The sequence below is a fragment of the Sulfurospirillum arsenophilum NBRC 109478 genome, assembly GCF_000813345.1.
GTDB classification, from domain to species: Bacteria; Campylobacterota; Campylobacteria; order Campylobacterales; family Sulfurospirillaceae; genus Sulfurospirillum; species Sulfurospirillum arsenophilum.
The window spans coordinates 400,114-513,563 of record NZ_BBQF01000003.1 but is presented as its reverse complement, the minus strand read 5'-3'; the positions used below and the strand labels follow the sequence as shown (position 1 = coordinate 513,563).

The following is a 113,450-nucleotide window of genomic DNA, read 5'->3' as shown; positions in this document are numbered from 1 at the left end:
CTTTAGGTAAAACAAGTGTCACAACAAGTCCACCTCGTTCATTGACAGCACTGATGGAGCCTTGCATACTCTGCTCAACAATCTGCTTAGAGATGTAAAGTCCTGTCCCGCTTCCACCCATCGCCTCTTTGGTCGTAAAAAATGGATCAAAGATAGACGCTACATGCGCCTCATCCACACCACCGCCATTATCAGAGACTTCAATGATGATGTAGTGTTCTTGTTCATACGCTTTTAGGCTAATAGTCCCGTTTTGAATCTCTCTTTGGATGATCGCATCTTTAGCATTATTAATCAAAACCAAAAGCACATGGGAAAGCTCTTTTTTAAAGCCATTTATTTCAATCTCAATAGGACAATCCACTTGAAAAGCAATGTTTTTATTAGCGATGCCACCATCAGTGATTTTGATACACTCTTCCATTGACTTGCGAAGCGAAAAGCGTACTTTTTCAGTATCTGGTTTGAAAAAATCTTTGAAATCATCAATGGTAGAAGACATGTTTTGAATAAGTTCGCGAAGCTTACAAATCTCATCTTCAAGCATCTGCGGTGTCAATTTTTCCCGTTTACTGTCCAAATAAATCTTACTGATAACCACACTGATGGTATTGAGTGGTTGTCGCCACTGATGCGCTATGTTGTTAAGCATCTCCCCAAGGGCTGTAAGTTTGGCTTGTTGAAAAAGCATTCTGTCTTTAAGTCTACTATTTTCAACCTCTTCATGCACTTTTGCTTCTAAGTTTTTATTGAGCTCTTCAAGCTCATTTTTAGTATCAAACGATTCACATAGTGCTGTCGCAATTGCTCCGTACTCGTTTTCGTTGAGTAAATACTTTCGTAAAGGCTCTTTGCTTTTATGCTCAAGTGCATTGGTAATGTCACGTAGTGGGAAAGAGATGAATTTTGTAATTAAAAGCGCAAAAACAAGCATCAGAAGGAAGGTATTGAGGAAGGAGAGTTGGATATCCTTTGTGCCGTAATTATCCAAAACTTCATTCATCTTGTTATGGAAATGCAAATACAGTGTACCGACTTTTTCACCTTGAATCCCCAGAAATGGAATTTCATGCATAATCGAATAATTATTTTGGCCCGTCTTAAAGGCACTCAACTGCACCTCTGCAATGCCAAAACGACTAAGCTCCTCTAAAAAAGGTTCATCCCAATGCTTGGCGATAATCACAAACCCTTTTGACAAAGAGTCTGCACTCACATTTTCGTCAATGCGGTGAATAGGAGCTACGTAAAACTCAACGATATTTTGAGGTGTTTTAGCAAAGAAGTGTAGCAGTTCACTATTTGCGCTATCAAGAAGTTCGAGAGGAAACAGTATAGAGATGTTTTCTAAAAAAGATTTGTCAACTTCGGAGAAAAGAACTTTTTTTGAAGCGTCTAAGATGTAAAAACCGTTAATGCCAAACTGTATGGTGCTACCTTTGAGGTTGTCATCTGCCCATTGGAGCTCTTTTGTTTCCGTAAAATGAGCAAGATCATTCCATGCAGCATAGTCCATTGTCTGTTTTTTGAAAGGATCAGACTTTAACGCCAACAGTTGTTTAAAGCCTTGCACCATCTCGTCGGCATTTCGCTCTGCCATAGCATTAACATCTTCGCGTTCGTCCGACCAGTTGACAAACTCAAAGCCGATAGAGACTAAAAACGCTAACATCGTTAAGATCAAAAAAGAGGACTTAATGCTCATGGTAGCTCTCCTTATTACGATGCAAGTATGACTTACGCATCTTTACATGTAAAAATTTTAAATCTGTTTTTCGTAAGCTTCCCAACCCTGTTTTCGCAAGACACACGCTGGGCATTCGCCACAACCGTATCCCCATGTATGTTTATGTTGATGATCTCCATTATAGCACGTATGCGACTCATTAATGACCAGCTCCAAAACGCCCTCTTGCTTGGAGAGTTCAAAGGTTTCAGCCTTGGTTAAATGCATGAGTGGATAGTGAAATGTGATGTTCGCTTCGCTGCCAAGATTGAGTGCAAGCTCCAAGGCTTTCACAAACGGCTCCCTGCAATCAGGATACCCCGAATAATCCGTCTGATTGACCCCAATGATAATGTGTTCAATCCCTTGCTTTTGAGCAAACGCATGTGCAAGGGTAAAAAAGATCGCGTTACGATTAGGAACAAAAGAGGCTGGAAGGTTAGTATGGGTTCTGTGATGTGCACCAATATCTTGCGTACTATCGATCAATGCTGAGTCATTGAGCTGAGAAAAAGCATCAAGACTAAGCAATGTATTTTTTACATGTAAAGCTTCGGCGATCTTCCCCGCTTGTGCAATTTCAACGCGATGTTTTTGCCCATAATCAAACGTAATACTCTCCACATAATCAAAACGGTTTTTCGCCCAACCAAGACAGGTAGTGCTGTCTTGTCCACCACTAAAAACAACCAATGCGCGCTTCATTACTCTACTCCTAAAAACTTGTGCAACTGCACACTTAAGATAAATTGAGGATGTGCTTTGACAAACTCGATGCAATAATTTAGATTCTCTTGATTGGGACGATCCATCTCGTTTTGAGGCTGAATAAAAATAGGCTTATAGCTTTTAAAGTCGAGTATTTTCTCAACAGGAGACGTTTTCCCCACAACAAATTTAATCTCATCATACCCATTTTTTTCAATTTTATCCCAATTTTTTGGGCTATAGGTCACCCAGTTTGCATTGACAATATTGGAAAAATTATATCCATTGGTTTCAACAGCTACAGAGTACATATGGGCTTGTAAAAATTCGATAAATCCATTTAGATTGTAAAGGGTAGGCTCGCCACCGGTAATGATAACATGCATGGAAGGGTATTTTTTAATGCGCTCGATCACTTCATTAAAACTAAGGCTTTCATACTCAGCCTTGTGCAACACTTCATCGCAAAACGCACAGGTAAGATTGCACCCATACAGGCGAATAAAGATGGAGGGAACACCCACTTGAGTGCCTTCCCCTTGAATAGAATAAAATATTTCGACGACTTTTAACATAACGCTCTTTCATTGATTTAATAGTTATATCATAATATATTTACTCTAAAATCCACGTCAAAAATTTTCTTTATATCTCTTTTTAGGTATCATTAAAGACTTCAAAAAAGGTTATATATAAATGATTTGGCAAATAAGTAAAGAGTTCGATTTTTGTTATGGACACCGTGTTTGGTCGCAAGAACTAGACGCTGAGTTCTCACTGAATGGCTGTTTAGCGTGTCGCCACCTGCATGGTCACCAAGGCAAAATTATCGTTTTTTTACAAAGCAATGAGCTTAAAAATGGCATGGTCACCGACTTTCATCATCTCAACTGGTTCAAACTCTTTTTAGACACCACGTTAGACCATAAATTTATCATCGATATTCACGATCCACTTTTTGAAACACTCCTGCCACATTTTGCAGACAAACAAAACCTCATTGAAAATGAAGCAGGCTATAAAATTCCTGATCTTAATACTATCACCGATCAACCAAGCCATCTTATAGAGATGTATGAGGGCTACATCATCGTTGATTTCGTGCCAACCAGTGAAAATATCTCAACATGGTTACTGGGCATCATTGCGAAAAAGATGAGTCGTTTGGGAGTGGAAGTGTCACACGTAGAGTTTTTAGAAACACCAAAAAGCAGAAGTATCGTTTACAATAAAAAGTAGGGGAAACCCTACTTTTTACGCCTTTGGATAGGCTTTCTCTAGTTTTTTATAAAGTGCCTCTACCGTTGGAGCAGACTCACCTTGAAGGAGTGAGAGCATCACTTCGTTATCTTCTTTACCATTCCATACTTTGATGTAATGTCCCTCTTTGTACCCATGATCTTGACGGAATTGATTGAGAACATTTTTCGCCACATAGAATTTATACAATACTTTTAGATTGATGCCACATTTGCGTGAGAGTGTAAAATACTCACATAAAAGTCCATCGTAAAGGTCTATCTCAAAGCCTGTTGTGTCATGGATGATGCTCTCAATGTCATTGATAAGCTCCATCGGATCAGCAGATCCCGCGGATAATGGCTCTTTCGTAAACGCTTCAAAACCTTGCACATCCAGCACATCTAAAACAAGTTTTTCGATGTCACCTTTGCCATTGGTTTTATAATCTTCTAACAATAAACTCATAATAAAATGCCAGATATCGACGATCTCAACCGTGACATTGTCCCAGTCGGTAGGCTTATTAATATTTTTCCAATGTTTCCAACTAAAACTATCAATGAGCTCCGCGCACTCCATGTAAATACATCGTTTCCAGTTAATCATGCGGTTGTTTTTTGTGTACCCATTTTCCCAGCCGATGCCATTGGTTTCATCGTTCAGCTTTTGCTGAAGGGAGAACATTTGGGTTAAATAATCTTTGCTTGTCATTCTATTCCTTTAATCACGTATCACCTTTAAAAGGACTTGATTATACTTTGTTGTGCCATAAAAGTCAAAATGGACTCACTCCCTTGAGCGTATCCTAGCTCAAAACATGCCTTTAATTGCCCAAAAGTAAACAATCCAAAATCATTCAAAGCAGGATCACTGATACACAGATCACTCTGTTCTATCTGCCGCTTGGAAGAAGCCAAAATGGAGAGATAAATCGCCCGCTCAATACTAGAGGAATTTTTCCCTTTTGATTTTACATGTAAAGGAAAAAGGTTCACACTTACCACTGGATAGGGAAGCTTCAAAAGTGGTTCTACGGGTAAATTGTCCATAAATCCCCCATCAATAAGCGTATAATTTTCATATGTGATGGGGCGAAAAATAGGGATGAGCGCAGCGCTTGCGATGGCAAGTTTTATCGTCTCACCCTTACTAAAACGCACGATTTCACCACTGGGGAGATCAACACATGTCACAAACGTTGGAATGAGCATCTGCTCTAAGCGAGAAATGGGTGCTATCTCTTTTAAGATTGTCGCCTTTTCATTGATGCGCAGTAATCCTCTTCGGAAATAGTTGAATTGAAACACTTTACGAAATGCTTTGCTTTGAAAAATACGAATCATATCAAAAGCACTCACACCTGAACCCACACCTGCGGCAATGACGGCCCCAATGCTGGTGCCTGAAACAGCGGCTATATCCACATTATTTCGCTCAAGTGCAGCAATAACTCCTAAATGAAAAGCGCCCCTAGCGGCTCCGCCTGAAAGAGCGAGTGAAATTTTCAATGTCCCAGCCATCGTATAATCCTAAATTCACCCTCTAAGGTTTCCACGATTGCCGTACAGGACTCAACCCAATCGCCACAGTTAAGGTACTTAATGCCTTCAATATCGCGAATTTCCGCCTTATGAATATGCCCGCAAATCACGCCATCGTAATGGTTCCGTTTGGCATGTTCACTTAAGATGTGTTCAAAATCGGTGATAAACGAGATAGAGCTTTTGACATTGTCCTTAACATACTTGGAGAGCGACCAATGGCTGTGGTAACGAAGCTTTTTGCGAAACCAACCAATGACGTGGTTGACATTGAGCAAAAGATCGTATCCTATATCTCCCAAAATCGCGAGCCACCGTTTCGTCATCGTAATACTGTCAAAAAAATCGCCGTGTGTAATGAAAAAATGCTCGTTGTTAAGGCTCTTATACTCTACCTCATCGACGACTTTGATGTGATCACCTAAACCTAAAGGCAAAAAAGAGCGCAAAAAATCGTCGTGATTGCCGGTGATGTAGTAAACATTTGTGCCTTTTCGAGCTTTCCTGAGCACTTTTTGAATCACATCCGTGTGTGACTGTGCCCATTTGATCTTGCGCTTAATCGCCCAACCATCAATAACATCACCGACTAAATAGAGGTTTTCAGAGTGTGTAAATTTTAAAAATTCCAAAAGTTCCTCCGCTTGGGAGAAACGTGTTCCCAAGTGAAGGTCGGAGATAAAGATGGAGCGAAAAATGATCGGGTCTTCATCCCCTGAAAATTGGTATTTGGTCATTTGTGTTTGTCCACGTCCCCAAAAATATCATCGGCAAAGTGCGAGAATTTACCACGCACCGACTTGTCTAACTCAATCGCAAAAAGCGAAATGTGTGTTTGCGCTTTTTTGGTCTGTTTTAACAGTGATGTTAAACCGTTGTTGAAGCGGTTAAGGTACATATTATCGATCTGTCTGTTGGAACCAATCACGATGGCTTTACAGTTATTATCCAGACGCGATAAAATAAGCTGTGTCGTATTATTTGAGCTGTTTTGCCACTCATCTAAAATCACAATGGCATTTGAGAGTGTTCGACCTCTCGCTTCACCCGGCCAGAGCTTTTCGATGTTATACTTGGTGATGAGCTCTTGTACTTTTTTCTCAATCGCCACTTGCGGCTCTTGGGAGTTGTCTCGTTTTTTGATGCGCTTTTTGGCGATAAATTCAAGCGTATCATAGAGCGCCATATTGTAAATTCTAAACTTCTCATCGTTGCCTGAGAGGTAGCCGATATCCGCACCTTTGTCAACGCTTTCGATGGAGTTGCGCACATAAACGATCTTTTCGTAACTGCCTTTACTCACCAACCTCATCGCCGCAACAAACGCCATCAAGGTTTTACCGCTACCCGCACGTGCATCGATGACGTGAATGTCGTACATATTGGAAAGAAGCGCTTTCATAAAAAACTTTTGTTTGAGGTTGATGGGCTTAATTTCCAAGCCTCTAAAGTCAAGCTCTTCATTGAGCATGTGAATGATACCACCAGGAGAGATAATGGCATGTTCAGAGTTGCCATCTCCACTGACAAATTCATAGCAGTAGTTGCCGCTTTTGTACTCTGGGTCATACTCCATAATCAGCTTTTTATCGAGTGTATTGAAAAGTGCTGAGTCGATGGGAAGCTGTTTGACAAACTCAAACTCTGGAACATCGCTTCTATCTTCACGCAAGGATTCAACGGTGACATTGTAGAAAAGTCCAAACATACGCGCATAGACATCTAAGGAGAGAAAAATAACTTTGTAATCAGGATAGTACGTTTGCGCGCCTGAAGCGACTTCAAGAATGCGTTTATCGTTGGATTCGTTGATAAATTGAGAGTCTATATCTGAGTTGTAAACAGTTTTGGAGAAGAGATGAATCGCAATGTCTTCTTCATACTGCATCTTCACCACACGAAATGGCTCTTGAATGTCCACTTCGATGACTTTACACGTTGCCAACATTCTGGCAAAACTCCTCGCTTGGTAGCCAAGTTCCGTAAAGTTCTTTTTAAAATCTTCCAGCTCAATGAGCACCGTTTCTGGGATCACAATGATGTTGTTTCCGCCATCACACAACTCTTTAATAAAATTGGTATTGTGCAAGATAATGTTGGTATCGAGCACATAAACTTTGTTGACTGACATCTGACTCCCTTTCATGCGATAATTCTATGCAAACATTATATCAACTTGGTAACAAAAGAGGTGTCTTTTTATTGAGCATTTTCTTTTACATGTAAGCCAGTCAGAACGTTTCAGAATTCGAGCAAACCCAATATGTTATAATTGAATCTTATATCTAAGAGCTTCTCTTAGAGACAAGGAGGTTAACTATGGATCGTTCGACGAAAATCTATCTACTCTCACTGCTCCTTTTTGGCGGTGGTATTTTTTTAGTTATAGACTATGGCAATTCCCTTTATGTGGGCACGCAGTTCATTTCAAAATCCGTTTCCGTTGGAAGTTTTTGGGATAATTTACGAACAACCTTTACCACACAACTGTCGCATCCACTCGCTCTTTTGCTGGTGCAGATCATCGTCATTATGGCGGCAGCTCGTACCTTTGGTATTTTCATTTCTAAGTTTTCTCAGCCACCCGTTATCGGTGAAATTTTTGCGGGAGTACTGCTTGGACCATCTCTTTTAGGGCTTGTTTTCCCAGAGTTTTCTGCACTGCTTTTTCCTAAAAGTTCGTTTCAAAACCTACACTTCTTAAGTCAAATCGGTCTGCTCCTCTTTATGTTTGTTGTAGGTATGGAGCTTGATTTTGACAAACTCAAACAGCAGAGTAAAGCTTCTGTTGTCATTAGCCACATAAGCATCATCTTTCCCTTCTTTTTGGGTACGATTCTTGCCTATGTCATCTACCCATCTTTTTCTTCTGAAACGGTGACCTTTACAGCGTTTGCACTCTTTATTGGTATTGCGATGAGCATTACCGCCTTTCCTGTGCTTGCACGTATCCTAAAAGATCGTAACCTCACTAAAACTTCGTATGGTGCGATGGCGCTCACGTGTGCTGCTGCGGATGATGCAACAGCATGGTACATCTTAGCGATTGTTATTTCCGTTTCGACTTCAACCAATCTTTTGATGTCTGTGCTGATGCTCATCCCTATTGTCATCTACATTACGGTGATGCTGTTTGTCATCAAACCTTTTTTACGAAGCCTTGGCACACAAATGCATGAAACACTGGATATGAAAATTACTACCATTGTTTTAGTGGTACTTCTTGCAAGTTCATTGGTCACAGAATTACTGGGTATCCATGCCCTTTTTGGCGCCTTTATGGCAGGTGTTATGATGCCCTCTTCCAGTGAGAGTGAAATCAAAGAGCGCATTGCACCTCGTTTGGAATATGTGAGTTTACTGGTACTCTTACCACTTTTCTTTGCCCTTACAGGACTTCGTACACAGATCAATTTGCTTGAATCCCAACACTGGATCGTATGTCTAGCAATCATTGTCGTAGCCGTTGTCGGAAAGTTTATCGGCAGTGCCGTTGCCAGTCGTTTTATGGGGATTTCATGGAAAGATTCACTCGCCATTGGTGCCCTTATGAACACCAGAGGTTTGATGGAATTGGTTGTTTTAAATATCGGTTATGAACTGGGGATTTTATCACCTATCTTATTTACCATGTTCGTCATTATGGCACTGGTGACCACGTTTATGACAGGCCCTCTTTTATACCTCATCGACTTAGGATTTAAAAAGCATTAATCTTTACATGTAAAGACTCCTTCTCTTCCACCAAAGATCGGTGCCTAAGCTGATCTTTGGTACCATTCTCTTTTGTAACACTCATTACACTTTACGATTTTAGGAATACTTTAAATGCAATATTCTCACGAAAAAAGATGGGCAGGTCTTGGCGCACTTTGCGTTGCCATGTCCATCATCACACTGGACAATACTGTCCTTGATGTCGCCCTCCCCTCCATCTCAACCGATTTAAAAGCTACGATGAGTGAACTTCAATGGATTGTCGATATTTACATTCTCTTTTTTGCCTCTATTTTAATTACCATTGGAGCTTTAGGTGATCATTATGGGCGAAAATTATTTCTTAAAATTGGCATTGTCCTCTTTAGTCTTGCTTCGCTGGGAGCTGGGCTTTCAACTTCTACCACAGAGCTTATTTTTTATCGTAGTTTGAGCGGTTTTGGTGCTGCCTTTATTATGCCTTCCACGCTCTCCATCATTACACATATGTTTACAGACTCTACTGAGCGAATGAAAGCCATCGGTCTTTGGTCACTCATCTTTGGACTCAGCCAAGGGCTAGGACCCTTAATAGGCGGTTTCATCATCGAATACACCTCATGGAACTGGGTCTTTTTTATCAACTTGCCTATTGGACTCATTGCCTTTGTTTATGCGTCATGGATACTCCCTGAATCGCACAACAAAAGTGCCAAAGCAGATCTAGTCGGTATGCTATTTTCCATACTCTTTTTATTCTCCCTAACGTATGGCATTATCGAAGCAGGTGTTAAAAGTTGGACTGATTTCGATGTTAGAGTAAGCCTTATCATTGGATTTGTATTTTGTGGTATTTTTATACTGTGGGAGAGACGATGCTCCTACGCGATGATTCCTTTTGAGCTTTTTGAAAAGCGCACTTTTACGATCCCATCTTTTGCCATTGCGTTGATTGTCTTTGGAATGGTCGGTTCCATGTTTTTCTTCTCGCAGCTTTTCCAAACCGTCGAAGGGTACAGCGCTTTAGAGGCTGGTTTGTTGCTCACACCTATGACACTGGGCGTGATGATTGGCTCACAGTTGGCACCGCATGTTGTCAAGCACTATGGCACGCATCTGAGCATTGGTGGTGGGATTATTATCTCTGCTTTGGGTATGGCAGTGTTTGTGTTTACAATTGATGTGCATATGGCGCTTTGGGCAATTCTTAGCGGATTTTTGATTCAAGGTTTGGGCATGGGATTATCGATGCCACCTTCTACTGATTCTATTATGGGTTCTATTCCCAAAGTAAAAGCTGGGGTGGGAAGTGCGCTCAATGATACGACCATTGAACTCTCAGCCGCGATGAGCATTGCCATTTTGGGAAGCTACGTCAACCGCATTTATCTCTCACACATCAAAGAGATGGACGTGGAAAGTTCACTTGCCGTGGCACTTAAAACCTCCATCCAATCCGCCCACAGTGCTATCGCTTCCCTAAGCGACGCGACTTTGCAACAAAAGCTCCTAGACGTCGTGGATAAAGCCTTTATTGATGGCGTTTATCACACGATGATTTTAGGATGCCTGATCTCTGTAATGAGTGGCGTTTTAGCGATTTGGCTCCTCCCTAAAACGATTAAAAGCGAAGCGCATTAACTCTTTACATGTAAAGAGTTTAGTGCGCTAAACCACCACCCAAAACGCGGTACAACGTCACACGGTTGTTCAGTTCTTCCAAGCGAACAGAAATGAGTGATTGCTGTGAGCTATAGAAAGATCGTTGTGAAAGAAGCGCATTAAGGTACGTATCGACTCCTTTTTGGTAGCGTGCGTCGTAGAGCGTATAACTCTGTTTGGTTGCTTCCACCAAGGCTTCTTGCGCGTGGTATTGATCGTAAATGGTTGCACGCCTTGCTAGTGCTGAACTCACCTCTTTAAATGCGGTTTGAATCGCTGCTTCATACGTTGCAATATACACATCGCGCTTGGCTTTAGCATAATCTAAATTAGCCTCTCTCTCGCCTGCATCAAAAATAGGCAGAGAGATATTCGGTACAAACGACCAGATGGTTGAAGTGCCTCCACTAAAAAGTCCGCTAAGCGTACTTGAGCCCACACCGCCTTTGGTTGTCAACGTTATCGAAGGAAAGTACGCCGCTCTGGCTGAGCCTATATTGGCATTGGCAGCTTTGAGGTTGTGCTCTGCTTCCAAAACATCGGGTCGGTTAAGCAAAATCTCTGAAGAGAGTCCTATAGGAACATCGGACAACCAGTTTTGTGACGCACTCTCAAGCTCTTTTGGTAAAAGTGCCTCATCGACTCTAGCACCCACAAGAAGCTCTAAAGCAGCACGATCTTGAGCCACTTTGGTTGTATAGCTTGCAACATCGGCTTTGGCTTGCTGGAGAATCGTTTGGGCATTATACTGTGAGACTTTAGAGTCAATGCCTAACTCAACCCTTTTTTGCACAAGCTCTAAAGAGTGCTTTGCACTCGCTTCAGTTTGCTGTGAAAGGCTCAAAAGACTTTGGTCGGAAGCATAGGTAAGCCATGCGCTCACCGTCTCTGCTATGAGGGTAATGCGAACCGAGCGCTCTGCTTCCTCAACCCCTTTATACGTTTCAAACTCAGATTCACTGAGGCTTCTCGCTTTTCCAAAAAAATCTAACTCATAACTACTAAGACCCACCGTTGCAGAAGAACTTTGAGAAATAGCTGTGCTATTTTCTCCTGTGACCGAACGCGCTTTAGAGCCTGTTGCGCCTACTTCGATGGTTGGAAATTCACTGCTTCGCTGAACACGGTATGTCGCACGAGCCGCTTCAATATTCGCAACCGCTTTACGCAAATCGCGACTCTGCTCTAAGGATTGAGCAACCACTTTTGAGAGTCTTTCATCGCGAATAAACGCTTGCCATGAAAGCTCTTGTACGCTTCGGGTACTCTCTTTAGCACCCATATCCCACGTGCTTGGAACGGGCGCACTTGGTCGAGCATAATCAGGCGCAAGGGAGACACATCCGCTAAACAAAAAAGATACTACTGCCAAACTCAAGGTGCATCTATGTACTGTACGCATCTTAAACCTCCCCTACCATTGTCGCATGATGCTGACGTTTTGGAAATATTCCACGAACCAACACAAAAAAGAGCGGCACTAAGAAAATCGCTAAGAAGGTCGCACTGAGCGTTCCTCCAATGATACCCGTACCAATCGAAATACGACTGTTTGCCCCCGCTCCACTGGAGAGAGCCAGAGGTAAAACACCCGCAATGAACGCCAGTGATGTCATCAAAATCGGGCGAAGTCTCAGCTTTGAGCCTTCCACAGCGGCTTCGACAAGCGAACTTCCACGATTATACGCCGCTTCCGCAAACTCAACGATCAAAATAGCATTTTTAGAAGAGAGTCCGATGGTCGTTAAAAGAGCTACTTGGAAATAGACATCGTTTTCGAGTCCACGAAGAGATGCCGCAACGACTGAACCAAAAATACCCAATGGAATGACCAATAAAACAGAAAACGGTACGGCCCAACTCTCATAAAGGGCGGCTAAACATAAGAATACGACCAAAATTGAAATGGCATAGAGTTTAACGGTTTGCCCGCTGGAAAGCCTTTCTTGATACGAGAGTCCACTCCACGCAAAGCTTGTGCCTGTTGGCAGAGCTGCCTGCAAAGCTTCCATCTTATCCATCGCAATACCCGAACTAATTCCAGAAGCGGCTGCACCTTGAATCTCATACGATGCCAAACCGTTATAACGGGTGAGCGTCTGCGCACCATAACTCCAACTTGATGTGGCAAATGCGGAAAAAGGCGTCATCACATCTTGACTGCTTTTAACAAACCACTGATCCAAATCTTCAGGCTTAGAGCGAAACGCCATATCGCCTTGTGCATAAACTTTTTTAACCCGTCCACGATCGACAAAGTCATTGACATACTTGCCTGCCCATGCGAAGCTCAGTGTATCGTCAATGTCAGAGAGCGAGAGTCCAAGGGCTACGGCTTTGGCTTCATCAATTTTCACTTTTAATTGCGGTGTTTCACCTAAACTTCCTAAACGAACCGCAGTAAAGAGGCTATCGTTGCGTACATTGCTTAGCAGTGTGTCACGAAAGGTTTTAAACTGTTCACGATCCGTATCGGAGAGGGCTTGAAGCTGGAAGTTAAAGCCATTGCTCTGACCTAGTCCTTGAATGGCAGGAGGATTGAGCGAAAATATCTGTGCATCACGAACACGTGAAAGATTCATCGTGGCGCGATTTGAGATGGTATCGGCTCTGTTGTAAACACCAGGTCTTTGATCCCAGTCTTTGAGTGCCACAAACGCCATACCCGCATTTTGACCACTTCCACTAAAGCTAAAGCCAGAGATGGTAAAGATCGCTTCGGTGTTGTTGGATTCATTATTTAAGAAGTAGCGTTCTATCTCACGCGCAACGGCGTCACTTCGTTTAAACGAAGCACCCTCAGGTAAACTAAACTGAACCATGCTGTTACCCTGATCTTCACTCGGTAAAAAACCAGTCGGTAGGCGTAAAATCAAAAATGCCATCACAGCAGCGATGATGCCATAAAGAAGCATCCAACGTATCGGACGTGCAATCACAGCGCTGACATTGCCTTTGTAACGCTCAATGAGCGACTCAAACGTGTTGTTAAACCAACCAAAGAAACCATGTCCATGTGTTTCAACATGAGGCTTTAACAATGAAGCACAAAGTGCTGGTGTTAGCGTAAGCGCCACAATGACAGAGAGAATCATCGAAGAGACGATCGTAATGGAAAACTGACGATAAATTACTCCCGTTGAGCCTCCAAAAAACGCCATAGGAAGGAAAACAGCAGAAAGAACCGTTGCAATACCAATCAAAGCACTCGTGATCTCTTTCATCGACTTCTCGGTTGCTTCGACAGGAGAGAGCTTCTCTTCACGCATAATACGCTCAACGTTTTCAACAACAACAATCGCATCATCCACCAAAAGACCAATGGAGAGTACCATACCAAACATGGTTAGTGTGTTAATGGAGTAACCAAAAACCTCTAAAACACCAAAGGTTCCTAAGAGAACAACGGGCACGGCGATGGCAGGAATGAGGGTCGCACGCCAGTTTTGCAAAAAGACGAACATAACCACGATGACCAGTAAAATCGCTTCAAAAAGTGTTTTGACAACCTCTTCAATGGAGATGCGAATAAACTTGGTACTATCTCTAGGATACGCTACTTTATAACCATCTGGCATCGTAGGTTCCATCTTTGCAATCGTCTTTTTAATGCGATCAGCCGTTGAGAGTGCGTTAGCCCCAGGGGCTAGCATCACCGCAAGTCCAGAGGCTGGATGACCATTGAGTCTGGTGACATTGCTGTAACTCTCACTTCCAAGTTCCACTCTGGAAACATCACTTAAACGAACGATGGCACCATTGCTATCACTTTTGACAATGATATTGGCGAACTCTTCTGCTGTTTGCAGCTGTGACTTAGCGGTCACGGTGGCATTGAGCTGTTGTTCTCCTGAACTTGGCAATGCACCAATGCTACCCGCAGAGACCTGCACGTTTTGCGCCGTAATAGCACTGCTGATATCGGAGGGCATCAAACTATACGAAGCCAGTTTATTGGGATCTAACCAAATGCGCATGGCATACTGACCACCAAACACTTGCACCGTACCCACACCTTCTAAACGCGCAATCGGATCTTGTAATGTACTGAGCAAATAATCGGCAACATCGACCGACATTTTGGTATCGGTGATGTCATACAAAGAGACAATCATCAAAAAGTCATTTTGCGCTTTCGTAACGCGCACACCCTCATTTTGAACGGACTTTGGAAGACGTGTGGTGATTTGGGCTACTTTGTTTTGCACTTGAACTTGAGCGGTATCGGCATCCGTTCCTTTTTGAAAGGTTACATCAATGCGAGCACTTCCTGAAGAGCTACTGCTGGAAGAAAAATACAAAAGTCCATCAAGCCCTGTAAGTTGTTGCTCAATAATCTGTATGACACTGTTCTCCACCGTTTGTGCAGAAGCTCCCGTATAGGTTGTATCGATGCGAATGGTTGGTGGCGCAACATCAGGGTATTGTGCAACCGGTAAGGTCAGAATCGATCCCATACCTGCAAGCATAATCACAATAGAGATAACCCATGCAAAAATGGGTCTATGGATAAAAAAGTGTGCGATCATTGTGCTTTACCCAAGGTTGTGGTGACATCTACCACACGAACACTATCACCTGCTCGTACTTTACCAGAACCTTCAACAATGACTCTATCGCCCGCATTTAATCCGCTGTTGACAAGCCATGTATCGCCAATGACACGATCGGTTGTGAGTACGCGCTTCTCGACTTTGTTTTCAGCAGTAACGATGAGTGCCGTTGCATTGCCTTTAGGATCACGCTGAACCCCTTGTTGCGGTACTAAAACAGCATTTGCATTGATGGCTTCATCGATGAGTGCGCGCACATACATACCCGGAAGCAAAACACCCTCAGGATTAGGGAATGTCGCACGAAGGGTCACAGAGCCTGTGCTTTCATCGACGGCTATTTCTTGAAATTGGAGATTACCACTGTGTTGATACACCGTACCATCTTCAAGTTTCAAAGAGAGTTTCGTACTGCCGTGCGTTACACCTTTTTGTGCTAACAGTGCTCTCAGTTTTAGCAGTTGCGTACTGGACTGTGCAAGATCCACGTAAATAGGATCAAGTACGCGAATCGTCGCAAGAGCCGTCGTTTGCCCCGCTGTGACAAGTGCTCCAACGGTGTCACTTGAAGTACCAATACGCCCACTAATAGGTGCTTTGATCTTCGTGTATTCTAAATTAATACGTGCTGTTTGCAAGGCTGCTTTTTTTCCATCAATACTTGCAATAGCCTGTAAATAAGCCGCTTTTGCATCTTCCATGTCTTGTTTAGACACGCCATCTATCTTGACAAGATCCGCGTAGCGCTCGCTTTTGAGGCGCGCAGATTCAAGCGTTGCTTCAGCATTTTTGAGTGCGGCATTGGCTTCATCAAACGCGGCTTGATAAGCAGAAGGGTCAATTTGGTAAAGTACCGCATCTTTTTTGACGACTGCACCTTCTTCAAAAAGGCGCGCTTGAATGATACCGCCTACTTGAGGACGTATCTCAGAACTAAGTGTTGCTTTTGTACGCCCCGGTAATTCACGTGTCAACGTAACGTTTTGGGCACTGAGCACATACGTACCAACTTCAACTGACATTGCAGACTTGACAGGTTTGCTCTCACCCGAGCAACCAAGCCATAAGAGTGGTAACGTGAGTAGGAGTGGTTTTAGAGTTTTGATTAGCATCATATTTCCTTGCAAATTACTAACTGACCTTACACACTCTTTGCAACTTTGCACATACTAAAAAGGTATTAGATGCTAGACAGATTTTTGAGTCATAGCTAAAGCTATGGCGATGAAATCTAACGACGCAGATGATGTCTTTTTAGTGTGCCCCTATGGGGTGAGCTTTCATCAACGCATAGGCGTCGTTAAAATGACTTCGATTTGGCTTTAGCCAAACCTTTGTCACTTTGCCTAGCCTCTACATTGATAAAAGCTCATGCAAAATTGTAAAGAGTGCGTAAGGTCAGTTACTAACACCATTTTATCTCTTTTATGTTAACCAAACCTTGCCAAAAAACAGTCAAAGCGTGGTAGAATGCTGTAAAATTATTTTATGAGGAATATCAGTGGTCATTGAATGGGATGAGCGTTTTAGCCTACATCACGCGTTACTTGATGCTCAGCATCAAAAACTTTTTGAGCTTGCTAACGCAGCACAAAGGCTCGACCCCGATAATGCCAACAAAGCTGAACTTGGAAGGCTTTTTAAAGAGTTTTATGACTACATGGGAAAACATTTTAAAGAGGAAGAGGCTTATATGCAAAGTCTTGATTACCCTCTCTTGGAAAAACATAAGAAATTTCATGAAAGCATTATTGATGGCATGACAAACATTTTAAAAGAGAACAAAGGGGTGGTTGAACTTCAAAAAAGCATCCAAATAATCGCCAAAAAATGGCTTGCAGAACATATTTTGGAAAATGATCTTAAAATCGAAAAGTGGCGTAAAAGTATTACTGTTACAGATGAAGATGTCGTATCTTTTCTTTAACCACCTTTACATGTAAACTACTTTTGAGGCTGAACAACACTCAATCCAAGTGCTAACCAATCTTGCAAGCCTCCTCGATACCATAACAATTTTTCTCTCGGATACCCTATTTTGATCAGTTTTTCAATCGCCAAGCCTGACTGAGCACACCACGCTCCATTACAAAAAAGTAGTGCCGTTTTTACATGAGTAAAATCATATGTATCACCTGCTTTTTTAAACCCTAACAGTTTTTGCACTCGCTCAAAATCTTCAGGGATTGCCTCATCGTACTCGATCTCATCAAAAGGAATGTTGATGCTACTGGGTATAGTCATCTGCTCATACCAGTCGCGTTTTCGCGCATCGACTAAAATGTAAGCATTGGGCGCAACATTGGCTTTGTTTTTAATAAAATCAAGCACCTCAATTTCACCCACCGTAACCACGCCTTGTGCGATGTTCATAGGTTGAATTTTACCAACCGTAGTGACAAAGCTTTTTTGGCATAATTTGGGAACATCTTTACCCGCATAATCTCCACTGAAAATCGCTTCTGTATTAATCCAAACATGGTTGCACGAAGAAGGGGTATTGCGTTCAATGACCACGCCTTGCCTCTTTCCATCACTCATCACATGGGTTGTTTTAACACCACTAAATTGCAAACCCATCGGATTTTCAGCCAACAGAGCACCCGTCAAAAGCACTGCAAAAAAAATGAAACGCATCTGCAACTCCTTTATCTCAATGAGGCTATAATAATCTTTTAAAAATATAAAAGAGAAAAAGAAAATACGTTATACTTTTTTTCAAAGGATAACCATGTTAGAGCCATCCATTACCGCTTTTTTAAAAAAACACCACCTTCTCACATTGGCTACATGTAAAGATAATCTTCCCTACTGTGCAAGTTGCTTCTATGCGTTTCATGAGCAGAGCACTACTTTTGTTATCGCAACGGATGAAAAGACAAGGCATGGGCATGAAGCTTTGGGAAATACTCATGTTGCAGGGAGTGTGGCGTTGGAGACAAAACTGATAGGTAAAATCCAAGGAGTACAATTTACAGGAGTGTTTAGAGAAGCAACAGAAGTAGAGAAAAAAGTCTACTTTAAACGTTTCCCCTATGCTATTGCGATGCAACCTGTTTTATGGGGTATCGAGATCACGTATCTTAAATTTACCGATAACACACTTGGATTTGGCAAAAAATTGGAGTTTTTTGCCTCCAATTAAATGCCAAATTGTTTTACATGTAATATTTAAATATTAAGTGGTTTTGTGGAACATGCCGCTGTAAAAACAACGTCCGTTGAACTATTGAGTGCTGTTTCTGTTGAGTCTTGAATGACACCAATCAAAAAGCCAATCGCAACCACTTGCATTGCAATCGCATCATTAATACCAAAAAGACCGCACGCAAGAGGAATTAAAAGAAGTGATCCACCGGCAACGCCTGAAACACCCGCTGCTGCAATGCTTGCAACGACACTTAATAGAAGGGCTGTTGGGATATCAACCGAAATACCAAGGGTATTGACTGTTGCCAATGTTAAGACCGTAATCGTAACTGCTGCTCCAGCCATATTAGCCGTTGCACCCAAAGGAATTGAAATAGAGTAGGTATCTTCATCGAGTCCTAATCTTTTACACAATGCTAAATTCACAGGGATATTTGCAGCCGAACTTCGGGTAAAAAATGCCGTAACGCCACTCTCTTTAAGGCAAAGAAAAATAAGAGGGTACGGATTTTTACGCATTTTGACATAAACAATCAGTGGATTGAGGACAAGCGCCACAAATACCATTGCTCCAACCAAAACAATAAGCAGTTTTCCATAACCTAAAAGTGCTACAAAACCTGTTTCTGCAAATGTTTCAGCAACAATTCCCATAATACCAAATGGTGCCAATTTGATAACCGCTTGAACAATTTTAGTCAATGCTTCACTGGTATCTTCCATTACTTTTTTAGTAGTATCACTGCTGTAATGAAGTGCAAGACCTGCGGCGATTGCCCATGTTAACACACCGATATAATTGCCCGTAGAGAGTGCTTTAATAGGATTATCGACCATGCTTACTAAAAAGCCTTTAACAACGGTAATAATACTTTGAGGAGGCGTTAATCCTGCTTCTGGCCCATTCGCCAGTACCAATGTTAACGGAAAAGAGAAACTAACAACAACCGCAATCAATGCCGATAACAGTGTACCAATGGCATAGAGTTGAACAATAGGTTTGATGTTTGTTTGAACGCCCACGGGTTTGGTTGCAATCGCTGTCGCGACAAGTACCAAAACAAGTGCAGGTGCAACTGCTTTTAACGCTCCAATAAACAGCGTTCCTAAAATAGAAACAGCCTGTGCTGCTGTAGGAGAAACAAGAGCGATACCAACGCCCACCACCATACCGATCAGAATGAGAACAATGAGATTGCCCTCTTTATACCTTGCGACTAATCGCTCCATTGTGTTCCTTTAAGACGCTTACGCATCACACTAAGATGTGTATAACTTGGGAATTTAGTAATACCCAAGTTATTTTAACATCTCAAAGTGACCTCAATGGGACTAAATTTTTTAGACCTTTGAGAGATCCAGCTTTAGTGATTCATTGCTCATAACGCCAACACCTGAAGACAGAATGTTCGAAGCAATCTCTTGTGCCTCTTTAAGTGAGTGCATTTTATACGTCCCACATTGATATACATTGAGTTCTGGAATATCGTTTTCACTCTTTACATGTAAGATATCTTCCATCGCAGCTTTCCATGCATTGACAACACGCTCTTCATTCGGTGTGCCGATTAAACTCATGTAAAAGCCTGTGCGACATCCCATCGGCGAAATATCGATGATCTCAACACCTTGACCGTTTAAATGGTTACGCATAAACCCTGCAAAAAGATGCTCTAACGTATGAATGCCACGCTCTGGTAGTATCGCTTGGTTTGGTTTGCAAAAACGAAGATCAAACACGGTGATCTCATCGCCTTTTGGAGTTTTCATCACTTTTGCAACTCTTACTGCAGGGGCGGGCATTTTGACATGATCTACACAAAAACTATCCAGTAATGGCATTTAAAATCCTTTTTTATTCTATTTTCGTTAAAAAAGTGTACAATAATTTGTCCTATATCTTCTTTACATGTAAAGGAAAATACTTTGAAACGACTGTTGCTTTTTGTCGTCATACTTGCACTTTCGTATGCTTTTATTCAAAGTAAAAATGTTCTTCATATAGCCGCAGGCGTGGCGATCTTTTTGCTTGGTATGCAAAGCCTTGAAGAAGGGTTTCGCTTTTTTGTCGGTGGACTCCTCGATAAATTTCTCAAAAAAATCACCAATAATCTTTACAAAAGTATCCTCTTTGGTGCTGCAATTACCACACTGATGCAATCCAGCGGTCTGGTAGCGGTTATCGCGATCTCCTTTATCAGTGCAGGGCTTATTAGCGTAGCACAAGGTATTGGGATCATTTTAGGTGGAAACATCGGTACGACGACAGGCGCTTGGCTCATTGCAGGACTGGGGCTTAAAATCAACATTGCTACCTATGCCCTTCCGATGCTTGTTTTTGGAACTTTGTTTATTTTTCAGGAGAGCAAACGTCTTAAAGGCATTGGGTATGCCCTTGCAGGGCTTGGTTTCTCCTTTTTAGGCATTGCCTACATGAAAGAGGGCTTTGACGCGTTTAAAGAGACGATTGATCTGACGCAATACTCCGCAGATGGTTTTACAGGATTGATTCTTTTTACGCTCATAGGTGCAGGCATGACCATCATCATGCAGTCTTCGCATGCCTCTTTAGTCCTTATTTTAACAGCGCTCTCCGCTTCGCAGATTACCTATGAGAATGCCATTGCGCTGACGATTGGCGCCAATGTTGGGACAACGATTACGGCTATTTTAGGAGCACTGGGAGCGGGATATGAGGGTAAAAAACTCGCGGGCGCTCACTTTTTAATTAATTTTCTTACAGGATTTCTGCTCATCTGGTTTGTACCGCAATTTATCCATTTTATTGACCTTACAGCACCTTTCTTGGGAATTCCAAATGAAGATTACACACTCAAGCTTGCCCTTTACCATACCTATTTTAATCTGATATGCGTACTCTTATTTGCACCTATGGTGCATGGGTTGGTCGCCCTACTCAATCATCTCATCAAACCAGAAGTCACTCTTGAAAGCCAAAGTGATGATGTTCTCTTTATCAACGACGTTGCCCTTGACTTCCCCGATACGGCACAAGCAACGCTTCTGAAGGAGACCAAACATCTTTACAACAATATTTTTGACATTATCGCGAAAGGATTGAGTGTTAACAAAGAAGATATCAACTCTGGCATGGAGGTAGCAGACATTTTAAAATTGCGCAGCAGCGTAATGCACGTCAATATGGATGAGTATTATGAAAAGCGCATCAAAGAGATTTACGGAAAAATTATTAACTTTGCCATTTTGGCACAAGGTAAGTTTTCCGATGAAAAAAAGCTCCAGTTTATTCCGATTAAAAACGCTACGATAGGTATGGTGGAAGCATTTAAAGCCGCTAAACACATGCAAAAAAATATGCTACGTTACCTTGAATCCGATAATGGAGCCATTAAAAATGAATACAATACGATTCGTAAAAATCTCATCAAACACCTGCGGAATATGCAACTTATTGTCAATACTACAGAAGAGGATATTGCGGTTCTACTTCTCAGTAAACTGAAACTTGATGCCCAGAAATACGACATCGCCGCAAACAAGTCGCTTGATAATCTTATACGTACCAATCAAATCACGTATACCATGGCAACCTCTTTAATGAACGATACAACGTATGCTTTCACCATTGCCTCAGAACTCACTAAGGTAGCTCATATATTGTTTATTCATGCGGACACAGAGTCTTCAGAAGGTCGAGAAGCTTTGATCTTAAATGAAAATGAAGTAACCGATCTAACCTATTCAAACGAGCCAAGGAGTTCATCATGAATGGCTTAAAATTTATTCACAAAATCAAAGAGATTTTTGGCATAACCGTGCCAGATGAAGAGAGTACGAAAAAAAAGACCATTAAAGAGTTGATTAAGAAGCTAAAACTCAGACGCATTACTCTCAAAAAAGAGCTTAAAGATGAGATTGATCTGCTCAAGCGTGAAGCTATTCATGACAGCATAAAAATCATCAAAAAGCAGATTAAAAAAGGGAAGGAAATTGTGGATGATTAGACTCTGTTTTTTCTTGATTTTTCTTTTTTACGGTTGTGCGACCACCACTACTCCTCAAGAAAAAATAGGCGAAGTGCTCCAATCGCACGGTGCTACATCGCTGCATTATGACTATAGTAAGGTTGTTGAAAACCTCATCATCTACAAAGAAAAACTTGATCTTCGCAATCCAAAAAGCTACGGCAAAGAGAGTCAAAATTTTATCATCAACGAAATGCGCACCTCAAAAAACACCATTCGTATGAAATTTAATGGTGTGTCTCTTAAAACCTACGATGATTATTTACGTATCGCTTTCGATAAAAATAACAATATTCCTGATCGCAATGACTTTCTCATTCTTGGACTCTATAAATTGATCTGGGAAACCTATAAAATAGGCGAAGGTCATCAAATAACAACACTCTCATACAATCAAGAGGCCTTTAAAAAGCTCTACTATTACCTTGAAGTGGTCAAATGGAAAATCAAAACGGCTAAAGATAAAAACGATAATTATCTTTTCTTAACATGGCAAAACAACTGGCAGATCGAGTTTCAAAATAGACTTCATGCAGGAGAGCAACCTTCTTGGGAAATGATCCAAAATCTTGCTTTTATTAAAAATCACAAAGAGAGCATTTTAGATCCTTCGAACGCTAACTTTGAAACATTGCTTGGTCAAATTATCTTTCAAGTCAAAAACAGTGCAAGACTCATCGGCAAGGAGCCTATAGATATTGGCATTGATGCGATGATGAGCGTGGTTCTATTTTTATAGACGTTTTTACAAAACGCTTTAACGCCAACAAGCAAAGCTCGTTGACTACGTTGCACTAGGCTACTAAAGCTTGCCAACGATGTTGGCAGAAATATAACCTGATTGTTTTACAAAACGCTTTAACGCCAACAAGCAAAGCTCGTTTTACATGTAAACTTGATCTCGCTCAATCTTTTTAGCTCTTTTTTTAATTATAATACGCCAAATTTAACAAGGAGTCTTTTATGGAAATCAACAATATTCAAGTGTGTAATGTTTGCTTAAGATCAAGCGAAGAGAGTGCGGGGGCTGTGTTTATTAAAGCAATGAAAAATGGTGAAGAGATTCATGTTTGTACAGGCTGTATTCCTCATATCATTCATGGAAGTGGAGATGTGGTAAAGTCAAACGCACAAGTTAAAGCAGAACTTCAAAACTAAAAAAAAAGGGGTACGAAATTTCTTTCGTACCCCTTTACATGTAAAGAGGGCTTATTCGCCCTCTTTAACCTCTTTTCCCTCAGATAATTCATTGGAAAAATCAGCAGTCGCTAGACGGTTGAGTTGTCTCCATCTACGTTGTGCATCTTTTTTATTGTGTTCAAAGAGTGCTTGTGCATGCTCTGGATTTGACTTTTTAAGTGACGCATAACGAACTTCGTTCATCAAGAAATCATCATACAATGCCCAATCAGGCTCTTTCCCTGTAATTTTAACTGGGTTTTTACCTTCCGCTTCAAGGCGAGGATCGTAGGTATAAATTGGCCAGTAACCACACTTCGTTGCAAGCTCACCTTGGTTACCAGATTTTCCCATACCACCTTTAATACCATGAGCAATACATGGAGAATAAGCGATAATGAGTGATACACCAGGATAGGCTTCAGCTGCTTCAAATGCTTTAATCGTTTGTGCTGCAGATGCATTAGAGTTGATCTGTGCAACAAAAACATTACCATAAGTCATCGCGATGTAGCCTAGATCTTTTTTCTGGCTTGGTTTTCCTGCTGCTGTAAATTGAGCAATTGAACCCGCACGTGATGATTTTGAACTTTGTCCACCTGTATTTGAGTAAACCTCTGTATCAAGAACCAAGATGTTAACATCTTCGCCACTTGCGATAACATGGTCAAGTCCGCCATAACCGATGTCGTATGCCCAACCGTCTCCACCAAAAATCCATTGTGATTTTTTAGAAATGTACTGTTTAAGGCTCAGAATGACATCCGCACCTGCAGCTGTTGGGTTTGCTTGTAAAAGTGGTACTAAAAGATCACGAATTTCAGTAGATTTTACTCTATCGTCTCTAAACTCAATCCAGTCTTTGTAAAGTGCTGCGATCGCATTTGGAGCTTTTTCGACAGAAGCATCCATCACTGAGTGAATTCTATGACGCATTGTCTCATTGGCAACATGCATACCAAGACCAAACTCAGCATTGTCTTCAAAAAGTGAGTTACCCCATGCAGGACCATGACCTTTGTCATTTTTGCGGTATGGTGTTGAAGGAGCAGAACCACCGTAAATAGATGAACATCCTGTCGCATTGGCAATCATCATGCTGTCACCAAAGAGTCTGGTTGCTAACGTAATGTATGGTGTCTCACCACAACCTGGACATGCTGCGTGGAACTCAAAGAGTGGTTTTGCAAATTGAGCACCCTTAACGGTGTTTTTAGAAAGAATATCATCTTTATAGGTAACTTTTTTGAAGAGGTAATCTGCATTGACTTGCTCACCCGCTTCAATACTCTCACCGAGTGGAACCATAACAAGAGACTTCTCTTTGGTTGGACATGCTTCAACACAAAGATCACATCCTGTACAGTCGAGTGATGAAACTTGGATTTTGTATTTTAGACCTTTAAGTTCTTTACCTTTTGCGTCAATTGCATGCGTTTTAACACCCTCAGGGGCAGCTGCAAACTCTGCATCATTGATAAGGAATGGACGGATAACAGCATGTGGACACACAAATGCACATTGGTTACATTGAATACAATTCTCTTCGATCCATTTTGGAACCGTTACACCAACACCACGTTTTTCATACTCAGTGGTTCCATGCTCAAATGTACCATCTTCGTAACCATTGAAAACAGAAACAGGTAAGCTGTCGCCACGTGCTGCATTGATTGGTTTTGCAATCGCTTCAACAAATGGAGTACCTTTGTACATAACCACGTCTTGTGTTTTTACTTCATCTTTAAGGTTTGCCCATGATGGATCAACCTCAACTTTGACAAGTCCATTAGCGCCAACATCGATTGCTTTGTAGTTAAGCTCAACGATTTGGTCACCTTTTTTGTGGTAAGATTTATACGCTTGTTTTTTCATAAAGGCTTGTGCTTCTTCAAAATCAATGATTTCTGCAAGTTTGAAGAAAGCAGATTGCATGATGGTATTGCTTCTATTACCTAAACCAATATCACGTGCTAATTTTGTAGCATTGATGATGTAAAACTTAACTTTTTTAGTAGCTAAAATGCGTTTTACTTTATTTGGAATTCTCTTAATCGTCTCATCGGCATCCCAAATAGAGTTAAGCAAGAATGTTCCATTTTCTCTGATACCATCGATTACATCATACAACTCAAGGTATGCCGCTACTGAACAGGCGACAAAGTGAGGGTTTGATACAAGGTAGGTTGAGCGAATTGGATGTTTTCCAAAACGGAGGTGTGAACGTGTAAAACCACCTGATTTTTTGGAATCATATGCAAAATATGCTTGTGCATACATGCTGGTTTCATCACCGATAATTTTAATGGAGCTTTTATTTGCGCCAACCGTACCATCAGCACCAAGTCCGTAGAATAGACACTCTTTAGTCTCAGGCTCACCCAAACTCATTTTCTCTTTAACATCAAGTGATTTAAATGTTACGTCATCAACAATACCTATAGTAAAGTCATTTTTAGGCTCTGCAAGTTTGAGGTTCTCAAAAACGGCTAACATTTGTGCTGGATCAACGTCTTTTGAAGAGAGACCATAACGTCCACCAACAATCACTGGAGCATTTTTTTGTCCATAGAAGACTGCACGGAGGTCAAGATACAATGGTTCACCAATAGATCCTGATTCTTTTGTTCTGTCTAATACTGCAATCTTTTTAACAGACTCAGGCATAACATCCATAAGGTATTTGACACTAAATGGACGGTAAAGGTGTGGCGTAATAAGACCGACTTTCTCACCTTTGCTCATTAAATAATCAATCGTCTCTTTCAAACACTCAGTGACTGAGCCCATCGCAACAATGATACGATCCGCATCTTTTGCACCATAATAGGTAAAAGGTTTATAATCACGTCCTGTCTCTTTTGAGATTTCAGCCATGTAATGCGCTACAATGTCAGGCAATGCGTCGTAAAATTTGTTTTGTGCTTCTCTGCCTTGGAAATAAATATCGTCATTTTGAGCAGTACCACGAGTCTTAGGATGTTCTGGGTTAAGAGCCTCATCACGGAAACGCTGAACAGCCTCTTTGTCCAAAAGTCTATCAAATACTGCATAGTCCATCACTTCAATTTTTTGAATCTCATGTGAAGTTCTGAAACCATCAAAGAAGTGCATAAAAGGAACTCTTCCTTTGATCGCACACAAATGCGCTACACCTGCTAAGTCCATAACTTCTTGAACAGATCCAGAAGAGAGCATTGCATAACCTGTTTGGCGTGCAGCATAAACATCTTGGTGATCACCAAAGATAGAAAGAGCATGGGTTGCAAGTGTTCGAGCAGCGACATGAATAACACTCGGAAGTAAGCCACCTGCCATTTTATACATATTTGGGATTTTGAGTAACAGACCTTGAGATGCTGTATAGGTTGTTGTAAGAGCTCCAGCTTGAAGTGAACCATGAACGGTTCCAGCAGCACCACCTTCACTTTGCATTTCAACAACTTTAACAGGCATTCCAAATAAGTTTTTCTTTCCTTGACTTGCCCAAATGTCGGTAAAATCCGCCATTGGAGAAGAAGGTGTAATTGGGTAAATACCAGCAACTTCGGTAAAGGCGTAAGATGCGTATGCAGCAGCCTCGTTACCATCCATAGTTTTCATGACTTTAGCCATTAAATTCCCCTTGTGTTATTTTTTCATTCATTCTTTGGATTGATGAGTTTCTCATTCTACTTGGCATTCTCTTAATAACTCATAAATGAAAGTTGAACACCTATGATTTAAACTAAGATTAACCAAGCCCTACGCAAAATCATAGTCTAAAAATATGATAAAGATATAACAAAACTATGCGTGATGTGCTATCACTTTGACAGCATCAAGTGCATCATGAACAACAAGCGAAGTGTGTTTTTCGAGCTCAAACTTTGTGCCATATCCACACAAAACACCTATGCCATGGACTCCTGCTTCTTTTGCACTGATAAGATCCATAGGCGTATCGCCAATCATCCATGTCTGCGTAGGATCTGCATTCAAGGCAAACAGCGCTTTTTGGATAGGCTCAGGATGTGGTTTGGGATATGTGACACTCTCTCTTCCAATCAATATTTTGAAGTGATGCATCACCCCTAAATGCTCTAAAAGTTCTTCCGAATAATGTGCCGTTTTTGTGGTTACAATGCCTAAGGTTGCAATTTTGGAAGCGTGCCTAATGGCTTCAAGGGCAAGGGGTAAAAGTGTTGTTTTTTTACGTGAAATAAGTCTGTAATGCTCTTTGTATGCTAAGACATAATCATTTGCTTCTAAGGCATCAATACCTAACATTGTAAACATCAAATCCAGAGGATGCCCTATAAGTTTTTTAACCTGCTCATCCTCGGGTACTTGTCGTCCAAAGGTTTCATAGGCTACCCCAAAACTCTCAAGAATTGCATCGGTTGAGTCGATCAATGTACCATCTAAATCGAATAAAATTGTCTTCATCTTCACCCTTAATACTTCTTTTACATGTAAAATACTATTATAACTTCAACACCATTAAAAAGGAGATACATGTTACCCAAAAGTCTTATACTTTTAGCTCCGCTTATGCTTTGTGCTGCCAACTGGCAAGACGCTGTTAACACAGCAGTGAGTGCAACATCATCAACTCAGAAAAGTGCAACTACAAGCAGTACAACGTCACAAAGCAGTGCCACGTCAGGCGTTAAAGAGGCTCTCAGTCTTGGCGCAAAACAAGCTGTTTCTTTGCTGGGCAAAGAGGGCGGATATTTGAACAATACGGCTGTGAAAATTCCTCTGCCAGCTTCCATGAAACCAGTAGCAACAGCAGCTGAAAAACTAGGTGGCAAAAGCTATGTGGATGATTTTGTCAAAACTATGAATAGTGCAGCGACCAAATCCGTTCCTAAAACGGCTTCCATTTTAAGTGATACGATCTCATCTATGAGTGTGGAAGATGCCAATGCGATCGTAAATGGAAGCAACACCGCAGCAACCGATTACTTTAAAACCAAAGCAGGAACAAAACTGCTGAGTGCCATTATGCCGATTATTAAAGAGAGTATGAGTGAAAGTCAAGTCATGAGTTCGTACCAAAGCCTCAAAGGGTTTGCGGGTGGTAGCAGTGCAACATCAGGAATTTCCAATAACGCTATGGTAGGACAAGCTTCGTCTATTGCAAAAGGATTTGGAATGGGAGATGCCGTTCCTAGTGGAGATGAAAATATTGAAGATTATATTGGTCGAAAAACACTCGATGGACTCTTCTATATGATTGCAGAGAAAGAAAAAGCACTTCGTAGCAATCCAATGGCGAGCGGAAGCTCTATTATTCAACAAGTATTTGGAAAGTAATTACGCCTCAGGAGTATTAGATAATGGAGGATGAGGAATACTTATCCTCTTTTCATCAAAAGCAAGTTTCACTTTCTCAGTCATAGAAAAACTCACCGTTGCAGAGTCTTCATTTTTAACCCAAAAACGTACCACAAGTTTGACACTCGTTTGCGCTAATTCGCTTACAGCAACAAATGGAGCAGGTTCATTTAGGACTTTTGACTCTTTATCAACAATCTCTTGCAATGTCTCTTTTGCCAAACGTAGGTCATCTTCATAACCAATATTAAAGGTTAAATCGACACGAGAGGTAGGTTTTGCGGAAAAATTGATAATATTTTTACCAATGACAGCAGAATTTGGAATAATAATTTGTTTATTATCACCTGTTTTAAGAACGACACTAAAAAGATTTAACTCTTCAACCGTGCCATTTTCTCCTGCAACTTGCACAGAATGACCAATTTTAAAAGGACGGAAAAATACCAGTAAGATACCAGCACCCACGTTAGAAAGTGTCCCTTGAAGCGCTAGTCCAATAGCAAGACCCGCTGTTCCAAGAACCGCTAGAAAAGAGGTGGTGTTTATGCCTAGGTTGCTAAGTGCGGCTAGGATAATCACCACCAAAAGACCAAAATAAATTACATTGGAAAAAAAGCTGGTAATGGTTTCATCAATCTTTGACTTACGCATTCCTTTAACAACAATCGCTGTTAAAAGAGCTGCTATTTTCTTACCAATAAAAAAAATCAGTAGAGAAGCAAGTACTTTCATCCCGTAAAGAGTGACAAAATTGACAATCACTGTCCAGCTTAAATCCATATGTAAATTCATTATAATCCTAAATTATTTTTTGAAAATAGCGTCAACTCTTCTGTTTTCAGTACGGCCAGCTTCAGTGTCGTTTGTAGCAACTGGCTTGCTCTCACCGTATGCTTCTGTTGTTACTTTAGCACCAGAGACACCAAGGGTTGAAAGTGCTTTTGCAACTGCTTTTGCACGTTGATCTGAAAGTTTCATATTATAAGCGTCGCTACCTTTTGAGTCTGTATGACCTTCAAGAACAACATTGTAACCTGGGTTTTGTTTCATAAAGTCTGCAACTTTTTGAATTTCAGGCATGAATTCAGGTTTTACAGTTGATTTATCGAAATCAAATTTTACATGTAAACGGATAACTTTTGTACAACCATCAGCATCAACAACGGTACCTTTTGGAGTATTTGGACATTTATCTTTGTCATCGTAAACACCATCACCATCGCTATCAATTGGAGCTGCTTTTGCTACAACTGGAGCTGCGACTGGAGTTGCTTTTGCTGCAACTGGAGCTGATTTAGCATCGAAAGGAATAACAAAACCAAGGCTGTAGAACATGTTGTTGTCGCCACCTTGGAATTTAACTGCATGACGTACTTCTGCTTTAAGTGCAAAATTATCAGTTACCCAATATTTTACACCACCACCGTATTGTGCAAACATGCTGTCTTTGTTTTCAAGTTGAACATTGCTAACATCTTCGTAACCAAGACCGATTAAAGCATACAATGCCGCTTCTGGAGTAAGTTTGTACTCTTTAACGATGTTTGCATAGTAACGATTGAAGTCTGTATTGTCTGTTCTACCATTTTTGTAATCAACATTGTCACTTCTATCGTAACCAAGTTCAATTTGGTTTACAATGTTATTGTCAAGATTGATACCAAATCTTAAACCATACGTCAATTGATTTTTAAGATCAAGGTTACCCTCTGGCAAAACACCACCGATAGTTGGTGTTACCTCGTAGTTGTATGCAGTTGGTGCTGCAAATGCCATAGATGCTAGTGCCGCTAATGAAAACAATGTTTTTTTCATGTTTTGTCCTTTAAACTAATATTTCTAATATTTCATGTGTGAAGAATCAAATTATAGCACAGTTTTGAACAAATGAAAATTAAAATTCTGGTTTAATCCAGTCAATGGCGTTGTGCATAACCCCAATTATCGAAGTTGACACAGGAGTAATCTCTTTATTGACCACCGTTATAGAATTGGGGATAACGAGAAAAAGATAAGGATTGTCGGCAACGATTTTGGCAAAAATTTCTTGGTAGAGTGCATCAAATTTTTCTTGATCGACTATTTTTTCTGCATCTTTAATGAGTTCATCAACCTCAGCATTTTCATAACCAATGAAATTAAACCCACCTTTACGCATAGATTCACTGTGCCAAATGCTGTAGGCATCTGGCTTAAGCCCCAATGACCACCCCATTAAAACGGCTTCAAAATTGTGAGGGGTTATAACCGTATTTAAAAACGCTTGCCACTCCATAATGCGAAGCTTCATCACCACACCTGCCTTTTTAAGCTGATGCTGGAGAATTTGTGCGGAGTAACTTCCACTACCATTGGCACTGGTGCTCAGCTCAAACACAAAAGGATGTGCATCATCATACCCTGCTTCTTTCAGCAGCGCTTTGGCTCTTGCGATGTCGGGCTTTGGAGCCTTAACAGTTTCATTAAAGGCTCCCGTTCCTGGTAAAAAAGGGCCGGTACAGACTTTTCCATGCCCAAAATAGAGAATATCGACCAATTCTTGACGATCAATCGCTAAAGAGAGCGCTTCTCGAACCCTTGGGTCTTTGAACTTTTCCGATTTAAGGTTAAACCCCATGTACGAATAATTATGCGCAATGTCTTCATAGATACTATAATGCGCCCTAAAATCCTCATCAATCTGGCGTTCTAACTGTAGCGGTGAAAGTGAACCAACATCGAGCCTTTTAGATTTGAGCATCAAAAACTCTGCGGAACGATCAGGCAAATAGTGAAAAATGATCTGACCAATGTTAGGTTTGTGGATAAAATAGTTCGGATTGGCATCTAAGACAATATCTTTAGAGATATTAAACTGCGTTAATGTATAAGGTCCCGTACCAAGTGGGTTTTGGTTGAATTTACTCGTCATCAAATCCGCTTCGTTTTTCAGCAAATGTTCTGGCAATACTTCCATCATCCACACTTCGAGCGCTTTGAAGTACGGGTATTTATACTTCACTTCGACGGTAAACTCATCTATCATTTTTACATGTAAAATGTGCGTAAAGCCTGAGGAGTAAGGTGTAAAGATTTTCGGGGAGAGAATTGTTTCATACGTAAAAAGCACATCTTTGGCGGTAAAAGGGACTCCATCACTCCATTTCACATCACGCCTGAGCTCAAAGATAAGAGTTGTATCGTCCACAAAGTGGTAACTCTGCGCAAGATCTGGGATAATGTTCGCATCTTTATCGTATTTGATGAGTCCATTAAAGATCCACTGCGCGACATCCGAACTGGTTTTATCGGTTGAAATAATAGGATTGAGGCGACTAGGATTGGCTGAAATTGAGAGATGCAGCGTACTGGCTACAACATTACATGTAAAAAAAAGAAGGGTGAGTAAAAATGTTTTCATAGAAAGGATTATAACATAGTGAAGAAAAATATTCTGACGACATTGTCGTCAAGCTTTAGTGCCTCAGCGGCTAGCGTAGTAAAAAGAGCTTTGCTTTTTTTGCGTGTCAAAAATAAAAAAAGCTTCCAGACCGGGCAATCTGGAAGCTGATTTTTAAAGTTGTTAAGTTATTCACAAAAAGGAGGTAATTGTCTTGGTAGTGAAAGTATAGAGTAGTTGTTTAAACGCTCTATTAACCTTTCGTAAACAAAAAGTTAATAAGAGTTATTTTATCTCTTTTATATCATTTTAGGCGTTAATGTTTCGCAGTTTTCCAAATGTTTCTGTGATATTTTTTATTCGTGTTTCAACTTTATTAACAGCAGCTTCCAGCGTAAAACCTTCATCTAGCAGCTCTTTGATCAGCAATATTTTTTTGATATTGATATAATCAAACTTTCTATTGCCTCCATTTTTGGTACACGATGATTTGATAATCCCTTTTTCTTCCCAATAGCGCAGTTTTCTCTGCTCAATGCCTGTTACATCCGAAACATCACCGATACTTACTAAAAGTTGTGAGACCAATTTTGGATCAAAAAGTTCTTCAAACACAATGCAATCCTTCATCAATGCAAAATTAATTGTCAATAGTATACATATTTTGTCATTAATATACAAATAAGTTTCGCCATTGTACAATTTCATACAATTATTGTATATAATATACAAATTACGGAGGAAATAATGAAATCAGAACGTTATAAAATAGGACTTGAAAAATTAGGAGAAATAGATGGACAAGCAGGCGAAAAAGTCATAAATGCCCTTAACGAAATCGCCCCTGATTTTGCTGACTTGCTCATTGAATTTCCTTTCGGTGATATTTATAGCCGAGAAGGACTTGATCTGAAATCAAGAGAAATTGCTACAGTTGCAGCACTCACAGCCATGGGAACAGCCGCACCACAGCTCAAAGTGCATGTGCATGGTGCATTAAATGTAGGATGTAGCCAACAAGAGATCATTGAGATTATGATTCAAATGGCGGTTTACGCAGGTTTCCCAGCAGCACTCAATGGGCTTTTTATCGCCAAAGAAGTCTTTAATGAACGCAACACATCAAAGGAATAGCCGTGGTTTCAAGTAAATATCTTCTTTATGTGCAAACATTGATCATGTCGGGTTTCATGAGTTTTATCATGTCGGGGGCCATCACCTTTATTAATATAGGTGTTGTCAATCATTTTTTGAGTATTTGGTTTCATTCGTGGGCTATCGCGTATGCCATTGCATTTCCAACTATTTTGATGGTCTTTCCTTTTGCTCAAAAACTAGCACAAAAGATAGCGTCTATACCTTGATATATTACTGCAAACGCCATTTTCTAGGCGTTTGCTTTCACATCTTAGCGTTGATAGTACGAAACCAATGTTGCTTTAGCAAGGGTATTGGCACCTAGCATAAAGCCAACAAGGGCTGGCATGGAAGACGCATCTAAAGGAAGTTTATCCACACTGAGTGCATGCACTGTAAAAATATAGCGATGCGCTTTATCCCCTTTAGGTGGACACGCTCCACCAAATCCTGCTTTACCATAATCGGTAATACTTTGAATCGCCGAAAGAGTTGCTGTTTTGCTCACATTGCCAAAATCAGCAGGTAATGCATTTATGGATGAAGGGATGTTAAAAACAACCCAGTGCCACCAGCCACTTCCTGTTGGCGCATCGGGATCATAAACAGTGACCGCAAAACTCTTAGTACCAGAGGGCGCATTGCTCCAGTGAAGCTCAGGAGAGATGTTTGAGCCATCACATCCAAAGCTTGAAGCCTCTTGTGCTTTCGTGAGTTGACCACCAAGGTCGTTACTGTAAAGCGTAAACCCTCCTGCAAAAAGCGTACTTCCTGCCAACATCAATGCGGCTATCATATATTTCATTTTCATCCATAATCCTTTTGTCTAAAATTTCAAGGATTATTTTACATGTAAAAAGAGTTATAGTGTTAGTCTGTAAGGTTTGATTTTTTGCCTGTGAGGTCTTTGGGTGTTTGAATATGGCGTGCTTTAAAAAGACGCGTAAAATGAGACTGACTTTTAAAACCTGCCCTAAATGACGCCTCACCGATGCTAAGTCCACCTTTTTTAATCAGAAAATGGGCATGCTCTACTCGCTTATCAAGTATCCACTTCATGGGAGTGGCCTTTAATTGCGACGCAAACTCTGTTTTAAATGCGCTCAAACTTCTACCACTGTGCTTTGCAAACTCTGCAATGCTCCAGTTTTGCGCAAAATTTGCCTCCATAAAGACTTTAAGATCAATACCTCTTGGAAGCAATGTATGAAAATAAGAGACCAGCTTTGATCCTTCAGGAGAGCCTAAAAGCAGAAGTAAAAGTTCTTGCAGTTTCAACACCAAAATACGATCCACAAAAGCGGGCTTTTGCTCGATAAAAGGCAACAGTGAAAGTGCTGTACTTTTCATAATCGGGGTAAGTTCTATCTTACAAAAAGGCTCTGGCGTATGACTTGGCATCTTTACATGTAAAGGTAGTTTCTCTAAGATGGGCGATAACCAATTGCCAATGACCTTCTCATCAAAAAAGATGAGCAAACACGCATATTTACCACCCTCACACACTTCACTCATCACGTATTCACCACGCGATAGAAAAAATGCCTCGCCAGCTCTCACCTCAACATCACCACTTTTAGTGTGGAGCATCTTTTTACCTTCCAAGATAATGTTGAGAAGATTTTGCTCCATATACGCTTCGGCTTTGTAGTGATCCTCCACAACAAAATAGCGCGCTATCACCACACCATTGGCTTCAATCGCATGGTCTTTATAATTTTTTTTAATATATTCAAGCACGTGGATGGACATTGGTATTTCCTGTTCGTTAACTCTATTGAGCTATAATTTTAGCATGATACCTCTTTGAGGAGAAGAAAAAATGACACAAAATCTTTCGCGCTGTGGCTGGGTAAAACTGAGTGATCCTACCTATGTGGCATACCACGATGAAGAGTGGGGAAAACCTCTGCATGATGACCGCGCACTCTTTGAACTTTTTTGCCTTGAAACGCAATCTGCTGGGCTGAGTTGGCTCACCATTCTTAAAAAACGCGATGGCTACCGCAATGCCTTTGCAAGCTTTGTCCTTGAAAAAGTGGCACATTTGAGTGAAATGGATGTTGAACGTATTTTAAGTGAAGGCGAAGTTATCAAGAGTCGCCCAAAGATCGAAGCCATCATCAATAATGCAAAACTCTGCCAAACTATCATCCACGAGTTCGGCTCACTCGATGCTTATTTTTGGGGTTATGTGAGTGGTAAAACCATCATCAACGATGTGCCTGATTACAAAACAGCAGCGTGTACTTCGCCGATTTCAGATGCCCTAACCAAAGATCTCAAAAAACGTGGCTTCAAATTTGTAGGAACCACCACCATTTATGCGTTTATGCAAGCGTGTGGCATGGTAAATGACCATGAGAACAGTTGCAGGTGCAAATAAATGACGTTTGAAATCCTCAATAACTACTGCCTTAGCCACATAGGTGCCATTAAGGAATATCCCTTTGATGAAACAACTGCTGTTTATAAAGTTGGCAATAAGATCTTTGCTCTCATTGATGAAGAAAGCAACCCGCCACGCATTAACCTCAAATGCGATCCCTTTTATGCGCGTGAACTTCGTGAGATGTATCACAGTGTTATCGCAGGGTACCATATGAATAAAAAACATTGGAATACCGTCATCTGCGAAGGTGAAGTGGACGATACAATGCTTTTTGAATGGATCGATGACTCGTACGACCTTGTTTTTGCTTCACTGACAAAAAAAGTACAAAATCAAATTTACAGTTCTTAACGGAGTTGCTATGTTTATTATCTCTTTAACCTATCACAAATCTCTTGAGGAAGTCGATGCACATCTAAGCGATCATGTCGAGTTTCTCAAAACGCACTATGCCAAAGGTGTTTTCTTAGCTTCAGGACGTAAAAATCCTCGCACAGGTGGGGTCATTTTAGCACTTGCCGCAAACAAAGCAGAGATGGAAGCCATCATCGCGCGTGATCCTTTTTACATTCACGGTGTAGCTCAGTATGAAATCACTGAATTTATAGCCTCCATGACGTCACCGCACGTAGAATTTCTAGCCAATAAATAAAGGAGTTACAATGGAACTCGTATGGAGCTATAGCACCGATGCACTGGATTGGGAAGAATTATTACATCTCTACAAGATAGCGCCACTGGGGCATAAAAAATTAGAAGATTTAAAAACTGTCTATGGAAACAGCAAATACAAATGTTTAGTCTATAAAGACCACGCCTTAATCGGTGTAGGAAGAGCGCTCTCGGATGGAATTGATTGCTCCTATATTTGTGACATTGCCATTCATCCCGACTTCCAAGGTATGGGCATCGGCAAAGAGATCGTGACCAAATTGATTGAATTTTCAAAAGACCACAATAAAATCATCCTCTACGCAAGTCCCGGGAAAGAGCCATTTTACGCAAAATTGGGATTTTTACCGATGAACACTGCCATGGCTATCTTCAAAGACAAAGAAGATGCGCTTGATCGAGAAATTATCTATGAAGTCTAATCTAGAAGGCTATCTTCAAAGTTCATTCGTCATTGATTTTGAACACCCTACGATTTTAGCGAAAGCAAAAGCGTTAAAAGGGAATTCTAACAGCGATGTTGAGATTGCCAAAAGCTGTTTTACCTTTGTGCGAGACCACATCCGTCATACGGGAGATCATAAAGATGCCATCATTACATGTAAAGCCAGTGATGTCTTAGCGTATCAAACGGGCTGGTGCTATGCCAAGAGCCATCTTCTAGCAGCATTGTGTCGTGCCAATGGTATACCAGCAGGATTTTGTTACCAAAGACTAAGCCTTTTGGAGAATGGAGGTGAGCCTTACACACTGCATGGACTCAATGCCCTTTATCTGAAAGATTTCGGCTGGTACCGCGTTGATGCGAGAGGCAATAAAAAAGGAGTTAATGCAGAATTCTCTCCACCGCTTGAGCAACTCGCCTTTAGAGTCAAAGCATCCCATGAAATAGACTTTCAAGAGATACTGAGTGAGCCTTTGAGCATCATTATCACAGCCTTGCAAACGTACACAAGCTTTGAAGAGTCGCTTAAACATCTTCCCGATTGTACGGAAATAACACTACTTTAGCTTTACATGTAAAAATTCTGCAAAAAGGATCTATCGAGTTTACCCTTTTTGCTTCCAAAATGCTTCGGCTAACGCTAATTCCTCTTCACTAAAAACAAAAATACCACTCTCTTGCAAAAGTTTACATGTAATCCCAGAATCATTCACGCGTGTGCTTGTAAACGTGCCATCATAGATGATGTTTTTGCCACACGAGGGGCTTCTGGCTTTCAAGATCGCCATGCAAACACCCTCTTCTTGTGCAATTCGTAAACTCTCTTTTGCACCTTTTGCAAAAGCGACACTGACATCTTCGCCGCTTTTGCAAACGACTCTGTTGGTTCCCTCGATCACTTCGCATGCAGGTCTTGGCACACTGAGTCCTCCAAGGACTTCGGGGCAAAGAGGAACCAAAACACCCTCTTCCTTCCACTGTTCAAGAATCTTTACATGCAAAGCATTATTCCCACCATCGTACTTGACATTTTCACCGATCAAACACGCGCTTATAAGGATTTTTGGCTTCATTACCCGATAATCGCCGAAACGATCTCTTTGGCTCTTTTTTTCGCCGCTTCCACTTCATCTAGTACCAACGCTACAGCCATACGTCGTCCTACATGGCTCACGGGTTTTCCAAAAACACGCACGTATGAGTTTTTGGAAAATGCACTCTCAGGAATGGTTAGTGTTGGTACATGCTCTTCATTCAAGCTTTTAAACGCACCACTCGCACCTGCTCCGTAAAACGTAAAATCAAGCGGTAAGCCAAGAACCGCTCTTACATGTAAAGCAAATTCACTCTGAGACTGCGTTATCATCGTGACCATTCCCGTGTCGTGAGGACGAGGACTAAGTTCGCTAAAATAGACTTCATCATTTTTCACAAAAAATTCAACTCCAAAAAGTCCTCGACCGCCTAAGCCATCGGTAACGGTTTTAGCCATTACTTGCGCTTTAGCTAACACTTCAGGTTTCATCGGCACTGGCTGCCAACTGAGCACATAGTCCCCGTTTTCTTGGATATGCCCGATAGGCTCACAAAAAACAGTCTCTTTGCCATTGCGAACGGTCAAGAGCGTGATCTCATAATCAAAAGGCACAAACTCTTCAACGATGAGTTCGCTCGCATCGCCTCTGGCTTCTTTGGCAATCTCCCATGATTTTTGGATGTCAGCCTCACTTCGGATGACACTTTGTCCATGCCCTGATGAACTCATAACAGGCTTGACCACACATGGAATGCCCAGCTTTTTTGTCGCCTCTTGCAGCTCTTCAAGCGTTTTAACAAAGACATATCCACTGGTTTTAAGCCCTAATTTTTCAGCAGCAAACTCACGAATGTTTTTACGATTCATCGTCTTTTTGACAGCGTCCGCATTAGGAATGACACAAAAGCCCTCTTTCTCTGCCTCTATCAGTGCTTCAATGCTCAGAGCTTCAACCTCAGGTAGGATGTATGTCGGCTTTTCACGACGAATCACCTCTAAAAGCTCATCTTTGTTTTTCATATTGATGACATAGCTTTTATTGGCAACAAGGTGCGCTGGTGCTTGCGGATACGAATCCACCGCTACGGTTTCAATGCCAAGACGTGTTGCTTCGATGACAACCTCTTTGCCAAGTTCGCCACTGCCAATGAGCATAATTTTGGTGCTGTTGCTTTTAAGGGGAGTTGTAAAGTGCATGGGATTCCTCTTTGTGTTAGTTTAAGAGATTTTACACAAAAGTGGTTTAAGAAATGAAAGAACTTTAAAATTTTATAGCGCTGAGTTGGATATACTTACGCATCAAATACATTTACATGTAAAGGTTTTTTGTGGAAACTTTCTTCAGCATTCTTCTCATACTTATTCTTCTTGGCTTCTTATTTCTTGTACTAAAACCTCGCAAACAGCCAAAATCAAAAGAACAAAAACAAGAAGAGATACGCCTAAACTACATAGAAAAGTTAAATGCCGAGCTTTCAGCCATCCAAAATTCCGATGAACGCCAAATGAAAAAAATTGCTTTACTTAAAGTGTTTGCAAAAGAGTTAGAGTTTAACCTATTTTTTGATAAAGATGAAGTGAAGATGCTGATACAAGAATTGGCGAGTTATTAAAAACTGTAATTGAAGTTTAAAGAAGAGAGAATAAGTAAATGCAAGGGGAAAACCCTTGCATAAAGCACAAAAGCCTCGAAAGACTTCTGTAAAAAAACAATTAACGTTTAGAAAATTGTGGACTACGACGTGCTTTTTTGCGACCGTATTTTTTACGCTCAACAATTCTTGAGTCACGAGTCAATAAACCATAAGGTTTAAGGATCGCTCTAAAGTCAGCATCCATAGCAGAAAGTGCTTTAGAAATACCATGACGAACAGCATCAGCTTGAGCTGAATAACCGCCACCTTGAGTAGAAGCTACGATATCAAAGCTTGCTTCTTGTTTTGTAAGAGCAAGTGGTTGACGAACACGTTTTTTAATGGTCTCATGACCACCAAGCCATGCTTCAAAATCAACGCCATTAACAGTAATCGTACCTTTACCAGGTGCGCTTACCCATACTTTAGCGATAGCTGTTTTTCTTTTACCAGTTGCGTATACTTTTGCCATATTACTTTACCTCTACTTTAACTTGCGCTGTATGTGGATGCTCATTACCAGCATAAACTTTTAGCTTTTTGATCATCTCTTTAGCAAGATTTGTTTTAGGTAACATGCCTCTTACCGCAAGTCTGTACAATTTCGCTGGGTTGTTGTTCAAAAGATCACCCAATTTTTCAGTTTTAACGCCACCGAAATATCCTGTGTGTCTGTGATACAATTTTGTGTCTAATTTTGTTCCACTAAACTCTACTTTTTCCGCATTGATGATGATAACGAAATCGCCACAATCAACATTTGGAGTAAAATAAGGTTTATGTTTGCCTCTGAGCAGTGTTGCTACTTCTGTAAGGACTTTACCAAATCTCTTACCAGCAGCATCCACTACGATCCAGTCGCGTTTAACTTCGCTTGGCTTAATCGCTTGTGTAGCTTTCATCTGTCATAACCTTTGACGTATTTATTTAACGAAGTGCAAGTTTAATCAAAATATACTTAAATACTACTTAAATTAAGTGTACTATAAGCTTTTAAGAAGTTCAATTCCATCGTTTTGCAAATAGCAGATATACGCAACCACCGGCAGATTATAGATCGTTGAGAGGGCTTCTTGATAGAGCTTCACTTGTGCTTGGTGTTTTGCACTCTGCTTTTTCGAGCTTTTGTAATCAATGACAATGATTTTGTCAGAGAATTCTAGCAAAAGATCGATCTGTTTGCGCTCTTTTTGGTAAATCAGCGGTTGTTCTTTATAGACTTTTGCCCCCTCAATCAAATCCAAAAAGGCTTTACAAAAAATGAGTTTTTCTCCACGCTGATAGATCGCTTGCAAGGTTGGCTCATCCAACAGTGGCGCAAAACGGTTTTGCAGTGCGATGTAAGCCCTCTTTAGTGAAGATTCATCAAAACTATCTAGCATCTCTAATAAATAATGCTGTGCAATTCCAAACGTAATAGAAGCAATCTCAGCACTCTCATTCTCTTCCTCAGAGGTACTCACAACTTCTTGCGCGCCATAACGCTTCGGCTGATAAACACGCATCGTACTTGGCATAAGCGGTGTCTCTTTGGTTGAAACACCAATTACGCCTCGCTCTGTTGTGCTTAACTCCAACATCTCAAACGCACTATTTTGCGCTTTGACACACACAAACAAGGAACGTTTGGCTCTCGTAAAAGCGACATAAAGCGCATTGAGCCTGTCTTCATACATCAAGACGCTCTCTTGCTCTTTGGCTTTGGCATAGACTGCATCGACCGATTCCCTACCACCCATCGTGAGGTAAAACCCTTTGATGTCCACTTCATCGTAGCTAAATAAAATCGTATCGCTTCGATTGTTGTCGCGACTTAGGCGATCGCACACGATGACATGCTCAAACTCCAAACCTTTGGACTTGTGAACGGTTAAAACACGCAGACCATCCACATCTTCGCTTTTGGCTTCATCACTCAGTTCATCCAGAGCAAACAAAAAGCTCTCAATCTCCTCATAACGACTGGCAACATCTAAGAAACTGAGCAGATCTACGCTACCATCAAACAGTCCATAGGTTTTGATGATTTTTTCGACCAAAACGAGCGGTGTCGCATCTAAATCCCACCCGCTACGAGAGAGCGGCGTATCCCATGCCATGCCGCACTGTACAAGAAATGTTGCTTTGTAAAGTTCATCGCCAAAGTAGAGGTATTTCAGCAGTGCAATGATGGCTTTAATAGAGCGAACTTCAATGAGTTTTAGCGTCGCTTCCAGTCTTACATGTAAAGAAGGAAACTGCTCTTGCACCAACGCTTTAAAGACTTTGGCATCTTTGTTCGTATGCACCAAAAGCGCAATGTCCTTGGGCTTAACACCCTCTTTCAGAAGCATCCCAATCGCCTCTAAGACACTGGGCTCAATCGCTTCTTCAATGCGCACATTGATATACCCCTCACCCGTAGCTTTCGCAACTTTTTGAGGCTCATAGCCTTTGATTTTACATGTAAAGATTTCATTGACAAAATTAACCACCTGCTCGGTACTTCGATAATTCGTATCAAGCGCGTTGACGTCTAAATGCAAGCTCTTTTTAGCATACCCAAAGAGCTCTTTAGCACCACCTCTAAAGCGGTAGATCGACTGCTTAACATCGCCCACGAAAAAGAGCGTTTTAAAGTCTTTCACACCTTGTCCTGCGCGTATCTCTTCAATGAGTGGCAGAAGAATCTGGTACTGCACAATGCTCGTGTCTTGAAACTCATCGATGAGCAGATGTTCTATCACCCCATCAAGGCGAAAATAGAGAAAATCTTTGCTGATCTCTTGGCGTAAAAGGGTGTAAAGCAGATTGGTCACATCATCGAAACAAAGTTCACCAAACTCTCCCATCAAACCTCGCAGGCTCTCATCGTAGATCGCAAAGAGTTTGCCCAGTTGTCCTAAAAAGTATGCCTCTTTGGCATTGACATAAACATTTAAAGCCTGTTTGAGTTCTCGCAAAAGCGCATCAGTTGTTTCATTGGCATACTTTTTATAGTCCCAATACCCAAAGTCTTCACGCTCCAAATACTTCTTGGAAAGTAGATCGCTCAGTGTGTCCGCTTTAAATGTCGCAAGCCCACGCGCAGAGAGTCCACTTTGTTCAAAATAGTCCCTGATACGCTCTAAAATGTCTAAACACGGTTTTAATGTTGGATAATGCCCTTCACCTAGCATGCTAATATCAAGTTCTGATTTTTTCTGATACAGCATATCCAGCAAACTAAAAAGATCGTTTAATTTTTTATCTTCGTTAATGCTAAAAGCGATTAAGGCATTGTAGAGATTTTTGCTTTTGCACCCTTTGATGAAACGCTCCACCAGCTCCTCATCAAGCCCATTTTGCCCTACTTTAAAGTCAGGCTGTAAGCCTACATGTAAAGCAAAATGGCGCAGAATAAGGGAGAAAAAAGAATCCAGTGTCGAAATCTTGATATCGGCTTGAAGCAACGTCTGCATCACACGCTCTTTCTCAAAGAGTAACGTCTCTTTAGACTTGCCCGTTTGAGTGCAAATCGCCTCTAACTCATCTTTCTCTTCCAAGTGTTTGAGCGTCTCAAAGATGCGCGTTTTCATCTCTGCCGCAGATTTGTTCGTAAAGGTGAGTGCTACGATCTTTTGCGGATTAGCGCCCATAAAGAGAAGCGAGAGATAGCGAACACTCAGCGCAAAGGTTTTGCCACTGCCTGCACTGGCTTCAAGAGCCAAATAAGGACTGAGATTCATATCTGCTCCTCTCTTCCGCATAACTGCACGTAAGGGCAAAGCCTGCAATGCTTGATCTCATCGCACAGCTCATACCCATTGATCGGTTTGGAGAGCTCAGAGAGCTTTACATGTAAAAGTGCTTTCTTCTCTTCCAAGAAGTTTTCAGACACTAAAACACCTTCTTTGAGATCGTAGTAATAAACGCCTCCAACTCTGCCCAAAGAGCTTGCGATAAACGCATAAAAGACCAGTTGAAAATCAACCGTGTTTTCAAGCGAGCGCTCGCTCGTCATTGGCACTTTCCCGCTTTTATAATCAATGACAAACAGCTCATCCTCTTTTTGATCGATGCGGTCGATCTGCCCTTCTAACATAAAACCTTCATACGCAATAGCATGCGAAAACTCTTTTTTGAAAATGCGAAAGCCCTCATCAAAGCGTGCCACTTCATTTTGCATAAAAGGGCGAAGTTTTTGAAGCCATACATCGACAAAATAGCCCCACACTTCATGTCTATTTTGCTCTTTTAAAAGAGTCTCTATTTTGGAATAGAGGCTTTTCTCATCCCTTAACGCTTCATCGCACATCGCATCTTCGAGCACTTTATGAAGCGCCATGCCTATCGTTTGCTCATCAATTTTAGTGCTTGGCATCTTCGCTTCTTTCAGCCTTTGGATGTAGCGAAAATAAAACTGGCGTTTACATGTAAGCAGAGTCTTGAGCTTTGTTGCCGAAAGGGGAAACTGCTTAAGATCATAAGGTGCATCGATGAAAGGCTGATCGTAAAGATTTTTAGAAGCAGTTACTTCAAACAGAAGTGGTTGCAATGCTTTTTCGTCGGCCGTAACCGTTGTATTGAACCCAAGCTCGTCCAAAAAGCGTGAAGGCATGCTTGTCTCATTTTTTACATAAGCGATGGCAATTTTCTGCGCACGGGAAAAAAGTTGATGGTAATAATAGCGTTGTAAATTCTCGCGATCCCTTTTAGTGGGGAGTCCTGCATGTGCGCGAACTGCAGAAGAGAGGAAAAGGTCTTTTTGACTGCGTTTAGGCACAAACTCATCGTTAAAATCTAAAACGATGACGCCTTTGTACGCCACACCTCTGGTTTCTAACACGCCTAAAACGGTGACCTTTCCCCCTCTAACATCATCTTGACTCAGTACGGCAAGACGGTTTAAAAAGAGTTTTGTTACCTGCTCAAAGCGAAGCGCAGGAGCATGTTTTAAAAAGTGCGTGAAAGCAAAAAAGGCTTCTTGAAAGAGAGGATTTTTCTGCTCTTTGGCATCACTGGAAAGCAATTTTTCAAAGAAATTCATCGCCGTTTCACTGGAGACTTTTTGGTGCCAAATCTCTTTACATGTAACCAAAATTTCGGGTTCTATTTTTAAGCGCGTAAGGCGGAGATGATCTTCGATCTCATCATTGCGCATCGCTTTTTCAAGGGCACTCAGTTTTTGATAAAACTGGCTCTGTTTGAGGCTTATGCCCATTGCGAAGTTGAGATTATGCCATGTATCAAAGGGACGCAGAACTTCAGCAAAACGCTCATCGGGTAAAATCACCACGATCTCTTCTGGCGTTAAACCCTCTTCTACAAACTGAGCAATGGCACTTTGCACATAGCCCATTTGTGCAAGACGCGATGAAAAACCATAAACGTGCGTATCTTGTTTGAGACCACTTTGCGGCTTTACATGTAAAATCTCTTTCGTGGAGAGATTAATCTCATAGGTGTTGTTTTGCACAAGCTCTATGCCAAGATCCGCAAACAGTAACGCCATTTTTTGATTATAAGCACTTATGGTAACGTTTACATGTAAAGGAATAAGCGCTGCTATTTGGCTCAGAAGTTCTACTTCAAAACGGCTCAAAAAACCTTCCAAATGAATGCGAACAGCACCTAGGGAGCGAATATACGCAATATTCAGCTCATAGTATTCAGGCAACGTGATACGATCGTACAATGCATGTTTAGAAAGGAGTGCTTTATAGTGCTTAAGAAGCGTTTGCAACACTTCTAAGTGTTCGGCATAGTGCTCATAGGTATCTGCACTCAGTAGAGCGTCAAGTGCTACTTTTTCATGGCTTAACTCTTCAAAAAAACGAAAAAGGTAAGAGGAGTTTTTCAAAAAAGTAAAAAATTCACGCTCGATATAGAGGAGTTCAAACTTGGTAAAACGTGAAGCTTCTTGCATCAAAAGAACGCGCATGTCCTCATCAACGAAAGAGTGGTTTGGCACAAGGACGGCCTTTTGCTCAAGTTCTGCAATTGTAATGGCTTTGGGAAGAAGGATGTTCGCGTCTAAAAAAGTATCGTAAAACGAGCGTATGGCTCTACTGGTCGCAAAAACTTCTAACATCATTCCTCACCTTTGTTTAATACTCTTATTATAACAAAGCAAAGATTTAAGATGGATTTTTATGTCAAAATGAAAGAAAAGAGGTAAGATGAAATTATCTTACCTCACATTATAAAGAAGAGAAAAGAAGACTATTGTGCTGCGTAGGCTTCGTTTTTGTGGTAGCCTTTAAATTCACCTAATTCAATTTTACTGAGAATTTGCCATCGACCGGGTTTGTTAATTTCAAAAGGTCCAAACGTATAGTTCCCATTCTCGATATGAGAAGGGGTGAGTTGTTTGTTTTCTTTATTGCTATCTGGGCGAGAGAGCATCATCAGTACATTGGCATCATTCACAGGTTGACCGCTTTTGTCAGTCAATCGGATCGTAATACTATTTTGCCCCATTTCAAACTTCTGCGTCGAATAAGCGAGATCAAACTTGGCATTAAACTTCTCTTGAAGCTCTAAAATTGTATTGATCGAATGGTCTACTTTTTGGTATTTTTCCATATAAAAAGTATCCATTTCAACTGGATTATCTACAGCTATCTTAATCGTAAAACCGCAGGCAACCACACAGCCAAGAATCATTCCTACTACCACATATGGGTAGTAACTACGTTCATTTTTTACTTTATCCACGGCTTTTGATCCTTTTATAAATGATGAGTATCACAACAATGACCATAAACCCATAAATCAGAAGTCTGACGATATTAATTGTTGTTCTATTGGCACTTCCAATAGCACTCTCTAACTCTATTTTATGATACGCTGCGATCTCTTCAACGAGTTCAGCATAGCCATTGAGTAATGCAGGTCCAACACTTATCTCGTTTTTCTTAGAGGTCAGCAGTGGAATAATCGTCCCTTTCCAAGGAAGAGGCGAAAGAAGTGCTTCTCTGTCAAACTCTTTTTCCAAACCCTTAGAAGTATAAATATCTACTTTTTGTTCTGCTTGGAAAAGGGTTAAAAGCACGTAAGGAGGGGTTAGATTTTTGGCAAAGTTTTGCTCGTAATCGAGAATGTTTTCATTACCACTTTTTTTAGCAATTAAAATGACTTTAACACCACTTTTAGCAAAGAGTTCACTGCCCATCTCTTCAATCTTTTGAGCTGTTTTCTCTTCTAAAATGTCATCATAAACAACAAAATCTTTGGCAAAAACCGATACCGGAAGTAATGCAATAAAGCAAAGAAGCATAAGCTTCTTTGCTTTTACATGTAATAAGGTCTTCATTAACCGATAAACAAATGGTTTGGGGTCAATACTGCCCATGCTGTAATTGCAGCCATGAGAACCAATCCAAGAGCAATGATTTTATCCATATTTTCAGCCATGTTATACCCCTTATTTCGCTATAGATTTTTGATTCGCATTCGCAGCATCTTTCATTTGAAGTGCTTGCGGATCAGTAATCTTATAAGGTTTATCAGCAACTGCTTGTTGTGCTTTTAAGCCAAAGAATGTTAACGCCCCAAGAATGGAAAGCAATAATACTACTGCAATCAACATTCCAGATATACCATGAAGTCCAAATACGTTTCGATTTGTATTTTCCATTGACCAGTCCTTATTTCGCTAAAGAGCTGACATAAGTGCCAACCGCTGTTTTTTGAACATTGCTTAAGCGTCCATCATTAAACTGTGGCATACTACCAATAGCTCCTTTTTTGCCAGTGCCTAGGACATTGACAATAAATTTAGCATCGCCATAGACACTAAGATCTGGCGCACTTCCGGCCATACCTTTACCATCATCACCATGACACGCTGCACATGTTGCCCATAGCGCTTTGCCACTCTCAACCAATGCAGGATTTTTGGTTTTTTTAACCACAGATACTTCTTGCATCACGTATGCCGCAACGGCTTGTGCGCTTTCAGCATCCAAAAGTCCTGCTGGCATTTCGCCAAGAGGATAATTTGAGCCTTTAGCGCCATTGAGAATCGAAGCGACGATCGCTGCTTCATTACCCCATTTAGCTAAATTAAGTGCTTTTCCATTCATACCATCACCTGTAACACCATGACATGGTGCACATTGTACTAAGAAAACGCCCTCACCCATATTCATAAGTGTAGATTTATCAGGATTTGCAAATTTGCTCTCAAATTTTGCATTGTGGCTTTTTACCTCTTGATTATACTCACCTAGTTGTGAATAACTCGCAAGAGGATAGCCTGCAAGGAAATACCATGCTGCCCATACAATCGTTCCCACAAAAGAGAGTGCCCAACCGATAGGGAGTGCATTTTTATATTCACCAATACCATCCCAATTCTCTTTTGCTAACTCACCACTACCTTTATCGGTTTTCATTTGTTTCAAATACTTACCAATAACAAAAGCACTGAGAATTATAATCGCTGCTGCACCAAGCAATGATAACGCATTTACATTGTCATTCAGCCAATTCATTTATTGCTCCTCTTTATTCTTTCTCTTTGTTGGATGGAGTACGGGTTTCAATCGGAGCATCATCAATTTTATCGTTTAATGCGATATTACTGTACTGCTCATAATTGCGCGTACCTTTTTTTTCAGCCCTGTAAAGGTGATACAGATAACTGTACATCATCACGACCAAAAAAACAGTTGCTACCACATAAGCATAAGCTTGAATCTCTCTAATTGCTTCCATACTCACTGTGAACACCTTACTTTAAGCTATTGAGATAGGCAATAAGTGCCACAATCTCTTTGATCTCACCACGTTTAAATGCCTCTTTTACTTCTTGGCTTTTCATATCTGCAACAATCAGCGCAGCTTCTGCCATGACAGCTTTTTTAGCTTCTTCATGGGTACCAAGTTTAGGCATATCAGGTTGATCGTAAGGCGTATTGAAAACTTTTTTCACGGTCAATGCTTCTGCGTATGCTGTATCAATATCAGCACTATTTTTAAACATATGTTTGTATGCTGGCATGATAGAGCCAGGAACAACACTGATAGGATCAGACATATGATATTCATGCCAGTCGCTTGTTCTGTAGTTTCCAACCCTCATCAAGTCTGGACCTGTTCTTTTAGAACCCCAAAGGAATGGTCTATCGTAAGCATACTCACCACTTAACGAATACATACCGTAACGGTCTGTCTCGGATTTAAATGGGCGAACCAGTTGTGAATGACATGCATTACAACTATCTTTTATATAAACTTGACGGCCTGCTAATTCAAGTACAGTGTAAGGCTTTGTACCTACTACTGGACGTGCTGTCTCCATAAAATCAGGTAAAATTGTTACAACACCAGCATAAGCAATCACCAAAAACACACCTACCGCAAAAAAGAATGGGTTTCTCTCTAACCAATGAAACATAATCCTATCCTCCTTTTACGCTGACATAGGTGAAGCATTTTGAGGCTCAGACTCAATTGCTTTACTTGCAGTCATTGTTTTATACATATTGTAACTAAACATAAAGAAACCGATAAGGTACAATAAACCACCCGTTGCACGAATCGCATAGTAAGGAATAAGTACCGTTACGGTATCGATAAAGGAATAAGCAAGGTTACCAAATTGATCCGTTGCTCTCCACATCATACCTTGAGTAATACCTGCAATCCACATACTTGAGAAATACAAGACGATACCGGTTGTTTGAATCCAGAATTGTGCCTCGATCAATTTTTTACTGTAAATTTCGCGTTTATACATACGTGGTGCCATATGGAACAATGCTGCCATTGTCATAAAGCCTACCCAACCAAGAGTACCATCGTGAACGTGTCCAGGAATCCAGTCTGTAAAGTGCGCAAGTGCATTAACAGATTTGATTGACAAGATTGGACCTTCAAGTGTACTAAACATATAGAATGTTGAAGCAAAAATCATCAATTTGACCAATGGATTCTCTTTAAGCTGACCCCATTGTCCTTTCATTGTAAGGAGAATGTTAATTGCACTACCCCAAGAAGGAAGAATTAAAATAATTGAGAAGATTGAGCCCATTGTTTGAACCCAGTCAGGAACAGTAGAGTAAATAAGGTGGTGTCCACCTGCCCAAAGGTAAACGAACATCAAACCCCAGAAAGAGAGAAGTGAAAGTTTATAAGAGAAAACGGGTTGACCAGATTCTTTTGGTAAGAAGTAGTAAATCATCGCAATAATAGGCACTGTAAAAATAAATGCTACTGCATTGTGACCATACCACCATTGAACCATTGCATCATTACTACCAGCATACATTGAAACAGAGTGATACCATTTTCCTGTACCTGCAACAAAGTAGGTTGGAACTTCCATATTGTTGAAAAGATAAAGCATTGCAACACCCAAGAAAGTTGCGATAAAGTACCACATAGAGATATAAAGTGTTTTTTCACGTCTGATACCTACCAAACCGAAAATACTCAATCCCCAAAGTACCCATACAACAACAACAAGAATGTCCAAAGGCCACTCTAATTCTGCATACTCTTTTGAAGTAGAGATACCCATAAAAAGAGTGACAACTGCTATAACCATCAAAATCATATAAAGCCAAAAGTGAAGCTTTCCAATAATCATTAAAAATGGTGATTCTGCCATCGAAACCTTGAGTACTCTTTGCCCAATATAGTACCATGCTGCAAAGATTCCGCTTAGTAAGAATCCAAAAATTACGCCGGAAGTGTGTAATGGTCTTAAACGACTGTAAGTACCATATTCACCTGCCAAGTAATTCAACTCAGGGAAAGCCATTTGATAAGCGATAACAACGCCTATTAACATACCAACGATACCAAAAAGGATCGCTGAGTAGGTAAAACATTTGGCTACTGAATAGTCATAGTTCAATGCATCTCTAGCCTGCATCAATTCCTCCTACTTGTGTTTTTATGTCACAAAAATATCACATAATGTAAGAATTATAGTGCAGCAAATCTACAACGAAGCTTAAGAAGATTAAATTTGTGTTAAATGAAAAAATTTAAGAAAAAATTAAAAATTGGAGTTACAAGAACGATGGAATTATCGTTCTTGCGTATTGATTTTGTAGCCAAGACCGGGGATGTTCTTGATAAATTCTTTATCTGTTTTTTCACGTACTCGCTTTATAAAGGTACGTATGGCTGAATCTGTTACTTTTTTGTTTGTCCAAACATACTTTTTTATCTCTTCATGCAACACAAAGACACCTAAATTTTTTACCAAGATTGAGATAAAAAGTAACTCTTTTTTGGTTAAAAAAATTGTTGTACCCTCTTTGACCAAAACTCTTCTACTTTTATCAAATTGATAGCCGTATCCTAGTTCGACAATATCACTTTGATCCAGCATCTCTTTAGAGACTAATTTAAGTGTTTTAAGAAGTTCATCAGGATCAATCGGTTTGATCAGGTATTTATCAATACCTACATCAATGGCTTCTAACAACCTCTCTTTTTCACTAAATGCACTTAATATAATAATGGGAGTCTGTTTTGAAATATGTTTGATCTCTTTTGACATCATTAAACCGTCCATTACAGGCATCATAATATCTGTTATAACAATATCAGGTTTATACTTTTTAAACTTTTTTAATCCATCATCGCCGTCGCGTGCAACAATAAATTTTGCAAATTCATCTCCAATTGCACTTTCTAAAGCGCCTCTTAGATCTTCCTCATCCTCGACAAACAAAACCGTCAATTTTGACAATCCATTCATTGCTCTTCCTTTTTGCTCAATTCTGCTGGCATAGTGATGGTAAAACAAACACCATCATTGCAGTTTTCTGCAACGATAGACCCCTTCATGCTATTGTTGATAATCATCTTGCTCATATAAAGCCCTAAACCCGTCCCTGCACTTGCATGCTTTGTTGTAAAGTAAGGCTCAAAAATCTTATCTAAAATAACTTCATCAATTCCACCAGCATTATCACAGACTTTAATTATAGCATCTCCTCGTTCAGATGTGTCAATTTCAATATAAATTAATCTATTTTTTAGTTTGTTGTGGCAAAATGCATCAATCGTATTATTCATTAGATTGATAAGGACTTGTGAAAATTCATTGAAATAGCCTCTAATATGCGCATCTGTTTTAACATCAAGACGTATTGCGACCTCATTTTTCTCTAACGTGCCACGCATAATGTCTATCGCCTCTTGTGCAACAAGGCTTAACGCAAAATCTTCACTTTGGCGATCCGGACTAAAGAAGTTACGAAAATCTTCAATGGTTTCTGACATTTTGGAGATAATTTTTTTTGCATGCGAATAACTGTCTTCAAAATCTATATCTTTGCCATCATTTTGACGCTTGTACAGTTTATTCATTTTATAAAGTGTGATATTAAGCTCTGAGAGGGGTTGTCTCCACTGATGGGCAATATTGGCAATCATCTCTCCCATAGAAGCAAGACGTGACTGCTGAAACAAAAACCGATCTTTTTCACGATTTTTTTCGACTTCTTCTTGTACACGCTCTTCCAATGTCTGATTGAGTTTCATCAAAGCTTTTGTTTGCTCTTTGACTCTTTGTTCTAGCGTTTTATTCAGCTCTTCTAGCTCTTCATCTTTAGCCATAAGCGCTTCATTAAGCCGTACACTTTCCGTCACATCATAACGAATCGCAATAAACTCTTCAATATCGCCATTTTCATTAAGTATAGGAAAGACCGTTGTGTTAACATAAAACGTACTACCATCTTTTGCAAGATTTTTAACAGTCGATTTATAGGTTTTTTTCTGAAGGATCGTTTGCCAAAGTTGTTTAAAGGTTGAGGCTGGCACATCTGGATGCCTGACAATATTATGATTTTTCCCTACCAATTCTTCTTTGGTATAACCAGAAATTTTGCAAAATTCATCATTAACAAACGTGATAATGCCAAAAATATCGGTTTTTGAGATGATATTACTACTCTCAATAGCACTCTGATATTGCTCTAACTTCATATAATTGCCGCACTGTAACCAAGATACGCCATGTAAATGCCATATCCTACGATAATGAATGAAGCAATCTTGATCATCACCTCACGGAAGCCACTCCCTTTGAGGAAACCAACCACAAAACCAAGTCCAAGCATTGCAGGCATAGTTGCAAGGCCAAACATCACCATCGTCAGGCCACCCTTAAGCAAAGAACCTGATGTTGCGGCTGCCGCTAAAAAGAAATAGACTAAACCACACGGTAAAAAGCCATTTAAAAGACCCAGTCCGTAAAAACTCGCCATTGTTTTGGAGTGAATAAGCTGCGAAAACACTTTTTTAATGAAAGGGTTAAAGGCAATGGTTGCCTCGAGTGAAGTTAAGAATTTAATTTTTCCCATCATAGAAAAACCCATAAGTACCATAAGAATGCCAATGATAAAATAAAAATAACCATTGATTTGGGAAGAAAACGTAAAGACACTACCAAGTGTCCCAAAAAGCATACCTAAAAATGTGTAAGAGCTAATTCTCCCTAAATTATAGGTCAGATGAGCGAAAAATTGTCTTGATGGAGAAGCGGAAGTGTCAATTTTAGCGCTACTGTACGCCATGACAAATCCTCCGCACATACCGATACAATGCCCTAAACTTCCTAAGAACGCAACACTGATGATTGCTGTAATGTCGATGGCGTTAATGGCATTGCTCCGTTAGTTAAAGTCTGTTGGCAAACTCTTGAAAAATATATTTGCTCTCATGTGGACCTGGGCTTGCTTCTGGGTGGTGTTGAACAGAGAAGATCGGCGCATCATTGTACTCTAAGCCTTCGATGGTATTGTCAAACAAGTTGATATGCGTCACTTTGGCGATACTGCACACAGACTCAGGAACATTATAGTTATGATTTTGTGCTGTAATTTCAACAACATTTGTTTTCGTATTTTTGACAGGATGGTTACCACCATGTTGTCCAAATTTAAGCTTATACGTTGGATGTCCATGAGCAATAGAAAGTAATTGATGCCCTAAACAGATAGCAAACATAGGCACTTTTGCTTCAATCAATTTGGTAATTTGAGCTGCCTCTTTTTTAAGGATCAAAGGATCTCCTGGACCATTGGATAAAAAGAGTCCGCTAATTTCACCGCTTTTATAACGTTTCATAATATCATCAGCACTAAAATCGTGAGGAATTACCTCAACTTCAAGACCTGTTGCACACAATTCATTAAGAATATTGCGCTTAATACCAAAATCAACCGCAAGAATTTTTTTGCCAAGGCTATTTGTTGCTTTTTCATATGACTGTGTATCAGCATTCCACACACTGCTTACATGTAAATAAGATTTGGTTGTTCCAACTTTTTCAATATAGTTCACGTCTTCGATGCGAGGGCTAGCAGTAAGCATAGCTTTAAGCTTTGCAGGATCACTAATTTCAGTAGAAGCGATCATCATTTTAGGACCAGAATCTCGAATCATTTTTGTTAAATAGCGTGTATCAATATCGCAGATGCCCATACTCTCATGTTTTTGTAAAAACGTTGGTAAGCATTCAGTTGATCTAAAATTAGAAGGCATTTCGTTCAAACTTCGTACAAACATACCACTTGCATGAACGGTTTTACTCTCCATATCATCATCATTGCATCCTACAATACCAATTTCTGGCATCGTAAAGACAATGAATTGTCCTGCATAACTTGGATCACTCATAATCTCTTGATAACCGCTCATAGAGGTATTAAAAACGATCTCTCCTGTTTTTGAACCTTCAAAGCCAAAACTTTTTGCTTCTAAGAAAACGCCATTTTCAAGATAAATCCATACAGGTTTTAACATCATACTAACATCCCTCTTCTTCTTAACTCTTCTTCATAGAGCTTTTCAAAAATTAAATCATACTCTTCTGAGCCTGGAACTAATTTGCGTTTATAATTTGAGATCTTGTCCGCTACATCATTTTCAATCTCTTGAAAATGTGCAATATACGTCTCAATCGCTGTATAAACAACATTTTTAACACGATTTTCCGTAACATTGTACTCTATGAGTCCCGTTTTCCAACAAATCTCTAAAATTTTGTGGGCAATGTCGTTGTATCTATCTTCGTATGACAAAATGACACCAAACTCATGTGCGAGCTTTTTCTTGATGAGCCAGAACATGTTTCTGCGGTCAACCCTTTGAAACTCCATCTCATCTTCATTTTGATCCAATATCTCTGTCACACGCTCTTCGAGCGCAGTCTCTTGTTTTATATCGGCAACAATCAAATCCTCTGCGACTTTTACAATAGGCTCTAAGCCCTTAAGCATGGTAACAAATCCACAATTTAAAATATCGATCGCTATCTTATTGGCAATATAAGGGGCATGAGGTAATCTGATTTTCATCCATAAACCTTACTTCTGAATTTTCACACATTTTAGCCAAAGTAAGGTAAATATCTGTTTAGAGCAAGGGAATGAGAAGGTTTGTCACTATTTTGTTTGGTTGTTCTCAACAAAAGGAGGGCCTTTTTTGAGTTGTTGCATAATTTCAGAAGCAATTTGAGGATTCATTTTTGCCATAATTTGTGAGACTTTTTTTGAAGGTAAGCCAAACATCATAGCAGCTCCCTCATGCACAGGAAGTTTTTCAATAATTGCTGCTGCTGCTGCGTCTTTCATCTTAATATAGGTTTCGTCTAACTTGTCACTTTTCTTTGCTTGAACCTGATCTAAAAGCTTTTTATTTTCTTCAAGCATCAAAGTGATCTGTTTCTCTTTTGCTTCAATCTCCGCTTTGGTTTTAGCAATACCATTTTCTTTCTCTTTGAGCGCACTCTTTTGCTTTTCAAAGAGGGCATTGGTAGCGGCTTTGAGTGCTTCAAACGATTGACGGGCTTCATCAATTTTTTCAACTTCGCGTAAAAGCTCGCCTCTACGCTCTTCAAAGACTTTTGTACAATCAATGGTATCTGCACACAATAACGTACCTACTACTAAGATCCAAAGACGTTTCATACCTTTTACCTTTTTTGACTTAGTTGACCTGCAAACAACATCGTTGATATTTCATCCAAATAGAGTTGCTCTTCGCGTTTGATCTTATCCATCATAGCTTGGAGTTCTTGCTCTTCAAGGTATTTGATTTTTTCGTATTCAACATGCGCTTTTTGGTATTCACCTTGAAGTTGTTTCGTAGTGCGTTGCACCACAAAAAGCTCTTGCTCACATCGCTTTTTTTCACGATTTAAAATGCTTTTTTGCTCACCCACAATAAGAAGAGCGGAAACCAATCCCTCTTTCGGCATCTGCACAGCAGCAATTTCCTCGTATAACGTTGTAATCTTATGGTTAAGCATACGTTCTTTATTTTGACTTTTCATCAGTTCTCGCTCAATCGCATCACGCTTTTGTTTACGAATTTTAGCAATCTTGGAGAACTGACTTTTCATACGCTGACACCTTTACATGTAAAGATTAAACATTGTGTTTGGATGCGTAAGAAGAGCGTTTTAACCTCTTCTTACAATATAATCGTATCGTTTCTATCAGGGCTAGTTGATACCAGTCCTATTTTTGTTCCTGTTAAAACTTCAAGACGTTTGAGATATGCTTTTGCTTGTGCGGGGAGATCTTCAAATTTACGACAGCCCACAACACTTTCCCAACCTGGAAGTTCTTCATAAATAGGAGTTATATTTTCTAAATCTTCTGGCAATGTCTCGACGCGCTTGCCATTAATTTCATAAGCAACACACACTTTAATGGTTTCAAATCCATCCAGTACATCAAGTTTCATAATGGAGAGATCATCACAACCATTGATACGACTAGCATATCGACAAGCAACTGCATCAAACCAACCACAACGACGTGCACGGCCTGTTGAAGTGCCGTATTCGTGCCCTTTTTCACGTAGTTGATCACCCTCGATGCCAAAATCTTCTGTCGGGAATGGCCCATTACCCACACGTGTACAGTATGCTTTAACAATACCCGTTACTTTACCGATGTCTTTAGGATTGAGTCCAAGACCAACACAAGCACCCGCACTAATCGTATTTGAACTGGTTACAAACGGGTAGGTTCCATGGTCGATATCGAGCATCGTACCTTGCGCACCTTCTAACAATACTTTTTTGTTTTCATCTAAACATGTCCACACCATATGTGTCGTGTCAGTTAAAAACGGTAAAAGTACTTTTGCATAACCATCTAACTCTTTCTTTAACGTCTCAAAATTAGGAGTGATAATGCCAAGAGCGCTAAAAAGTGCTCTGTTTTCATCGTAAAATTCAACTAACGAAAGTGCGAGTTTATTAGTATCGCGAAGCTCTCCCAAACGGTGTCCACTACGCTCAATTTTACTGCCATAACTTGGTCCAATACCTCGACCTGTTGTACCGATGGCTTTTGCCCCTCGAAGTTTTTCTTTGGCCTGATCAATTAAAATATGATGATTAAGAATCATGTGCGCTTTATCGCTCACAAAAAGACGTCCCTCTAATTTATCAAACTGTGCCATCTCTTTAATCAATGCCTCAGGAGAAACAACAACACCATTGCCAATGACATTCAGTGCTTTTGGGTTTAAAATACCAGAAGGAATTAAGTGAAGTGCATAGCGTACACCGTCAACCCAGATCGTATGACCTGCGTTGTGACCACCTTGATAGCGGCACACGACATCGTAATCTTGCGCTAAAAGATCAACGATCTTTCCTTTTCCCTCATCACCCCATTGAATTCCTACGATCATATCAGCTTTCATTTTAGTGTCCATCTCTTTTAATTAGTATTTCGATCAAATCATCGGTGTAAAGACCAAAACCGCTTGAGCCAATACCCTCACAGTCATAACTTCCACCAACACCCAGCGTAAAATTTTTATGAATAAATCTAAAAAACAGTGCATTATAATAGCGCATTTTCACATAGTAAAGCGGTGAAAAGACGACATTATCGTACGTAATATGCGCCGAGAGCGCTTTTAGCTTTTCAAGTTCCACTTTAAGCACATCAGGAACTTCTTTAATGACCGCTTCAAGCTCCTCTAATGTTTGCAAACACGTAAGCTTTGTAAGCCATGGAATATCCAGTGCCAATAGCTTTTGAAGCTCGCCTTTTTCAAAGATTTTGAGATCTAAGTTCAACATCTCTGATAAGATTTTCGGGATGTTAATATTGCTTACATGTAAAAGTGGTTTGAGTGAAAATTTCTCAAATATGGACAAACTGGTCGCAATACTCAAGCTCAAATTCTCTTCGCCAATAAGCTCTGCCCCAATTTGATGCACCTCATGGCTTGGATAGCGAAAAACGGGTTGGATGTAAAACCATTTAGAATGATTCGTACTTCTCCCAACACGCTTGGTGCTTAAACGCACCACGTCCATCGTACTATCCGCTCTTAGAGAGACAATATGATTTTGCTCATCTGAAAAACGCAACAACTCTTTTTCATCAATGCTTTTATGCTGATGATAGGAGAAAAAAGGTGTCACAATCTCTTCAAAACCTGCATCGTAAAAGAGTTCACTTGCCACATTTTCAAGCTGACGCTTTAACTTGGCACTCTCTCCAAAATAAAGCTTACTCCCTGTGGGTATCTCGTGCTCATAAATCATTATTAACCTTGGTAAAATTCTTGGGTAAAGACCCTATTGGCAGTACCGTCATAAGCACGTTTGCCTAGTTCCGCAAGCGCCAGCTCTACGGCATTAAGCGTCCACGCCGTCTCATACACATTCACAAGTCCCATGTGGTTGATTCTAAAGAGTGTATCTTTAATGTGATCTTGTCCACCTGCGATGTTAACGCCGTATTTTGTTTTTAAAATTTTGCGGATTTTGCTCGCATCATCATCCAGCACAGCACTCATCGCTTTCGCTGGTACTTTTGGATAAATGTGAAATCCTAAAGCTTGCAAAGCTTTATTGGTAGCAAACGCTCTTTTTGCCGTATCAGCATAGAGCTTATCAAGTCCGCCCTCAGCATCAATGAGTTCACACATAGCAACAAGTCCAATAACAAGTGTTGTTGCAGCCGTCCATGCGGTGGTGTTTTTGCGTTGATTTTTAAGTTCTGTTTTGAGATTAAAATAATAACCAACACCTCTATTTTCGATGATCTCTAACGCTTGAGCATTAAGGCCAATAAACGCAAGTCCTGGAGGAAGCATCAACGCTTTTTGGCTACCAGAAATCAATGCATCAATATGCGTGGTATCAATCTTCTCGACACCAATAGCGGTGATACCATCAGCAACTATCATCACGTTACTTCTAATCTTTTTAACTTTTTGAGCAATTTCCTCGACAGGATGACGAAGTCCTCCAGCGCTTTCACACACTTGAAGAAAAATAGCATCAATACTCTCATCGTTTTTGATAAGCTCAACGATAGTGTTAACATCAACAGGTGTATTCCACTCATTTTTAATTTCTACAAAATCTTTCCCATATGCTTCACAAATTTTGCCAAATCTCTCGCCAAATTTACCAGAATTAACCACTAATGCTTTAGAATGGCAAAGGTTCAGCACACATGCTTCCATTGCGCCCGTACCACTGCTTGCGAGCATTAACACTTCTTCCATATCAAAAAGCTTTTTCAAATAGCCTCTAGCTTGCTCAAAAATAGCCTCAAACTCAGGTGTTCTATGGTGAATGGTTGGTGTACTCATTGCCATACGAACGGCTTCAGGAACGGGAGTTGGTCCTGGTGTTAAAAGTAACATAAGAGATCCTCATCGTGTATAGTTTTGAGAGCGATTGTAACAAAATCTTGCTTGTTGTTTCTTTAGTAGCTCTCCTGAGTACATGTGCTTTACCTTAACATGTAAAAAGTCCTTTAAAAGTCGTTTTTCTATTTTAAACTTACATAAACAATGTAATCTAAATAAAACAGCTTATTATTATGATTTCATAGTGTATTCTTTTCTTAATAATCCTAACCACTCCAAGGAGTAAACGCATGTCGTTTAAAGCAAAAATTATCGTAACCATCTCCGTATTGATGTTTCTCAGTTTAGGCATCTTTAGTCTCTTTAGCTACATTGATACCAAGAAAAATAGCGTTGTGCAAATTGAAGCCAGCCTTCAAATGGCATCACGGGCATTAACGGATTATATCGACCTCTGGGTTGCTTCTAAAAAAAGTGGTGTGGCTGGAGCTGCGCGCTCTTTGACCAACAGTAATACAATGGATGATGCTGAATTAGAAGCTAAACTCAAAGAGATGAGTAAAACATTTGATGCAATGGAATCCTACGCTGGCTTTGAAGATGGCAAAATGATCTATGGTAGCGGCAAGAAAAAAGCCGAAGGATACGATCCACGCTCTCGTGGTTGGTATAAACAGGCAAAAACGGAAGGCAAAGTCGGCATTACCGACGCGTATGTAGGAGCAACTGCTAAAGTGCTTATGGTAACCGTTATGGCACCTATTATAAAAAACAATACCATGATCGGTGTTGTAGGAATTGATCTTCCCTTAGAAACTTTGGTAAAAGCCGTTGGTGATGTCAATTTTAATGGAGGATACGGGATACTCCTTGATACCAAAAAAATGATCGTCGCACACCCTAAAAAAGAACTCCTTGGAACAGAATCAACGCTTAGCAAAGAATTTAAAGAGAAAAAAGAGGGCTTTATTGAGTATGAATTCCAAGGTTCCAATAAAATTTTTGCCTTTAAAGTATCGGCTGAGACAGGCTGGACACCTGGTATTACCTTTGATAAAGAGACTGCCTATGCCTTTTTGAGTGCTCAAATTAGAGACTTAATGCTTATGGGGCTTGTCATGCTGATCCTCTCAATCGGAATCATGATCATCTTGATAAAAGCCCTTCTACGCCCGCTTGATCACCTCAATGATGTAGTCAAAGAACTCTCAAGTGCAGAAGGTGATCTTAGACAAAGACTTCAAGCTACTGCCAATGATGAATTTGCACAAGTTTCTCGTAACATTAACAAGTTCATTGAAAAACTCCATGAGATTGTGAAAAAGTCTAAAACGATTAGTAATGAAAATGCTTCTATCTCAGAAGAACTCTCACGAACAGCATCTGAAGTTGTAAGAAATGTGGATACAGAATCTAAAATTGTTGAAAATACCAAAGAAGAAGGTATTGCATTAGTCAAATCCATTGAATGCTCTGTTGTAAAAGCTAAAGACTCTCAAAAAGCACTCAGTGATACCCAACAAGACATTTCAGATGTTAAAACTAAAGTAGAACAACTTGAACACACCATGCAAGCAACCGCAGCCAAAGAGCAAGGTTTAGCAGAACGTCTGAATACCGTCAGTCATAATGCTAATGAAGTGAAAGATGTCCTCAATATCATTCGTGATATTGCTGATCAAACAAACCTTCTTGCCCTTAATGCTGCGATTGAAGCGGCACGTGCAGGTGAACATGGACGAGGCTTTGCGGTTGTTGCCGATGAAGTACGTAAACTTGCTGAACGAACGCAAAAGAGCTTGGTAGAGATTGATGCAACCATCAATGTCGTGGTTCAATCTATTATGGATGCCAATACAGATATTACTGCAAATGCACAAGAAGTCAATGCCTTAGCTTCTATCTCAATAGAACTGCAAGATGGTATGAATAATGTCGCAAACATCATTCATAAAACCATTGATGAATCACACCATACGGTTAATGACTTTATTGATACGGCTTCTAAAATCAAAAAGATCGTCGATGAAATCGAAAAGATCAATGTGATCTCTAAAGAGAATGTGGGAAGCATCGACAATGTTTCTCAAGCCAGTGAACATTTACATGTTATGACTGAAAATCTCAACAACGAGCTTGGCAAGTTTAAGTCGTAACACTTTTACTCCAAGTAAAGCGTTTCTTTGCTTGGAGTATATCCCTGTGTGACATTTTGTGTTAGAATAACTTAATGTAATTTGATATAGGGGGATTAATATGCAATTCAAAACAAAAGTTACACTCACCATCTCAGCACTTATGTTTCTGAGTCTTACCATTTTTGGTTTTTTTAGCTACATTGATACGAAAAAAAATAGTGTTATTCAAGTCGAGTCTAGCATCCAAATGGCGTCACGCTCGTTGAGTGATTATATTGACCTTTGGATCTCTTCTAAAAAAGACGTTGTCGATGCAACCGCTCGCTCACTCTCCACTATTGCATCCTTGAGTGAGGATGAAATCAAAACAAAACTACAAGAAACAACCAAAACTATTGGGGGTGTTGACTCTTTCATTGGATTTGAAAATGGCAAAATGCTCTACGGAAGTGGTGCAAAAGTAGCTGCTGGATTTGATCCACGCACACGTCCTTGGTATATTACAGCTAAGACATCTAAGCAAGCAGGAGCCAGTGACGCATTTATCAGCTCTAGTACCAAAAAATACGTTGTTGCCGTCATGGCACCTATCTTTCACAATGGTACACTTGTCGGTGTTATTGCAACCAATATTGAACTAGATGCTCTCTTTAAAACCCTTTCCGACATTAACTTTAATGGTGGCTACGGAGTCCTTACCGATACCAAAGGCGTTTTAATCGCGCACCCCAATAAAGAGCTATTAGGAAAAGACCTCGCTACATTAGTCCCTGAATTAACACGACAATTCGGAGACAAAAAAGAGGCGATTGTCAACTACACATTTAACGGTATTGAAAAAATATTTGCCTATAAAATCTCAACTGAAACAGGCTGGACCCCCGCTATCACCTTTGATAAATCCGCAGCGTATACTTTTTTATCTGCGCAAATTCAAGAACTTTTTTTCATGGGGCTGGTTATGCTTATCGTCTCCATCGGTGTCATGATCTTTTTCATCAAAAAACTCCTTATGCCTCTTGATAATCTTAATAATGTTGTAGAAGCGCTCTCAAGTAGCGATGGAGATCTTCGCCAAAGACTCATTGTAGAGCATAAAGATGAGTTTGGACATGTTTCACTTAGTATCAATAAATTTATTGAAAAACTGCATGAAATTGTCAAAAAATCTAAAACCATTAGCAATGAAAATGCTTCTATCTCTGAAGAACTCTCACGTACCGCCACGGAAGTCGTCAAAAATGTCGATGCTGAATCCAAGATCGTAGAAAATACAAAACAAGAAGGGTTAGCGTTAACCAAGACCATTGAGGCTTCCGTGGAAAAAGCCAAAGCGTCTCAACAGATTTTGCAACAAACGCAAACAGACATCAGCGATGTGAAAAATAAAGTCGAACACCTTGAAACTACCATGCAAGCAACGGCACTAAAAGAGCAAAGCTTGGCTGAGCGTCTTCATACTGTCAGCCAAAATGCGAATGAAGTTAAAGAAGTTTTGAATATTATTCGTGAAATTGCAGACCAAACCAACCTTCTTGCCCTTAATGCTGCGATTGAAGCAGCACGTGCGGGTGAGCATGGACGTGGATTTGCGGTTGTTGCGGATGAAGTACGTAAACTTGCCGAACGTACGCAAAAAAGTTTAGTGGAAATTGATGCAACGATTAATGTGGTCGTTCAATCTATTATGGATGCCAACACTGACATTGCGACCAATGCTAGTGAAGTCATTGCGTTAGCCGCCGTCTCTGTTGAATTACAAGAAGAGATGAATACCATTGCTACTATCATCCACAAAACAACCCAAGACACCCATGTCACGGTTGAAAGTTTCATAGACACCTCAACACGCATTAAACATATCGTCAATGAAATTGAAAAAATAAATGTCATCTCCAAAGAAAATGTCACCAGCATTGACAATGTTTCGCAGGCATCTGAGCATTTACATGTAATGACCGAAAACCTTAACAACGAACTGGGAAAATTCAAGTCATAAACTCTCAATACACTCTGATGTCCAAGCTAAGTATGATTCTTGGACATCAAAGATAACTACCTTGATTTACAACATTTTTTTAATATTTTCGCCATCAAAAGATGCTATAATCTTAAGATTTCAGTCAAAAAAAGACTCTAATCCTCATTAAAAGTCTCATTTAGGTCACAAGTAAGGCGCTATAATAAAAATCTCAACGTTAATAATTCAGTTCCAAATAGATATAACTGTATTGTACATGTAAACACACTATCACATAAAAAAGGGGTCATTTATGAACTTCAAGACGAAAGTTACCCTCATTATCGCACTTTTAATCTGTATCAGCCTTACAGCATTTGGTGTGGTAAGTTACATCGATACCAAGAAAAATAGCATTATTCAAGTCGAGGCAAACCTCAAAATGGCTTCACGCTCTCTAACAGATTATATTGACCTGTGGATTTTGAGTAAGAAACATAGCCTAGAAAGCTCAGCACGTATGCTTACAGATATTGAAAATATGAGTGAAGCACAAGTCAAAGCGATACTTAAAGAAACAACCAAAGCAACAGAAGGACGTGATAGCTTTTTGGGGATTGAAGCCAGTGGCATTATGATCTATGGTAGTGATACTATCCCAAAAGTTGACCCACGTGCTCGAGCATGGTACATTATGGGAAAAGCAACAGGTAAACCTGGTATGACAGATATTTACCGTGGATCTGCCGATCCGATCGATCTTGTTGCCGTTATGGCACCTATCGTTAAAAATGGTAAAATGATTGGTGTAGTGGCAACCTCTTTTGAGCTCACTCGTATCGTTAAAGCGGTCAGCGACATTAACTTTAACGGTGGCTATGGAATGCTTTTGGATGCCAAAAAAACGGTTATCGCACACCCGAAAGCTGATCGTTTAGGGAAAGAGTCTGTTTTAGCTCCAAAAATCAAGGATGAACCTGAAGGAATTATTGAATTTCATTTAGACACCACTAAGCTTTTTGCATTTAAAAGATCAGAAGAAACCAGTTGGATTCCTGGAATTGTTTTTGAAAAAGAGTCTGCGTACGAGTTCCTAAATGGTCAAATCAAAGAACTTTTTGTTATGGGTCTGATCATGCTGATACTCTCCGTCGCTATTATGGCTTTTTTAATTAAAATACTTCTTGATCCCCTCGATAAGCTTAACAACGTTGTCAAAGATCTTTCCAGTAGTGAAGGTGATCTTAGACAAAGACTTCAATCTTCAACCCACGACGAATTTGGACAAGTTTCAGGCAACATCAACAAATTTATTGAAAAACTCCATGAAATTGTTAAAAAATCTAAAGAGATCAGTAATGAAAATGCATCTATCTCGGAAGAGCTTTCACGTACCGCTTCTGAAGTTGTACGAAATGTCGATGCCGAGTCTAAAATTGTGAGTAAAACCAAAGACAGTGGTATTGCACTTACCAGCGCAATTGAAGCTTCTGTCGAAAAAGCAACCGCATCGCAAGAGGCATTGCGTAAAACACAACAAGACATCAATACGGTTAAAAATCAAGCGGAACAACTTGAGCGCACAATGCAAGAGACGGCTGTCAAAGAACAAGGGTTAGCAGATCGTCTCAATACGGTAAGCCACAATGCCAATGAGGTCAAAGAAGTTCTTAGTATCATTCGTGATATTGCCGATCAAACAAACCTTCTAGCCCTTAATGCTGCGATCGAAGCGGCACGTGCAGGTGAGCATGGACGCGGATTTGCGGTTGTTGCCGATGAAGTGCGTAAACTTGCCGAACGTACGCAAAAGAGCTTGGTAGAGATTGATGCAACCATTAATGTGGTTGTTCAATCTATTATGGATGCCAATACCGACATTGCCCATAATGCACAAGAAGTCAATGCTTTAGCATCTATTTCTATTGAGTTGCAAAATGGTATGAACAATATCGATACAACCATTCAAAAAACCATTGAAGATGCACATGCAACCGTTGATAACTTTGTCCATACCGCAACACAAATCAAGGGAATGGTTGAAGAGATCGAGAAGATCAATGTGATTTCGAAAGAGAATGTCACTAGCATTGACAATGTCTCTCAGGCATCTGAGCACCTTCACTCAATGACAGAGAATCTTAACAACGAATTAGGAAAATTTAAATCCTAAACCTTAAACCTCGGCGAGGAGCTTTATCACCTCGCTGGGAGTTTTCATTAAATGCTTCGCTCCATGTTCTCTAAGCTCCGCTTCTTCCCTAAATCCCCATAATGCGCCAAGCGCTATCATTCCTGCACTATTAGCTGTTTGCATGTCGATCATCGTATCACCTAAATAATAACACTCTTCAGGCTTTACATGTAAAAGTTCGCTAATGTCCAAAGCACCCTTAGGATGAGGCTTTCTGGGCACACCTTCACGTGCGCCGTAAACCACGTCAAATTTCCATTCACGCAAATATTTGATGGCACATAACTTTGTAAAACTATCGGGTTTGTTGGAAAGAATGGCCATCTTAAAGTCTCTTTTTTGAAGGAAGCTTAGCATTTTACTAATGCCATCATATAGCTTGGTATTTTGGTTAAACTGTTTAGCGTAATGACTTTCAAAAAGCGCAACCGCTTTTTGAATCGTCTCTTTATCTTGAAGATGAGAGGCAAAGATGTTTTCAAAGAGTTTGAAAACACCCTCCCCTACAAAATAGCGGTATTTTTGAGATTCTTCAGCTTTAAAACCAAGCGAAGTTAATGCAAAATTGGCACTGATGGCAATATCTTCTAATGTATCAAGAAGTGTACCATCAAGGTCAAAAATGATGACCCTACTCATACTAGCACTTGCAGCCTACACCACTGCTTTTTTGATAAGCAACGCCAAGTGTTGTACAGACTTTCTCAGTAATTGCATCCGATGTTAAGCCAAATTTTTCAAACAGAAGTTCAGCAGGTGCGCTTGCGCCAAAGCGTTTCATACCAATCACTTCATCGGCAAAGCGGTACCACTCTAGCCCAGCACTTGCTTCAATTGCAAAAGTCTTTGTTTTAGGATCAATAATCGTGTCAATATACGCTTTATCTTGCTCTACCAAAAGATCAAAACAAGGTACACTTACTATGTTTGTAATAACACCCATTTTAGTCAGCATACAACCTACTTCAAGAGCCATATACACTTCACTACCACTTGCAAGTAATGTTACCGTAGCATTGTCGCGCTTTTTCAGCAAATACCCGCCATTTTCAACGTCCCCATACGCTCTATCATCTTTCAAAGCTTTCAGCTTTTGACGTGAACAAACAAATGCTGCAGGCGCTTGCATACTGAGCGCTTTTTGCCATGCTTTAACGTTCTCTCTACCATCGCATGGGCGGTAAACGTAGAAGTTTGGAAGTGCTCTAAATTGGCTCAGTTGCTCGATTGGTTGATGCGTTGGGCCATCTTCTCCCACACCGATGCTATCATGTGTCCAGATGTAAAAGTTTTTCAGTTTCATCAATGCGGCTAAACGCACAGAAGGTTTCATATAATCACTAAAGATGAAGAACGTTGCCCCAAATGGAATGAATAATCCATACAGAGCAAAAGCATTGATAATCGCGCCCATTGCATGCTCACGAATACCAAAGTGAATGTTACGACCAAAGGGAAAATCACCCATACCGTTCAGCTCACTTTTATTGGAAGGGCCAAGGTCTGCACTACCGCCTAAGAAGCTAGGAATCGCTTTGGCAATGGCATTGAGAATTTTTCCATTGCTATCACGCGTTGCCACATCACTCTCAAAATTTGGCCACTCGATCTTTGAAAAATCAGGCTTTAGTAGTGCTTCAAGCAATGCTTTTTGCTCAACACTTAAACCGTTTTTAACCAGTGCATTCCAGTTTGCTTCTGCAAGATCTCCTTTTTCAAGGGCACAGTTAAAGCGAGCACGTACATCTTCATCAACACTAAAACTTTTTTCGGGATCAAACCCTGCTTTCTTTTTAGAATTTTCAATCTCTTCACATCCTAAAGGTGAACCATGCGCATGGTGACTGCCTTCCATCTCACAAGCACCTTTAGCAATCGTTGTATCGGCAATAATCAAATAAGGCTTTGTTTGCTCTTTAGCTTGCTCTAACACTTCATTGATTTCATCGTAATTATGCCCATCAATGCGTGATACTTCCCAGCCTTGCGCTTCAAAACGTTGCTTAACATCTTCACTCCATGCAATAGAAGTATCACCTTCAATCGTAATGGCATTGCTATCGTATATAACCACTAAGTTATCTAAAGAAAGATGCCCCGCCAGTGAACACGCCTCATAACTAATGCCTTCTTGGAGGTCACCATCGCCACATAAACAGTAAACTTTATGGGTAATGACTTCTGCTTTTGGTGTGTTTAAAAGTGTGGCTGCATATTTGGTTGCCATTGCAAAACCAATGGCATTGGAAATTCCTTGACCTAATGGGCCTGTGGTGACTTCCACACCTGGAACATCGCCATACTCGGGGTGACCTGGTGTTTTACTTCCCAGTTGTCTAAAATTTTGAAGATCTTCTAGGCTAATGTCATAACCGCTTAAATGTAAAAAAGAATAAACAAGTGCTGACGCGTGTCCACCACTAAATACTAAACGATCACGATTTAACCATTTTGGATTTTTAGGATTGTGCGTAATGTGTCGTGCTAAAATTGTGACGATATCTGCCAGTCCCATAGGCGCACCAGGGTGTCCACTGTTTGCGCGTTGAACCATATCTGCTGCCAAAAAACGAATCGTATCGGCTTGTTTTTTTAATATTTTTTTATTTTCCATAGTCTCTTTATCCTTTAAAATATGCTTCAACAATGCTTTTTAGTCTTTTCGACAAAGCCGCATCGAGCTTACTTAACTCACCATCCAACTCTAGAAGAAGTTTTTGCTTCTCTTTTTTAGCTTCCTCAAGCCCTAGCAAATTCACAAATGAGTTTTTATGTCCATCATTTTGTGTTGGCTTTCCAGCTTCTTCACTGGTCAACGTTGCATCAATAATGTCATCTTGAACTTGAAACAAAAGCCCCAGTTTGAGTCCAAACTGATAAAGAACCTCTTGTGTAGCTTTATCCAGTTCACAGATCACTGCGCCCATCACAAGTGATGCTGCTATCAATTTAGCCGTTTTATGCAGATGTAAAAAGGTAAGCTCTTCAATATTTAGAGGCGTATCTTCAAAAAAGCAGTCAATTGCTTGCCCAAGAACCATGCCATAAATGCCAGAATCTCCAGAAAGAATAGAAACGAGTTTGATTTTAATCTCAGCACTCAGAGGTGCATTGGCTAAAAGATAAAACGCATGGGTATTAAGAGCATCTCCAATGAGAACGGCGGTCGTCTCATCATAGCTTACATGTAAAGTGGGATGACCCCGTCTAAGCGCTGCATTATCCATACATGGAAGGTCATCATGGATCAGCGAATAGGTATGCATCATCTCTAAACCAAGCGCTACATGTAAAGCATTTTCAACGAGAAGTGGTCTTGAACTCTCAACAACACTGAGAAGTAAAAGCGGACGAAATCGTTTTCCACCCACATCAAGCATTTCGCCAAAAGCGTGGCTAAAATGGGGGTGAAAACTTTGAATAACGGGAAGCTTTGCTTTTAAAAATGCTTCAAACTTTCCTACTAACTCTTTAGAACTCAAAACTTCCCTTTCAACGATTCAGTGTTACAAAAAATTGAAAATCATCACGGTCAAACAAAAGGCTCACTTCGCGGTTACGATTTTTTGCTAAATAAGTATCCGCTTCAGCCATACGATCCACAGGGAGTTGATCGACTTGCATTAAGCGATCACCTACTTTAAGACCACTTTGTTCAGCAAAAGAACCACGTGCTATATCTTTAATTCTGAGCTCACTATCAAACTTAAAGCCTTTCGTTTGCAGATAACTCTCTTTTTTCTTTTCAGGCAATGGCACTTTTTTTGATTCAACTTTTTTAGTAGCAGATTTTGATGCCAAAATATTCTCTTCGATCCATGCGTTATCACGCTGAATTTGAGCACTTACTTTGGTGAGATCTTTAAATGTTTTAAGCGCTTCCGTAAACTCTGTAATATTACTTACTTTTTTACCATTCAGCAATGTGATTTTATCACCCGCTTTGAGCTTTGCATCTTTAAAAGAAAGATCAACAAAATCAACAACAACACTTTCATTACTATCAATGACACGGACTCCAAGCTCTGGAAACGAAGCGGATTGCCCTTTAATAAAACGATCTAACTCTTCTGAACTGATAAAAAATTTATCGCCAATGCCTAATCCATACATTTCGCAACAAAGACCGCCTACAAGACTATTGACCTCACCTACACCACCAAATTCAAACAATTCATTACCACTTTTACCTATTTTGGAAGCATTGACAGCCACTAAAGAGTTATCGGTCATACTGACAAGCCATTCACCCATTTTAAGTTCACTGGTTGATTTTAATTTGACAGGAATAAGCGGTTTTGGGGAATCAAACAGATATAGATTAGAGTAAGCATCGTACTTCACATACGAAACACTTGGTTTCTCTTTTGAGTAAGCAACCGCTTGTTTTTCGCTAATAGCAACAGCGCGTGTTTTACCAAAATAGACAACAGATTGTCTATTCTTTTCATAACACTGTGAAAAATCAGGATAAACAAACTCTGCTTTAGAAGCAGGTACTGGTGCTTCAGCCGCATAAAGGGCTTGTAGTATTAAAAAAAGAAAGAGACCTAGACGTTTCACATACTGCTCCTTAACTTTTTGCGCCAAATCCACCAATGCCTGAGAGCATTTGAGTTGTCGCTAGTTTTTTATTATCTTCTACCATTTTGGAAACATCGTTCATTGCACTTATGAGTAAAATTTGTAATGATTCTTTATCGCTTAAAAGCGAATCATCAAGCGTGATATCGATCACTTCGCCATTACCATCCATACTCACGCTCACCATTCCACCACCACTTTTAGCGGTGAACTGTTTATGGCTTGCATCTTCGTGCATCTTTTGGGCTTGTTTTTGTGCTTCTTCAAGCATTGCTCCCACTTTGGAAAGATCAAAATTGTCAAACATTAGATGTAGTCTCTTACTTCAACCATAGCATTGCTATCATCGACTAAAACAACCGTTGGTTTAAATGTTACCATTTCAGCTTTGGTCATATGGGCATAAGCAATGATGATAATTTTATCGCCAATGTGCGCTTTACGTGCTGCTGCACCATTGAGACAAATGTCTTTTCCACCTGCTTTACCCTCAATGACATAGGTCGTAAAGCGCTCACCATTATTGATGTTGACTACTTCGACTTTTTGTCCTACGCTCAGATTGGAAGCCTCTATTAACTCTTTATCGATTGTAATGGAACCTACATAGTTCAAGTTAGCATCCGTGACAGTAGCCCTGTGAATTTTACTGTATAACATCTCAAGCGTCATCGCTTTTCTACCTCTTTAAGTTTAAGAAATTTGTTTATTTTACCCTATTTTTGCTTAGCCCATTGAGCGATGATATTTCGAACGACTTTTCGATCATCGAAAGGAAACTTTTTACCTTGAATCTCTTGATAGGTTTCATCACCTTTGCCAAGAATTAAAAGTACCTCATTTTTTTCTTGCATCATCAGTGCTTTTTCAATCGCTTTATGGCGATCTGTTTCTACATGTAAATGCTCTTTGGGGTGCATTCCAGTCAAAATTTCATTAATAATACTTTGCGGGTCTTCTGAACGAGGGTTATCACTGGTCACGACGATCTTTTTAGCAAAGCGTTCAGCCATGGCTCCCATTTTAGGTCGCTTAGTCCGATCTCTATCGCCTCCTGCTCCAAAAACCACCACAAGATCGCGCTCTTTCATACTATCAAGCACCTTCTCCATACCATCAGGTGTGTGGGCGAAATCAACGATAACCAAAGGATCACTGCTGACCACTTCCATACGACCTTCTACACCGCCAAAGTGCCCTACCGCTTCACAAATAGCCTCCATAGGGGAAACACCTAACATATCAACAGCGCTAATCGCAGCAAGAATGTTGTAGAGGTTAAAAAAGCCATGTAAAGATGACTCAAATTCGTACACTTTTTCAATTTTTGCAACCGCTGCACTAATACCTTCTTTAAGCGAATAGGCAAGAATTTTATAGGTTGCAGGATGCTCAATGCCATAACTCATTGCATTGGTACGATTAAAACGAATTTTACTCTCATCTTTGTTGATGAGTTTTAAACTCTCATCTTCGAAAAAGCGACTTTTTACGGCAATATATTCATCAATCGTTTTGTGAAAATCAAGATGATCTTGCGTCACATTGGTCAAAATTTTCAATGCGAAAGAGAGCCCATCAATACGATTTTGAACAATCGCATGGGAACTCACTTCCATAACGAAGTACTCACATCCCGCGTCCATTGCCATTTTAAGATTTTTAATGGTTTGTAAAATAGGAGGTGTTGTTAGGCTCTTGTCTTCAATGCGAACATCGTTAATAAAACAACCTCGCGTTCCTTGCAAACCTACCTTTTTACCTAAATCAAGCAATATGGAGTATATAGCAGCAGCTGTTGTTGTTTTACCATTTGTACCCGTAATCCCGATAATTTTAATGGCACCATTAATGCCTAGCAGCTCTAAACACTCTTTAGGTGAGATGATTTTAGTACAGCCATGATCAATAGCACTTTGCTTATACATAGCATTTTGATCACTCATAACAAAGATACTAAAAGCGTCACATTCATTTGAATTATCCGTTACATGTAAAAATGGAGCATGGTTTTTGAGTTCTATTTTCAAGTGTTCTCTATTTATGTGCTTTTTTGATAAGCGAAAGCAGTTGCTCATCGTTGGGGAAAAGAGTGACAGCACTCTCAAGGTAGTTTAGGGACATTTCAATAAATCCATTTTCAATCAATTTTGCTAAAAAATCAACAAAATCTTCTTTTTTGGAAATAATCACTTTGGTTGAAAACATAATGTCTTCAAAAGCTTCTTTAAAACTTCCACGTGATTCGATTAAGGTCATAAAATCTTCATATTTGATGCCATTTTCGGCATTAATACGTGCTTCCAGATCACTCTCTTTAAATAAATGAGCTATTTTTTCGCTGTGTTCTTCTACTGAGTTAATGATCTCTTCCATGACCTCTTCACAATCTTCAGCACCATTTTCTTTGGTTAAAATGTAATATTCAAACAAAGCCATTGCTTGTTCTTCATTTTGCGTTGCCATATCGCATAAAATAGCACCGATACGCGCTTCTTTGGATTGAGGATCAACATTCAGAGCTAATGCAAATTGAAGCATTGCTTCATTGAAGTTTTTCGCATAAAATTTTTCAATACCTTTTTTAATATACGCGTTCATTACTCTCCCACTGCTTCAAATTCATACTCCATACCTGGTAAAATATTTACAACTTCAAGTTCAGGATGGATATCAATTCTTAATTGTCTCTCTATTCCATATTTAAGTGTCTGACCACTGGATGCACAACCTTGACATGCACCTTGAAGCTGAACAAAAACACGTCCGCCTTTAATGCCTAATAATGTTAGTCCACCGCCGTCTAATGCAAGCATTGGCTTAATTTTTTCAAGTGATTTTTCAACAACGGGAAGCAACTCGTCATCACTAAATGGTATCATAGATTCTCCTATAGCAAAAGTATCTAATTTAACAATAGTTTGAGTTAAAAGTGACTTAATTTTTTAGAAGGATTGGAGTAGTTTAGGGTAAAAAAATTTTAACGAAGATAGTCTTTGGGGACAGAGAGTCCCCAAGACAAAAAAGTAAGATTAGACGAGCTCTAAAAACGCCATAGGCGCTGCGTCGCCTTTTCTAATACGTGTTTTAATAATACGGGTGTAACCGCCATTTCTCTCAACATATTTAGGTGCGATCTCGTTGACCAATTTTTTTGTACACTCTTTATCTTGAAGCGCCGCAAAAACTGTTTTGTGAGCATGATCGCCACCAACTCCAGCTTTAGTAATCAACTTCTCAACAAAACCTCTAAGCTCTTTTGCTTTAGGAAGTGTTGTCTCGATTTTTTCATATTTAATGACCGCTATAGCCATGTTCTTCAACAACGCTGCTCTGTGTGATGAAGTACGACCAAGCTTTCTGTATCCGTGCTTATGTCTCATAAATTAACCCTCGTTGGCTTCAGATTTTAAATCTTCAATTTTTTTCTTGAGCAAACTTGCTGTCTCGTCAGAGAAATTATATCCGACAGGATAACCACTCTCTTCCATAACTTGTCTGATCTCTTCTAACGATTTTTTGCCTAGATTTTTGAGGTTCTTAAGTTCTAGCTCGCTCATAAGAGCAAGTTCGCCAATAAATTTAACCTCGGCTCTATCTAAACAGTTGAAGCTACGAGCACTCAGATTTAACTCTTCAATACTCTGTAATAGCTTTCCAAACTCCACGTTCTCATTAGAACTCTCACTTTTTGGAGCCACTGCAATATCCAAAATGCCATTAAATACTGACATTTGAGCATACATTGCTTCAAGTGAATTTTTAAAAGCTTCGATTGGAGAAACAAGTCCATCTGTTTCGATTGTGAAAACAATTTTCTCATAGTTAGGATTGTCTTCAACCAAAACATTCTCAATATCGTACACAGCTCTTTTTACAGGTGTAAAGAAAGCATCAAGTGCAATATAATCTTCTCCGACCAAACCTCTAATGTTCTCACTTGGAACATAGCCGATTCCTTTTTCAAGGATTAAAGAGAAGTTGAATTCTGCATCTTCATTGATTGTCGCCAAATATGCATCTGGTGTAACAATCTCAATTTGTGCATTCGCTAAATCACTTCCCTTAATCTCTTTTGGTCCAGTAAATGAGTAGTTAACCTCTACACGTTTCTCATCGCCCTTGATTTTGAAACGAATATTTTTAAGGTTAATGATGAAAAGAGCAACATCTTCAAGCATACCACGCATGCTATCAAATTCATGGGTTACGCCTTCAATCTTTACAGCCGTTGGGGCAGATCCTACTGTACTGCTTAAAAGCAATCTTCGTAAAGGATGCGCCAATGTTACCGCAAAACCAGATTCAAAAGGATATGCACTAATTTGAACCTTGTTTGCCGCAATATTCTCTACCTCAATTTCAGTTGGCATGTAAGCTGATGTATTGATTTTTTTCATATACTACCTACTTTATTATTTAGAGTATAGCTCAACGATTAATCTTTCTTCAACCGGAATAACTACTTCTTCTCTCTCAGGGATGCGTGTAAAAATACCCATTGCTTTTTCTCTTTCAACATCAACCCATGGTGCAATACCAGTTTGTTGTGTTAATTCAAGAGCTCTTTTTACTTGTGGGTTGTTTTTAGATTTTTCACAAACCTCTACTTTATCGCCAGCACGTACAACATATGAAGGAATGTCAACTCTGCTGCCATTCACTAAAATGTGTCCATGTGTGACTAATTGACGTGCAAATCTTCTTGTTGTTGCAAATCCCATACGGTAAACAACATTATCAAGTCTTCTTTCGATAAGAAGAACAAGGTTAATACCTGTATTTCCTTCTTTACGAGCTGCTTCGTCAAATATACGTCTGAATTGTTTTTCAGAAACTCCATACATAAATTTAGCTTTCTGTTTCTCTCTTAATTGGAGTCCATACTCACTAATTTTTGATCTTCTTTGTCCGTGTTGACCTGGTGCATATGGTCGCTTATCTAATGCGCTTTTACCAGCAAGTCTGCGCTCACCTTTAAGGGCTAAGCTGACACCAAGTCTTCTCTCGAGCTTTTCGACTGGTCCTCTATATCTTGCCATTTTTTCTCCTAATCTATTGCATAAACGAAAAAATTATTTTGTTTCTCTAAAAGAAGTTCTATTCTAAAGATTAGAATTAAACTCTTCTTCTTTTTGGAGGTCTACAGCCGTTGTGTGGAAGAGGTGTAATATCTTTTAGGAAAGACACTTTAATACCTTCTGTTGTACCAGCACTTTTTACCGCTGTCTCGCGACCACTGCCCGGGCCTTGAACTTTAATACCGATTTCTTTGAGACCATGCTCTTTTGCTTTAGTCAATGCATCTTCTACGGCTTGTTGTGCTGCATAAGGAGTAGATTTTTTACTACCCTTAAAGCCCAAACTACCTGCACTGCTCCAAGCAATAACATTTCCCATCTCATCAGTTACAGTTACGACAGTGTTATTAAATGTTGCAGAGATATAAATGATACCTTTTGCAATATTTTTCTTAACAACTTTTTTACGTACTACTTTTCTTTTTGCCATCTGTTTCCCTTTGAGACTTCGTTATTTAGCTTTAGCGCCAACGGTACGTTTTTTACCTTTTCGGGTACGCGCATTCGTTTTTGTTTTTTGTCCACGAACTGGCAAGCCTTTTCTGTGTCTAAGACCTCTATAGCTTCCCATATCCATCAAAGCTTTAATATCCATAGCCACTTTTTTACGAAGATCACCTTCTACTTGAAATCCAGCTTGGATCTCTTTACGAATCGAAGCAACTTCATCTTCACTTAGCTCATGAACTCTTTTATCAAACGAAATTCCAGTTGCTGTTAAAATAGCTCTAGAACTTGTCAAACCTATACCGTAGATGTATGTTAAACCATACTCTACTCTCTTTTTCATTGGAAGGTCTACACCTGCAATCCTTGCCATGCTTATCCTTGTCTCTGTTTGTGTTTTGGATTTACGCAAATGACTCTAACGATACCTTTTCGTTTAATCACTTTGCACTTATCGCACATCTTCTTTACAGAAGGTCGTACTTTCATTCGTGACTCCTGAACTTTTTTTTCCACTGGAACTTTGAGTTAAACTGTCACAGGTTTGATGATGTATCTCAAACCAACAATCGAAAAAACAGTGGTTTCTTTTTCGATTATTCTTCACACAGCTTTACAAAAGGGGCAAATTATACATAAATTAAGCTAATAATTTACTTATACCTATAAGTTATACGCCCTTTATCCAAACTATACGGTGTTAACTCAACTTTTACGGTATCTCCGGGCATTATCTTAATATAATGCATTCTCATTTTTCCTGCAATGTGACACAAAATCACATGGCTATTTTGTACTTCAACTTTAAAGGTTGCGTTGGGAAGTGCTTCTATCACTTTTCCATCAATTTCAATCACGTCATCTTTTGCCATTTTACCTCCTATGATCTCAAGATAGAGACAAAATTTCTACTTTACCATCTACTATTGCAACTGTGTGCTCATAGTGGCTTCCTCTTAACCCATCTGCTGAAACAACAGACCACTTATCGTCTAAAATTTTAGGCGTGCCATCTTTATGACAAATCATTGGCTCAATACAAAACACCATACCATTTTTGATTTTAGGACCACTTTTAGGGTTAATCCCTTCTAAATAATTTGGAAGTTCTGGCTCTTCATGAGGCTTTCTACCAATGCCATGCCCACAAAATCCACGCAGAGGAACATACCCTTTTTGAAGAATAAATTGCTCAATAGCGTGGCTTAATTCTTTAAAACGCATTTCAGGTTGAATAAAATCAATTGCGAAGTAAAGCGCATCTTTTGCGCAAGCAATTAAGCTCTCATCACTTTTTGATATTTTTCCAACACCAATGGTTACTGCAGAATCACCATACCAACCATCCACTTCTGTACCAATATCGAGACCTACAATATCACCTTCTTTAAGGCAATAGTCTGTAGGAATACCATGAATAATCACTTCATTGACAGAAGTACATACACCTGCAGGAAAACCATAAAGCCCTTTAAATGCAGGACGTGCGCCAAGACTATGAATGTAAGATTCACCCATGGCATTCAGCTCTTTCAAGCTAAGCCCTGGATGAACATTACATGTAAGATACTCTAACGTTTGGGCAACAATCTTATTAGCAACAGAAAGTTTTGCTATCTCTTGAGCTTTTTTGATGGTAATTGCCATACCATTAAAGTCCTACAGCACTAAGTGTTTCATATTTATTCATGTACATCTGTGCTTCAATTTTACGCATTGTATCGAGTGCAACTTGCACAACAATCAATACAGCTGTTCCACCAAAGTAGAATGGTACACCCATCACTTTTACCAAAACCCATGGAAGCGTCGAGATAAGTCCTAGATAGATTGATCCCCAAAGGGTTAATCTACCCGCTACTTCATTTAAAAAGAGTGCTGTGCTCTCTCCTGGTCTAACACCGGGAATAAAGCCACCTTGTTTTTTAAGATTCTCAGAGATATCTTTTGCATTGAAAACAATCGATGCATAAAAATACGCAAAGAAAATAACAAACAAGAATGTAAGCACGTTAAAAACATAGCTATTTGGGTTGAGAAAATCATGAATGGATTGAACAATAGGGTTTGTACTTGCTTGCATAATTGTTGATGGAAACATCAAAATTGCACTTGCAAAAATAGGAGGAATAACACCACTAAGATTCATTTTAATAGGCACATAGTTCATAATACGTTTGTGTTGATTTTGAAGTACGACTTTTCGCGAGTATGAAATCGGAATACGACGCTCACCCATCTCAACATAAATAATAGAACCAACCGTCGCTAAAATAACGGCTAAAATACCAATGACAACAAGGAAATTTAACTCTCCCGTATTGACAAGGTTAATGGTTCCGCCAATCGCACTAGGAATTCCTGAAACGATACCTGCAAAAATAATCAAACTGATACCATTACCAATACCGCGCTGTGTAATCTGCTCACCAATCCACATGAGTAACATGGTTCCAGTAAGCATACTAGCAGCTGCAATAGCTGTAAAGGTTGTCATATCGATCATAATAGCACTCTCGCCTGCGCGACCACTTAACCCTCCAAGACCAACGGAAACACCAATGGCTTGTACAATCGTAATAACAATCGTTGCATATCGAATGATCTGCATGTATTTCACCATTCCATCACGTTCTTTTTTCATTTTACCAAGTGTTGGGAAAGTTGCTGCAAGAAGTTCCATAATAATAGACGCGGTGATGTAAGGCATAATACCTAACGATATGATACTAAGACGTTGTGCAGCGTTACCGCTGAACATATTAAACATTCCAAGGGCATTTGAGCTATTGGAGTCGAAGAACTCTTTAATTACAGCTATATTGACACCAGGAACTGGCACGTATGCCAGTATCCTGTATGCAAATATAAAGCCTAATGTAACTAAGATCTTCTTCGTAAGATCTTGACTCATTTACTCATTCCAGTAAAAACGACGTTTTCGTCTTTGATTTTAGCAGTTAACGCTTTTGCGCCTGCACCAATCAATTTCACTTTAACAACTGTACTTGCCATTTTATGTACTTCACGAATTTTATCAACTGTAATTTCAGCAAGTTCTGTAACTGCTTTAATTTTATCGACGTTGATAATATAAGGTTTTTCAATTTTAGAAGTAAAACCAATTTTTGGTAATCTTCTTTGAAGTGGTTGTTGACCACCTTCAAAACCTCTTTTACGTTTGTAACCTGTACGAGATTTTTGACCGTTATTACCACGGCTTGCAGTTTTACCCATACCACTACCTTGACCACGACCTACGCGTTTGATCTTTTTGGTAGAGTTTTCTGCTGGTGTAAGATTATCTAATGCCATTTTTCGTCCTTATCTCTTCACTTAGCTTTTAATCATGCTAAGAGCTTTAATTGTTGCTCTTACCACGTTAGAAGCATTGTTTGAACCCAATGACTTTGTCAAAATATCTTTAATACCTGCAAGTTCAACGACGGGGCGAGTTGCACCACCAGCAATTACGCCGGTACCATCACTGGCTGGTTTAAGAATAATACGACTTGCATTAAATTTAACTTCAACATCATGAGCGATTGTTGAACCTTTGATATTCACTTTGACAATGTTTTTAAATGCATCATCAACTGCTTTTCTAATAGCATCAGGAACCTCTTTAGCTTTACCAAAACCATAGCCAACAAGACCTTTTTTATTTCCAACGACAACAAGCGCTGTAAATCTAAAACGTCTACCGCCTTTAACAACTTTTGTTACGCGGCCAATGTTAACGATGACTTCTTCAAACTCTTCTCTGTTGTATTTTTCCATTGAATCGTTTTCCTCTTCTTTTTCTTATAGCACTATGCCGTTTGCTCTAAGGCCATCTGCAAAAGCAGCAACTACACCATGATACAAATAACCATTTCTATCATAGACAACTTTAGTCAAATTCTTAGCCTTGAGCGTCTCCGCAAAAACTTTTGCAACTTCTGTTGCACTCGCTTTGCTAGCATTGAACCCTAATTTTTTGCCATCTACACTTGCCAAAGTAACGCCATTAACATCATCAATCGCTTGCGCATACATAAATCTGTTTGATTTGAATAAAGATACTCTTGGTCTTTCACTCGTACCAGAAATATCTGCTCTTACTCTTTTTTTACGTTTTACTCTTAGTGCAAGCTTTCGTTTTAAAATATTTGCTCTCATCTCTTACCCTTACTTCTTGGAAGTTTTTCCGGCTTTACGGATAATAGTTTCATCAGAATATTTAACACCTTTACCTTTGTAAGGCTCTGGAGCTCTAAAACTTCTAATTTCGGCAGCAATCTGACCAACTACTTGCTTGTCATCACCTTGAATAGTTACCACGTTTTTTTCAACAACAATTTGAATATCTTTTGGAAATTCATAATTGATAGGGTGAGAAAATCCGAGTTGAAGTTCAAGAACATTACCATTAACCGCAGCTCTGTAACCAACACCGTTAATTTCAAGTTGTTTTTTAAAACCTTCAGTTAAACCAGTGATAATATTTTGACCAAGTGCACGGTATGTTCCCCAAAAAGCGCTGCTCTGACGATCAGCACCTTTTGAAATAAATACAAGCTCTCCATCTTGAACGTTTACGTCAACATTTCCCTTAGTGTCCAATACTTTTTGAACACTACCTTTTTTAAACTCTACTAAATCACCGTTTACTGACACTTCAACGCCAGCAGGTATTTTAACAGGCTTTTTACCAATACGAGACATTTTATTTCCTTTTACTTGTCTACGATAAGCTTAAAATCTTAGAATGGATATCGAATACCATAAAAGAACAGCTAATTACCAAATACTACAGATAACTTCGCCACCAAGACCTGCTTTGTGAGCGTCATCATTACTGAGAACACCTTTTGATGTACTAACAACGATAGTACCATAACCATTTTTGAAGCGTTTAATTTCATCGCGACCTTTATAGACTCTACGTCCAGGTTTTGAGATTTTTTTCACTTCATTAATAACTTGGCTGCCTCTTGCATCATACTTCAAAACAACATTGATAAATTTCTTAGGACCTTCTTCAACAACGTTAAAACTTTCGATATAACCTTTGTTTTGGAAAATAACTAAAATCGCTTCAACCAGTTTTGAATGCATTAACTTTGTGACATCAAGTTTTCTCATTGATGCATTTCTGATTCTTGTTAAAGAATCTGCTACTAGATCATTAATCATAGTCTATTTCCTTACCAGCTTGCTTTTTTGAGGCCTGGAATAAGACCCTCATTTGCCATTTTACGAAGACAAATTCTGCAGATACCAAAATCTCTGTAAACAGAGTGTGGACGTCCACAAATTTGACATCTTGTGTATGCTCTTACTTGAAACTTAGGCTTTCTAGCAGCCTTTGCAATCATCGATTTTTTAGCCATCTTATTTACCTTTTGCGAACGGCAAACCAATGAGTTCAAGAAGTCTAAATGCTTCTTTATCATTGCTAGCAGTTGTTACGAGTGTAATATTCATTCCGTGAGTTTTCATGATGTTATCATACTCAACCTCAGGGAACATCAATTGTTCATTAAGACCAAAGTTATAGTTTGCACGTCCGTCAAAACCTACTCTTGGAAGACCTCTAAAATCTTTTACTCTAGGAAGTGCTACAGAAATAAGCTTGTCCAAAAACGCATACATGTTCTCTTTACGAAGTGTTACTTTAACACCGACTGGATAACCAGCACGTACTTTAAAACCAGCAACTGATTTTTTAGCATTCGCAACAACCGCTTTTTGTCCAGCGATTAATGAGATAGTATCAACGATATTTTGCAATAACTTAGTATCTTTACCTTCCTCACCAGCACCAACGCTAATAACGATTTTTTCGATTTTAGGTGACAACATAGGGTTAGCAATATTAAATTCTTTAACCAATGCTGGTTTAACTTCAGCATTAAATTTCTCTTGCAATCTGTTCATTATTTACCCTCTACTTTAGCCACGTTAGAGACATGAATTGGTTTTTCAAGATTTGCAAAACCACCCTTAGGGTTGCTCTCACTTGGCTTAATGGCTTTTTTTACTACCTTGCAACCTTCAACAACGACTTGTGAAGTTTTTGGCAAAACTTGAACAACTTTCGCCTCTTTACCTTTATCGTCGCCTGCGATTACTTTAACAGTATCGCCTTTTTTAATTTTCATCTTAGTCGCCATTATAGTACCTCCGGTGCCAAAGATACGATTTTCATAAAGTTAGCATAACGAACTTCACGACCTACTGGTCCGAAAATACGTGTACCGATTGGCTCTCTTTTGTTATCAAGAATAACAGCAGCATTTTCATCAAAACGAATCAATGAGCCATTTTCTCTTTGGATCTCTTTTTTTGTTCTTACAATAACCGCTTTAACAACTTGTCCTTTTTTTACTTTACCGCTTGGTAAAGCTTTTTTGACAGAAGCGATGATAACATCACCTACAGTTGCATAACGACGTTTACTACCACCAAGAACTTTAATACACATGATCTCTTTAGCACCACTGTTATCAGCAACAGCTAATCTAGTAAAACTTTGTATCATTATTCAACTCCCACTTTAACAATCGCGCTAAGTCTAAAAGACTTTCTTTTTGAAAGTGGTCTGCACTCGATAGCGCTAATTGTATCGCCGATTTTTACTTGGTTGCTCTCATCATGGACTAGGTATTTTTTGAAACGTTTAACGAACTTGCGATATCTTGGGTGCATTACACGTCTCTCTACCAAAACGGTGATGGTTTTATCACCAGTTTTCTGAACAACTACGCCTTGAATCTCTCGTTTTAAAGCCATTAGTTACCCCTACTTGTTTTGAGCAGAAATTGCCGTATTAATACGTGCGATATCTCTTCTAACTTCTTTAATCTCATTTGGATTAGTAAGTTGCATTGTTTTTAACTTTTGTCTTAATGTAAACAAAAGAACCTTTTTCTCTTTTAACAACTCTAAAAGCTCTGACGCGCTTTTGCCGTTTAAATCAATATACTTCATTTTCGCTCTCTCGAGTTACAATCTTTGTTTTGAAAGGCAATTTGTGCATTGCAAGTGTCAACGCTTCACGCGCTAACTCTTCAGGAACACCCGCCATTTCAAAAATAATTCTACCAGGCTTAATATTCATAACCCACTTATCAACAGAACCTTTACCTTTACCCATACGTGTTTCGATAGGCTTAGCAGTTAATGGTTTGTCTGGGAATACACGAATCCAAGTCTTAGCTTGACGCTTAACATGTCTAGTATAAGCAATCCTCGCAGCCTCAATTTGACGTGAATCAATACGTCCAGCTTCAACAGCTTTGAGACCGATTTCACCAAAAGAGATTGATGCGCCACTGCTGGCTTCACCGCGGTTGCGGCCTTTCATCTGCTTTTTATATTTCGTTCTTTTAGGCATTAACATTAGTTTTTACCTCTCTCTTTACGTGCTCTAGGCTTACGTGAATTCTCTTTCTCAGGCGCTTCATCTTTTTCTGGAGCAAGACCTTTTACAAGAACCTCACCTTTGAAAATCCATACTTTAACACCAATAACACCGTATGTTGTGTGTGCTTCAGCAAAACCGTAATCGATTTTTGCTCTTAGCGTATGAAGTGGAACGCGTCCTTCAAGATACCATTCAGTTCTTGCCATCTCAGCGCCACCAAGACGTCCAGAGACAGAAATTTTAATACCTTTAGCACCAGATTTTTGTGCACCCTGAATCACTTTTTTCATTGCTCTTCTAAAGGCTACACGACGCTCAAGTTGCATTGCAACGTTTTCTGCACAAAGTTGTGCTGAAGCTTGAGGACGTCTCTCTTCTTTAATGTTAACATTAACGTCTTTGTCAATAAGTTTGGTCAATTTAACTCTTAATTTTTCAATATCAGAGCCCTTTTTACCAATAATAATACCAGGACGTGCAGCAACAACAGTAACTCTAAGCTTCTTAGCAGTTCGCTCGATCAAAATTTGACTTACACCTGCATAATAAAGCTCTTTTTTCAAAAATGTTCTAATTTTGTAATCTTCACCTATGTTTGTAGCTAAGGTTTGTTTACCTGGAAACCAACGTGAATCCCAGTTTCTATTAATACCAAGTCTTAAACCAATCGGATTTACTTTTTGACCCATCTTAGTCTTCCTTCTTTGCAGCTTTTGCTACTTCAACAAATACATGAGAAGTTGGTTTTCTAATGCCACTCGCACTACCTCTTGCTCTTGGCATAAAACGTTTAAGTACTGGACCTGCGTCAACGCGACAAGAAGCAACTACGACTTCCTCAGGCTCAAAACCACCGTTAGCAACAGCAGAAGCAATCACTTTAGAAATGATTTTTGCACCTTTGTTAGGCATAAACTCTAAACTTGCCATAGCAAGCTCTGCGTTCATTCCTTGAACTTCACGTGCAATTAATCTTGCTTTTGTAGGAGATAATCTGATAAATTTTAATATTGCTTTACTCATATTCTACCTACTTACCAATTTTTTTCTGAACAGAGCCTTTGTGACCCTTGAACGTACGAGTTGGAGCAAATTCACCCATTTTATAACCGATATGGTTCTCTGTAACGTAAACTGGAACAAAGTTTCTACCGTTATGGACATTAAATGTAAGACCGATCATATCAGGAATAATAGTACTTCTACGAGACCATGTCTTAATCGGCTTGTTTGATTTTGTCTCTTTTGCATCAATCGTTTTTTTCAACAAATGAACATCAACAAAAGGACCTTTTTTTAGCGATCTAGCCATCTATTTTCCTTTTCTTCTAGAAATAATCAGTTTGTCGCTCGCTTTTTTCTTACGAGTTTTTCTACCTTTTGTTGGTTGTCCCCATGGAGTTACTGGATGACGTCCTGAGTTGGTTTTACCCTCACCACCACCATGTGGGTGATCTACTGGGTTCATAGCAGAACCACGAGTTTGAGGTCTAATACCACGGTGTCTGTTACGACCCGCTTTACCGATAACGACGTTTGCCCAATCTTCATTTCCAACAACACCAACAGTAGCCATACACTCTGCCAATATTTTTCTCATCTCACCACTTGGAAGTCTTACCATAACATATTGAGTCTCTTTACCCATAAGTTGAGCGTAACCACCAGCACTACGTGCCATTTGTCCGCCTTTACCCGGTTTAAGTTCAACATTGTGTAAGATAGTACCTACAGGGATGCTTTTTAATTTCATTGCGTTACCTGGTTTAATATCCAGTCCGCTTTCAGCTGCTTGAACTTTATCGCCTACTTTTAAGCCTGATGGTTGAAGAATATATCTTTTGTCACCATCGACATAATTGATAAGCGCAATTCTACAGTTTCTGTTTGGATCATATTCAATAGCAGCAACAGTACCTTCGATATCAAATTTTGTTCTTTTGAAATCAATAATTCTGTAAAGCTTTTTAGCGCCCGCTTCTTTATGACGAGAAGTGATTCTACCATTGTTATTTCTACCAGCAGTTGCAGCAACTTTAACAAGGAGTGAAGGAACACTAGCTTTTGCAGTAATGTCACTTGAATCAAGTCCTGTTAAAAATCTACGACTCGGGGTATATGGTTTAAATGATTTTATTGCCATGATTACGCCTCCACATTCTCTAGTTTAGCGCCCTCTGGCAACTGAACATAAAACTTTTTAAAATCATTACGTTTGCCTTCAATGCCTTTAAACTTCTTAACTTTTCCCATAACTCTAAGAGAATTGATTTTTAATGGAGTGAAACCAAAGTATTGTTTTAATACTTCTTTTAAACCATTTTTTGTCATTCTTACTGAAGTTTGGATAACAACTGTACCATTCTCTTGAAGGCTCAAGCTCTTTTCAGTATAAAGGATTGCCTTAATATCAGTAATATCAGCCATTCTTAGCCCTCTTTTGTGATTGTTTCAAGCACTGATTTTTCTATGATTACCGCATAGAACGCAGTTGCTAAATACGCATTAAGCTCATTTGATTCAACAAGGTAGCAATTTTGAATATTTCTAAATGCTAACAATGTTTTTTCATCGACCAATTCTTTAACGATTAATGCATCTCTTGTACCAAGTGTTTTCATGATTTTTGATGCGTCTTTGGTTTTACCAGATTCAACGCTCAAAGAATCAACAACAAAAAGTGCGTTATTAGCAGCTTTTTCATTCAATGCGAATTCAAGTGCTAGTTTTTTCTGTTTTTTGTTAACTTTTAAATCATAATTTTTGTTAGCTTTTGGGCCAAATGCAGCACCACCGCCAACCCATACTGGACTTCTTCTACTACCAGCACGTGCACCACCTCGACCTTTTTGAGCCCAAGGTTTTTTACCACCACCGCTTACTTCACCTTTTGTTTTGGTGTTCGCAGTGTTTGAACGAAGCGCAGCTTGGTATGATTTGACATAAAGATATAGGTTATGTGAATGGATCTCTTCAAAACTTGCAGGAAGAGCCAATGCACCAACATTTTCTAATTTTTCATTTAATACGATTGCGCTACTCATTTAACAATCCTTGCTTTACCTAATGATCCATTTGCACCTGGAACTGAGCCTTTAACAGCTAAGATACCATTTTGCGCGTCAAATGAAACGATCTCATTTTTTACTGTAACTTGAGTGTTACCATAGTGACCAGGCATTTTTTTGCCTTTTTGAACACGACCAGGCCATTCACAGTTACCGATTGAACCAGGAGCTCTGTGAAAACGACTACCATGTCCACCAGGACCACCTTGGAAATTGTGGCGTTTAATAACACCAGCAAAACCTCTACCCTTAGTATTCAAAGACACTTTAAGTGTTTTTGCTTCACCCAAAGGTGCTGTATCTAAATCCCCAGCTTCTGCATTTGCAACATCAAGTGTCACAAAACGATTGAATGCAGCAGAAAGGTTATACTTTTTTTGCTGACCTACAATAGCTTTGTTCATTTTTTTGCCACTAACATACGAAACTAAAGCACGTTTGTCAGCGTTGACTTCACATACCTTTGCTTCTAAAACTCTGAGTAAAGTGACCGGAACGCTTGGTACTGCGATTGTTCGGCTCATGCCGATTTTTTCAATAATATATTCCATCATTACCCCTTATTTACCCATAGCTCTAACTTCAACATTGACTTCTGGAGCGAGGTCAAGTTTCATGAGTGAATCAACTGTATCCGTAGTCGCAGACACGATGTCGATCATACGTGCATGGATTCTCATCTCAAATTGCTCTCTTGAAGATTTGTTTACGTGCGGAGATCTAAGCACTGTATAGCGCTTGATTTTTGTAGGCATAGGAATTGGTCCGACAATTTCGGCTCCAGTTCGTTTGACAGCTTCGACGATAGCTGCAACAGATCTGTCTAAAACTCTATGGTCATACGCCTTGAGTTTAAGTCTAATTTTTTCCATTTGGTACCCCTGTAAAGAACTTGCCACCTTGAAGATGACCTAATTAAAGGACTGTGATTTTACAACAATAGATATCAAAAGTCAAGAAACATAGGGGTTTTCATAGAATAAATACTTATTTTATTTCCTTTTAATAAGGAAAATAATAGACTATTTCAATCAAATTTTAGAAATCAACGTTGTAAAATTTGAGTAAATAACTGATGAATTTACTCAAAATAGTTTGATTTTTATCTCTTAAAATGAGGAATTTTTATGCAAACACTTCAAGCGCTTTATGAAACTCCATTTAAAAATAGTCTTTTTTTGGATCGAAAAATAATCATTTCTCATAAAAAAACGATCCTTTATGGTCCTCGCAAAAGTGGTAAAAGTCATCTGATTATTGATCATTTGAGCCATTATGAAAAAGGAAGTTATCTTTACATTGATTTTTCAGATGATAGAATTGAGCCTCATTTAGTTGCGGAGCATTTGCCACTTTTTGTGCAAAAAAATCGTATTAAACTGCTGGTAATAGAGCATTTTGATTTCTCATTTGCATTGCCTAACGTGGATGAAATTCTCATCGCTACCAGCTTTACATGTAAAACACTTCAGGGCTATGATGCGCTTACACTTTATCCTCTTGATTTTGAAGAATTTATCTCATTTGATAAAAAACACTCCAACATTGAGCATCTTTTTAACCTTTTTACCAACCACGGTACATTCCCACAAATCGTGCAAAGTGTTGAACAAGACGATCAAAGGCAGATGCAAATGATGTTGCATCTTATATTAAATGATACCACGACTTTTTTAATCTATAAGCGTTTTTGTGAGCTTCAAAGTACCAAAGTCTCTTTATTTCAGATTTACAATTATCTTAAGGCATTTACGAAAATCTCCAAAGACAAGCTTTATGCCATCACAGCTGATCTCATCGATCAAAAACTCCTCTTCTTTGTGGAAAAATACAGTCAACCCAGTTCCGCTAAAAAAGTCTACCCGATTGATTTTGCCCTTAAAGATGCACTCACCTTCAAAAAAGACTTTTTGAAACGTTTTGAAAATATGGTTTTTTTAGAACTCATCAAACGAGGTAAAAACGTTTTTTACGAAGAGGGAATTGATTTTTATCTGCCCGATGAGTCGCTCGCCATTTTATGTGTTGGCTTTGCGACCACAGAAGCCATTGAGATAAAACTTCAAAAGCTTCTACCTACTTTTTGGGCTTTACATGTAAAGCGTATTGAGGTTGTAACGCTGAGCAGTGAGAGTGCCAAAGACATTGATGGCTTTAGCTTCTCTATCGCTCCTTTTTGGGAGTGGTCGCTACAGCTCTAAGACAGGCGTAATAAATTTTTGAATGGTTATGGCATTGCCTTTTTTATTAAAATAGAAGTGGTCTAGGAGTTTGCGAATAATCACAAAACCCCTGCCATTAAACTTTTCAGCATTAATGACAATATTTTTCAGCACCATCGTATCAAACCCATCACCTTGATCGCTGATGGTTGCTTCGAAAAGTTCTCGCTTACCAGAGGGAATGATGCCATAGACGATCTTGATTTTTTTACTACAATACAGTTTTTCAAGGCGCATCATCTCATCATCAAATAAATTCTGCTCTATCAGGTAATTCTTCCGCGCTTTATCGACTCCAAAACTACCATGTTCTAAAGCATTTAAAAGAAGCTCGGAGAATGTCAGCATAATCTGACTCGATGTTTTGCTATCAACATGATCAGCTCTAAGATAGTTCGCAACCGTTTGCAACGCCTCATCAATGGCTTCGTAAGTACTTGGAACACGTAATACTTTAAAGTCTTTGGATATTTCTAGTTTTTGTATATAGATGTATGTCAAATCATCATCGCCCTTGCCAATACGAGCACTCACTTTGTCACGAAAATCTTTGACACAAATCGAATCAATAAAATCTTCTTTTAAACACGAAGCATAAAGTTTCCCACCACGAATAAGACTTTCACTGAGTCCATCACTGTAACAAAGCATCTTAGCAATCGAAATAGAGGGAAGCGTATCGACACGTACTGTGTCTGTAAAAATACTCAGCGGTGGGTTGTTACTCCGAATGGATTGAACCTCGCCCTTTTCACTAATGATAAAAAAAGCTGGCATACCACACGAGGCATATTTGACAACCGATGCGTGAATATCATACTCCACCAAAACGATGCTCATGATCTCTTCATCAAAGAGGTTTTTCTGCAAAAATTTGAGCGTTTTGTTGATCCATACATCAAACACAAAACCCTCTTCCTCTTCGAGTTCATCGAAAAAGTAGTTCAAAAAGCGGGTAATCGCCATGGCGCTCATTGCCGCAGAAAGCCCTTTGCCCATCGCATCGGCGATAAACCCAACAAGTCTTCCATCGTTTGTTTTACGCAGTGAATAGGTGTCACCACTGAGTGTACTGTGCGGTATGTAAGAGATATCCACACGCAAAAGTTCTTTTTTGCCATTTTTGTTCAGATCAATCTGCTGATAGTAAAGGTCGTTTTTGATGACAAAAAGCTCTTTGTTAAACGCTTTTTCAAGATCTTCTTTTTCATGGAACATGTAGGAACTCCTTCAATAGACTTCTTTCCTAGCCCTTGAAAATAATGGAGAGTTTGCTTAGAGTGCGTTAATTTTTGAAACTCAAAATTGAGTCATAGCCAAAGCTATGGCGATGTTTTTAGTTTTAAAAAGTGATGTGCTATAAGCGATACTCTTTTTTCAATGGGCTAGGAAAGAAGTCTACTATTTTAGCAAATCTACACTAAACTTCGTTTACATGTAAAGATGTTTGAAGGAGTTTGGATGTTATGTGGTATTGATGAAGCAGGACGTGGTTGTTTAGCAGGACCTTTGGTCGTTGCAGGCGCTATTTTAAAAGAACCTGTTCTAGGTCTTAATGATTCCAAACAACTGAGCGAAAAACAACGTGAAGCTTTTTTTGAGATACTTCAAAGCAAATCAGAGTTCAAAATCGTCTTTTGCGATCATGCCATGGTTGACGCAAAAGGTCTCAGCGCATGCCTTAGGTACGCCATAGAAACCATTAAGACACATTTTGAGGGACATGATATTTTAATGGATGGCAATTGTAACTTTGGTGTATCTGGCATTACCACCATGATTAAAGCGGATGCCAAAGTTCCTGAAGTGAGTGCAGCGAGTATCTTAGCCAAAGTAAGCCGTGACCGCTATATGTACGAGATTGCTTCCACTTATCCACACTACGAATTTGAAAAGCACAAAGGCTATGGAAGTGCTTTACATGTAGAAAAGATCAAAGCGTTTGGATACTGCGAAATTCACCGAAGATCTTTCAAACTCAAATCCCTCACACAACCTTCTCTTTTTTAATAGAGTTCTGCAAGAACTCTTGAGCTACCTTTAGTACAAGATCCATACACACTTTTTAAACATTTATTTCAATTTTCTTCTTTTTTGCTATTTTATTTAACACAAATTTAATTTAATAATGATTTTTATTTATATAAAAGGAATAGAGTACTATTATTCGATTACGATTATCAATTATAAATACTTAAACAGTTTTAGATAATCCTCGAATAAACAAAAAGGTAACTCAATGAAGTATAAAATGCTTTGCTTATTTTTGCTAGGCTTTCTCCCCTCCCTACTTTTTTCGGCGGCAACAACAAATTATGCTGATATTATAAATAGAATTAATCAAACCTTTAAAGAGAGTTTAGCTCTGTACGAAAAAGGAGCGCAAGAAGAGGCAAAACAAGTAGCACAAAGTGCTTATTTTGAGCTTTTTGAAAATCTTGAAGGTCCTATTCGTATTAATGTATCGGGTAAAAAATCGTATGCGATGGAAGCAGAATTTGTATCGATTCGCAAGCTGATTAATGATGGTGCATCGGTTGCTGAAATCAAAGCCGTTATGGACAATCTCGCATCTGAAATGGCAGAAGTACTTCCTAAACTTGAAAAAGGTACACGCCTCATTGGTGAAAAGGGCGATGATAGTCATCTAAAAGCTGTAGAACAAACACCCGAGCCTACATTAGATATCAAATGGAAAACACTCTACAAGCAAATCGAAACCAAATACGCAAAAGCCTTAAATGCTTTCGAAAAAGGCGATAAAGAAGAGACAAAATTTCTCATTACTTCTGCTAAATTTGAAGAATATCGTAACGGTATGATTGAAACAGCGGTACGTAAATACATTTCCAAATGGCGCGATAGCCAAATTCAGCAAGAGATGGGGCGTGTCATTCGCGCTGTGGATGAAGAGATTCACACAAAAGAGGAACTCAAAGAGGAGTTGGATCGTTTGAAGAGTAACATCTGGCACTCAATGCTTGAACTACCAACAGATGCTGCTAAATTAGCGGTTGTGACTGTTAAAGAAGAGGCTCAAGAAGCGGTCAAAGAAGACTTCACGCCTGTCATGGCAAATCTCAAAGCAAAACTTTTAGAAGCACACAAACTCTACAGTGCAGGCGATGCTAAAAAAGCGATGCAACTGGTTCAAAATTCTTATTTTGACATCTTTGAAGCCAGCGGGATGGAAGTCAAAATTGGCGCTGTTGATAGCACTCTTAAAACGAGCATCGAAGGCTCCTTCAGCAAAATCGTAGCGCTGATGAAAAACCAAAGCACACCTGAAAGTGTGTTAAGCGAGATGGATTCACTCAACACGCAAGTTGCAAGTGGAGCTGAAAAGCTCTCGGGTTCGGATTCACCATGGAGTCAATTCCTCTACTCTTTGATCATCATTTTACGCGAAGGCATTGAAGCACTCATCGTTGTCACCGCCGTCATTGCCTACTTGATCAAAAGTGGCAATGCAACACGCCTTAACATCGTTTACAGTGCTTTATGGAGTGCGATTGTACTTAGCTTTGTGACCGCTTTTGTGATGAATTTGATCTTCCAAAATCCAGGAGAATCACGCGAAATGCTAGAAGGTGTGACAATGCTCGTCGCCGTTGGACTGCTGTACTACGTGGGCTTCTGGCTTCTCTCCAATGCGCATGCGAAAAAATGGAGTCATTACATTGCGGAAAAAGTCTCGGAATCACTGAGTTCTGGCTCAATTAGGGCACTCTGGTTTACCGTCTTTTTAGCGGTTTACCGTGAAGGTGCGGAGACGGTACTGTTCTATCAAGCACTCATTTTTGATGCAAAAACTCCGCTTGGGTACAGCATGTTAGCCGCAGGTTTTGGCGCGGGCGTCATTGCACTTATCATCCTCTTTTTCCTCCTCAAAGCGGGAGCGATCAGGATTCCAATTAAGCCTTTTTTCATGATTACCAGTGCGATCATTTTTTACATGGCAATCGTCTTTACTGGCAAAGGTATTATGGAACTGGTGGAAGGCAAAGTGTTTCAACCAGCCCTGATTGAGGGCTTTCCAACACTAACGTGGCTTGGAATTTACCCATACATGCAAAGCCTTATTCCCCAAGCAGTGCTTATCATTGGGCTGATTGTGGGTTCATTATACATCATGATTCAAGCGAAAAAAGCTTGAATCTCAAAAAAAGGAGAACGATTTTGAGATCTAAATTTTCTAAGGAGGAACTATGTTAAAAATGTTGGCAAAATCAGTATTAGCGCTGAGCGTAGCCGTTATGTTAGCCCATGCCGCAGAGGCTGAGATGAAAGAGTACCCAATTGGTGAAGAGGTCGTGATGAATCACATGACCGTAGCCGCTGTGTACCTTAAACCGATCGATATGGAGCCAAAAGGTATCGACCTAGCACCTTCACAAGCTGATGTGCATCTTGAAGCAGATATCAGCGCAACGGAAGGTAATACCAACGGTTTTGCAGCAGGTGAATGGGTTCCTTATTTGAGCGTGAGTTATGAGCTTAAAAACCTCGATACTGGCAAAAGCAAAAAAGGTACATTTATGCCAATGGTTGCAGCCGATGGTCCTCACTACGGTGCAAACGTGAAAATGTTGGGTGTTGGTAACTACGAACTGAAATTTACCATCGACAATCCTTCAAAACAAGGTTTTGGAAGACATGCTGATGCAGCATCAGGTGTTGGTAAATGGTTTGAACCGTTCACAACGACATACAAATTTAAATACACCGGTATTAAAGACTAAAAACCCTAAGAAGAGCCTTTGCGCTCTTCTTTTTCTACCCAAAATTTGTGTCTCTTTTTTTTACATGTAAACGAAAAGAGACGCAAGTTTTTTGTTGAAGGACACGATGCAATGTCGATTTATTTTATCCACGTGATGCAAGCATTACTGGGCTTTACACTTTTGAGTGCTTTATGGAACAAACACATCAGCCTCAAAACCTCTTTTTTAGCCTCTTTTATCGGTATTTGGATAGGTATTGGACTCTTTGAATTCGCCAATCTCTATCTCTGGGACACCACACTTAAACTCTATGCCAACGGTGTTATCGTCGTTTTATTGCTTCTGGGCTGGGCTGTGTGTCTGCTCCCCTTTAAAAGCGTTAAACTGGCGCTCATGGCACTGCTTGCGATCTCTTTTGGTATAGAATACGGCACGCTTAGCCGTGATTTTCCATTGCTGAAGGGTGCGCTTTTAGACACGCTTTCCATCGTCTCTTTGGGCATTGTAATTTTGAGCGCCTGTTTGCTCCTACTACTTTTCTGGTTAATGACAAAGGTCAATGAAACACTCAGCCCTAGAGTTCGAAACTCCGCCATTACCCTGAGCACCCTCTTTTTGCTATTAGATATTTGTGGGGAACTTGGCATTGCCTTGATGCGTTTAGGTGTGCTTCCAACCTCAACATGGCTTCTCTCAGCCGTTGCCAAAGTGTTGCATTACTCCTCATTTTTCACCTACGTTTACCTTGCCATCGTCATTGTCTTAAGCGCTCTTTTTCTACGTCAACAACCGCAAAAAGAGCGTAAAGAAGATGTGGGTGTTATCGCTTCTAGACGCATTCGTGCTACGAGGGCGCATCTGCAAAAAGTCTTTACATGTAATATCCTTATCGTGCTAGTGATGAGTACATTTATACTCTATTACGATCTTGTCACTTCACGTCCGCCAACCATTTCGACACCTACGATTTTAGAGCCAGAGAATGGCGAATTTAAAATTCCAATGGAGCTGTTACGCGACAACGACCTACACCGTTTTGCCTACATCACAGATGAGGGCAATAAGATTCGCTTCTTTCTGCTTAACCGTTACAAAGAGAAAGACGCGCCAGTTGCCGTTTTTGACGCGTGCATGATTTGTGGCGATATGGGCTATGTTAAAAAAGGAGATGAGCTCATTTGTATCTCGTGCAATGTGCGTATTTTTATTCCATCTGTTGGTAAAGAAGGTGGATGTAACCCTATTCCTTTTCCATATGAATTTGATGGCAAAGAGATCACCATCAAGCTAGAGACGATTCTCAAAGGGGTGAACTACTTCTCAGAGGTCGTGGAAAAAAGTGTAAGTGATCCCGTCAGTGGTGCCAAATTGATTAATCTCAAAGCTCCTAAAACGTATGTTTTTGGTGGAAAAACCTACTACTTTGAAAACAGCGATACGTATGAAAAATTTAAAGAAAATCCTGAACGTTACGTGGGTACTGCCAGTGAATCTCACTGGAGAGCACAAGGCTACCAAGCGTTAGGAGAGGTTAGCAGATGATGGAATACAAACTCCTTAAAAGCGCCCTCTGGGGCAATAAAACCCAAAAGATGCTCGCCTTTTTGACCATCTTTTTAGCCTCCATGCTGGTCGCTTCAATGCTCAACATTACGCTTGGCATTGGCGACAAGGTCGCACTTGAACTTCGCAGTTATGGCTCCAATATCATTGTATTGCCCAAAGGTGGCGCACTGAGTATGGAGATCGAAGGCAAAACCTTTAAGCCTTTGCAAGAGGATGCTTACTTGGATGAGAGCAAACTTCCCAAAATCAAAGAGGTATTCTGGCGCAATAACATCGCCGCGTATGCTCCTTTTTTAGAAGGGAAAGTAGCGTGGTCAAAAGAGTCGATACCTGTTGCCATAGTAGGCACTTATTTTGATAAAAATCTCCCCATTGCGGATGAGCCAAACTACCGCATTGGCGTCAAGTCACTCTACCCGTTTTGGAGTGTTGAGGGAGCGTGGATAGAGGATGATACGGAAGCAAATATTTTAGTCGGTGAAACTCTCGCCAAAGAGCACCACATCGCGGTTGGCGACACGGTTATGCTTGCAGATAAATCTTTACATGTAAAGGGTATTTTAAAAGGTGCACAAGAGGTGGAAGGCAAGATCATGATGTCCATGGCTTTGGCACAAACGCTGCTAGGTAAACCTGAAAAAATATCCCGTGTGGAAGTCTCAGCCCTCACCGTTCCAGAGGATGACCTCTCGATGAAAGCCAAACGTAACCCTGCAGAACTGGACACATTAGAGTATGATCATTGGTACTGCACCGCCTATGTCAGCTCGATAGCCTACCAAATCGAAGAAGAGTACAAAGGTGCTACGGCAAAGGCACTGATGAAAGTGAGTGATGGCGAAAGCAAAGTCGTGAAAAAAATCCAATCGCTGATGGGAATGGTCAGCATCATCGCACTGATTGCAGCATCCATTGGCATCGCTTCATTGATGGCATCGGAGATTCACCGTCGCAAAAAAGAGATCGGGCTGTTAAAGGCGCTCGGAGCAAGTAATCTTGCGATCTACGCGCTTTTCATCGCAGAATCGCTCAGTGTCGCCCTCATCGCTGGAACGGTTGGAGCACTTGTAGGGTATGGGCTTTCGATGCTCATCGCACTCAGTATCTTTGGGCATGCGGTTGAAATTTCATGGATTATTTTACCTCTCACCATTAGTTTTGCGCTGATTATCGCGTTTGTGGGCTCACTGCTTCCAATGCGCCGTGTAATTGATCTTTTACCTGCGGAGGTGCTTTATGGTCGCAAATAAAAAACAATCCTCACGCAGTACTTTTTTACTTCGTTCGGTATTTAAAAGCCTTCGTTTCAGTTACGATCGTACCCTCATCATTTTTATCTCCATCATGCTGGGGGCGTGCGTAACGGGTGCTTTTGTTAATGTCTATCTGGACATCGACTCTAAAATGCGCAAAGAGCTGAAGGCGTATGGTGCGAATGTGCTTTTCACGCCGCAATCGGTTGAAAAATCCCTTTTCTTCGATCAAAGCGATTATGAAAAGTCTTTACATGTAATCCCAAAAGGCTCCCTTTTAGGTGCTTCCCCGTACCTCTTTGGAACGGTTCGTTTAAGTCTGGGTGATGCCGTGATGGCAGGTGTTGACTTTGCAGGAATGAAAGTAGCTAAACCTTTTTTAGAGGTCGTACAAGGAACCTACATCAACGTTGATTTTGACGAACGCAATGCCCTTGTCGGAGTCGATCTGGCAAAAAAGATGGAGCTCAAAGTGGGCTCAAGCATCAATTTGGTCAATGAGCAGAGTGGCTTTTCCACAACCATTCGCATCAAAGGGATTGTCTCCAGTGGCGATAAAGAAGATGGACTTCTTTTTGTCTCTCTTCCTTTGGCGCAAAAAGTTTTAGGCAAAGCGGGGCAAATCCATCTGGTTGAAGCAGTGATCTTGGGTGATTTTGATCAGATCAATGCGATTAGTTCAGAGCTTTCCAAAGTAGGCAGTTTCAGCGCCAAACCTCTTGCGCGTATCTCACTCTCAGAGGGTCTGATCTTAGATAAGATCAAATTCTTAATGGCATTGGTGGCTTTTACAGTACTGCTCATCACCTCCATGTGTGTCAATACCACGCTCAGCTCCATTATCTTTTCACGCACCAAAGAGATCGCCCTACTTCGCGCTCTTGGAGCATCCAAACGCAATGTTGCCACGCTTTTTGGCACTGAAACCTTTTTGATGACCCTGCTTGCTTCGGTGTTAGGGGCATTTTTAGGCTTCTTTTTATCCCAATTTTTTGGCACGGTTATCTTTGGCTCTGGCATTGATTTTCGTTTTTTATCGATTCCGATTGCAACCATTTTATCGCTGCTGTTTGCAGCCATTGCCGCATACTTTCCCATCAAGCGTTCATTGAACTTGCCTGTGGCTACTATTTTAAGAGGAGAATAATTCTTTATGACATCTGTATTAGAACTTAAAAACATTGAAAAAAAATTTGGCGACGTGATCGCATTAGAGGGCATCAACCTCTGTGTACACAAAGGCGAGTGGATCAGCATCATGGGGCCGTCGGGTTCTGGAAAAACAACGCTTCTGAACATTCTCTCGTTGATGGATGCACCCTCAAACGGTGAGTACCTCTTAGGTGGCATAGATGCGGGTTCTTTAGACGAGGCTCAAAAACTGGTTATCAGACGTGAAAAAGTGGGGCTTATCTTTCAACAATTTCACCTCATTCCCTACCTCAGTGCGCTTGAAAATATCATGCTCGCGCAGTACTACCACAGCAGTGTGGATGAAGAGGATGCCAAAGCAGCGCTTGAAAAAGTAGGACTCTCACACCGTTTAACGCACCGTCCTTCCGAGCTTTCAGGAGGGGAACAACAACGCTTGTGTATCGCTCGTTCACTCATTAACGACCCTGAAATTCTCCTTGCCGATGAACCAACGGGCAATTTGGATGAACAAAATGAAAAAGTTATCCTCGATCTTTTTTGCCGTTTAAGAGAAGAAGGCAAAACGATCATTTTAATTACGCATAACCCAGAATTGGGGCGCTATGCGGATCGCATTATCAACCTTCGCCATGGCAAAATGGAGGAGATACCTCATGCGTAAATCTGTTTTAACACTACTACTTTTTGCACTGCTTTTCAATGCCTGCTCAGCAGTCCCTCAAAAAGCCAAAATGAATGCACAGGCACCTGAACTCTCGGCTAAAACACTCAGTGGTGATCCTGTTACGCTATCAAATTATGCTGGCAAAGTCATTGTGCTTCGCTTTTGGATGATGGGATGTGCATCGTGTACCGAAGCAATGCCACTGTTAGATCAATTACAAGAGCAATATCCCGATAAATTAGCCATTATTGCGGTGAATTCACTCAATGAAAACAAAGATATTGCCGCTTTTGAAGCCCAGTCAAAATTTCACTATCCACTTTTAAAAGATGATATTGATATTACCGCAAAACGTTACAATGTACGCTCGGTGCCGATTATGTTTTTGATTGACAATCAAGGTGTTTTAAAAGAGGTCATCCATGGTGAACTGCCATGGAAGGAAGCTCAAAAAATCATTATGAAGTATCTCTAATGCGTTACTTTGGATGGGTTCTGATCTTATTTCTAAGCGGATGTGGTGAAAATCTCACGCAAAAAAATCACATCATCATTGGTGAGAGTAAGCCCATTCAAAGTACGTTTACCCCTAAAGAAGCTCGTCTAAAGCTCTCCTATGAAAAACCCTACCTGCTCTTTTTTTTTACCAAAACGTGTGGTGCCTGCAAAGAGGCAATCCCTTACCTGAATGAATTGGCGCAGAAGTATCAAGGTCAAATAGAGGTTATCGGTATTTTAGGAGGAAGTTCACGCAGCGATGATGACATCACCTTTTTAAAAAAGTACAACGTGACCTTTAAAGTGATCTCAGAGCCCCAATCGAGTGAATATTTTAGCAAAGCAGTGGGCGGTGTTTACGGCGTTCCTCTGTTTGCTTTTTTCTCAGAGGATGGCAAAGAGATGAAACGTTTTTTAGGGCTTGTACCCAAATCACTTTTGGAAGAGACTGCTAAAACGATACTTCCCAACTAGCCTTTTAACGATAACTCACATTAAAAACTGCAAAAAAGCATCTCCATTTCATATTCAATTTTAATAATCGTTTTTATTTAGATAAAAGGAAGTAGCATATATAATATCGCTTATGTTATGAGATTAAGAAAGGAATACTTATGGATTTATCGCAAATCAATAAAAATCAAAAAGCATTCATAAAACAGATTCATGCGCAACACATACTGAAAAAACGTCTATTATCATTGGGCTTAAGTGTCGGGAAAGAGGTTGAAGTCGTTGAAACAAGCCTTCAAAAAAACACCCTTAAAGTAGCTCTAGGTTTTAGTTCAGTAGCACTTCGCTTTGATGAGGCAAAAATGATCGAAGTGGAGGCTAAGTAGTGAAAAAAATTGTTATTGCACTTGTAGGTCAACCCAATGTCGGTAAAAGCCATCTTGCCAATGCTATCAGCGGCTCCAACCTTAAAATTGGAAATTTTGCAGGTGTCACCGTTGAGAAAGCAACCGCACATCTCAGTACTGAAGGATTTGCGATTGAATTTATTGATCTCCCCGGTCTTTATTCCTTAGAAGATTTTTCAGCGGATGAAAAAGTGACTAAAGACTTTTTACTCACAGGGGAATATGACCTTATTTTAAATGTTATAGACTCCACAAATTTAGAACGTAACCTTATGCTGACCACAGAGCTTATGGAACTTCAAAAAAAGATGGTAATCGCTTTAAATATGGACGATGAGGCAATCAAAGAAGGCATGATCGTCCAGACTGAAATAATGAGCAAAATCCTTTCAATTCCTTGTATTCGCGTATCCTCTAAACTAAAAATAAATATTGATTTACTCGTCAATCAGATTTTACATGTAACCAAAAACCCTCTCATTGCACCAAAATTGATTTATAGCAATGAAGTCGAAGAACAACTCCAAACTATCGTATGCTTTTTAGATGATAAACATTTTAAAGCAGATTCTCTTACAAACCGTCAAATAGCTGTTGGTCTTTTGTGGCAGAAAAAAGAAATCTATGCATTAATGCATGAGCAACCGTTGTACATCGAGTTACACCCCATTCTCAATAACGCGCTTGGCCATATTTACATGTACGCACAAACCGATGAGATTGAAGAAGTTATCAACCGCCAACATAGCTCTTTTGCAGCAGGTTTATGTGCAGAAGTACTAAGTGTCACTCAAACAAAAAATAAAAATATTACTCAAAAAATTGACACCCTTTTAATTCATAAGCTCTTTGGTCTTCCTATTTTTATCTTCTTGATGTGGGGACTGTTCCAACTGACGTTTACACTGGGGCAAATCCCTATGGACTGGATTGAAGCGAGTTTTGGTTGGTTGGGTGAAACAGTCGGAAGTACCATAGGTAATGAAGCGCTTAAATCACTGATAGTGGATGGAATCATCACCGGTGTTGGAAGTGTTGTGATGTTCTTACCTAACATTATGATTCTTTTCTTGGGAATTGCCCTTTTAGAAACGACGGGATATATGTCTCGCGCTGCCTTCTTGCTTGATGGCTTTTTTCACAAGTTTGGGCTTCACGGTAAAAGCTTTGTACCCCTTGTTACAGGTTTTGGCTGTTCTGTTCCCGCCTACATGGCAGCACGTACGCTTAAAAACAAAAAAGACCGTTTACTCACGATGTTTGTCATCGGTTTCATGAGTTGTGGAGCACGCCTTCCTGTGTATGTTCTTTTTGCGGGTGCTTTTTTTGAAGAAGATATGGCAGGCAATGTTCTCTTTGGCATTTACATCTCAGGTGCGCTCTTGGGTCTCATAGCAGCTAAAATTCTTCGTGTAAGTGCGTTCAAAGGTGAAGATGAACCTTTCGTTATGGAGATGCCAAAATATCGCCTTCCAAGCTTAAAACTTCTATGGTTTGTAGTCTATGCGAAGTCAATCATGTATGTTAAAAAAGCGGGAACGTTCATTTTAATGGCGTCAATGCTTATCTGGTTTATCAGCTCATACCCAAAAAACATACTCATTGAAGAAGAATACACCACAAAAATCGAAGCGCTCCAACCCTCTGTAAATGAAGAGCAAAGTGTTCTCGAAGAGACTCAAAAAGAGGCTACTGAAGCTGTTGGCGAAGATAAAAGCGCTTCTGTTGAAGATGCTATTCAAGCCTTAGAAAATGAAAAACGCGAGAAATTAATGGAGCATACCTACCTTGGTATGATCGGTAAAACGATTGAGCCTGCCTTTGCACCACTTGGCTTCGACTGGAAAATGAGCGTAGCAACGTTTAGCGGACTTGCGGCCAAAGAGGTTATTGTTTCCACACTGGGTGTGCTTTACTCTTTAGGAGACAAAGTCAGTGAAGATGACACCTCACTTCGCGCCATCATTACAGACAACATCAGCTTCCCATCAGCTATGGCGTTTATCGTTTTTGTTATGGTCTATCTGCCATGCCTTGCAGCAACAGCCGTTTTTGCCAAAGAGGCAGAAGAAGCACGATATACCGTTTATTTGGTCATCTTTACCTTTGCAACAGCATGGGTGCTAGCGTTCATTACCTACCGAGTTGTTTTACTCTTTACCTAAAAAATGTGGCTACACTTTTGTAGCCACACCTCTTCTTGTAAACATTACATGTAAATACGTTTAAGCTGTTCCATATTTGATCCAAGATTCAAAAGAAGCAGATCAGCAATGACGAGCGCTGCCATTGACTCAGCAACAACACTGCCGCGTACAGCGATGCAAGGGTCATGCCTTCCTTTGAGATTACATGTAAGCGCATTTCCCTCTTTATCGATCGTCTCTTGAGCGATAAAAATAGACGGTGTCGGTTTAAAATAGACTTTACATGTAATGGTATCGCCATTGCTCATGCCGCCCAAAATTCCACCACTGTGATTGGTTGTAAAACCTTCTTTGGTAATCGCATCGTTATTTTGGGAGCCTTTGAGCGCTGAAGCATGAAAGCCTTCACCGATTTCAATCCCTTTAACACCATTTATGCCCATCATAGCTTCTGCCAAAAGAGCATCCAGTTTATAATAGATCGGCTCACCCAGTCCTGCGGGTGCTCCTACAACTTGTACCAGAGCCACACCACCTACAGAATCATGCGCATTTTTAGCTTCTAAAATAGCCTCTTTTTGCACCTCTTCGACGTTTCCATCCAGTGCGTAAATCTCACTCTTTGCCACACGCTCAAAATCATAGCTTTTGGCTTCAATGCCACCAATCGCGCAAATACCACTTTGAACCTTTACATGTAAAGAGTTCAGAAGTAACTTTGCGATAGCACCTGCCGCTACACGCGCCGCTGTTTCTCTTGCACTACTACGTCCACCGCCTCGGTAATCCCTGATGCCGTATTTGTGAAAGTAGGTAAAGTCTGCATGCCCTGGACGAAAAAGGTCTTTCACACTGTCGTAGTCACCGCTTTTTTGGTTCTCGTTGAAAATAACCATAGCAATAGGCGTACCCGTACTAAGACCTTCAAACACACCGCTTAAAATCTCGATCTTATCGCCCTCTTTGCGCGCGGTTGCAAATTTATTTTGACCCGGTTTTCGCCTATCTAACTCACTTTGAATAAACGTTTCATCGATCGCTAAACCTGCTGGTACACCATCGACCACACAGCCAATTGCACGTCCATGCGACTCGCCAAAAGTTGTAAAGCTAAATTTTTTACCAAAGGTGTTACTGCTCATCTGATCTCTTTTTTCAAAATTTCCAATGCCAACATCGCCGCTTTTTGTTGCGCCTCTTTTTTACTTTTACCACTGGCAACCGAGAGGTCACGACCGCGCACGGAAACGGCTATCTCAAACTCTTTTTTATGATCGGGTCCAAAAGAGCGCACCAAGCGGTACTCTGGCGTCATCCCAAAATGCGCTTGTGTGAGCTCTTGCAAGGTCGTTTTGTGATCTCTAAAAATGGCATCCATATCGATTTTAGGATACGCCTCTTCCAAAAGAGCAATGGCCAAAGCTCTAGCCTTTTCAAGTCCTGCTTCAAGGTAAAGTGCGCCCATAATTGCTTCAAATGCGTTGGAGAGTAAAGAAGGTTTTTCTCTGCCATTGTTATTCTCTTCCGCGAGTGAAATGTAGATGTACTCGCCCAAATGCAGCAGTCGTGCAAGCTTTTCAAAGCTTTTTTCATTGACAAGGGAAGCGCGAAGTTTGGAGAGTTCACCTTCCGCTACTTCAGTGAATTCATGGTAAAGGTACTCACCAACGATGAGATCCAGTACCGCGTCACCTAAAAACTCCAAGCGCTCATTGTTGTAGGGTTGTTTTGAACTTTTGTGCGTAAGTGCCTCGATTATCAGGTCTTGCTCTTTAAACTGATAACCCAAACGCTTCTGTAACGCCTCTAATCTTTTTTGCATTATCTTTCCTTATGTTATTTTTACAACGCTGTTTAGGCAAAGCCTAAAAGCTACGTTAGCCACTAGGGCGCTAAAGCTAGCCTCTTGCTAGGCAGAAAAGTCTGTTAACTTATTTTTATTTTGGTTGCTTCTTCTTTAGCGATCTTATCGCACATCTCATTCTCCACGTGTCCATCATGCCCTCTAACCCAAATGCCATGTACTTTATGGTTTTTTGAGACTTCCACATAACGTTGCCACATTTCTGGGTTTTTCACTTTGGCAAAATCTTTTCGCTTCCACCCTTCTAACCACTCATTAATGCCTTTGATAACATAACTCGAATCGCTAATAAGGGTAATATCGCATGGCTCTTTAAGAGCGGAAAGCCCTTCAATGACCGCAAGAAGTTCCATCTGGTTATTGGTGGCATTTGCCATTCCACCACTCACGATCTTCTCCACATTCCCAAAACGTAAAATCGCGCAATAGCCCCCAGCCCCAGGATTTCCTAAGGAAGAGCCATCACAGAAAAGAGATATTTTCTTCATCGTATGCTTTAGTAAGTGTGGTTTGAATTGTTACGCTATTGATGCTTTGGCAATGAGGACATCTGTAAAAATGAATCGGGAAAACTTGTTTGCATTCACGGCAAAGGTATTCAAAGCCAAGACTCGCTTTGTCGTAACCGATGCTTTGAAGTTTCCCCAAAACATCGAGCGCAAAAGGAGCTTCACTCTCTTGCTCAGCATAAGGCGTTAAACCCCGTGCCATCGCTATTTGCTGTACAAGAGGATCTTTACATGTAAGAATATCATACACCATGGGGTCGACATACCACAAAAGATCTATCATGGTGTCAAAGGACAAAGTTTCAAAAAAAGAAGGCTCAATTTTGATGCCATTTTCTTGCATATATTCAAACAATTTTCGCTTTAAAAAAGGTGCGTTTTTACTGAGCTCTAAAAATTTTTCAACTTTCTGACTCTCTTTAAGATTGTTCTCTTTCAGTGTTTCCAGTGCTTTGAGATAGGTTCTCTGTACGTTTACTTTCGCCCCAAGTTCTTCGAGCGAATCGAGTACTTCTTCTGCTTTCACATACTCTTGAAGTTGCTCATACGCTACCGTCAAATATTTGAGAGACTCTGTGTTTCGTGGATGCAGGCGTAATGACTCCAAAAAGACTTCGGAACTTCGACGTAAAAAGCCCGCTTTAAAGTAGGTTTTTCCTAAAGTTGAGAGTAAGTACTGTTTCTCATCTTTGCCCTTCACACGTTTGAGCGTCACAAGGTAAATGTTGATCGCTTTTTCATAATCCCCACTTTTAGCATATGCATGTGCAAGTAAGGCTAACGATTCTAAAGGAATCGAAGCATCTTCTAAAAGTTTTTTATACTCGTTTTCATCGGTGACAATTTCAAATTTTTTGACAAACTTATCAATACTTTGTTTCTCTTCTTTGTTCTTAAAAACACCCCACCAATAGTTTGAAAAAGAGATCACAAAAACAATCGCAAACAAGATAATGACGCCAAAAAGCGGATCGCGGTATGCTATAAAAAAATTATCCAAAATGTAAACCCTCATCTGTGAAGTTTGAAAAAGAAGTCTATTATACCAAACTTGATATAATATGACTATGATAGATAAATCGTCCATAGAAAACCTCAAACAACGTCTTGATATTGTCGATGTCGTAGGCTCTTACTTAGAGCTTAAAAAAAATGGTGCTAACTATAAGTGCGTGTGCCCTTTTCACAACGATACAAGCCCTAGCCTTGTGGTGAGTCCATCAAAGCAAATTTACCACTGTTTTGCCTGTGGCGCTGGCGGGGATAGCATTAAATTTGTGATGGAGTATGAAAAACTCTCTTACCCTGAGACGATCGAAAAACTAGCAAACATGGTCAATTTTTCACTCTCCTATACCACCAACGATGGCATTAAAAAAGAAGATCGAAAGTTGATGGAGACGCTGAATCTTTTTTACGTTAAACAGCTCGACAATAATCCTTCGGCAAAACAGTATTTAATCCAACGCGGCATTTCTGAAGCGTCTGTTGAAAAATTTGAAATTGGTTATGCACCCGCCTCTTTTGCAACCTTGGATTTTTTGAGTTCACGTGGGTATGCCATGAGCGAAAGCATGGAGTATGGCGTTGCAGGCATCGGGGAAAACAACAACCCTTATGCACGTTTTATCGAACGCGTCACTTTTCCCATCTATTCACCAAGCAACAGACTCGTTGGTTTTGGCGGACGAACGCTCTCAAACCATCCTGCCAAATATGTTAACTCGCCGCAAACCAAACACTTTAATAAATCACAACTGCTGTATGGCTATCAGCTCGCCAAAGAGGCTATTTACAAACAAAAAACCATCATCATCACCGAAGGCTACCTTGATGTCATTATGCTGCATCAAGCGGGATTTACGCATGCCGTGGCGACGCTTGGTACTGCCCTTACCAACGAGCATATTCCACTCATCACGAGGGGTGATCCTGAAGTAATCGTCGCGTATGATGGTGATGATGCAGGCATTAACGCTGCGCTTAAAGCCTCTATGTTACTCAGCACACACGGCATTAAAGGAGGCGTTGTTCTTTTTAGTGGAGGCATGGACCCTGCGGATATGGTTCAAAATAATCTTATTGACGCCCTCAACCACCTCTTTAGAACGCCTCAGCCTTTCATCGAGTTTGCGCTAGAGCGTATGGTTAAAAAGTATAATCTCAAAGACCCCTTGGCAAAGCAGCAAGCACTCACGGAAGCGATGACATACCTCAAAATACTGCCACAAGCCGTCCAAGAGAGCTATACAGGCATGCTCTCAGAAAAACTGGGACTGCACCACAATTTGGTGAAAATCCAAAGCCATCATAAGCCACAAAGACTCGATAAAAAAGAGCGTGCCTTTGAAGATATGCTGGAACTTACGATCATCAAAACGATTTTAAGTGAACCCAGTCTTATAGATACGGTACTCGATACCATCGATAGTTCCATGTTCAAAACCCACCAAGAAGAGTTTTCGCTTCTTTTGGACAATCAATTTGAACATCCTAAGCTTAGACGCATTTCACTATGGGAAGACATCAAAGTGTACGATGAAAAATCATTGATTGCTTCGATGGTCGCATTTTTATACCACTACTACAACGAAAAGTTCCAAGAAATTAGAATGGCAAAAGAGTTGAGTTACGATAAAAAACAGTTTTTGATCCGTAAAATTCAAGAAAAAATGATGAAATTAAAACAAGGTGAATTGGTTCCGTATGAAAGCATTAGTACTCTATAGTGGCGGGCTTGATAGCATGCTCGCAATGAAACTTTTAAGTGATCAGGGCATTGACGTCATTGCCCTGCATATTAACATTGGTTTTGGTGTCAAAGAAGACAACTACGATACCCTCAAAAGACGCGCAAGTATCGCTGGTGCTACACTTGAAGTCATCGATATCCGCGATCAATATCTGCAAGAGGTGCTCTTTAGCCCAAAATATGGCTATGGCAAACAGTTCAACCCGTGCATTGACTGTCATGGTTTGATGTTTAGTGTTGCAAAATCGCTATTGCCTCGCTATGGCGCTTCGTTTATTGCTACGGGTGAAGTCGTTGGTCAGCGTCCTATGAGCCAAAACAAAGATGCCCTAAGATTGGTGAAAAAAATAGCCAATGACATTGATGAAGATTTGATTCTTCGTCCTCTATGCGCCCTTGTGATGGAAGAGACAAAGCCTGAACGTGAAGGATGGGTTGATCGAAGCAAGCTTCGTGGCTTTAACGGTCGTGGTCGTAATGCACAGCTCGCTCTTGCCAAAGAGTTAGGCTGGGAAGATTATCCAACACCCGCAGGTGGATGTCTCCTTACAGATGTCCAATTTAGTATCCGTTTACGTGATTTTGTGGCACACGATACATTTTCGAAAGATGACATTGAAGTCCTTAAAAATGGGAGGCATTTCAGACTTCCAGAGGGTGCAAAACTTGTGGTTGGACGTAATGAAAAAGAGAATGACATCATTGACACTTTAAATAACCCTAAACTTGTCCTTGTACAAGTAGGCGATGATATGAATGCGCCTAGCTCCTTACTTTCAAAAAATGCCTCTAGCATGGATGAAGCAGAAGCTTGTCGTATCATTTTAAGTTTTACCAAAGCACTTCCAACGCAAAGTTATACTTTAAACATTGGTGAAAAAGTCATCCATGCATCACCGTATAACAGTAAAGAAGAAGCTAAAAAATATCTTATATAGTTTTTTAAAGATATTTTTTGTACCATTAATGCTAAAGAATTAAAATTATGAGGATTATGAGATGAGCTTATCGAACAAAATGATTTTTTTAGTCGTTGACGATTCAAAAATATCACGCAAATGGCTTATTGAGATGATCCCAAAAAAAATCGTTGAAAATGCTGAAATTATTGAAGGGTGCAATGGTGAAGAGGCTATTGCGCTTTATGATCAACATAGACCTGATGTTGTCTTTTTAGACATCACTATGCCCATTGTTGATGGCTTTGAAGCCTTAGAGCGTATTCGCGCTATCAACCCTGAGGCACTCGTGGTTATGATCTCTGCCGATCGTCAAAAAACGACTAAAGAGAAAGTTTTAGCCCTTGGCGCTTCTGCGATCATCTCAAAACCTATAGACGAACAAGAATTCCGTACAACCCTTTTAAAGTTGGTATTTTAAATGATGAAACACTATTTTAACTCGCAACAAGAAGATGTTTTAAAGGAGCTGATTAATGTCTCTTTTGGACTATCCGCTTCTTTAATTGGCGATATGCTCGATAATCACGCCAAACTGCATATTCCTGAGATTTCAAGCATTGATATCCACAGTTTAGACGATAAAATCATTGAAGTCTTGGAAGAAGAGTATGAGTTTTACCTCACTAAACAACGCTTTTTAGGCTCTTTTAATGGTGAAGTTCTCTTTGTATTTAACAGCTACTCCGCGCGTGCTTTTTGTAACCTTCTGCTTAAACAAGAGGTAACAGATGAGGGAGATATTAAATCGTCTATTATGGAACTCACAAATATTATTACATCTGCGTGTATTGGCAAATTTTGTGAGATTATTCATGGAGAGACTATTTTTAAAGTTCCATCCATCGAAAAGCGTGAAATTTCTGAAATGGATAAGTACGACAAGATTGAAGGATATGATAATGTTATCATCATTAAAACAGCACTGGATATTGAAAAAGAGAATATCCTAGGGCACATGTTTATTCTTCTCAACAACGAGATGCTTGAACATCTCAAACGTACGATTGATAAGCTATAGTCATGATAAATTGCGAAAAAATTATTGATTCAATTCATGTGGGTATTTTAACCATCGATGCTGATCTTAATATCCACTACGTGAACAAATGGTGTGCTGTACATTGTGACGTTGATGCGGAAAAAGTTATAGGAACAAATCTACTCTCTTTGTTTGAATTAAATTCAGAGCGCCTCAAATCACTGAAGCGCCATATTAAAACAGCGCTTACCTTGAATGGACCTTCATTTTTTACCGCAGATTCTAACCACTATTTGTTTCCTATAAAAAACTCTATTACAACCAAATCGATCTTTGAGTTTATGCAACAAGATATAACAATCATTCCTTATAGCCTTGAGCAAAAACAGGTCACCGTACTTATTTACGACCAAACCAGCCTTATGGAAGAAAAAGCCAGATGCAATAAAGAGAGTGAAGATTTAGCACGTGCCATAAAAGTGGCTAATGCAACCATTAAAAAACTTGAAACAGCCAAAAACAAACTGATTAAACAACAAGATATGATTTACAAACAAGCCCATTATGACCACCTGACCTCTTTGGCCAATCGTACATTGCTCAACCAAAGACTTCACCTTTTAATTGAAAAAAATCAAAACAGTGGTAAAAAATTTGGTGTGCTCTTTTTAGACTTGGATAATTTTAAAGAGATTAACGATTCCCTTGGACATGATGTTGGAGATATGATTTTGATTCATGTCGCTAAAACATTGCTTCTTGCCACACGAAAAAGTGATACTGTCGCTCGTTTTGGAGGCGATGAGTTTATTATCTTAGTGGATGATATTGAAGAAGAAAAAAACTTAGAATACATTGCTTCAAAACTTATCAAAGCAATACAACAACCTATGAGAGTTCGCAACCTTGATCTTAATGTGACCACCAGTATTGGCATCAGCATCTTCCCTCATCATGGAACAGATTTTAACCAACTTATTAAAAATGCCGACCTTGCACTTTATGTTGCAAAAGCCGAAGGTCGCAATACGTATAAAATTCACCACTAATCAAAATAAATTAAGAATCTGCGCTCATGCACCTTAAGAAAAGGGCATGAGCTTTTTTATTATAGTTTTTCTAAAAGCAACTTTACAAAAACTAAAAGCACCAAGGGTGCGTGGGCATTCCGCCGAGGAAAACCTAGTGTTAACGTAGTTTTAGAGCTTTGCTTTAAAAACGTGTCAAGAGTTCTGCAAGAACTCTATCAAAATCAAAAGAACTCTATATCATCGTCATGGTTAACATCCAAATTCTTCTCTTCAAAAATAGCTTCTATTTGAATGCACGAGCTTAAAAGCGACGAGTCGAGGTAGTGTATATCCCGAGCCACTTGGGTAATAAAGACATTTTCCCTCCAAGATGCAAGATCATGTAAAAGGTTGAGCAACATTGCGGAGAGGCGTTTGGATTTTTCAGGATCAAACTGCTCTTCAGTAAGTGTACCTAAGAAATTAATCAGTGTTTGAACAGCAAAGCCTAAATGTTCAAAATCCATTAACTCTTCTAAAATGGTCGCATACTCTTGGAAATTTTCATAAATCACTATAAGATTACGTTTTGTTGGCTCTTTTTCAAAGACTAAGATCGCTTTATCGGTTTCATCATTAATCATCTCAAGACCATCAATTTTAGAAAGGAAAGAGATAGCTGTAGCGTTAATGTAATCCACGGCGCTCAGAACATTGTCATGTGTTTTTGAGAGAATTTTCTTTGCTTCATCACTTACTTCCACACTGCCATTATCATGTTTAATCTCTTTATCAAGTTGGAAAGTCAGCATATCGTTGGAGAGAATATACTTTGCATTCGCAAAATGTTTGAGTAAGATATTTTTGACAATATTGCTGCGAAGTGGCTTTACATGTAAAAGCATCATATAAAGTTTTTCTTCACTCTCTTCCACCACAATGCTACACTCATACTCATGTTTTAAAAGCCATAAACTAAACCCATAGATAAGGCGTACGCAGTCACTCAGATTGATAATATTTTTCTCGCCATTAAGCCAATAGTCCCAATATTGTGCCAAGGCTTCTTCATCTTCAATACGAAACATGATGCTTCGATGAAAAACATGGGCATTAAACGGATTAAGTGCTTTAGGAAATTTATGAATCTGTTGATTACGCAATGAAATAATGCGCAAATACTGTCTAATACGTTGTAAAAAGTGATCAGAGTTCAAAGGTTTTGTCAGATAATCTTCCGCGCCTAAGGAGAGCATTTTGTGCTTTGAAGCATCATCATCTAGGGCACTTAATGCAATAATCATGCTCTTTTTATTGACTTGTTTAATATATTTGGTTGCCTCAAACCCATCAAGGTTTGGCATCATAATATCCATAAAAATCAGATCAAAATGGTTTTTAACACACATTTCTACTGCAACTTGCCCGTCTTCAGCCTCATAAATTTCGATATCGTCAACCTCTTCGAGTAAAAGGTTGAGTGTGAGCCTGTTGTTGTCATTATCATCAACAATCAATACTTTATACATTTTTTTGCTCCTTTAATCGTTTCGTTAAAATAAATTTTGCCCCACCAAGAGTCGATGAATCTTCAATCTTATACTCTAAATTTAGCCCTTCACAGAGTAATTTTACAAAATGAAGCCCAATGCCTGTACCTTTCTTTTCAATGCCACTAGGACCTGACGAGCTTTGGGTATACAGCTCGAATACTTCTTCTTTATCTCTGATTCCGCGACCGTCATCTTGCACAATAATTTCAATCTTTTCACTATCCGAGATTAGAAAAATCTCGACAAGAGTGTGACCATATTTGATCGCATTGGAGACAATATTAGAGAGAATTTGCTTAAAACGATATTCATCACTCGTGAGGAATGGGTCGTTCCCATCGCTTTGAAACAGCATCGTACGTTTATGTTCTAAGGCCAAAGAGGCATGCTTTTCAATGACATCTAAAATGCTCTCTTTGACATTAAAAAGTGTTAAATTATAATGCAGTTTTTGATGGCGCAACTTCCCCAAATCTAAAATATTGGTAACATTTTCCAACATGGAAGAAGCACTTTTGTAAATCTGCTCCAAAAGGTAAAGGCGCTTCGCTTTTGGTACTTCATCGATGTGTGGCATATGCTTGTAAAGATACTGCGCAAAATTCAAAATAGCATTAAGCGGTGTTTTGAGCTCATGCGTAAAGAGAATTAAAAAAGCATCCTTAGCTTCAGCAAGCTCTTCTTGCTCTTTTGCTTTACGCTTAATTTCATTGGCAGCACGTTCTTTTTGTAAAAATTCAGTGATATCATGACGAATGGCAAGATACTGAAGAATTTTTCCACTGTTTTCATCCCTAAAAGGAATAATAATCGTCTCCGCCCAGAAATCGCTACCATCTTTGTTCCGATTGATAATGTGTGCTCTCCAGACATCCCCTTTGGTAATAGTACCCCACATCCCTTCGAACACATCGATAGGAGTACTTGGATGTTTGATAATACGATGATTTTGCCCCATCAACTCTTCAAAACTATAGCCTGTTACCTTGATGAAATTATCATTAACATACGTGATATTACCATTCACATCGGTTTGAGAAACTATCGCAAAATCAATCAATTTTTGAAAATAGTGTCGCTCTGCAAGATAAATATCATCGCTGAGCGTTTTGATGCTCAACCTAAAATGATCAAGCGCAGCCCATCGCTCACTTTTCATACTGAGGTAGCGATCACACTTGAGTGCTAAAATTTCATCCAGCATTAAAAGATTATCGGTTTGTAAAAAAAGAATCATTTGTACCATAGGGTAATGGAAACGAACTTGCTGTAGTGCTGGTAGGTAAACGCTTTCATTGGCACACGAGAGTGATCCAAAAATAAGGTCTATTTTTTCTTCTGACATGATCTTGGCGATAGCATAAGGCACAATGCTTACATGTAAACGGTTACACAACATCCGAGCAGCAGCGACAAAGGTTGCATCATAGGCCATTTCGCCAATTAAAAGAACAGAAATAGAACGTGGTTGATAAAAATAGTGCTCCGCCATTACCACTCTCCTTAAGATAACATCTTTACGATCATTTGCGTGATCTCAGCCAATGGCAAAATAGTATCCACACTTCCTAATCGTATGGCTTCTTTTGGCATTCCAAACACCACACAACTCTCTTCGGATTGGGCGATGGTTTTGGCACCTGATTCATGCATGTGCATTAACCCTTTGGCTCCATCACTGCCCATTCCTGTGAGGATAACTCCAACAGCATTACTTCCTGCTACTTTCGCAACAGAGTTAAAAAGCACATCCACACTGGGACAATGCCCGCTGACTTTTTGCCCTAATCCAATTTCTATAAAATAACTCGCACCAGAACGGCGCAAAACCATATGTTTGCTGCCTTGGGCAATATACGCTGTACCCATTTGTAAAAACTCACCGTTACGTGCTATTTTAACATCTATATCACAGAGTTGATTGAGTCTTAACGCAAAAGATTCAAGAAAATTTTGCGGCATATGTTGCACGACGAGTACTGCGGGAGAATTTTTTGGAAGTCCTCCAAGCACAACCTTCAAAGCCTCCGTGCCTCCGGTACTGGCACCAATAGCAATCACTTTATGGGTTGTCTCTGCAAGACTTGAGAAATTGGGTCTACTTTTACTCTGAGGAATCTTCTTTTGCACCTTTGCCAAAGAAGCATTTGCCACTTTTTGAATCAACTCCTCTTTAATCTCATCTTTTCCATCATAAATATGCGAATGCGGCTTTGCCACATAATCTACCGCACCAGATTCTAGAGCATCCAGCGTTATCTTTGCACTGCTACGCGTTAGAGAAGAGACCATGACCACAGGCATTGGATAGTGCAACATCAGCTTCTGTAAAAAAGTGACGCCATCCATCCGTGGCATCTCTACATCCAAGCAGACCACATCGGGCTTTAATTCTACAATCATATCGCGAGCGATGTATGCGTCAGCGGCTAATCCCACAACGTGCATCCTTGGGTCACTCTCTAGAATTTCGCGAAGGATGTGTCTAGCTGTAGCACTATCATCCACTATTAAAACGCGAATCATTCCATAATCTCATTTTGAACGTATTTTAAAATGATACGATTCACATCGCTAATCATCATAATACGTCTGCCATTATTGCCTCCCGTATCTTCTGCCCTAATGGGAATTCCCCACTCTCGTAACACCTCTTTAGCAATTAAAATATTTTTTTGTCCAATCAACTGACCTTCTGAATTAGCACGATGAATATTCGCACCTCCAAATATTTTAGCTTCCATATTGCGTCTAAGACATCCAATGTTTTCCATATTTTCAATGAGTTTAGGA

At 39.9% G+C, this 113,450-nt stretch carries 128 protein-coding genes and 1 pseudogene (2 of these 129 only partly in view); 38 read left to right on the top strand and 91 right to left on the bottom strand.

What is annotated here, in order from left to right; translation table 11 throughout:
* The 3 genes in view from SAR02S_RS10240 to SAR02S_RS10230 are tightly spaced (at most 57 nt apart) and all read right to left on the bottom strand, a layout consistent with a single transcriptional unit that may run on beyond the window.
* Positions 1-1,705: the 5' portion of a sensor histidine kinase gene (locus SAR02S_RS10240; protein WP_041959329.1), read on the bottom strand. It extends 11 nt beyond the left edge of the window; 1,705 of the gene's 1,716 nt are visible here — the first part of the coding sequence; its start codon is at positions 1,703-1,705; its stop codon lies off the left edge, out of view.
* Between the two features lie 57 nt (positions 1,706-1,762).
* Positions 1,763-2,431: a 7-cyano-7-deazaguanine synthase QueC gene (queC, locus tag SAR02S_RS10235; protein WP_041959328.1), complete on the bottom strand. Its 669-nt coding sequence runs from the start codon at positions 2,429-2,431 to the stop codon at positions 1,763-1,765.
* The gene (locus SAR02S_RS10230; RefSeq protein WP_041959326.1) at positions 2,431-3,009 is read right to left on the bottom strand and encodes a 7-carboxy-7-deazaguanine synthase QueE; all 579 of its coding nucleotides are present in this window, start codon (positions 3,007-3,009) and stop codon (positions 2,431-2,433) included. Before SAR02S_RS10230 ends, queC begins: the two co-directional genes overlap by 1 nt.
* 121 nt (positions 3,010-3,130) lie before the next feature.
* On the opposite strand from SAR02S_RS10230, the gene SAR02S_RS10225 reads away from it, so the two are divergent.
* On the top strand, positions 3,131-3,673 hold the full coding sequence (locus tag SAR02S_RS10225; RefSeq protein WP_041959324.1) for a 6-carboxytetrahydropterin synthase: 543 nt from the start codon (positions 3,131-3,133) through the stop codon (positions 3,671-3,673).
* A 15-nt stretch (positions 3,674-3,688) separates the two neighbouring features.
* Here the strand turns inward: SAR02S_RS10225 and dut are convergent, their stop codons facing one another.
* From dut to SAR02S_RS10205, 4 genes are read right to left on the bottom strand one after another with little or no spacing between them, the layout of a single operon-like run.
* Positions 3,689-4,387, bottom strand: a complete 699-nt coding sequence (gene dut / locus SAR02S_RS10220) for a dUTPase (RefSeq protein ID WP_041959322.1) — start codon at positions 4,385-4,387, stop codon at positions 3,689-3,691.
* A 26-nt stretch (positions 4,388-4,413) separates the two neighbouring features.
* The gene (locus tag SAR02S_RS10215; protein WP_041959321.1) at positions 4,414-5,196 is read right to left on the bottom strand and encodes a patatin-like phospholipase family protein; all 783 of its coding nucleotides are present in this window, start codon (positions 5,194-5,196) and stop codon (positions 4,414-4,416) included.
* Positions 5,181-5,954 (bottom strand): UDP-2,3-diacylglucosamine diphosphatase, encoded by a 774-nt coding sequence (locus SAR02S_RS10210; RefSeq protein WP_084218489.1) that lies wholly within the window; start codon positions 5,952-5,954, stop codon positions 5,181-5,183. Before SAR02S_RS10210 ends, SAR02S_RS10215 begins: the two co-directional genes overlap by 16 nt.
* Positions 5,951-7,348 (bottom strand): PhoH family protein, encoded by a 1,398-nt coding sequence (locus SAR02S_RS10205; RefSeq protein ID WP_041959319.1) that lies wholly within the window; start codon positions 7,346-7,348, stop codon positions 5,951-5,953. Before SAR02S_RS10205 ends, SAR02S_RS10210 begins: the two co-directional genes overlap by 4 nt.
* Before the next feature lie 188 nt (positions 7,349-7,536).
* Here SAR02S_RS10205 and SAR02S_RS10200 point away from each other — a divergent pair, with 188 nt between their 5' ends.
* Both SAR02S_RS10200 and SAR02S_RS10195 read left to right on the top strand, forming a co-directional pair.
* On the top strand, positions 7,537-8,931 hold the full coding sequence (locus SAR02S_RS10200) for a cation:proton antiporter (protein WP_052433600.1): 1,395 nt from the start codon (positions 7,537-7,539) through the stop codon (positions 8,929-8,931).
* A 114-nt stretch (positions 8,932-9,045) separates the two neighbouring features.
* Positions 9,046-10,554 carry an MFS transporter gene (locus tag SAR02S_RS10195; protein ID WP_041959318.1) on the top strand — a complete coding sequence of 503 codons (1,509 nt, stop codon included), beginning with the start codon at positions 9,046-9,048 and terminating at the stop codon, positions 10,552-10,554.
* A gap of 19 nt (positions 10,555-10,573) precedes the next feature.
* Here SAR02S_RS10195 and SAR02S_RS10190 read toward each other — a convergent pair whose 3' ends face one another.
* From SAR02S_RS10190 to SAR02S_RS10180, 3 genes are read right to left on the bottom strand one after another with little or no spacing between them, the layout of a single operon-like run.
* On the bottom strand, positions 10,574-11,953 hold the full coding sequence (locus SAR02S_RS10190) for an efflux transporter outer membrane subunit (protein ID WP_232294035.1): 1,380 nt from the start codon (positions 11,951-11,953) through the stop codon (positions 10,574-10,576).
* A 25-nt stretch (positions 11,954-11,978) separates the two neighbouring features.
* Positions 11,979-15,104, bottom strand: coding sequence for an efflux RND transporter permease subunit (locus tag SAR02S_RS10185; protein ID WP_041959314.1), 3,126 nt, complete (start codon positions 15,102-15,104; stop codon positions 11,979-11,981).
* Positions 15,101-16,240: an efflux RND transporter periplasmic adaptor subunit gene (locus SAR02S_RS10180; RefSeq protein WP_156961462.1), complete on the bottom strand. Its 1,140-nt coding sequence runs from the start codon at positions 16,238-16,240 to the stop codon at positions 15,101-15,103. Before SAR02S_RS10180 ends, SAR02S_RS10185 begins: the two co-directional genes overlap by 4 nt.
* Before the next feature lie 389 nt (positions 16,241-16,629).
* Between SAR02S_RS10180 and SAR02S_RS10175 the strand changes: the two genes are divergently transcribed.
* Positions 16,630-17,055, top strand: coding sequence for a bacteriohemerythrin (locus SAR02S_RS10175; protein WP_041959312.1), 426 nt, complete (start codon positions 16,630-16,632; stop codon positions 17,053-17,055).
* A gap of 17 nt (positions 17,056-17,072) precedes the next feature.
* Here the strand turns inward: SAR02S_RS10175 and SAR02S_RS10170 are convergent, their stop codons facing one another.
* Entirely contained in the window at positions 17,073-17,765 is a 693-nt protein-coding gene (locus SAR02S_RS10170) for a rhodanese-like domain-containing protein (protein ID WP_052433599.1), read from the bottom strand.
* 94 nt (positions 17,766-17,859) lie between these two features.
* Between SAR02S_RS10170 and SAR02S_RS10165 the strand changes: the two genes are divergently transcribed.
* Positions 17,860-18,273 carry a pyridoxamine 5'-phosphate oxidase family protein gene (locus SAR02S_RS10165; RefSeq protein ID WP_041959310.1) on the top strand — a complete coding sequence of 138 codons (414 nt, stop codon included), beginning with the start codon at positions 17,860-17,862 and terminating at the stop codon, positions 18,271-18,273.
* A 26-nt stretch (positions 18,274-18,299) separates the two neighbouring features.
* Here the strand turns inward: SAR02S_RS10165 and sstT are convergent, their stop codons facing one another.
* Complete coding sequence (gene sstT / locus SAR02S_RS10160; RefSeq protein ID WP_041959308.1) at positions 18,300-19,508, bottom strand: serine/threonine transporter SstT; 1,209 nt, start codon at positions 19,506-19,508, stop codon at positions 18,300-18,302.
* Positions 19,509-19,619: 111 nt separating this feature from the next.
* Entirely contained in the window at positions 19,620-20,120 is a 501-nt protein-coding gene (luxS, locus tag SAR02S_RS10155) for an S-ribosylhomocysteine lyase (RefSeq protein ID WP_041959305.1), read from the bottom strand.
* Positions 20,121-20,204: 84 nt separating this feature from the next.
* Here luxS and SAR02S_RS10150 point away from each other — a divergent pair, with 84 nt between their 5' ends.
* From SAR02S_RS10150 to SAR02S_RS10135, 4 genes are all read left to right on the top strand, one after another.
* Positions 20,205-22,028 (top strand): Na/Pi cotransporter family protein, encoded by a 1,824-nt coding sequence (locus tag SAR02S_RS10150; protein WP_041959303.1) that lies wholly within the window; start codon positions 20,205-20,207, stop codon positions 22,026-22,028.
* Positions 22,025-22,264 carry a hypothetical protein gene (locus SAR02S_RS10145; protein ID WP_041959301.1) on the top strand — a complete coding sequence of 80 codons (240 nt, stop codon included), beginning with the start codon at positions 22,025-22,027 and terminating at the stop codon, positions 22,262-22,264. Before SAR02S_RS10150 ends, SAR02S_RS10145 begins: the two co-directional genes overlap by 4 nt.
* On the top strand, positions 22,257-23,024 hold the full coding sequence (locus SAR02S_RS10140; protein ID WP_041959299.1) for a hypothetical protein: 768 nt from the start codon (positions 22,257-22,259) through the stop codon (positions 23,022-23,024). Before SAR02S_RS10145 ends, SAR02S_RS10140 begins: the two co-directional genes overlap by 8 nt.
* 224 nt (positions 23,025-23,248) lie before the next feature.
* Positions 23,249-23,443: a hypothetical protein gene (locus SAR02S_RS10135; protein WP_041959297.1), complete on the top strand. Its 195-nt coding sequence runs from the start codon at positions 23,249-23,251 to the stop codon at positions 23,441-23,443.
* Positions 23,444-23,494: 51 nt separating this feature from the next.
* On the opposite strand, the gene nifJ is transcribed toward SAR02S_RS10135, so the two are convergent.
* Positions 23,495-27,079: a pyruvate:ferredoxin (flavodoxin) oxidoreductase gene (gene nifJ / locus SAR02S_RS10130; protein ID WP_041959294.1), complete on the bottom strand. Its 3,585-nt coding sequence runs from the start codon at positions 27,077-27,079 to the stop codon at positions 23,495-23,497.
* A gap of 174 nt (positions 27,080-27,253) precedes the next feature.
* Entirely contained in the window at positions 27,254-27,892 is a 639-nt protein-coding gene (locus SAR02S_RS10125; RefSeq protein WP_041959292.1) for an HAD family hydrolase, read from the bottom strand.
* 69 nt (positions 27,893-27,961) lie between these two features.
* On the opposite strand from SAR02S_RS10125, the gene SAR02S_RS10120 reads away from it, so the two are divergent.
* Complete coding sequence (locus SAR02S_RS10120) at positions 27,962-28,765, top strand: DUF4197 domain-containing protein (RefSeq protein WP_041959290.1); 804 nt, start codon at positions 27,962-27,964, stop codon at positions 28,763-28,765.
* On the opposite strand, the gene SAR02S_RS10115 is transcribed toward SAR02S_RS10120, so the two are convergent.
* The 4 genes from SAR02S_RS10115 to SAR02S_RS10100 form a co-directional block, all read right to left on the bottom strand.
* Positions 28,766-29,581: a mechanosensitive ion channel family protein gene (locus SAR02S_RS10115; RefSeq protein WP_052433598.1), complete on the bottom strand. Its 816-nt coding sequence runs from the start codon at positions 29,579-29,581 to the stop codon at positions 28,766-28,768.
* Positions 29,582-29,593: 12 nt separating this feature from the next.
* Positions 29,594-30,604, bottom strand: a complete 1,011-nt coding sequence (locus SAR02S_RS10110) for an OmpA family protein (protein WP_041959288.1) — start codon at positions 30,602-30,604, stop codon at positions 29,594-29,596.
* Between the two features lie 79 nt (positions 30,605-30,683).
* Positions 30,684-32,189 carry a peptide-binding protein gene (locus tag SAR02S_RS10105; RefSeq protein WP_041959286.1) on the bottom strand — a complete coding sequence of 502 codons (1,506 nt, stop codon included), beginning with the start codon at positions 32,187-32,189 and terminating at the stop codon, positions 30,684-30,686.
* Positions 32,190-32,477: 288 nt separating this feature from the next.
* A complete protein-coding gene (locus SAR02S_RS10100) occupies positions 32,478-32,783 on the bottom strand; it encodes a MerR family transcriptional regulator (protein WP_156961461.1) in 306 nt (101 codons plus the stop codon).
* Between the two features lie 132 nt (positions 32,784-32,915).
* Here SAR02S_RS10100 and SAR02S_RS10095 point away from each other — a divergent pair, with 132 nt between their 5' ends.
* On the top strand, positions 32,916-33,302 hold the full coding sequence (locus SAR02S_RS10095; RefSeq protein ID WP_041959284.1) for a carboxymuconolactone decarboxylase family protein: 387 nt from the start codon (positions 32,916-32,918) through the stop codon (positions 33,300-33,302).
* A gap of 2 nt (positions 33,303-33,304) precedes the next feature.
* Positions 33,305-33,532, top strand: a complete 228-nt coding sequence (locus tag SAR02S_RS10090; RefSeq protein ID WP_232294034.1) for a DUF2798 domain-containing protein — start codon at positions 33,305-33,307, stop codon at positions 33,530-33,532.
* Positions 33,533-33,576: 44 nt separating this feature from the next.
* Here the strand turns inward: SAR02S_RS10090 and SAR02S_RS10085 are convergent, their stop codons facing one another.
* Both SAR02S_RS10085 and SAR02S_RS10080 read right to left on the bottom strand, forming a co-directional pair.
* A complete protein-coding gene (locus tag SAR02S_RS10085; RefSeq protein ID WP_369385028.1) occupies positions 33,577-34,116 on the bottom strand; it encodes a YbhB/YbcL family Raf kinase inhibitor-like protein in 540 nt (179 codons plus the stop codon).
* 59 nt (positions 34,117-34,175) lie between these two features.
* The gene (locus SAR02S_RS10080; RefSeq protein ID WP_041959282.1) at positions 34,176-35,057 is read right to left on the bottom strand and encodes a helix-turn-helix transcriptional regulator; all 882 of its coding nucleotides are present in this window, start codon (positions 35,055-35,057) and stop codon (positions 34,176-34,178) included.
* Positions 35,058-35,127: 70 nt separating this feature from the next.
* Between SAR02S_RS10080 and SAR02S_RS10075 the strand changes: the two genes are divergently transcribed.
* Genes SAR02S_RS10075 through SAR02S_RS10055 form a run of 5 tightly spaced genes read left to right on the top strand, consistent with a single transcriptional unit; the run spans position 35,128 to position 37,380 of the window.
* A complete protein-coding gene (locus tag SAR02S_RS10075; protein ID WP_041959279.1) occupies positions 35,128-35,691 on the top strand; it encodes a DNA-3-methyladenine glycosylase I in 564 nt (187 codons plus the stop codon).
* A complete protein-coding gene (locus SAR02S_RS10070; RefSeq protein ID WP_041959277.1) occupies positions 35,692-36,048 on the top strand; it encodes an MmcQ/YjbR family DNA-binding protein in 357 nt (118 codons plus the stop codon). It begins immediately after the preceding gene.
* A gap of 10 nt (positions 36,049-36,058) precedes the next feature.
* The gene (locus SAR02S_RS10065) at positions 36,059-36,349 is read left to right on the top strand and encodes a YciI family protein (RefSeq protein ID WP_041959276.1); all 291 of its coding nucleotides are present in this window, start codon (positions 36,059-36,061) and stop codon (positions 36,347-36,349) included.
* Positions 36,350-36,359: 10 nt separating this feature from the next.
* Positions 36,360-36,791 (top strand): GNAT family N-acetyltransferase, encoded by a 432-nt coding sequence (locus tag SAR02S_RS10060; RefSeq protein WP_041959274.1) that lies wholly within the window; start codon positions 36,360-36,362, stop codon positions 36,789-36,791.
* Complete coding sequence (locus SAR02S_RS10055) at positions 36,781-37,380, top strand: transglutaminase-like domain-containing protein (protein ID WP_041959272.1); 600 nt, start codon at positions 36,781-36,783, stop codon at positions 37,378-37,380. Before SAR02S_RS10060 ends, SAR02S_RS10055 begins: the two co-directional genes overlap by 11 nt.
* A 39-nt stretch (positions 37,381-37,419) precedes the next feature.
* On the opposite strand, the gene SAR02S_RS10050 is transcribed toward SAR02S_RS10055, so the two are convergent.
* On the bottom strand, positions 37,420-37,887 hold the full coding sequence (locus tag SAR02S_RS10050) for a 2-thiouracil desulfurase family protein (RefSeq protein WP_041959270.1): 468 nt from the start codon (positions 37,885-37,887) through the stop codon (positions 37,420-37,422).
* Complete coding sequence (purT, locus tag SAR02S_RS10045) at positions 37,887-39,047, bottom strand: formate-dependent phosphoribosylglycinamide formyltransferase (protein WP_041959268.1); 1,161 nt, start codon at positions 39,045-39,047, stop codon at positions 37,887-37,889. The genes SAR02S_RS10050 and purT overlap by 1 nt, the downstream gene beginning before the upstream one ends.
* Before the next feature lie 131 nt (positions 39,048-39,178).
* Here purT and SAR02S_RS10040 point away from each other — a divergent pair, with 131 nt between their 5' ends.
* Positions 39,179-39,463 carry a hypothetical protein gene (locus SAR02S_RS10040; RefSeq protein WP_041959266.1) on the top strand — a complete coding sequence of 95 codons (285 nt, stop codon included), beginning with the start codon at positions 39,179-39,181 and terminating at the stop codon, positions 39,461-39,463.
* Positions 39,464-39,563: 100 nt separating this feature from the next.
* On the opposite strand, the gene rpsI is transcribed toward SAR02S_RS10040, so the two are convergent.
* The 21 genes from rpsI to SAR02S_RS09935 form a co-directional block, all read right to left on the bottom strand.
* A complete protein-coding gene (rpsI, locus tag SAR02S_RS10035) occupies positions 39,564-39,956 on the bottom strand; it encodes a 30S ribosomal protein S9 (RefSeq protein WP_041959263.1) in 393 nt (130 codons plus the stop codon).
* 1 nt (position 39,957) lies between these two features.
* A complete protein-coding gene (gene rplM, locus SAR02S_RS10030) occupies positions 39,958-40,386 on the bottom strand; it encodes a 50S ribosomal protein L13 (protein WP_041959261.1) in 429 nt (142 codons plus the stop codon).
* Positions 40,387-40,467: 81 nt separating this feature from the next.
* Positions 40,468-43,191: a RecB-like helicase gene (locus SAR02S_RS10025; protein ID WP_041959259.1), complete on the bottom strand. Its 2,724-nt coding sequence runs from the start codon at positions 43,189-43,191 to the stop codon at positions 40,468-40,470.
* Positions 43,188-45,539: a PD-(D/E)XK nuclease family protein gene (locus SAR02S_RS10020; protein ID WP_232294033.1), complete on the bottom strand. Its 2,352-nt coding sequence runs from the start codon at positions 45,537-45,539 to the stop codon at positions 43,188-43,190. The genes SAR02S_RS10025 and SAR02S_RS10020 overlap by 4 nt, the downstream gene beginning before the upstream one ends.
* A 128-nt stretch (positions 45,540-45,667) precedes the next feature.
* Positions 45,668-46,162 carry a FixH family protein gene (locus tag SAR02S_RS10015; protein ID WP_041959255.1) on the bottom strand — a complete coding sequence of 165 codons (495 nt, stop codon included), beginning with the start codon at positions 46,160-46,162 and terminating at the stop codon, positions 45,668-45,670.
* Positions 46,155-46,724: a TPM domain-containing protein gene (locus SAR02S_RS10010; RefSeq protein ID WP_041959253.1), complete on the bottom strand. Its 570-nt coding sequence runs from the start codon at positions 46,722-46,724 to the stop codon at positions 46,155-46,157. The genes SAR02S_RS10015 and SAR02S_RS10010 overlap by 8 nt, the downstream gene beginning before the upstream one ends.
* A 147-nt stretch (positions 46,725-46,871) precedes the next feature.
* Positions 46,872-47,084 (bottom strand): DUF4006 family protein, encoded by a 213-nt coding sequence (locus tag SAR02S_RS10005; RefSeq protein ID WP_041959251.1) that lies wholly within the window; start codon positions 47,082-47,084, stop codon positions 46,872-46,874.
* Positions 47,085-47,094: 10 nt separating this feature from the next.
* Positions 47,095-47,943 (bottom strand): c-type cytochrome, encoded by an 849-nt coding sequence (locus SAR02S_RS10000; protein WP_041959249.1) that lies wholly within the window; start codon positions 47,941-47,943, stop codon positions 47,095-47,097.
* 13 nt (positions 47,944-47,956) lie between these two features.
* Positions 47,957-48,166 (bottom strand): cytochrome c oxidase, cbb3-type, CcoQ subunit, encoded by a 210-nt coding sequence (locus SAR02S_RS09995; protein ID WP_439645583.1) that lies wholly within the window; start codon positions 48,164-48,166, stop codon positions 47,957-47,959.
* Between the two features lie 16 nt (positions 48,167-48,182).
* Complete coding sequence (ccoO, locus tag SAR02S_RS09990; RefSeq protein WP_041959246.1) at positions 48,183-48,848, bottom strand: cytochrome-c oxidase, cbb3-type subunit II; 666 nt, start codon at positions 48,846-48,848, stop codon at positions 48,183-48,185.
* Positions 48,849-48,863: 15 nt separating this feature from the next.
* A complete protein-coding gene (gene ccoN / locus SAR02S_RS09985) occupies positions 48,864-50,330 on the bottom strand; it encodes a cytochrome-c oxidase, cbb3-type subunit I (RefSeq protein WP_041959244.1) in 1,467 nt (488 codons plus the stop codon).
* A gap of 156 nt (positions 50,331-50,486) precedes the next feature.
* Positions 50,487-51,167 carry a response regulator transcription factor gene (locus SAR02S_RS09980; RefSeq protein ID WP_041959242.1) on the bottom strand — a complete coding sequence of 227 codons (681 nt, stop codon included), beginning with the start codon at positions 51,165-51,167 and terminating at the stop codon, positions 50,487-50,489.
* Positions 51,164-52,402, bottom strand: a complete 1,239-nt coding sequence (locus SAR02S_RS09975) for a PAS domain-containing sensor histidine kinase (RefSeq protein ID WP_041959240.1) — start codon at positions 52,400-52,402, stop codon at positions 51,164-51,166. Before SAR02S_RS09975 ends, SAR02S_RS09980 begins: the two co-directional genes overlap by 4 nt.
* On the bottom strand, positions 52,399-53,052 hold the full coding sequence (locus SAR02S_RS09970) for a sulfite exporter TauE/SafE family protein (RefSeq protein ID WP_369385030.1): 654 nt from the start codon (positions 53,050-53,052) through the stop codon (positions 52,399-52,401). Before SAR02S_RS09970 ends, SAR02S_RS09975 begins: the two co-directional genes overlap by 4 nt.
* Before the next feature lie 43 nt (positions 53,053-53,095).
* The gene (carA, locus tag SAR02S_RS09965) at positions 53,096-54,226 is read right to left on the bottom strand and encodes a glutamine-hydrolyzing carbamoyl-phosphate synthase small subunit (protein WP_041959236.1); all 1,131 of its coding nucleotides are present in this window, start codon (positions 54,224-54,226) and stop codon (positions 53,096-53,098) included.
* Positions 54,223-54,777 (bottom strand): DUF507 family protein, encoded by a 555-nt coding sequence (locus SAR02S_RS09960; RefSeq protein WP_041959234.1) that lies wholly within the window; start codon positions 54,775-54,777, stop codon positions 54,223-54,225. Before SAR02S_RS09960 ends, carA begins: the two co-directional genes overlap by 4 nt.
* Before the next feature lie 87 nt (positions 54,778-54,864).
* Entirely contained in the window at positions 54,865-55,389 is a 525-nt protein-coding gene (locus tag SAR02S_RS09955) for a MotE family protein (protein ID WP_041959232.1), read from the bottom strand.
* Positions 55,390-55,394: 5 nt separating this feature from the next.
* On the bottom strand, positions 55,395-55,823 hold the full coding sequence (locus tag SAR02S_RS09950; RefSeq protein WP_041959230.1) for a flagellar export protein FliJ: 429 nt from the start codon (positions 55,821-55,823) through the stop codon (positions 55,395-55,397).
* A gap of 71 nt (positions 55,824-55,894) precedes the next feature.
* On the bottom strand, positions 55,895-57,142 hold the full coding sequence (locus SAR02S_RS09945) for an adenylosuccinate synthase (RefSeq protein WP_041959228.1): 1,248 nt from the start codon (positions 57,140-57,142) through the stop codon (positions 55,895-55,897).
* A gap of 1 nt (position 57,143) precedes the next feature.
* The gene (locus SAR02S_RS09940; RefSeq protein WP_041959226.1) at positions 57,144-57,998 is read right to left on the bottom strand and encodes an ATP phosphoribosyltransferase regulatory subunit; all 855 of its coding nucleotides are present in this window, start codon (positions 57,996-57,998) and stop codon (positions 57,144-57,146) included.
* Positions 57,999-58,000: 2 nt separating this feature from the next.
* A complete protein-coding gene (locus SAR02S_RS09935) occupies positions 58,001-59,110 on the bottom strand; it encodes a pyridoxal-phosphate-dependent aminotransferase family protein (protein ID WP_041959224.1) in 1,110 nt (369 codons plus the stop codon).
* A gap of 236 nt (positions 59,111-59,346) precedes the next feature.
* Between SAR02S_RS09935 and SAR02S_RS09930 the strand changes: the two genes are divergently transcribed.
* The 3 genes from SAR02S_RS09930 (at position 59,347) to SAR02S_RS09920 (ending at position 65,327) form a co-directional block, all read left to right on the top strand.
* Positions 59,347-61,212, top strand: a complete 1,866-nt coding sequence (locus SAR02S_RS09930; RefSeq protein ID WP_041959222.1) for a methyl-accepting chemotaxis protein — start codon at positions 59,347-59,349, stop codon at positions 61,210-61,212.
* A gap of 100 nt (positions 61,213-61,312) precedes the next feature.
* Positions 61,313-63,193, top strand: coding sequence for a methyl-accepting chemotaxis protein (locus tag SAR02S_RS09925; protein WP_041959220.1), 1,881 nt, complete (start codon positions 61,313-61,315; stop codon positions 63,191-63,193).
* Between the two features lie 274 nt (positions 63,194-63,467).
* The gene (locus SAR02S_RS09920) at positions 63,468-65,327 is read left to right on the top strand and encodes a methyl-accepting chemotaxis protein (RefSeq protein ID WP_041959218.1); all 1,860 of its coding nucleotides are present in this window, start codon (positions 63,468-63,470) and stop codon (positions 65,325-65,327) included.
* A 3-nt stretch (positions 65,328-65,330) separates the two neighbouring features.
* On the opposite strand, the gene SAR02S_RS09915 is transcribed toward SAR02S_RS09920, so the two are convergent.
* The 38 genes and pseudogenes from SAR02S_RS09915 to rpsJ form a co-directional block, all read right to left on the bottom strand.
* Positions 65,331-65,987, bottom strand: coding sequence for an HAD family hydrolase (locus SAR02S_RS09915; protein WP_041959217.1), 657 nt, complete (start codon positions 65,985-65,987; stop codon positions 65,331-65,333).
* A gap of 1 nt (position 65,988) precedes the next feature.
* Complete coding sequence (gene tkt, locus SAR02S_RS09910; protein ID WP_052433596.1) at positions 65,989-67,962, bottom strand: transketolase; 1,974 nt, start codon at positions 67,960-67,962, stop codon at positions 65,989-65,991.
* Positions 67,963-67,969: 7 nt separating this feature from the next.
* Positions 67,970-68,830: a polyprenyl synthetase family protein gene (locus SAR02S_RS09905; protein WP_041959216.1), complete on the bottom strand. Its 861-nt coding sequence runs from the start codon at positions 68,828-68,830 to the stop codon at positions 67,970-67,972.
* A gap of 10 nt (positions 68,831-68,840) precedes the next feature.
* Positions 68,841-69,911 carry a DUF7488 domain-containing protein gene (locus SAR02S_RS09900; protein WP_041959215.1) on the bottom strand — a complete coding sequence of 357 codons (1,071 nt, stop codon included), beginning with the start codon at positions 69,909-69,911 and terminating at the stop codon, positions 68,841-68,843.
* 10 nt (positions 69,912-69,921) lie between these two features.
* Positions 69,922-70,239: a YbaB/EbfC family nucleoid-associated protein gene (locus SAR02S_RS09895; RefSeq protein ID WP_041959214.1), complete on the bottom strand. Its 318-nt coding sequence runs from the start codon at positions 70,237-70,239 to the stop codon at positions 69,922-69,924.
* Complete coding sequence (gene panD, locus SAR02S_RS09890; protein WP_041959213.1) at positions 70,239-70,604, bottom strand: aspartate 1-decarboxylase; 366 nt, start codon at positions 70,602-70,604, stop codon at positions 70,239-70,241. Before panD ends, SAR02S_RS09895 begins: the two co-directional genes overlap by 1 nt.
* 44 nt (positions 70,605-70,648) lie before the next feature.
* Positions 70,649-71,962, bottom strand: a complete 1,314-nt coding sequence (locus tag SAR02S_RS09885; protein WP_041959212.1) for a UDP-N-acetylmuramoyl-L-alanyl-D-glutamate--2,6-diaminopimelate ligase — start codon at positions 71,960-71,962, stop codon at positions 70,649-70,651.
* A 7-nt stretch (positions 71,963-71,969) separates the two neighbouring features.
* Positions 71,970-72,533 (bottom strand): hypothetical protein, encoded by a 564-nt coding sequence (locus SAR02S_RS09880; RefSeq protein WP_041959211.1) that lies wholly within the window; start codon positions 72,531-72,533, stop codon positions 71,970-71,972.
* Positions 72,533-72,814 (bottom strand): NifU family protein, encoded by a 282-nt coding sequence (locus tag SAR02S_RS09875; protein WP_041959210.1) that lies wholly within the window; start codon positions 72,812-72,814, stop codon positions 72,533-72,535. The genes SAR02S_RS09880 and SAR02S_RS09875 overlap by 1 nt, the downstream gene beginning before the upstream one ends.
* A 150-nt stretch (positions 72,815-72,964) precedes the next feature.
* On the bottom strand, positions 72,965-73,315 hold the full coding sequence (gene rplQ, locus SAR02S_RS09870) for a 50S ribosomal protein L17 (protein WP_041959209.1): 351 nt from the start codon (positions 73,313-73,315) through the stop codon (positions 72,965-72,967).
* Between the two features lie 3 nt (positions 73,316-73,318).
* Positions 73,319-74,332 (bottom strand): DNA-directed RNA polymerase subunit alpha, encoded by a 1,014-nt coding sequence (locus tag SAR02S_RS09865; RefSeq protein ID WP_041959208.1) that lies wholly within the window; start codon positions 74,330-74,332, stop codon positions 73,319-73,321.
* Positions 74,333-74,347: 15 nt separating this feature from the next.
* Positions 74,348-74,974, bottom strand: a complete 627-nt coding sequence (gene rpsD, locus SAR02S_RS09860; RefSeq protein WP_037960752.1) for a 30S ribosomal protein S4 — start codon at positions 74,972-74,974, stop codon at positions 74,348-74,350.
* A gap of 76 nt (positions 74,975-75,050) precedes the next feature.
* A complete protein-coding gene (rpsK, locus tag SAR02S_RS09855; protein ID WP_014770213.1) occupies positions 75,051-75,443 on the bottom strand; it encodes a 30S ribosomal protein S11 in 393 nt (130 codons plus the stop codon).
* Positions 75,444-75,464: 21 nt separating this feature from the next.
* Positions 75,465-75,833 (bottom strand): 30S ribosomal protein S13, encoded by a 369-nt coding sequence (rpsM, locus tag SAR02S_RS09850; protein WP_041959207.1) that lies wholly within the window; start codon positions 75,831-75,833, stop codon positions 75,465-75,467.
* Between the two features lie 2 nt (positions 75,834-75,835).
* Positions 75,836-75,949, bottom strand: coding sequence for a 50S ribosomal protein L36 (gene rpmJ / locus SAR02S_RS09845; RefSeq protein ID WP_038533455.1), 114 nt, complete (start codon positions 75,947-75,949; stop codon positions 75,836-75,838).
* 164 nt (positions 75,950-76,113) lie between these two features.
* A complete protein-coding gene (gene infA, locus SAR02S_RS09840) occupies positions 76,114-76,332 on the bottom strand; it encodes a translation initiation factor IF-1 (RefSeq protein WP_012857710.1) in 219 nt (72 codons plus the stop codon).
* A 16-nt stretch (positions 76,333-76,348) separates the two neighbouring features.
* Positions 76,349-77,107: a type I methionyl aminopeptidase gene (map, locus tag SAR02S_RS09835; protein WP_041959206.1), complete on the bottom strand. Its 759-nt coding sequence runs from the start codon at positions 77,105-77,107 to the stop codon at positions 76,349-76,351.
* A gap of 4 nt (positions 77,108-77,111) precedes the next feature.
* The gene (secY, locus tag SAR02S_RS09830; protein WP_041959205.1) at positions 77,112-78,374 is read right to left on the bottom strand and encodes a preprotein translocase subunit SecY; all 1,263 of its coding nucleotides are present in this window, start codon (positions 78,372-78,374) and stop codon (positions 77,112-77,114) included.
* Positions 78,371-78,775 (bottom strand): 50S ribosomal protein L15, encoded by a 405-nt coding sequence (rplO, locus tag SAR02S_RS09825; protein WP_041959204.1) that lies wholly within the window; start codon positions 78,773-78,775, stop codon positions 78,371-78,373. The genes secY and rplO overlap by 4 nt, the downstream gene beginning before the upstream one ends.
* A gap of 21 nt (positions 78,776-78,796) precedes the next feature.
* Positions 78,797-79,240, bottom strand: a complete 444-nt coding sequence (rpsE, locus tag SAR02S_RS09820; protein WP_041959203.1) for a 30S ribosomal protein S5 — start codon at positions 79,238-79,240, stop codon at positions 78,797-78,799.
* A 24-nt stretch (positions 79,241-79,264) separates the two neighbouring features.
* Positions 79,265-79,621: a 50S ribosomal protein L18 gene (rplR, locus tag SAR02S_RS09815; RefSeq protein WP_041959202.1), complete on the bottom strand. Its 357-nt coding sequence runs from the start codon at positions 79,619-79,621 to the stop codon at positions 79,265-79,267.
* 9 nt (positions 79,622-79,630) lie between these two features.
* Entirely contained in the window at positions 79,631-80,167 is a 537-nt protein-coding gene (gene rplF / locus SAR02S_RS09810; protein WP_041959201.1) for a 50S ribosomal protein L6, read from the bottom strand.
* 75 nt (positions 80,168-80,242) lie between these two features.
* Positions 80,243-80,638 (bottom strand): 30S ribosomal protein S8, encoded by a 396-nt coding sequence (gene rpsH, locus SAR02S_RS09805; RefSeq protein WP_041959200.1) that lies wholly within the window; start codon positions 80,636-80,638, stop codon positions 80,243-80,245.
* An 11-nt stretch (positions 80,639-80,649) separates the two neighbouring features.
* Positions 80,650-80,835 carry a type Z 30S ribosomal protein S14 gene (locus SAR02S_RS09800; RefSeq protein WP_012857718.1) on the bottom strand — a complete coding sequence of 62 codons (186 nt, stop codon included), beginning with the start codon at positions 80,833-80,835 and terminating at the stop codon, positions 80,650-80,652.
* A 1-nt stretch (position 80,836) separates the two neighbouring features.
* Positions 80,837-81,382: a 50S ribosomal protein L5 gene (gene rplE, locus SAR02S_RS09795; protein WP_041959199.1), complete on the bottom strand. Its 546-nt coding sequence runs from the start codon at positions 81,380-81,382 to the stop codon at positions 80,837-80,839.
* The gene (gene rplX, locus SAR02S_RS09790; protein WP_025345770.1) at positions 81,382-81,618 is read right to left on the bottom strand and encodes a 50S ribosomal protein L24; all 237 of its coding nucleotides are present in this window, start codon (positions 81,616-81,618) and stop codon (positions 81,382-81,384) included. Before rplX ends, rplE begins: the two co-directional genes overlap by 1 nt.
* Complete coding sequence (gene rplN / locus SAR02S_RS09785; RefSeq protein WP_012857721.1) at positions 81,618-81,986, bottom strand: 50S ribosomal protein L14; 369 nt, start codon at positions 81,984-81,986, stop codon at positions 81,618-81,620. The genes rplX and rplN overlap by 1 nt, the downstream gene beginning before the upstream one ends.
* A complete protein-coding gene (gene rpsQ, locus SAR02S_RS09780) occupies positions 81,986-82,237 on the bottom strand; it encodes a 30S ribosomal protein S17 (RefSeq protein WP_041959198.1) in 252 nt (83 codons plus the stop codon). The genes rplN and rpsQ overlap by 1 nt, the downstream gene beginning before the upstream one ends.
* Positions 82,238-82,246: 9 nt before the next feature.
* Positions 82,247-82,435 (bottom strand): 50S ribosomal protein L29, encoded by a 189-nt coding sequence (gene rpmC / locus SAR02S_RS09775; protein WP_037960715.1) that lies wholly within the window; start codon positions 82,433-82,435, stop codon positions 82,247-82,249.
* Positions 82,422-82,847, bottom strand: coding sequence for a 50S ribosomal protein L16 (rplP, locus tag SAR02S_RS09770; protein ID WP_025345772.1), 426 nt, complete (start codon positions 82,845-82,847; stop codon positions 82,422-82,424). The genes rpmC and rplP overlap by 14 nt, the downstream gene beginning before the upstream one ends.
* Positions 82,847-83,560, bottom strand: coding sequence for a 30S ribosomal protein S3 (gene rpsC, locus SAR02S_RS09765; protein ID WP_041959197.1), 714 nt, complete (start codon positions 83,558-83,560; stop codon positions 82,847-82,849). Before rpsC ends, rplP begins: the two co-directional genes overlap by 1 nt.
* 4 nt (positions 83,561-83,564) lie before the next feature.
* Positions 83,565-83,894: pseudogene (rplV, locus tag SAR02S_RS09760) on the bottom strand (50S ribosomal protein L22); the annotation flags it as partial.
* Positions 83,895-83,901: 7 nt separating this feature from the next.
* Entirely contained in the window at positions 83,902-84,183 is a 282-nt protein-coding gene (gene rpsS / locus SAR02S_RS09755; RefSeq protein ID WP_041959195.1) for a 30S ribosomal protein S19, read from the bottom strand.
* The gene (rplB, locus tag SAR02S_RS09750) at positions 84,184-85,014 is read right to left on the bottom strand and encodes a 50S ribosomal protein L2 (protein ID WP_041959194.1); all 831 of its coding nucleotides are present in this window, start codon (positions 85,012-85,014) and stop codon (positions 84,184-84,186) included.
* A gap of 2 nt (positions 85,015-85,016) precedes the next feature.
* Complete coding sequence (locus SAR02S_RS09745) at positions 85,017-85,298, bottom strand: 50S ribosomal protein L23 (protein ID WP_025345777.1); 282 nt, start codon at positions 85,296-85,298, stop codon at positions 85,017-85,019.
* A 2-nt stretch (positions 85,299-85,300) separates the two neighbouring features.
* Positions 85,301-85,915, bottom strand: a complete 615-nt coding sequence (rplD, locus tag SAR02S_RS09740) for a 50S ribosomal protein L4 (RefSeq protein WP_041959193.1) — start codon at positions 85,913-85,915, stop codon at positions 85,301-85,303.
* Positions 85,912-86,490 carry a 50S ribosomal protein L3 gene (rplC, locus tag SAR02S_RS09735; protein ID WP_041959192.1) on the bottom strand — a complete coding sequence of 193 codons (579 nt, stop codon included), beginning with the start codon at positions 86,488-86,490 and terminating at the stop codon, positions 85,912-85,914. The genes rplD and rplC overlap by 4 nt, the downstream gene beginning before the upstream one ends.
* A gap of 9 nt (positions 86,491-86,499) precedes the next feature.
* Positions 86,500-86,811: a 30S ribosomal protein S10 gene (gene rpsJ, locus SAR02S_RS09730; RefSeq protein ID WP_025345780.1), complete on the bottom strand. Its 312-nt coding sequence runs from the start codon at positions 86,809-86,811 to the stop codon at positions 86,500-86,502.
* A gap of 255 nt (positions 86,812-87,066) precedes the next feature.
* Between rpsJ and SAR02S_RS09725 the strand changes: the two genes are divergently transcribed.
* Positions 87,067-88,140, top strand: coding sequence for an ATP-binding protein (locus SAR02S_RS09725; protein ID WP_041959191.1), 1,074 nt, complete (start codon positions 87,067-87,069; stop codon positions 88,138-88,140).
* Here the strand turns inward: SAR02S_RS09725 and SAR02S_RS09720 are convergent.
* Positions 88,129-89,379, bottom strand: coding sequence for an ATP-binding SpoIIE family protein phosphatase (locus SAR02S_RS09720; protein WP_041959190.1), 1,251 nt, complete (start codon positions 89,377-89,379; stop codon positions 88,129-88,131). The two genes, SAR02S_RS09725 and SAR02S_RS09720, sit on opposite strands and share 12 nt — an antisense overlap.
* 243 nt (positions 89,380-89,622) lie before the next feature.
* Between SAR02S_RS09720 and rnhB the strand changes: the two genes are divergently transcribed.
* The 11 genes from rnhB to feoB all read left to right on the top strand — a co-directional run bounded on the left by rnhB (position 89,623) and on the right by feoB (position 101,046).
* Positions 89,623-90,171: a ribonuclease HII gene (rnhB, locus tag SAR02S_RS09715; RefSeq protein ID WP_041959189.1), complete on the top strand. Its 549-nt coding sequence runs from the start codon at positions 89,623-89,625 to the stop codon at positions 90,169-90,171.
* 229 nt (positions 90,172-90,400) lie between these two features.
* Positions 90,401-92,317 carry an FTR1 family iron permease gene (locus tag SAR02S_RS09710; protein WP_041959188.1) on the top strand — a complete coding sequence of 639 codons (1,917 nt, stop codon included), beginning with the start codon at positions 90,401-90,403 and terminating at the stop codon, positions 92,315-92,317.
* 52 nt (positions 92,318-92,369) lie between these two features.
* A complete protein-coding gene (locus SAR02S_RS09705) occupies positions 92,370-92,903 on the top strand; it encodes an iron transporter (protein ID WP_041959187.1) in 534 nt (177 codons plus the stop codon).
* Between the two features lie 111 nt (positions 92,904-93,014).
* Entirely contained in the window at positions 93,015-94,427 is a 1,413-nt protein-coding gene (locus tag SAR02S_RS09700; protein ID WP_041959455.1) for a Fe-S-containing protein, read from the top strand.
* Positions 94,427-95,701, top strand: a complete 1,275-nt coding sequence (locus SAR02S_RS09695) for an ABC transporter permease (RefSeq protein ID WP_041959453.1) — start codon at positions 94,427-94,429, stop codon at positions 95,699-95,701. Before SAR02S_RS09700 ends, SAR02S_RS09695 begins: the two co-directional genes overlap by 1 nt.
* Positions 95,688-96,851, top strand: a complete 1,164-nt coding sequence (locus SAR02S_RS09690) for an ABC transporter permease (RefSeq protein WP_041959186.1) — start codon at positions 95,688-95,690, stop codon at positions 96,849-96,851. The genes SAR02S_RS09695 and SAR02S_RS09690 overlap by 14 nt, the downstream gene beginning before the upstream one ends.
* A 6-nt stretch (positions 96,852-96,857) precedes the next feature.
* The gene (locus tag SAR02S_RS09685) at positions 96,858-97,520 is read left to right on the top strand and encodes an ABC transporter ATP-binding protein (RefSeq protein WP_041959185.1); all 663 of its coding nucleotides are present in this window, start codon (positions 96,858-96,860) and stop codon (positions 97,518-97,520) included.
* The gene (locus tag SAR02S_RS09680) at positions 97,513-97,998 is read left to right on the top strand and encodes a peroxiredoxin family protein (RefSeq protein WP_041959184.1); all 486 of its coding nucleotides are present in this window, start codon (positions 97,513-97,515) and stop codon (positions 97,996-97,998) included. Before SAR02S_RS09685 ends, SAR02S_RS09680 begins: the two co-directional genes overlap by 8 nt.
* Positions 97,998-98,495 (top strand): TlpA family protein disulfide reductase, encoded by a 498-nt coding sequence (locus SAR02S_RS09675; RefSeq protein ID WP_041959183.1) that lies wholly within the window; start codon positions 97,998-98,000, stop codon positions 98,493-98,495. Before SAR02S_RS09680 ends, SAR02S_RS09675 begins: the two co-directional genes overlap by 1 nt.
* A gap of 140 nt (positions 98,496-98,635) precedes the next feature.
* Positions 98,636-98,860, top strand: a complete 225-nt coding sequence (locus SAR02S_RS09670; RefSeq protein WP_041959182.1) for a FeoA family protein — start codon at positions 98,636-98,638, stop codon at positions 98,858-98,860.
* The gene (gene feoB / locus SAR02S_RS09665; protein WP_041959181.1) at positions 98,860-101,046 is read left to right on the top strand and encodes a ferrous iron transport protein B; all 2,187 of its coding nucleotides are present in this window, start codon (positions 98,860-98,862) and stop codon (positions 101,044-101,046) included. Before SAR02S_RS09670 ends, feoB begins: the two co-directional genes overlap by 1 nt.
* A gap of 44 nt (positions 101,047-101,090) precedes the next feature.
* On the opposite strand, the gene aroC is transcribed toward feoB, so the two are convergent.
* The 4 genes from aroC to SAR02S_RS09645 form a co-directional block, all read right to left on the bottom strand.
* Positions 101,091-102,170 carry a chorismate synthase gene (gene aroC, locus SAR02S_RS09660; protein WP_041959180.1) on the bottom strand — a complete coding sequence of 360 codons (1,080 nt, stop codon included), beginning with the start codon at positions 102,168-102,170 and terminating at the stop codon, positions 101,091-101,093.
* Positions 102,167-102,850 (bottom strand): ribonuclease III, encoded by a 684-nt coding sequence (rnc, locus tag SAR02S_RS09655; RefSeq protein ID WP_041959179.1) that lies wholly within the window; start codon positions 102,848-102,850, stop codon positions 102,167-102,169. Before rnc ends, aroC begins: the two co-directional genes overlap by 4 nt.
* Positions 102,851-102,954: 104 nt before the next feature.
* Positions 102,955-103,380: a ribonuclease HI gene (rnhA, locus tag SAR02S_RS09650; RefSeq protein ID WP_041959178.1), complete on the bottom strand. Its 426-nt coding sequence runs from the start codon at positions 103,378-103,380 to the stop codon at positions 102,955-102,957.
* Positions 103,355-104,401 (bottom strand): tetratricopeptide repeat protein, encoded by a 1,047-nt coding sequence (locus SAR02S_RS09645; protein WP_041959451.1) that lies wholly within the window; start codon positions 104,399-104,401, stop codon positions 103,355-103,357. Before SAR02S_RS09645 ends, rnhA begins: the two co-directional genes overlap by 26 nt.
* Before the next feature lie 67 nt (positions 104,402-104,468).
* Here SAR02S_RS09645 and dnaG point away from each other — a divergent pair, with 67 nt between their 5' ends.
* From dnaG to SAR02S_RS09620, 5 genes are all read left to right on the top strand, one after another.
* Complete coding sequence (dnaG, locus tag SAR02S_RS09640; RefSeq protein WP_041959177.1) at positions 104,469-106,130, top strand: DNA primase; 1,662 nt, start codon at positions 104,469-104,471, stop codon at positions 106,128-106,130.
* The gene (locus SAR02S_RS09635) at positions 106,108-107,091 is read left to right on the top strand and encodes an argininosuccinate synthase domain-containing protein (protein ID WP_041959175.1); all 984 of its coding nucleotides are present in this window, start codon (positions 106,108-106,110) and stop codon (positions 107,089-107,091) included. The genes dnaG and SAR02S_RS09635 overlap by 23 nt, the downstream gene beginning before the upstream one ends.
* Positions 107,092-107,152: 61 nt before the next feature.
* Positions 107,153-107,533 (top strand): response regulator, encoded by a 381-nt coding sequence (locus SAR02S_RS09630; protein ID WP_041959172.1) that lies wholly within the window; start codon positions 107,153-107,155, stop codon positions 107,531-107,533.
* Positions 107,534-107,536: 3 nt separating this feature from the next.
* Positions 107,537-108,133 (top strand): chemotaxis protein CheC, encoded by a 597-nt coding sequence (locus SAR02S_RS09625; protein ID WP_041959450.1) that lies wholly within the window; start codon positions 107,537-107,539, stop codon positions 108,131-108,133.
* A gap of 2 nt (positions 108,134-108,135) precedes the next feature.
* On the top strand, positions 108,136-109,143 hold the full coding sequence (locus tag SAR02S_RS09620; protein ID WP_041959170.1) for a GGDEF domain-containing protein: 1,008 nt from the start codon (positions 108,136-108,138) through the stop codon (positions 109,141-109,143).
* A gap of 203 nt (positions 109,144-109,346) precedes the next feature.
* Here SAR02S_RS09620 and SAR02S_RS09615 read toward each other — a convergent pair whose 3' ends face one another.
* The 4 genes in view from SAR02S_RS09615 to SAR02S_RS09600 are tightly spaced (at most 11 nt apart) and all read right to left on the bottom strand, a layout consistent with a single transcriptional unit that may run on beyond the window.
* Complete coding sequence (locus SAR02S_RS09615; protein ID WP_041959168.1) at positions 109,347-110,633, bottom strand: response regulator transcription factor; 1,287 nt, start codon at positions 110,631-110,633, stop codon at positions 109,347-109,349.
* Positions 110,626-112,149 (bottom strand): PAS domain-containing sensor histidine kinase, encoded by a 1,524-nt coding sequence (locus SAR02S_RS09610; RefSeq protein ID WP_041959166.1) that lies wholly within the window; start codon positions 112,147-112,149, stop codon positions 110,626-110,628. The genes SAR02S_RS09615 and SAR02S_RS09610 overlap by 8 nt, the downstream gene beginning before the upstream one ends.
* A gap of 11 nt (positions 112,150-112,160) precedes the next feature.
* Positions 112,161-113,183 (bottom strand): protein-glutamate methylesterase/protein-glutamine glutaminase, encoded by a 1,023-nt coding sequence (locus SAR02S_RS09605; RefSeq protein ID WP_041959164.1) that lies wholly within the window; start codon positions 113,181-113,183, stop codon positions 112,161-112,163.
* Positions 113,180-113,450 carry the 3' portion of a chemotaxis protein CheD gene (locus tag SAR02S_RS09600; RefSeq protein ID WP_041959163.1) on the bottom strand. Its footprint extends 197 nt past the window's final position, so only the last 271 of its 468 coding nucleotides appear in the window; its start codon lies beyond the right edge, outside the window; it ends in the stop codon at positions 113,180-113,182. Before SAR02S_RS09600 ends, SAR02S_RS09605 begins: the two co-directional genes overlap by 4 nt.

Excerpts from the sequence above, each read along its gene's own strand:
- dut (WP_041959322.1), bottom strand. The coding sequence starts at position 4,387 with ATGACAAGCAAAGATTATTTAACCCAAATGTTCTCCCTTCAGCAAAAG.
- SAR02S_RS09680 (WP_041959184.1), top strand. The coding sequence starts at position 97,513 with ATGCGTAAATCTGTTTTAACACTACTACTTTTTGCACTGCTTTTCAAT.
- SAR02S_RS10065 (WP_041959276.1), top strand. The coding sequence starts at position 36,059 with ATGTTTATTATCTCTTTAACCTATCACAAATCTCTTGAGGAAGTCGAT.
- SAR02S_RS09895 (WP_041959214.1), bottom strand. The coding sequence starts at position 70,239 with ATGTTTGACAATTTTGATCTTTCCAAAGTGGGAGCAATGCTTGAAGAA.
- queC (WP_041959328.1), bottom strand. The coding sequence starts at position 2,431 with ATGAAGCGCGCATTGGTTGTTTTTAGTGGTGGACAAGACAGCACTACC.
- rnhA (WP_041959178.1), bottom strand. The coding sequence starts at position 103,380 with ATGAAGAAAATATCTCTTTTCTGTGATGGCTCTTCCTTAGGAAATCCT.
- secY (WP_041959205.1), bottom strand. The coding sequence starts at position 78,374 with ATGAGTCAAGATCTTACGAAGAAGATCTTAGTTACATTAGGCTTTATA.
- rpsE (WP_041959203.1), bottom strand. The coding sequence starts at position 79,240 with ATGGAAAAATACAACAGAGAAGAGTTTGAAGAAGTCATCGTTAACATT.
- SAR02S_RS09865 (WP_041959208.1), bottom strand. The coding sequence starts at position 74,332 with ATGAAAAAAATCAATACATCAGCTTACATGCCAACTGAAATTGAGGTA.
- SAR02S_RS09955 (WP_041959232.1), bottom strand. The coding sequence starts at position 55,389 with ATGAAACGTCTTTGGATCTTAGTAGTAGGTACGTTATTGTGTGCAGAT.
- SAR02S_RS09940 (WP_041959226.1), bottom strand. The coding sequence starts at position 57,998 with ATGATTTATGAGCACGAGATACCCACAGGGAGTAAGCTTTATTTTGGA.
- SAR02S_RS09950 (WP_041959230.1), bottom strand. The coding sequence starts at position 55,823 with ATGAAAAGTCAGTTCTCCAAGATTGCTAAAATTCGTAAACAAAAGCGT.
- rplF (WP_041959201.1), bottom strand. The coding sequence starts at position 80,167 with ATGTCTCGTATTGGTAAAAAGCCTGTTAAAATACCTGCTGGCGTTGAA.
- rpsK (WP_014770213.1), bottom strand. The coding sequence starts at position 75,443 with ATGGCAAAAAGAAAAGTAGTACGTAAAAAAGTTGTTAAGAAAAATATT.
- SAR02S_RS09690 (WP_041959186.1), top strand. The coding sequence starts at position 95,688 with ATGGTCGCAAATAAAAAACAATCCTCACGCAGTACTTTTTTACTTCGT.
- rplE (WP_041959199.1), bottom strand. The coding sequence starts at position 81,382 with ATGAACAGATTGCAAGAGAAATTTAATGCTGAAGTTAAACCAGCATTG.
- rplB (WP_041959194.1), bottom strand. The coding sequence starts at position 85,014 with ATGGCAATAAAATCATTTAAACCATATACCCCGAGTCGTAGATTTTTA.
- SAR02S_RS10105 (WP_041959286.1), bottom strand. The coding sequence starts at position 32,189 with ATGAAAACATTTTTACTCACCCTTCTTTTTTTTACATGTAATGTTGTA.
- SAR02S_RS09995 (WP_439645583.1), bottom strand. The coding sequence starts at position 48,166 with ATGGAAGCAATTAGAGAGATTCAAGCTTATGCTTATGTGGTAGCAACT.
- SAR02S_RS09980 (WP_041959242.1), bottom strand. The coding sequence starts at position 51,167 with ATGAATGGATTGTCAAAATTGACGGTTTTGTTTGTCGAGGATGAGGAA.
- nifJ (WP_041959294.1), bottom strand. The coding sequence starts at position 27,079 with ATGGCTAAAGTCATGAAAACTATGGATGGTAACGAGGCTGCTGCATAC.
- SAR02S_RS09935 (WP_041959224.1), bottom strand. The coding sequence starts at position 59,110 with ATGTTACTTTTAACACCAGGACCAACTCCCGTTCCTGAAGCCGTTCGT.
- rnhB (WP_041959189.1), top strand. The coding sequence starts at position 89,623 with ATGTTATGTGGTATTGATGAAGCAGGACGTGGTTGTTTAGCAGGACCT.
- SAR02S_RS10225 (WP_041959324.1), top strand. The coding sequence starts at position 3,131 with ATGATTTGGCAAATAAGTAAAGAGTTCGATTTTTGTTATGGACACCGT.
- SAR02S_RS09635 (WP_041959175.1), top strand. The coding sequence starts at position 106,108 with ATGAAAGCATTAGTACTCTATAGTGGCGGGCTTGATAGCATGCTCGCA.
- SAR02S_RS10200 (WP_052433600.1), top strand. The coding sequence starts at position 7,537 with ATGGATCGTTCGACGAAAATCTATCTACTCTCACTGCTCCTTTTTGGC.
- SAR02S_RS09695 (WP_041959453.1), top strand. The coding sequence starts at position 94,427 with ATGGAATACAAACTCCTTAAAAGCGCCCTCTGGGGCAATAAAACCCAA.
- SAR02S_RS09880 (WP_041959211.1), bottom strand. The coding sequence starts at position 72,533 with ATGAACGCGTATATTAAAAAAGGTATTGAAAAATTTTATGCGAAAAAC.
- aroC (WP_041959180.1), bottom strand. The coding sequence starts at position 102,170 with ATGAGCAGTAACACCTTTGGTAAAAAATTTAGCTTTACAACTTTTGGC.
- SAR02S_RS10185 (WP_041959314.1), bottom strand. The coding sequence starts at position 15,104 with ATGATCGCACACTTTTTTATCCATAGACCCATTTTTGCATGGGTTATC.
- rplC (WP_041959192.1), bottom strand. The coding sequence starts at position 86,490 with ATGGAATATATTATTGAAAAAATCGGCATGAGCCGAACAATCGCAGTA.
- map (WP_041959206.1), bottom strand. The coding sequence starts at position 77,107 with ATGGCAATTACCATCAAAAAAGCTCAAGAGATAGCAAAACTTTCTGTT.
- SAR02S_RS10120 (WP_041959290.1), top strand. The coding sequence starts at position 27,962 with ATGTTACCCAAAAGTCTTATACTTTTAGCTCCGCTTATGCTTTGTGCT.
- SAR02S_RS10180 (WP_156961462.1), bottom strand. The coding sequence starts at position 16,240 with ATGCTAATCAAAACTCTAAAACCACTCCTACTCACGTTACCACTCTTA.
- SAR02S_RS09630 (WP_041959172.1), top strand. The coding sequence starts at position 107,153 with ATGAGCTTATCGAACAAAATGATTTTTTTAGTCGTTGACGATTCAAAA.
- rplD (WP_041959193.1), bottom strand. The coding sequence starts at position 85,915 with ATGAGTAGCGCAATCGTATTAAATGAAAAATTAGAAAATGTTGGTGCA.
- SAR02S_RS09725 (WP_041959191.1), top strand. The coding sequence starts at position 87,067 with ATGCAAACACTTCAAGCGCTTTATGAAACTCCATTTAAAAATAGTCTT.
- SAR02S_RS09605 (WP_041959164.1), bottom strand. The coding sequence starts at position 113,183 with ATGATTCGCGTTTTAATAGTGGATGATAGTGCTACAGCTAGACACATC.
- SAR02S_RS09710 (WP_041959188.1), top strand. The coding sequence starts at position 90,401 with ATGAAGTATAAAATGCTTTGCTTATTTTTGCTAGGCTTTCTCCCCTCC.
- rnc (WP_041959179.1), bottom strand. The coding sequence starts at position 102,850 with ATGCAAAAAAGATTAGAGGCGTTACAGAAGCGTTTGGGTTATCAGTTT.
- SAR02S_RS09720 (WP_041959190.1), bottom strand. The coding sequence starts at position 89,379 with ATGTTCCATGAAAAAGAAGATCTTGAAAAAGCGTTTAACAAAGAGCTT.
- SAR02S_RS09975 (WP_041959240.1), bottom strand. The coding sequence starts at position 52,402 with ATGAAGTTAGAGCAATATCAGAGTGCTATTGAGAGTAGTAATATCATC.
- dnaG (WP_041959177.1), top strand. The coding sequence starts at position 104,469 with ATGATAGATAAATCGTCCATAGAAAACCTCAAACAACGTCTTGATATT.
- SAR02S_RS09915 (WP_041959217.1), bottom strand. The coding sequence starts at position 65,987 with ATGAGTAGGGTCATCATTTTTGACCTTGATGGTACACTTCTTGATACA.
- rpsS (WP_041959195.1), bottom strand. The coding sequence starts at position 84,183 with ATGGCTAGATCGCTAAAAAAAGGTCCTTTTGTTGATGTTCATTTGTTG.
- SAR02S_RS10215 (WP_041959321.1), bottom strand. The coding sequence starts at position 5,196 with ATGGCTGGGACATTGAAAATTTCACTCGCTCTTTCAGGCGGAGCCGCT.
- SAR02S_RS10050 (WP_041959270.1), bottom strand. The coding sequence starts at position 37,887 with ATGAAGCCAAAAATCCTTATAAGCGCGTGTTTGATCGGTGAAAATGTC.
- tkt (WP_052433596.1), bottom strand. The coding sequence starts at position 67,962 with ATGGAAAATAAAAAAATATTAAAAAAACAAGCCGATACGATTCGTTTT.
- SAR02S_RS10095 (WP_041959284.1), top strand. The coding sequence starts at position 32,916 with ATGAAATCAGAACGTTATAAAATAGGACTTGAAAAATTAGGAGAAATA.
- purT (WP_041959268.1), bottom strand. The coding sequence starts at position 39,047 with ATGCACTTTACAACTCCCCTTAAAAGCAACAGCACCAAAATTATGCTC.
- SAR02S_RS10085 (WP_369385028.1), bottom strand. The coding sequence starts at position 34,116 with ATGAAAATGAAATATATGATAGCCGCATTGATGTTGGCAGGAAGTACG.
- SAR02S_RS10060 (WP_041959274.1), top strand. The coding sequence starts at position 36,360 with ATGGAACTCGTATGGAGCTATAGCACCGATGCACTGGATTGGGAAGAA.
- panD (WP_041959213.1), bottom strand. The coding sequence starts at position 70,604 with ATGACGCTTGAGATGTTATACAGTAAAATTCACAGGGCTACTGTCACG.
- rplR (WP_041959202.1), bottom strand. The coding sequence starts at position 79,621 with ATGAGAGCAAATATTTTAAAACGAAAGCTTGCACTAAGAGTAAAACGT.
- rpsI (WP_041959263.1), bottom strand. The coding sequence starts at position 39,956 with ATGGCAAAAGTATACGCAACTGGTAAAAGAAAAACAGCTATCGCTAAA.
- SAR02S_RS09925 (WP_041959220.1), top strand. The coding sequence starts at position 61,313 with ATGCAATTCAAAACAAAAGTTACACTCACCATCTCAGCACTTATGTTT.
- SAR02S_RS10010 (WP_041959253.1), bottom strand. The coding sequence starts at position 46,724 with ATGCTTCTTTGCTTTATTGCATTACTTCCGGTATCGGTTTTTGCCAAA.
- SAR02S_RS09675 (WP_041959183.1), top strand. The coding sequence starts at position 97,998 with ATGCGTTACTTTGGATGGGTTCTGATCTTATTTCTAAGCGGATGTGGT.
- SAR02S_RS10165 (WP_041959310.1), top strand. The coding sequence starts at position 17,860 with ATGTTAGAGCCATCCATTACCGCTTTTTTAAAAAAACACCACCTTCTC.
- SAR02S_RS10145 (WP_041959301.1), top strand. The coding sequence starts at position 22,025 with ATGAATGGCTTAAAATTTATTCACAAAATCAAAGAGATTTTTGGCATA.
- SAR02S_RS09700 (WP_041959455.1), top strand. The coding sequence starts at position 93,015 with ATGTCGATTTATTTTATCCACGTGATGCAAGCATTACTGGGCTTTACA.
- SAR02S_RS10070 (WP_041959277.1), top strand. The coding sequence starts at position 35,692 with ATGACGTTTGAAATCCTCAATAACTACTGCCTTAGCCACATAGGTGCC.
- SAR02S_RS09960 (WP_041959234.1), bottom strand. The coding sequence starts at position 54,777 with ATGAAAATCAGATTACCTCATGCCCCTTATATTGCCAATAAGATAGCG.
- infA (WP_012857710.1), bottom strand. The coding sequence starts at position 76,332 with ATGGCAAAAGATGACGTGATTGAAATTGATGGAAAAGTGATAGAAGCA.
- SAR02S_RS10195 (WP_041959318.1), top strand. The coding sequence starts at position 9,046 with ATGCAATATTCTCACGAAAAAAGATGGGCAGGTCTTGGCGCACTTTGC.
- SAR02S_RS10075 (WP_041959279.1), top strand. The coding sequence starts at position 35,128 with ATGACACAAAATCTTTCGCGCTGTGGCTGGGTAAAACTGAGTGATCCT.
- SAR02S_RS09620 (WP_041959170.1), top strand. The coding sequence starts at position 108,136 with ATGATAAATTGCGAAAAAATTATTGATTCAATTCATGTGGGTATTTTA.
- rpmJ (WP_038533455.1), bottom strand. The coding sequence starts at position 75,949 with ATGAAAGTACGACCTTCTGTAAAGAAGATGTGCGATAAGTGCAAAGTG.
- rplM (WP_041959261.1), bottom strand. The coding sequence starts at position 40,386 with ATGAAAGCTACACAAGCGATTAAGCCAAGCGAAGTTAAACGCGACTGG.
- SAR02S_RS09800 (WP_012857718.1), bottom strand. The coding sequence starts at position 80,835 with ATGGCTAAAAAATCGATGATTGCAAAGGCTGCTAGAAAGCCTAAGTTT.
- SAR02S_RS09685 (WP_041959185.1), top strand. The coding sequence starts at position 96,858 with ATGACATCTGTATTAGAACTTAAAAACATTGAAAAAAAATTTGGCGAC.
- SAR02S_RS09615 (WP_041959168.1), bottom strand. The coding sequence starts at position 110,633 with ATGTATAAAGTATTGATTGTTGATGATAATGACAACAACAGGCTCACA.
- SAR02S_RS10115 (WP_052433598.1), bottom strand. The coding sequence starts at position 29,581 with ATGAATTTACATATGGATTTAAGCTGGACAGTGATTGTCAATTTTGTC.
- SAR02S_RS10210 (WP_084218489.1), bottom strand. The coding sequence starts at position 5,954 with ATGACCAAATACCAATTTTCAGGGGATGAAGACCCGATCATTTTTCGC.
- SAR02S_RS09745 (WP_025345777.1), bottom strand. The coding sequence starts at position 85,298 with ATGGCTGATATTACTGATATTAAGGCAATCCTTTATACTGAAAAGAGC.
- SAR02S_RS09670 (WP_041959182.1), top strand. The coding sequence starts at position 98,636 with ATGGATTTATCGCAAATCAATAAAAATCAAAAAGCATTCATAAAACAG.
- rplQ (WP_041959209.1), bottom strand. The coding sequence starts at position 73,315 with ATGAGACATAAGCACGGATACAGAAAGCTTGGTCGTACTTCATCACAC.
- SAR02S_RS09705 (WP_041959187.1), top strand. The coding sequence starts at position 92,370 with ATGTTAAAAATGTTGGCAAAATCAGTATTAGCGCTGAGCGTAGCCGTT.
- rplN (WP_012857721.1), bottom strand. The coding sequence starts at position 81,986 with ATGATACAAAGTTTTACTAGATTAGCTGTTGCTGATAACAGTGGTGCT.
- SAR02S_RS10230 (WP_041959326.1), bottom strand. The coding sequence starts at position 3,009 with ATGTTAAAAGTCGTCGAAATATTTTATTCTATTCAAGGGGAAGGCACT.
- rplO (WP_041959204.1), bottom strand. The coding sequence starts at position 78,775 with ATGGCATTAGATAATCTTACACCAGCAGAAAACTCTACCAAAAAGATC.
- rpsJ (WP_025345780.1), bottom strand. The coding sequence starts at position 86,811 with ATGGAAAAAATTAGACTTAAACTCAAGGCGTATGACCATAGAGTTTTA.
- SAR02S_RS10025 (WP_041959259.1), bottom strand. The coding sequence starts at position 43,191 with ATGAATCTCAGTCCTTATTTGGCTCTTGAAGCCAGTGCAGGCAGTGGC.
- ccoN (WP_041959244.1), bottom strand. The coding sequence starts at position 50,330 with ATGCAGGCTAGAGATGCATTGAACTATGACTATTCAGTAGCCAAATGT.
- rpsM (WP_041959207.1), bottom strand. The coding sequence starts at position 75,833 with ATGGCAAGGATTGCAGGTGTAGACCTTCCAATGAAAAAGAGAGTAGAG.
- sstT (WP_041959308.1), bottom strand. The coding sequence starts at position 19,508 with ATGGAGCGATTAGTCGCAAGGTATAAAGAGGGCAATCTCATTGTTCTC.
- SAR02S_RS09945 (WP_041959228.1), bottom strand. The coding sequence starts at position 57,142 with ATGAAAGCTGATATGATCGTAGGAATTCAATGGGGTGATGAGGGAAAA.
- SAR02S_RS10125 (WP_041959292.1), bottom strand. The coding sequence starts at position 27,892 with ATGAAGACAATTTTATTCGATTTAGATGGTACATTGATCGACTCAACC.
- SAR02S_RS09875 (WP_041959210.1), bottom strand. The coding sequence starts at position 72,814 with ATGATACCATTTAGTGATGACGAGTTGCTTCCCGTTGTTGAAAAATCA.
- rpmC (WP_037960715.1), bottom strand. The coding sequence starts at position 82,435 with ATGAAGTATATTGATTTAAACGGCAAAAGCGCGTCAGAGCTTTTAGAG.
- SAR02S_RS10020 (WP_232294033.1), bottom strand. The coding sequence starts at position 45,539 with ATGATGTTAGAAGTTTTTGCGACCAGTAGAGCCATACGCTCGTTTTAC.
- carA (WP_041959236.1), bottom strand. The coding sequence starts at position 54,226 with ATGATGTTAAAACCTGTATGGATTTATCTTGAAAATGGCGTTTTCTTA.
- SAR02S_RS09920 (WP_041959218.1), top strand. The coding sequence starts at position 63,468 with ATGAACTTCAAGACGAAAGTTACCCTCATTATCGCACTTTTAATCTGT.
- SAR02S_RS10005 (WP_041959251.1), bottom strand. The coding sequence starts at position 47,084 with ATGGAAAATACAAATCGAAACGTATTTGGACTTCATGGTATATCTGGA.
- rpsD (WP_037960752.1), bottom strand. The coding sequence starts at position 74,974 with ATGGCAAGATATAGAGGACCAGTCGAAAAGCTCGAGAGAAGACTTGGT.
- rpsH (WP_041959200.1), bottom strand. The coding sequence starts at position 80,638 with ATGATTAATGATCTAGTAGCAGATTCTTTAACAAGAATCAGAAATGCA.
- SAR02S_RS09610 (WP_041959166.1), bottom strand. The coding sequence starts at position 112,149 with ATGGCGGAGCACTATTTTTATCAACCACGTTCTATTTCTGTTCTTTTA.
- rplX (WP_025345770.1), bottom strand. The coding sequence starts at position 81,618 with ATGGCGACTAAGATGAAAATTAAAAAAGGCGATACTGTTAAAGTAATC.
- SAR02S_RS10135 (WP_041959297.1), top strand. The coding sequence starts at position 23,249 with ATGGAAATCAACAATATTCAAGTGTGTAATGTTTGCTTAAGATCAAGC.
- SAR02S_RS10140 (WP_041959299.1), top strand. The coding sequence starts at position 22,257 with ATGATTAGACTCTGTTTTTTCTTGATTTTTCTTTTTTACGGTTGTGCG.
- SAR02S_RS10205 (WP_041959319.1), bottom strand. The coding sequence starts at position 7,348 with ATGTCAGTCAACAAAGTTTATGTGCTCGATACCAACATTATCTTGCAC.
- rpsC (WP_041959197.1), bottom strand. The coding sequence starts at position 83,560 with ATGGGTCAAAAAGTAAATCCGATTGGTTTAAGACTTGGTATTAATAGA.
- SAR02S_RS10055 (WP_041959272.1), top strand. The coding sequence starts at position 36,781 with ATGAAGTCTAATCTAGAAGGCTATCTTCAAAGTTCATTCGTCATTGAT.
- SAR02S_RS10170 (WP_052433599.1), bottom strand. The coding sequence starts at position 17,765 with ATGCGTTTCATTTTTTTTGCAGTGCTTTTGACGGGTGCTCTGTTGGCT.
- SAR02S_RS10110 (WP_041959288.1), bottom strand. The coding sequence starts at position 30,604 with ATGAAAAAAACATTGTTTTCATTAGCGGCACTAGCATCTATGGCATTT.
- ccoO (WP_041959246.1), bottom strand. The coding sequence starts at position 48,848 with ATGTTTCATTGGTTAGAGAGAAACCCATTCTTTTTTGCGGTAGGTGTG.
- rpsQ (WP_041959198.1), bottom strand. The coding sequence starts at position 82,237 with ATGGCTTTAAAACGAGAGATTCAAGGCGTAGTTGTTCAGAAAACTGGT.
- rplP (WP_025345772.1), bottom strand. The coding sequence starts at position 82,847 with ATGTTAATGCCTAAAAGAACGAAATATAAAAAGCAGATGAAAGGCCGC.
- luxS (WP_041959305.1), bottom strand. The coding sequence starts at position 20,120 with ATGCCATTACTGGATAGTTTTTGTGTAGATCATGTCAAAATGCCCGCC.
- SAR02S_RS09625 (WP_041959450.1), top strand. The coding sequence starts at position 107,537 with ATGAAACACTATTTTAACTCGCAACAAGAAGATGTTTTAAAGGAGCTG.
- SAR02S_RS09930 (WP_041959222.1), top strand. The coding sequence starts at position 59,347 with ATGTCGTTTAAAGCAAAAATTATCGTAACCATCTCCGTATTGATGTTT.
- SAR02S_RS10000 (WP_041959249.1), bottom strand. The coding sequence starts at position 47,943 with ATGAATTGGCTGAATGACAATGTAAATGCGTTATCATTGCTTGGTGCA.
- SAR02S_RS10080 (WP_041959282.1), bottom strand. The coding sequence starts at position 35,057 with ATGTCCATCCACGTGCTTGAATATATTAAAAAAAATTATAAAGACCAT.